Below are 110,274 nucleotides of genomic sequence, written 5' to 3'. Positions count from 1 at the left end.
TCCCAGCTCGAGGCCAGGGCCAGGCTGATCGGGAAAATGGTGCGGTGGCCGTGGATCACGTCATAGGCGAAGAACATCGGGATCTTCAAGCGGCTGCGCATGGCCGCGTCCTGCATCGGACGGTTTTCCGGGCGGGTGATGGAGTTGAACGTGCCACCAATGCGCCCGGCGGCGATTTCCTTGCGGATCATCTCGCGGGGCATTTCCGGGCCGATGCTGATCAGGCGCAACTGGCCGATCTTTTCATCCAGGGTCATCTGCCGGAGCAGGTCGCTGACGAACGCGTCCTTGTCTTTAAGCGCAGCGGGCTTGGTCTCGGCAACGACGGAGTGACTGGCCAGAGTGGCAACAAGGCCCAGCAAACACAGCTTTTTCATGAATATCCTTTTTCGGCGTACTGCGCAGCGTTCAGGTAAAACACTGCTCGGCCAAAATGTGGGGAGCGACTATTGTTGTTCGGGTGTTGTGTGGATAAATACCGCACACTTCTCAGCTCTTTATGAACTATCCATAAAGAAGGGCATCTTTTAGCTGATTGGCTCGCTGTAATCCAGTAGTGGCGGATTATGCCCCAAGCGCGTGATGTATAGGGTCAGTCGTCAAATTCCATAAGGTTGGTCAGGAGACACACCATGCAAGCAGCACAGACTATTCGATGGGGCTGGAAAGCCGCCGCCCTGCTACTGATCAGCAGCGTGCTGAGCGGTTGCGGCATCAACAAGATCCCGACCCTGGACGAACAGGTCAAGGCGGCCTGGGCCCAGGTGCAGAACCAGTATCAACGGCGTGCCGACCTGATCCCCAACCTGGTGGAAGTGGTCAAGGGCTATGCGGCCCATGAGCAGGACACCCTCACCGCCGTGATCGAAGCGCGGGCCAAGGCCACCTCGATCCAGGTCGATGCCAGCACCCTCGACAACCCGGAAAAACTCAAGCAGTTCCAGCAGGCCCAGGAAGGCCTGAGCGGAGCCCTCAGCCGCCTGATGGTGGTGTCCGAGCGCTATCCGGACCTCAAGGCCAACCAGAACTTCCTGGCCCTGCAATCCCAGCTTGAAGGCACCGAAAACCGCATCAGCGTGGCCCGTCGTGACTTTATCGCCGCGGTGCAGGCCTTCAACACCGAGATCCGTACCTTCCCTGGCCGCCTGTGGCACAGCGTGATGTACAGCGACTTGCCAGTACGCGCCAACTTCGAGGCCACCAGTGCCGATGCCGATAAAGCGCCGCAAGTGAAATTCTGATGACCCGGCGTGCTTGGTGGCTGGCGGCGCTGCTGCTGGCCTTTAGCCTGACTGCCCAGGCGGCCCCGGACTTTCCGGCGCTGACCGGGCGGGTGGTCGACAACGCGCAGATGATTGACCCGGCGGTGCGCACGCAACTGAACCAGCAATTGCAGGCGCTGGAGCAAACCCGTGGCGACCAGATAGTGGTCGTCACGGTGCCCGACCTGCAAGGCCTGCCCATTGAAGACTTCGGTTATCAACTGGGCCGGCACTGGGGCATCGGCCAGAAGGGCAAGGACAACGGCGCGCTGTTGATCGTGGCCAGGGACGAGCGTCAGTTGCGCATCGAAGTGGGCTACGGCCTGGAAGGCGTGCTCACCGATGCGCAGTCGTGGGTGATCATCAACCAGGTGATCGCGCCCAAGTTCAAGGCGGGCAATTTCACCCAGGGCATCAGCGACGGCGTGGCCGCCATGATCCAGGTGGTTGGCGGTGAGCCGTTGGCCGTGCCAGCCCATGTGGCGGACCCCAATTTCGCCAAGGACAACCCGGTATTTTCCATCGGTCTGTTCATCCTGTTGCTGGTGGTGCTGTGGCTGTGCAACCGCATGGGGCTGCCGGTGGGCGCCATCCTGCTGGCGATTCTCAGCAGCAGCGGGCGTGGCGGTGGCGGTGGTGGAGGCGGCGGTTTCCGGGGCGGCGGCGGTGGTTTTGGCGGCGGTGGGGCTTCGGGTGGCTGGTAATGACAATAACTAAAGAGCATCTACAACCATGGCTTTACTGACAGAACACGAGCAGCGCCAGGTGGCCGAAGCGATTGCCAGGGTCGAGCAACAGACCGACGCAGAATTGGTGACCGTACTCGCCGCCCGCGCCGACGACTACGCCTATATCCCGCTGTTGTGGGCCAGTGTGGTGGCGTTGGTGGTGCCGGGGATCGTGCATTACCTGTCGGGCTGGCTGACCATGCACACCTTGTTGCTGGCGCAATGGGCGACCTTCATTGTGCTGTGCCTGGTGTTCCGCCTGCCGGCCATCACCACCCGCCTGATCCCGCGTTCGGTACGGCATTGGCGCGCGTCAAACCTGGCACGCCGGCAGTTCCTGGAGCAAAACCTGCACCACACCCTGGGTAGCACCGGGGTGTTGATTTTTGTCAGCGAGGCCGAGCGTTACGTGGAGATCCTGGTGGATGACGGCATTTCCAAACGGCTGGATGACAGCAGTTGGGATGCCATCGTCAAGACGTTTACCCAGCAGGTGAAACAGGGGCAGACGTTGAGCGGGTTTATCACGTGCATTGAGGCCTGTGGCGAACTGCTCAAGGTGCATGTGCCGCAGACGCACACGCGCAATGAACTGCCCAACCGCTTGGTCGTCCTGAAATAACCTGTGGGAGCTGGCTTGTGTGGGAGCTGGCTCCTACACAAGCGACATTTTGAATTGCGCTGACCGTTGGGCAAATAACTCCGTGCCCTGAGCCCCCATCCCCCCTAAAATGCCCGGCATTCCCAGCCCGAGGCGTTTTTGTTCATGTCTGTCACCGCTAAACCTGCCAGCCCCGCGCCGGACCATCACGCCCAGTTCATCGAACTGCTGCGCGCAAGCCTTGAGCAGAACGCCTTTATCAAGCTGGTGCTGGCCAAGTACGTGGGCGACGAGGCGGACCTGCAGCGCCTGATCATCAAGCCAGTGACGGTCAAGGAGCAGGCCTGCCTGTCCTTTGTCTATCGTTACAAGACCCGTGACATCACCAAGAACTTCGCTCTGGCCGATGGGGTCGCGATGATTGCCGAGCTGCTGCCGGCCTCGTTCAAGAACGCGCACCTGCTGGCGTTGACCGATGAGGCACAGCTGGAATACAGCAAGAAGAACAAAAGCTCGCTGTTCAAAAGCAAGCCCCAGCAGCTGCGTGAGGCGCCGTCGGCCGAGCACAACCGCGAGAAAAACCGCTTCCTTGACCTCAGCCGGCCATTTCTCGCCGACCTGGGCGTGACCAACGCCAAGCACGAGCTGATCCCGGCGATGTCGCGCAAGTGGAAGCAGATCAACAAGTTCATCGAAGTGTTCAGCCATGCGCTGACCTCATCCCCCTTGCAACTGGACCGGCCGGTACGTGTCGCGGACTTTGGTTCGGGCAAAGGCTACCTGACCTTCGCCATCCACGACTACCTGCGCAACACCCTCAAGGCCGAAGGCCAGGTGACGGGTGTGGAGTTGCGCGAAGACATGGTGACCCTGTGCAACAACGCCGCCGCCCGCCTGGACCACCCGGGGCTGGTGTTCAAGTGCGGTGACGTGCGCAGCGTGGCGCCCAGCGAGCTGGACGTGATGATCGCCCTGCATGCCTGCGACATCGCCACCGACTACGCAATCCACACCGGCATCCGCTCCGGGGCGTCGATCATCATGTGCTCGCCGTGCTGCCACAAACAGATCCGCTTGCAGATCCAGAGCCCGGCGCTGCTCAAACCGATGCTGCAATACGGCCTGCACCTGGGCCAGCAGGCAGAAATGGTCACCGACAGCTTGCGCGCCTTGTTCCTGGAAGCCTGTGGGTATGAGACCAAGGTCTTTGAGTTCATCTCCCTGGACCACACCAACAAGAACAAGATGATTTTGGCGGTCAAGCGTGCGGAGCCTGCGGATAACACGCAGTTGCTGGAGAAGATCCGGGAATTGAAGGCGTTTTATCAGATCAGTGAGCACTGCCTGGAAACCTTGCTGCGCGCTGACGGCTACCTATCCTGAAGAGTGCGCGGATCAAAATGTGGGAGCGGGCTTGCCCGCGATGACGGAGTGTCAGTCAACCTATCTGGCGACTGATACACCGCTATTGCGGGCAAGCCCCCTGCCACATTAGATTGCATTTACCTTGGGAGAGGGCGCCGGCTGCACGGCGGTCTTGCGGCCCAGCATCACCGTCACGATTACCCCGCAGGCAAACAGCCAGGTAATCGGTTCGATGTGCTCGCCAAAAAACAGCGCGGAAAAGGCGATGGTGAAAAAGATCTGCAGCAGTTGGATCTGGCTGACCCGCGCAATGCCGCCCATGGCCAGCCCGGCGTACCAGGCAAAGAACCCCAGGAACTGCGAGAACAACGAGACGTAGCCAAACGCCCACCAGGTGCGCGCCGAGATTGCGCCGTCGTGTTGCAGCGCCAGGTACGTCACCGGCCCGATCAATAGCGGCGTCGACAGCACCAGCGCCCAGCAGATCACCTGCCAGCCGCCCATTTCCTTGGCCAGTCGGCCGCCTTCGGCATAACCCAGGCCACCCACGGCAATCGCCCCGAGCATCAACAAGTCGCCGGCCTGGATGCTGCCGGCACCGCTGATCAATGCATACCCGAGCACCAACGCACTGCCCAGCGCCGCGCAGGCCCAGAAGGCCTTGGACGGACGCTCATGGGACAACCACGCCGCATACAGCGCCACGCACAGCGGTTGCAGGCCGTTGACCAGGGCGCCATGGGAGGCCGGCAGGGTTTGCATGGCCCAGGCCGACAGCACCGGGAAACCAAGGATCACCCCGGCAATCACCAGCGTCAGGCCGCGCACCTGGCGCCAGGTCGGCCAGGCTTCGCGGCGCCACAGCAACAGCAAGGCCGCCGGCACCGCCGCGAACAGCGCGCGGCCCAGGCCGTTGAGCAGCGGATGGATTTCCTGCACCACGATGCGGGTGAAGGGCAGGGTCAGGCTGAAGATAACGACGCCGAGCAGGCCGAGGGCCATGCCGGTGTTTTCGCGGGAGTTCATGGGGCGCGACCGGATTCAAATGGGCTAGAGGTTGATGCCCATCTAGCCACAAAGCCCGCAGGACGCGGGCTTACAGCTGGCTGCAGATTGAACCGTACAGTTCCTGCAGGCGCTGGGGTTAGAAGAACCGCGTCACGCTGATCTTGGCGTTGCGCCCGACGCTGGTGGCGCTGTCGCCACTCAAGGCTGGCATGTAGCTGCGGTTGAACAGGTTGTCGACGGTGAAGTTGACTTCGGTGCCTTTGAGGTACGCCTGTTGCGGCGTCCATTTGGCGAACAGGCCCTGGGTGTCGTAGCTGGCGTTGGGGTACTGGTCGTAGAAGCTGTCGCCGAAGCCGCTGTTCAGGCCGCCTGAGTATTTGTCGCTGGGCAGGCGATCGGTCTTGCGCACGAACTGACCTTGCCAACCCACCTGAGCGTCCCAGGCCGGAATCTTGGTGCCCAGCACGGCAACCCACTTGGCCGGTGGAATATCCCGGGCCCAGACGTGGATGTCGGTCGCCCATGGGTTGGTGTAGGGGTTTTCGCGTTTGCCGGTGGCCCACGAGTAACTCAGGGAGCCGAACAGATAAGTCGAGTCGTAGTAGCCCTCAAGCTCGAAGCCCTTGATGGTCATGCTGCCGACGTTGCGGTAGTTGGTCTTCGACGCCATATCGGTGCAGACCTCGGCGATGGAACCTTTGATGTAGTTCTGTTGCGCGCAGCCCAGGCCGGTGGCCTTGAAGATCTCGTCCTCGATCTTGTTGTGGAACAACGTGCTGCGCAGTTGCAGGCTGTCGCCGCTGGCGATCACGTTGGCGAAGCTGGTGACGTTACCCACGGTAATGGCGGTGATGCGTTCCGGGTCGAGGTTGCGGCTGGTGGAGGTGCGGCTGCCCAGGCCCTGGACTTCGTATTGCTCGTCGATCACCGGTGCGCGCCAGGTGCGGCTCCAGTTGGCGAACATCACCACGTCCGGGGTGACTTTCCAGAACACCGCCAGGCGCGGAGACCAGCCGGCATAGGTGCGGTCGCCGTAGTCATGGCCGTAGGCCGGATCGGGGTTGCTGTAGTACGGCGCATCGTTGGCTTTGCCACGGTTGAGCACGTGGTCATAACGCAGGGATGGGGTGATGGTCACGTCGCCCAGGGTGACCGCGTCCTGGATGTAGAACGCGTTGGTGTCGACCTTGCCGTGGGGCATGAACGCCGGCTGGAAATGCCCGTAGTTGTACTCAGGCGTGTCGTACTTGGCGCCGGGCATCCAGCTGTCGGTATCGCGGATGTGCTTGCGGATCTGCACCCCGGTGGTCAAGGCATGGTCCAGCAGGCCGGTGTTGAAGCGGCTGATGTTGCGCAGCTCCAGAATCTTGTCGGTGTAGGCGGTGTCCATCTTGCGCCCGCCGGTGGACAAGCCGACAACGGCCGTGGCATCGCGCTCGTCGGTCTGGTCGGTGTTGGACTCCGAGTAGCTGAGCTTCATGTCGATCAGCGGGTTATCCAGGGGGTGGTATTCGTACTTGCCCGACCACGTGGTATCGACGGTGTGGCGGTTGGCCAGATACCGTCTTACGGCAGCTTCGTAGCCATAGAGATCGATATCTTTCTGCTGCGGTGGCGATGGGTAGCTTCTGGACGAGAAGGGCGTCCAGCGTTCGCTGTTGGCCCGGGAGTAGGAGAAACCGAGGCTGTGTTCATCGGTGAGGTACATGTTCAGTTTGAACAGTTGACCGTCCACATCCTGGGCGCTGTTGGGCAGGCGCTGCGGGTTGATCGGGTAGCGCTTGCTGTCGTAGTCGCGCGCAGCGGCCAGCTTCAAATCGCCGCCGTCGCGCTGGGTCAGGTAGGCCAGGGCGTCGATGCGCCCGTCCTCGGTGCGGCCATACACGGCGCCGGTGTAGACCTGTTCGTGGTCGTTGCTGGCATACCCGTATTTGAGCATCGCACCGCTGTTGCGCCCGTCCTTGAGCAGGTCCGGTGCATCTTTGGTGACCATGTTGACCGTGCCGCCAAACCCGCCGTTACCGGTGAAGGCCGAGTGCGGGCCTTTTTCCACCTCGACGTTCTTGATCATCTCGGGCTCGATAAAGATGGTGCCTTGCTGATAGCGCTCGAATCCGCTTTTGGTGGCGCCATCGACGGTCATCGGCACGTCTTCGGCCTCGCCCATGCCGCGAATGTTGATGATCTGCCCGCCCGGTTTCATCGAACCGCCCATGGTCACCCCCGGCAGCGTCTGCACCAGGCTGGCGATGTTGTTGGGCTGCAGGCGGTCGATATCGGCCTGGGACAGGGTGGAGCGGCCGACGGTGCTGGCGTCGACCTGGTTACCGGTGCCGATCACGCTCAAGGCGTCCAGTTGTAAGCTGGCGCTGTTGGTGGTGCGGCTTTCTTCGGGGCGCACGACATAGGTGTTGCCCACTTTGATCAGGGTGAACGCGCCGGTATTGAGCAGGGTGCGGATCGCCACTTCGGGGGTGAAATCGCCGTTGAGCGCGGGCGCCTGGATATTTTTCAGCAGGTCTTCATCGAACAGCAGCTGGATTTTTGCTTGTTGCGCCACCTGGCTCAGGGACGTGGCCAAGGGTTGGGCCGGCAGTTGCAGGGTGAACGACTCGGCCTGGGCCGTGAGGCTGACGGCCAGGCAGGCGGCGATCAGTGTCGGTCGAACAAACAGGTGCTGGGCAAGGCAAGGCGCGCGAAACATGAAATCCCCCAAAGCGGCTAAATAGCCAAAAAAGGCATGCGTATCAAACGCAGACCGGAGGAAGACGCGGCAGCAAAAAAAATCCTCACATGCGAATGCAAAATATTCTCAAGTGGTGTTACTTGCGCGCTTCGATACGGATCTTGCCATCGCCCAGGGCCACGGTTTTCACCGGCAACAGGGCCGGCAGGGCACTGATCAGCGCGTCCGGGTCATTCACGTCGAGATTGCCAGAAACCTTCAACCGCGCCACCGCGCCATCGGCCAACACCACGGCCTTGGGCCGGTACAGACTCAACTCATCCAGCAGGCTGGCCAGTTCGCGGTTGCGAAAGGACAGGTGCCCGCTGCGCCAGTCGGCGACTTCGCCGGCGGCCACGGTTTGCTGCTGCACGGAGCCCTTGGCGTAGCTGTAGGTCGCCCGCTGCTGGGCGCCGAGCATAACGGCGCTGGCTTTCTGGTCAGGGGCGAAGGCGACCATCCCATGGGCCACGCTGACCACCAGTTGCTGCTGGCCGCGGCGCACATCAAAAGCGGTGCCCACCACCCGCACATCGGCCTCGCCTGCGCGCACGAACAGCGGCCGCTCCTTGTCGGGTGCCACCTCCAGGTACAACTGGCCCCGGTCCAGATGGATCACACGGCGATGGGCATCGAAGTCCACCCGCAACTGCGTGCTGGCATTGACGTACAAGGTGCTGCCGTCCGGCAGGTCCAGGGTGCGCATGCCTTTGTCCTGCGCCGCGATGTCGGTGTGATACAGCCCGCGCGGGGCCCCGAGGTTGCTGGCGAGCAAGGCGCAGACCAGCGCGGCTGCCACCGCCAGGGCGGGGCGCCAGGGCGCGGGTTTGCGGGCGGGCAAGGGCACGGGTTTGTTCAGTTGCTGCAACTCGCCGAGGTCGGCCCACAGCTGTTCGAATTCGGCGTAGGCGCGCGCATGGGCTGGCACGGCATGCCAGGCGGCGAAGGCCTTGCGCTCCTGCGTGTTGCCTTCGTTGCGATTGCGCGCAAACCAACTGGCAGCCTGGGTATCGATGCAGTCGTGCTCATCAATGTTGTGGCTGTCGCGGTTACTCAAGCGGGTCATTCTGGCTGCTCCTTGCCCGGTCTTTTTGAAGTCGCTGCTTGCAGTGCAGCAGGGCAAAGGCGATGTGCTTTTCCACCATGCTGATCGAAATACCCATGCGTTCGGCGATCTGCGCCTGGCTCAGGCCTTCGAAGCGGTGCAGCATAAGGGCTTCTCGCCTGCGGGGCGAGAGTTCGGCGAGGACTTCTTTCAACTGTTCCAGGCGTTGGAGGCGTTGGGCGGCGGCCAGGGGATCGTTTTGCTCGTCGCTGACAGGTTCGGCATCCCGTTCGGCCTGCTCGTGATGGACGCCGTGGCGCACCTTCTGTTTGCGCCAATGGTCGCGCAACAGGTTGCGCGCCATCTGAAACAGAAAGGCCCGTGGCTGCTCGACCTTGGCTCGGTCGCGGTAGTCCAGCCATTGGGTAAAGACATCCTGGGTCATGTCCGCCGCGTCGCTGGCGTTGTCCGTGCGTTTACGCAGGTAATGCAGGATATCTGCATAGAACCCGCGAAAGGCATCGGCCGACAGCGGGTCGGGCTTGAAACGAGGCATGGATATCCTTCTTGACGCAGCACGCTGCAGAAAAGTCGCGAATGATATCGAGAATTATTGCTATTTGTCTCCGTAAATTTAGCGATGCATGCATTCCCCTGTGGGAGCGGGCTTGCCCGCGATGGCGGTGTGTCTGGTCCACCGCTATCGCGGGCAAGCCCGCTCCCACGGGGTGGTGTTTTAGCTCAGCGAGGTCAGCAGCTTCTGCAACTGCGCCTGACCCGCCATGTCCAGTGGGAAAACCGGTAACCGTGGATCACCCACCTCCAGCCCGGTCAGGCGTAAACCGGCCTTGATCGTCGCTGGCAAGCCGCCCTTGAGGATGAAGTCCAGCACCGGCAACTGCCGATAGAACAGCTCCCGTGCCTGGTTCAGGTCATTGGCCAGTATCGCCTGGTACAGGTCCAGGTTGAGTTGCGGGATCAGGTTCGGTGCAGCCGTGCACCAACCCTTGGCACCGGCGGCGAACGCTTCCAGGGCCAGTGGGTTGCAGCCGTTGTAGAACGGCACCTGGCCTTCGCTCTGGCGGTACAGCTGGTGCATGCGCTGGATATCGCCGGTGCTCTCCTTGACCATCGTCACGTTGTCGACGCTGTGGACGATACGCAGGATCAGCTCCACCGACATATCCGTGCCGCTGGTGGCCGGGTTGTTGTAGAGCATGATCGGCACGCCGACGCTGTCGCCGATGGCCGCGTAGTGCGCAAGGATCTGCGCCTCACTGAGCTTCCAGTACGACGTCGGCAGCACCATCACCACATCGGCGCCTTCGGCTTCGGCAAAGCGTGCGCGGCGCACGGCCTTGGCGGTGGTCAGGTCGGATACGCTGACGATGGTCGGCACGCGCTTGGCGACCTTTTGAATGCTGTAGGCGCTGACGTCGTCCCACTCGGCGTCGCTCAGGTAAGCGCCTTCACCGGTGCTGCCCAACGGGGCAATGGCGTGGACGCCGCTGTCGATCAAGCGGTCGATGGATTGGCCCAGGGCGTCGAGGTCAACGGTGCTGCCGTCGGCGCTGAACGGGGTGATGGTGTAGCCGATGATGCCGTGAATAGTAGGGCTGGACATGGAATATCTCCGGTCGAAAAAGGCTTCAGTTCAGGCAATCGGCGTGTTGACGCAGGTTCTGCCGAGCGTAGTAGTTGAACGCGGCGCCGTGGCGCTTGGGCTTGGAGATCCAGTCATGGGCCTCGCGTCCCAACTGCGGCAGGATCGGCTTGATGGTCCCGGCGGCCATGGCCAGCAATTGCAACTTGGCCGCCCGTTCGATCAATTGCGCGATCACGCAGGCTTCTTCGATGGTGCTTCCGGTGGACAGCTGCCCGTGGTGCGACAGCAGGATGGCGCGCTTGTCGCCCAGGGCTTGGGTGATGATTTCGCCTTCTTCGTTACCCACCGGCACACCCGGCCAGGCTTCGAGGAACGCGCAGTCTTCATACAGCGGGCACAGGTCCATGTGCGACACCTGCAGCGGTACTTCGAGCATCGACAGCGCGGCGATGTGGGTGGGGTGGGTGTGGATGATGCAGTTCACATCCGGCCGGCCACGGTACACCCAGCTGTGAAAACGGTTGGCCGGGTTGGGCATGCCGTGGCCTTCCAACACTTCCAGGTCTTCGTTGACCAGCAGCAGGTTGCTGGCGGTGATTTCATCGAAACCCAGGCCCAGTTGCTGGGTGTAGTAGGTGCCAGGCTGTGGGCCACGGGCAGTAATCTGCCCGGCCAGGCCCGAGTCGTGGCCGTTCTCGAACAGAATACGGCAGGTCAGGGCCAGCTTTTGCCGGTCGGTCCACGTATTATCCGCCAGGGTACTTTGCATCTGGGTCAGCGCTTGCTTGACCAGTTGTTCTTTCGGGAGTGCTAATGTCTTGGCCATATCGGTGTCCTTTGGGTGGTTCAATGGACGTCGATTTGCTGGTTCCCGCTGCTCGCAAGGTCGTTGGGTTCTGCAAATGACACTAAAGAGGCTATATGACACTTTGTGTCATTGGCAAGCAATAATCATCGCATTCTGCTTGGATTAATCGCTGCGCATGTCTATCCGTTTGAAACTATTGAGAAAAAAACTCGGCGTCACCCTGGAGGCATTGGCCGAAAAATCCGGGATGACCAAGAGTTACCTGTCCAAGGTCGAGCGCGGCTTGAACACCCCGTCGATTGCCGCCGCGCTGAAACTGGCCAAGGCGTTGAACGTCAAGGTCGAGGAACTGTTCAGCGAAGACAGCGTCAGCCTCGACAGCTACAGCCTGGTGCGCAGCCACGAGCGGCCCGAGACCGCGCCGGGTTATGCAGTACTGGCCCATCAGGTCAGCGAGCGCAGCCTGCTGCCGTTCATCATTTATCCGCCGGCAGAATTCAGCGACAAGACCTTCAAGGAGCATTTGGGGGAAGAGTTTCTGTTTGTGCATGAAGGCCGGGTGGAAGTGGACTTCATGACCGAACGGGTACTGTTGGAGCGTGGCGATGCATTGCACTTCAACGCGCAAAAGCCCCATCGGATTCGCTCGGTGGGCGAGGTGCAGGCGCAGTTGCTGGTGGTGGTGCACAGCGCCGAGGAATAACGCCAACGCTGTGTTGGAACTCGGTCAATGTGGGAGCTGGCTTGCCTGCGATAGCGGTGTGGTTGATACACCGCCATCGCAGGCAAACCGGCTCCTACATTTGATCGCCTTCGTTAACCCGATCAGTGTTCGACAGGTACCGCCAGGGCTGGGTTGCCGAGCGCATGGCTGCGTGCCGCAAAGAACCTGAGCTCCACTTCCATCCCCTCAAACAGTGCGGCAAACCGGCGTTTCTGCTGTTGGATAAACCCGTCGCTGCGGCCAAACACCGAGATCGCCAGGGTCTTGATCTTCGACCGGCGAATTGCCTCCACCAAGTGCCCATCCTGTTCGCTCAGGTGATGGCCGAACAGGCACAACGCACCTTCCTGTCCCAGCAATTGCTCATAGCAGAACGACAGGTAATCCGAGCTGCGAATGCTCTTGAGCTTTTCGCTGCTGGGGCCTTCGTTGATAAACAGCGGCACATCGTCGAGGGTCTTGATCGTGTTGTTGATCGCAAAGCTGCTCAGCAACGTGCTGTCGGTGGAGGCCAGCTTGCGCGCCGAACCATCCAGGTTGCGTACCAGGTGCAGGCCGCCGTGCAGGTACAGAATGCGCGTCGCGGTGGTTGCGGTATCGCGCAAGTCAAAGCGTGATTCGGCGCCGCGAAACAGGTCGTCGATACCCGGCGTATGCAGGATCGACCAGTAATTGAGCAGGTCGTAATTGCTGGTGAACACTGTCTTGTAGCTCGCCAGTTCCTGGTTGATGGTCACCAGGGTCGACGGCTGTACCAGGCGCCACGGGATATGCACGGCGTGGATGGTATTGATCAGCGCTTCCTTGATCGCGTAGTAACGATTGCGCGGCGCGGCGGAGCTGACGGCCAGGGCCTTGTTGACGCGGCTGGTGGTTTTCAGGGCGCCCAGCACCTGCTCGAAGCTGCGGGTCTGCATTGCGTCAAACACGCTCAGTTCGGAAGCGCTCAAGGGCTTTTCTTCCACGGTGCGTGCGTTTTCAAACAGCGAGTCGTAGGCAAAGTCTTCCCATACTGTGCGACTGGCGCCGTTGCCGATCAGGATGGCGTCGAAGGCGATGCTGTTGCGCAGTGCGTTCCAGTCTTCAAGGGTGGCGTCGATATCCTGGAAATCCTTCATTGCGGCGGGTCTACTCAAAAACGGCTGGGCGGTGACTTTATCACGGGCGGGCGTTGATCTTGGTCAAGATGCCGCAGGCGGGTGAGGTTGATGCTGTAGGAATCAACGCATCCCCGAGGATTCATCATGAGCAGCACGTTCTTCATTCCCGCCGTCAACATCATGGGCATCGACTGCCTCGACGAAGCCATGAACGCGATCCGTAACTATGGTTTTCGCAAGGCCCTGATTGTCACCGACGCCGGCCTGGCCAAGGCGGGCGTGGCCAGGATGATTGCCGAGAAACTGGCAATGCAGGACATCGACTCAGTGATTTACGACGGCGCCAAGCCCAACCCCAATGTGGAGAACGTCGAGAACGGCCTGGCGTTGTTGCAGCAAAGTGCCTGCGATTTCGTGGTGTCGCTGGGCGGCGGCTCGCCCCATGACTGCGCCAAGGGCATTGCCCTGTGTGCCACCAATGGCGGGCATATCGGCGACTACGAAGGTGTCGACCAATCGAGCAAGCCACAGCTGCCCCTAGTGGCGATCAACACCACCGCCGGCACCGCCAGCGAAATGACCCGTTTCTGCATCATCACCGACGAAACCCGCCACGTGAAAATGGCCATCGTCGACCGTAACGTCACGCCGCTGCTGTCGGTCAACGATCCTGCACTGATGGTCGCCATGCCCAAGGGCCTGACCGCCGCCACCGGCATGGACGCGCTGACCCACGCCATCGAAGCCTATGTGTCCACGGCCGCCAACCCGATCACCGACGCGTGCGCGATCAAGGCTATCGAGCTGATCAGCGCCAACCTGCGCCTGGCCGTGCGCGACGGCAGCGATATGGCGGCCCGGGAAAACATGGCCTACGCGCAGTTTCTCGCCGGCATGGCCTTCAACAACGCCTCCCTGGGGTTTGTCCACGCCATGGCCCACCAGTTGGGCGGCCTCTACGACTTGCCCCACGGCGTATGCAACGCGGTGCTGTTGCCCCACGTGCAAAGCTTCAACGCCAGCGTCAGCGCGGCGCGCCTGAGCGACGTCGGCCGCGCCCTTGGGGTGGATAACAAACACGCCAGCCCGGAAGAGGGCGCCCAGGCGGCCATCGCGGCGATCCGCTGCCTGTCCCAGGACGTCGATATCCCGGCCGGCCTGCGTGAGCTGGGCGCCAAGCTGCAGGACATCCCGCTGCTGGCCACCAACGCCCTTAAGGACGCGTGCGGCCTGACCAACCCACGGCGGGCGGACCAGCGTCAGATTGAGGAGATTTTCCGTAGCGCGTTTTAATCCGCCCTGGAACGGGCGACGCACCACAGTGCGCCGCCCGCCAGAGCTACACATAGCGCCGCCAATGGCCACACTTGCTGACTGACCAGCAAGCTGGCCACACCCCCTATCAGCGCCGCCAGCAACTGGTGCAAAAAGCCACTTAGGGCCATGGCGTACGAGCCGCTTATCGGAGAGTGATCGTTGGCCAAGGACAGACTGATGGGGTAACTCATCGACTGCCCGAACACCGCCACGCAATACGGCAGCCACAGCAGCCAGGCCCAATCGCTGGCGAACCAGCCAGCGAGCAACATCACCGAGCTGCCGCCCATCACCAATGTCACACCCCATGTCATCATCGGCAGGCGCCCGCTGCGGGCAACCCAGCGATTGACCATCAGTGCGCCCGCCAGATAGGCCGCGCTGATCGGCCAGCCGAGCAGCCCGTACTGCGCGGCAGTCCACTCGAAGCGACCCTGCAGAATCAGCGGAGCGCAGGTGTTGAACGCAATGATCACGCCATACCCCAATCCGCCCGCCAACGCCGCTCGGAGAAACGCCGGGTGTTGCAAAATCATGCGGTAGATACGCCACGCAGAAACCTGTCCATCGGCTTTCATCCGCGCCGGAAACGCCACCCCTTGCAGTACGCCAATCAGCCCGATTGCCGCCAACGCCAGGCCATAGAAGATCGCCTCCCAACCAAACGCCACTTGCAATACTGAGCCAATGAACTGGCCGATGCCCAGGGCGATCACGAAGGTCATGCCCAGCCACGACAGCCCCTTGGCCAACAATGCACCGCTGAAACTGTCGCGCACCAACACCCGAGCCATCACCGAAACGCCACCGGCGCCCAGGCCCTGGGCAAACCGTAGCGACAGAAACGTCTCGATGTTGTGAGCCAAGGGGATGGCGGCACTGGCCACTGCATACAGGGCCAATGCCGCCAGCAATACCGGCTTCCTGCCCAGGCGCTCACCCAGGCTGCCCCATAGCAGCATGGGCAGCGCCATGCCTACCAGATACACCGCCAAGGCGAGCGAAGCTTGAGCCTCCAGGGCCTGCAGCGCTTGGGAAATGGCCGGGACTGCGGGAAGGTAAATGCTGATGCCAACCTGGGACAGGAAGGCGGTGCAGCAGGCAATGGCGAGGGTTGTGGTGCTCTTCAAGGGGGCGAGTTCCTTTCTGAACGCTAAATTTCAGGCGCAAAGCTACAAGCTGTTAGTGTATTTGTCTTTAGCTTGAAACTTGCCACTGAGGCCTCCCTGATGAGAGTTCTGCTATTCGGCGCCACCGGCATGGTCGGCCAGGGCGTGTTGCGTGAGTGTCTGCTGGCCGCTGATGTGCAGGAAGTGGTGGCGGTGGGGCGCACGGCGTTGACCCAGGAGCATGGCAAGCTGCACCAGGTGTTGCATGCCGATATGTTCGACTTCCAGCCCCTTGAGCATTTGCTGCAGGGCTTTGATGCCTGTCTGTTTTGCCTGGGGGGGTCGTCGGTGGGCGTGGATGAAGCCACCTACACCCGGCAGACCTACGACCTGACCCTGGTCGCCGCCAGTACCCTGGCGCGGCTCAATCCGCAGATGACGTTTGTGTACGTGTCCGGTGCCGGCACCGATAGTTCCGAGCAGCGCAAGGTGATGTGGGCGCGGGTCAAGGGCAAGACCGAGAACGCCTTGCTGCGCCTGCCGTTCAAGGCGGTGTATCTGTTCCGGCCGGGGATCATTCAGCCGTTGCATGGCGTGCGTTCGAAAACCGCGCTCTACCAGACGATCTACAACCTGATCGGGCCGCCGCTGTCCCTGGTCCGGCGCATGCGGCCAGCCTGGGTGGTGAGTACCGAGACCGTGGGCCGGGCGATGCTCGCGGTGGTCCGGCATGGCGCTCCGCAAGCGGTGATTGAGCCTGCGCAGATCCATCGCCTGGCTGCCGAGCGTTTGTAATGCTCTCGAAAAGCCTGATCCGTCGCCTGGCGCCTGATGCCGTTGATCATGGTGTGTTATCTGTTTGCCTTTTTTGATCGCATCAATATCAGCTTCGCCAAGTTCCAGTTGCAGGCTGACCTGGGTTTGAGTAACACCGCCTACGGTTTGGGCGCAGGGCTGTTTGTGATCGGATATGTGATCTTCGAAGTCCCGAGCAACATGATGTTGTACAAGGTCGGCGCCCGGCGTTGGATTGCCCGGATCATGGTGTCCTGGGGGCTGGCGACGGCCGCGATGGTGTTTGTGACGGCCGAGTGGCAGTTCTATGCATTGCGCTGATCAATACGTTGGGCCAACTCGGTGGCATCGTCAGCCCGGTAATGGTCGGGCGCATCAAGGACATCACGGGCAGCACGACCCCGGCGCTGTATGTGATTGGCGTGTGTGCATTGATTGCGGCGGCGCTGCTGCTATGGGGCTTGCCGCATAAGTTGCGCACCTCCGACAAGCGCTGACGACTCAGCTCACGCCAGCCAATGCCTTGGCCGGCGCGCTGCTGAACTGAATCAACACCACCCCGCCAATCAACATCAGCACCCCAAGCAAGCGGGGGGCGGTCAGTTGCCGCTCCACCAGACCAAACAGGCCGAAGTGGTCGAGCAACAATGACGCGAGGATTTGCCCGGCCATGGCCAGGGCGATAAACCCCGAGGCCCCGAGCTTGGGCAGCAAGACCAGGGCCAGGGAGATAAAGCACACGCCGAATGCGCCGCCGGTCCACATCCATAGCGGCGCCTTGGTGATAAAGCCGAGGCTTGGCAGCGGCAGCCGTAACGCCAGGATCACCGGCAATAACACCAGAATACTCACCAGCAGCGAGGCCAGGGTCGCCCACAACGGATGCCCGAGGCCGCGCCCGAGGTTGGCGTTGATTGCGCTTTGAAACGGCACCACCGCCCCGGCAATCACCGCCAGCAGTAACAAGCCCAACCAATGCAACGTGGTCATGATCAATCTCCAAAAGGTTTTACTGGACTCTACGGTATTCGTCGCGCAGATTTAAATTCCAAGTTCTTATGCCGAACATGCATGCCATGAATGATCTGCGCCGTGTTGACCTTAACCTACTGGTGATCCTCGACGCGTTGCTCAGCGAGCAGCACGTCACCCGCGCTGCCGAGCGCCTGCACCTGAGCCAGCCGGCGGTCAGCCATGCGCTGGGGCGCTTGCGTGATTTGTTGGGCGACCCGTTGCTGGTGCGCCAAGGCGGCGGCCTGGTCGCCACCGCTCGCGCGCTGGAACTGGCGGCGCCGCTGGCTGATGCCTTGGTCCAGGTCCAGTCGTTGCTGGCGCCGAACCGTTTTGATCCGGCGTCGGCCAGGCGCACCTTTCGCCTGGCCATGTCCGATTACGGCGCGGCTCTCTTGTTGCCTGGGCTGGTGCGGGCGCTGCGCGAGCAGGCGCCGGGGATTGACTTGGCCATCACCCACGCCAGTCGCGAAGGCATGCAGGAAGGGGTGCTCAGTGGGGAGATCGACCTGGCCGCCGGCGTGTTTCCCGACCTGCCGACCTACCTGGCACGGCCCCATGTGCTACTGGAAATGCGCGGCAGCGGCACCCCGGAAATCGAGCGGGCGCTGACCGCGATCCGCGAGCGACGGCACGTGGCGATCAGCCTGCCGCATTGGGGCATCGCGCCGCAGTTGATCCAGGGCACTGACCTGATCCTTACCGTGTCCTCCCAAGGGCTGCTGAACATCGACTCGCGGCACTTGCTGGTGGTGCCGCCGCCGTTTCATATCCCATCCTTCGGTTTTGTACTGGCCTGGCATAAACGCCGCGCGGGGGATGGCGCCTTGCAGTGGCTGATCACCCAAGTGCAAGACGTGTTGGCCAAACGTGCGGCCTAGCATTGCAGTGCCCGGTGGATTGTGCACAATCGACGCGCCCCCTCTTTTCTGAGCGTGTTACCCATGACTTCATCATTGCTGTTTGCCGTCATCGCCTCGGGCTTTATCTATGGCATCACGCCGGGCCCCGGGGTGCTGGCGGTATTTGGCATTGGTGCGGCACGCGGCCGTCGGGCCGGCGCGGGTTTTCTGTGTGGGCACCTGCTGGGCGATGTGCTGTGGTGCAGCACCGCGTTGGTGGCGATTGTTGGCGCCCGGGAGATCGGTAGCAGCGCGTTTGATGTGCTGGGTGTGCTCAGTGCCCTTTACCTGTTCTGGCTCGGCATCCGTGCTATTCGCACCCGCAACCGCAGCGGGGACGCGCCTCAGGGGGCGGCGCGCCAACCGTTCTGGCACGGCATTCTGTTTGGCCTGACCAACCCCAAGGCGTATCCGGTGGCCGTGGCCACGTTCACCGCACTCCTGTCGAGCCGGGCCGAGCTGCTGACCTGGAGCATGCTGCCGTGGTTGATTGTCCTGAGCTTTGTAGGCGGCCTGCTGGCTTACGGGATCCTCATCGGCGTCGTGGGTGCGCGGCAGGTGCGTACGGTGTATCAGCGTCATGAAGTGTTGATCACCAAGCTGTGCGGGGTGATGTTTATCGGCTTCGCGATCAATGCCCTGGCCCATGCGTTGCCGGGCTTGCTGGGCAGTAAAACGTCCTGAGTACCGACGACCGTTCGTCGCACCAGCAAGTTTTTTCTAAACCTTTGCCGCCCTGAAAATTCAGATTCAGGGCGGGGCTCGTTCCCCGGCATGTATTTATTACCTGGAGGAACCCATCATGAGCCGCATGGCTATCCGGTTACGCACCGCCACTTTCGCGATGCTGCTGGGCCTCGGCGCCAGCAATGCTTTTGCCCAAGGCCCCGCCGAATTTATCGAGCAAGCCTCGGCCAAGGGCATGGCCGATATCGAAACCAGCCGCATGGCCCACGCCAAGACCTCGTCTCAGGAAATCAAGGACTACACCATCGAGGTCATCAACGAACGCACCCTTGCCAATCAACATTTGGCGGCCATTGCGAAAAAACTCGACTTGCCGGTGGCGCCTCGCGACCAGATCGTCGACAAGGCTGAAACCTTGATGCCTGAGCTGACCGATGGCGACTCCTTTGACGCCGCCTACACGGCTCAGCAGGTCAAGGCCAACGAAGATGCAATCGCGTTGTTCAAGCAGGAAGGTGCTGCTTCGGATATCCCTGAGATAAAGGCATTGGTCGACGAAACCCTGCCCAAGCTGGAAACCCGCCTGGAAAAAGCCCGGGCGCTGGCTTCGTCCTACAGCAAGAGCCGCAACAGCGACGGTTGATCGCGGGCTTTACCAGGAAACGGCGGTTGGAGCTGATCCAACCGCCGTTTTTTTACGCCTGGTTCAGGTCGGTCTTGCCTGGGGCCGCCGCCGTGCCGTCGCCGCCGAGGTTGACGGTATGGCGCTCGCCCAAGGTACGGTATTCGCTGCGCAGTTTTTCCAGGGCTTTGAAGTCCAGGCCATCGAGGCTTCATGGCGATGCTCCAGGTAAGTGCTGATGAAAGTACTGACCGTGGCGGCACGCTGAAATTTCTTTTTACAATTGTTGACCTACATGAATTCGGTCGGGCCGTGCAACCGTTGGGCAGGTGCGGGGTGCAGGCATCGAACCCTGCTTGTGCAGGCTGGTCACTGTTTCATCACCCCGTTGAATGGAAGCGCGATCATGAGCCTCTCTCGTACTCTCTGCCTGGCCTGCTGCCTGGTGCTGTTGCAAGGCTGTTTCGACAGCTCTGACAATGAAACCCAGGACAACACCGACGGCAGCAAATCCTCGGTGCAAATGAAGGATTCCAAGGCTGATCAGCCCTAGCGCTACGTGGCTTTCAGAACAATGACCTTGTGACCCCGCCATCCTCGAGGGTCAGCAAGTACTGCTTGGCTTCAAGCCCGCCGGCAAACCCGGTGAGGCCGCCCGCAGCACCAATCACCCGATGGCAGGGCGCGACGATCGAAATAGGATTGCGCCCGTTCGCCGCCCCCACCGCGCGCACAGCCTTGGGGTTGCCGATCTGTTGGGCGATCTGGCTGTAGCTGCGGGTTTCACCGAAGGGAATAGTCAGCAGCGCACCCCAGACTTTTTTCTGGAACTCGGTGCCGTCAAAGTCCAGTTCCAGCTCGAAGCACTCGCGGGTGCCGGCAAAATACTCGTTCAACTGCCGCTCGGCCTCCAGCAGCACCGCGCTGTGGTTGACTTCCACCAGCTCGCCCAGGCGCACACGGTTGGCGCGCTCGGCCTCCCACAATATGGCGGCGAGCTTGCCGTTGCGGGCAACCAGGGTCAGTTGGCCGACGGGGGAGGGCATGAGTTTGTATTCACACGGCATGAGCGGGCTCCTTGTTGAGTGGATCGTTTATCGCCTGCACTTTAGCGCTCGTCGCGGGTGGCTGAACTACGTTTCTTGCGCTCAAATTCGGCGATGTTATCGCTCCTGTTGCAGCACCTTCAGCGCTGCCGATGCCAGGAACCCCGAACGACTTTTTTCTTCCGGGTGGTGCAGCACGTACTCATCAATGCGGTTGAGCAAGTAGCCAGGCAGCGTGATGTTGAGTTTTTGCGCCTTGCCCAGGTACTTGGTTACATCAATATCCACCACCGCCCAGGTACAGCCGGCGTACAGGGGGTTGGCTGCGTGCAGCGTGACCTTTTGTGCGCTGGGAATGGGCGCGCCCTCTTCGGCCAGCAGCTCAAAATGGCCTTCTATGGCTTCCCGTGCCATGGCCATGGCGTCGTCCAGGTCATCACCGGCAGAGAAGCAGCCAGGGATGTCAGGGACTTCTACGCCCCAGGCGTGGTGATCGTCGCCGGTTGAAATTGCAATCGGATACAGCATGTTCTTGTCCTCCAGGTACGCTTCAAGCGAGCAGAGCTTGTTTCAAGATGCTCTTGGCGGTCTTGTCCAACAGATGCTTCTTGGGGTGGGGAATGGTCACCAGCCCAGGCTTGGCAGGGTGTTTAAAATGATGATGGCTGCCCCTGACGCGCACCAGGTACCAGCCATCAGCCACGATATGGCCTATCAAATATCGGCTATCCACATCACCTCCTTGTGGTGTGTTGGTGGTGACTATAACTACTAAATAAAAATTATCAACACTCTACCCACCAACAAAAGAGGGCAGGCGGTGCAAGAAGTTTATGGGGGCGGGGCGAGGCTGCTGGATGAAGGTATTGCGGGGTTTTACTGATAAATCCCAGGCACAAAAAAACCGGCTTCAGGAGCCGGTTTTTTATTCATCCTCCATCAAGGTCAAGCTGATGGGGGAGGACAATCTGAGTGGAGCGGGTAGAGGGAATCGAACCCAAACCCATATGTCACGTAAGCCATTGATATTTAGGATATTTGGAGGGAGATTGTAGGAGCTGTTTGTAGGAGAGGGAATAGGGCATTTGTCGCTTACCGCAGCTCATCGCGAAGCCCACAGATTGGAGGTCCTAGGATCGAGTGGGGGAGCAAGAGGTATTGAGGCCATTGTTTTCTTGCTCCCGGCGTCAATCCTTATAGTTAGCTAGGCAGGGGCTCGGAGAAAGGCAAGACAGAGCCGAATAGGTGTTGATTCAAAATGTCTTCCTTGGTATACATATTCACTCACTCAATGCTCTATCGGGCTCCTTACGTTCGGGCATTGTTTTAAAGCCGTGCAGCCATGGCGGACCCTAGAAGCTTGCGACACAGGGGTTATCGGAGGAGATGCCGTAAGGCAGCTGAGACCGAGTCGAGCGCAACATCATGAGAAACCTTAGACGCCTTATCATGATGAATGTGAAAGCTCAGCTACAGACGTCAGAGACTCTAAACGGAAGGTATCGCCTCCGATGGATTCAAGGTTGATTCCCTAGCCTGCTCACCAGTGAGTGGGTAGGGGGAAATACAACCTTCTCTACCAGAAGGTCCATAACATCAAAAGCTACACGTCAACATCGTGTGGCTTTTTTGTTTTTAATGTTTCTGCTACTGCTCTTCGATGAAATCGGCTGTAACCACCGGAATACAAGCGCTGTAGCCCAAACGCGAAGACAGTAACGCAACAAAACGCTACTGTAACGCAACAGAATCTGATGAATTGTGTTGCGTTAGACTCCCACCGGTGCAACTAGCGCTTTTTTTGGCTCCTAGCTTCCCCAGCGCAGTTGAATCCACAGAACAAATATCAACGGTCAACGACTCATTATTGTGACGCGGCGGCTTCATGGACGCATCTGGTCGGTCTCGATCCCGGCTAAGGTTGATCAAAAACAAAGAGGAAAAGGCCGTATGAGTGATATCCAACTGTTCCGTTTGAGTTCCACAGACGGAGCCAGCGAGCTGCCTGCCCGCGCAGTCGCGATGGAAAAGCAATTGCAAAACCTGATGGAAGCGCAGATGGAGTGCTTTCTCGGGGTGCGATTTCTTGCCAGCGAATACGGCACTGGCAAGACCCATAAGGGCCGCATCGATTCACTCGGATTAGACGAAAACGGCTGCCCGGTAATCATCGAATATAAGCGTCACAGTAACGAGAATGTGATTAACCAGGGCCTATTTTACCTGGACTGGCTACTCGACCACCAAGCCGAGTTCCGCTGGCTGGTGATGGAAAAGCTCGGTAAAGACGCTGCTGAGCAAATTGAGTGGAGCGGCACGCGCCTGCTATGCATTGCTGCCGACTTCACCCGCTACGACCAACACGCGGTGCAACTAATCCAACGCAATATTGAGTTGATTCGCTACAAGTTGTTTGGCGATGACTTGTTGCTACTGGAGCTAGTCAATGCGGTAAGTGTGACCAACGCCGTTACTTTGACCAAGGTGGACGAGGTTGAGCAAGGTAAGTCGGTAGTTTTAGGGCGGGATAGGACATGGCAAGAACAGTTGACTCAGGCACCGGAGGAGATTGAGGCCCTCTATGAGCAAACCACCAGCTACCTGCACTCTCTCGGCGACGATGTTCAGGAAAAACCGCTGAAGCTCTATGTTGCCTTCCGCCGCTTAAAGAATTTTGCCTGCGTGGTGATCCAGCCCAAGCGCTTGCTAGTGATGCTTAAGCTCAGTCCTGATTCACTGGCGCTGGAAGCAGGCTTCAGCCGCGATGTGCGCAGTATCGGCCATTGGGGCACCGGCGACCTAGAGCTGAGTCTGCGCAGTGTTTCGGACCTGGAAAAAGCTAAAGTGCTGATCGAGCGTAGCTACCAGGAGAATTAGATGCTGGCTGGAATCCCGCATGGAAAGGCGGCGCTGGCAAATGAGTCTGACTCCGGATCTGCGGTTACCTTGACTTGCCTTTAGGCTTCTCAGCCTTTCCCCATCTCACAGCAGATACTAACCCCCAGTTCCCGCTTTCGTTGGGACGCCGCCATCGTGCAACCGGCATCGTCCGGAGATACCTCAGTGCTTCTTCGAACGAGCTGAAGCGCTGCTCGGCATACTTGTCGCCCACCCGGAATGACCCATCTCTTGGGCTAGCAAGTCCTCGATGAAAGCAGCTGTCGTCAGAAGCAAATGGAACCTCTACGGCTTCGTATAACGCTGCTGGTTCGACGATCTCAAAGAACGCGCTCACATCTACACCCAGAGCGTCTGCAAGCCCTTCTATAGCATCTAGGGAGGGGTTCGCCATACCGCGTTCGATGCGACTCATGTAACTGCGGGCGATGGAGGCATGGTCCGCAAATGCTTCTTGGCTGAGCCCGGAGGCAAGTCTCAATTCTTTGACTCGCAAACCGAACCGCTCTCGTAATGGAATTTTCATTCCCTAAATGTCGCTGCGATGTAAACTAAACGGCCACGCTCTATTCGGAACATTTCAAACCTAATAGGGCTTCTTAGCAGATACTGCTAAGGCGGAATTACAGGCGCGGTTCTCTACCTGCGTGCTTTGTAAAAGCATGTTGGGACGCGGAAACCATAAAAAGGACGTGTGCGATGCAGTTTTTAATGAAGCTCATGGGGTGTATCGGGATTGTGTTTGCGATAACGCAAGGAGTTACCCGGTGTTCGGGAGGCAACGAAAAGGCTAGGGTCGCTGTTAGATACGTGGTCAACGAAACCCCACAAACGGGCGACCTACAAACGAAAGAAAATATTGCGCCTGAAACACTGCCTGGGGATGAAAACCTGACAAAGGTCGAGGAGGACTCTGAGTGCTACAGCGGTGTTTCCCCTAAGCTCAGAGCTCTGATCGACGACATCCATGCCTGCGCTCTTGAAAACGCTCTAGGCAACCACGACAGCTCAGCCCTTAAAATTATTCCCGCCCGGGGCTACAAAAATGGCGTTGCGGGAGTCTTCAAGAAGTATCGCTTGCACGTTAACCAGAATGCCGATGTAAGTTGCCGAGACGAGCCTTGGCCAGATACGGGCGCCGCTGGTTGCAAGGTGGGTTTCTACGTCAGCCGTATCAGGGCATCGAATAAATATTCAGATTTGGCAGGTTGGACTGCGGTCTGGTTTCGAGGAGTCAATGACGCTTCATTTCGACCTGTCAGCCCATTTGCAGAACACATATCGACAGTCAATGACTCCATACTGCGTGTCGGTGGTCTTATGGATATGTCGGATCGGCCTTGACCCCGGCTATCGTAGCCCTTGAGACCGCGTATTTTCGCGCAAGGGCGCTTATGCTGGCGCCCTCAGCTACAGACCTCAAAATATCAGATCGATGCTCTGGCGTGATTTTAGAAGGTCGACCAAGTTTCTTCCCCTCGGCCTTTGCTCGCGTCAGTCCGGCTTGCGTCCGCTCTATCAACAGATCTCTTTCCATCTCCGCTACTGCCGCCAGCATCGACAGCAAAAGCTTGCCTGCGGGGGAGGTCAGGTCCGTTGAGCCCAACTGGTGGACCACAACCTTGATGTTCCTTGCCCCAAGATTGCGGACGGTCTGAAGCACATCAATTGCATCCCGGCCAAGTCGGTCCAGCTTGGCGACCAGCAAGGTTTCGCCGTCTCGAATCTTGGTTAGCAACTCTTTGAACGCCGGTCGCTGGCTGGAAGCTGATTTACCGCTGATGGTATCTGCGAACCAATAGTCAATCGACCAGCCGGCGTTGGTGAGCTCCAGACGCTGATTCTCAGTGTCCTGAAGAACGGTTGATACGCGTCCGTATGCAAAAGTGGCCATCTGCTATTTTCTCCTGTAGGAATACGGTGTCGAAAATAGGATGGCCTGTCAGAAAAGCCAAGGCTATTTTCCTGTCAGGGACGCAAGGTGATTTTGGGGATGCCAGAAAACGGTCGATTTTTGACACTCTGGTTTTGGGTCATGAATAGCAATGGAGCAGCGTTGTGGATAAAAAAACGAAGGGATCTTGGTTAATTCATCACACCAATAAGTTGCAGTCGGTGTCCACTCAGCAGGGATATGAAAATACGTTCGTGGCTGGGAAGGCGGGTATTCTGCTCTCAGCAATTTCCGCTGATAAGGCTACGACCTTGAGCAAGGTGAGGGTTGAAACGCTGGCAAATGCTGCAAATATCAACACTGCTTTTGAATTGCCCCGGCTCCTATCACTTTTGAAGGAGCATGAGTTCATTGACGACACCTCCAGCGGGATCACCGCAGTGGGTATAACATCTGCGGTTGTTTTGCAGCACACTGCCGCTATTTTCTCTGAGTTAGAGCCTAGTCCAATGGAGCTCGCAGCAATTTCACTGGCGGAGATGGCATCGATAGCCCCGTCTTATGCTACCGATGCAATGGAGGAGATTTCCGATACCTTTGAGCTTGCTTCGGCAGATTCAACGCAGCTTTTATACGATGCCAATCAGATCGGGTTCGTTGACTTTGAGAATCTGGATAAAGATAGATCTATTTTGTTCAACGGGAATCTTTTTCGGCGTGACTCGGCACAAAAAATAAAAACGGTTCTTGACTCGATGAGCCCAGCAGAGCAGCAATCCTTGACCGAGTTTACGGAGGCTTTGAAGCGATGTGCATGTATCGATGTAGATACGGCTGAGAAAATGCTCGGCAAGCCGCTGTTTCAAAAGACATCATCAATCGGTATTTTTGATGTAAGTATCGTCAGTAACAATAGTTCAAATACCGGTTTCGTAACCTTACCTGCCGCGTTCTCGAAATATAGTAATTCTATGATTGACGATGCATTCGACTTGGCGAAGGCTTTCCTCAGTTCGATCACATATGGTATCAGTAAGAGCCACCATGCTCGGGGCCAGATTAGAATGGTGGATCAATTGTTGTCTGCTTTGGTTCGGGGGGAAAGTATTGGGCCGGTTGCTGCAATAGCACAAGATTATAGAATATTGGAAATGAAGGGTGTCGTTTCGGTGAAAATGGGAGAAAAGAAAGGGCGAACTGGTCCTATGTTGACGCTGCTAAAAAAAGAAATTGGGGAGCTGGCTCTCCAAGCTATTCGACAGGGTGATGTCAGTGAACACTCACTTTCATCTCTTCCAACCGCAGCAATAACCAGCTACGTAGGGCCTGAGCAAAATCGTTTCAGGGCTAGAAAGACACAGCTTCAGACAAGTCCTAAAGCAACGAATGATATGCTTTCGGCACTTAGAACGGGAGGGCTATAGATTTGAAATCTCCTACGTTAGGTAAAGGACACATTGCTGAAGAGTTGCTGAGGGCTTATTTTTCTAAGGCCGGATATTATGCTATCAGAGGCGTTCCCTTTGTATATGAAGGGTTTGATGTGACTGATATCGATCTGTGGCTTTATAGTAGGGCTTCGTCAGTTTCAAGAGAGATTACAATAGTTGATGCCAAAAACAAAAAGACGCCTCAAGCAATAGAGCGTATTTTTTGGGTGCATGGATTGAAAACTGCTGTCAAAGCAACTAGTGCGATAGTCGCAACGACTGATAAAAGGCCTGAGGTTAAGAATTTTGGGAAGCAACTGGATGTAGTTGTTTTGGATGGCGCTTTTTTGGCGCGATTAGGTAGTCGGGATGGTCTGGATCCTCTTAGGTTGAGTGATGAGGAACTGAGTAGTAGTCTGGATGGCTACACTCTTGGTAAGTTGGATGGCGATTGGAAAGGCCGGATCAAGACTTGTAAAGGTTTACTTTCGAAGGGGCTAAGTTTCGATAGTTGTAATTATTGGCTGGAGCAGGGGAGGTTTTTTGCAGGTAATGCATCTGCAAATGTTCCTCAGAGAGAGAATGCTCTTCGATGTATGTATTTGATTTGCTCTTTTATCACTATAGCGATTGACTATCTGTTGAGGGACCTTTCGTTTCTCGAGCAAACGGAGCGTTGTTCTACCCTTGATGAAGGCTTCAAGTATGGTTCTCGCGGACGAACTGGAGTAAAGAAAGTCCTGGAGTTTGCGTTAGGCCTAGTGGAAGAACATGCTACTGATGGAACTAATATATCGAGGCAGGTTAGATCAAGTATCGACTCCCAGCTAAGTGCGTTGCAAACTGATATTCTGAGCCAGTTCTTTTCTAAACCAGAGGTCGCACGGAGTCTTTTTTCGGTTGCTAAAGAGTTCGAAGGGCTAGCAATGCAAAGGAAATTCTCCGGGCATGGGTCGGCAACAGTAGAGCTTAGAGGAGTCCTATACTGCTTCATGGATCATTGGTCCATCAGTCGGAAGAGCTTGAGTGGAGTCTGAGGTCTTTTGTTTGACAACGAACTATTGTGAGCTGTAAGGAAGGGGGAGTTACAGTGCAGGCTGTATGCTCCACCCTTTCTGTCATAATGCTTTATTAGGGTTGGTTTTTCTTCTGTGTAGAGCTTGCTTCACTCCAATCAGGGCGGTTTTTGAGTTGAAGCGCGTAATTAGGGGGAGTTTGAAGTCTAATGAGTCCAAATAGGGCTGTGAACGCGCTGCCGCATCTTTGCTGTATCGCTTTAGGCTAGTTGTGTCTCCTCTTGTATGACCGGCTATTGCACTGATGACTGTTTCTGGTGTGCCTTTGTCTACTAGAGCAGTTATCAAAGTATGTCTAAACGAGTGGAAGGTTTTCATCCCGTCTCTTCTCATTTTTAGCTGAGTTCCAAGAAAACGTTCATTGAACCACGCGCCTGCTGCCTTCCCGTATCCCTTGACTCGATCATATCTGAGTTCAGGGAAAAGCCTCGTATGGCCATTGGTTTTAAGCAGGTCAATATATTCACTAAAACCGAGCTCTATGAGGTTCGAATGGATGGGGATTAAGCGCTTGGAATCGTCATTTTTTATCGACTTATCCACTGCTTTGTCAGCAATCTTTGTTTCGTCAGTGGTGCTAGTCTGTTCATTTATGAATGCGCAGAACTTTCCCTCCTCATATTCTATTATGTCAGTTAGGTGTAGCTGTGAGATTTCATTTAAACGGGCCCCGGTGTAAAGGCCTAGCAGCGGAAGCCAGTAGTAATAGGGCCTGAAGTCACTTAGGCCGCCGCCCTTGTTCCTTTTGGCTCCCCCATGGGCAAACCATTCTGCTGAGAATATAGAGGTTAGATCGTCATGGTCGAAGGGGTGGCGGTCATCTTGGGCTCTCGTCTTAACACCGCGTGTTTTTCGGATGATTTTGTCGGCAGGATTTTTGCCAAAGTAATCTTCCGTTACCGCCCATCTGAATACTTCAGATAACTTACCTAGGTAGCTCTCAACCGTCTTTTCCGAAAGGCGCGGCTCATTATTCTTTTCGGCGAATACGAGTAGCATCGAAGCGTCGTTAGTGCCGTGTCGTCTGGCCGCTTGATAACGATTAGAAGGCATTAGTCTCAATTTTGATTCATAATTACGAATGAGCTCTCTATCAATGGCTCCAAGTGATGGGTCCCCCATCAACTCTACAAAGCAACCGCAGACGGTGCTCATTTTTTTCTGTTGATCCAGTCCCCATCCGGGCGCCTTATGATCTAAAAATTTCCGAACAAGTGAAGATGTAGCCATTCCGGAGAATACAGGGTTGCAAAAACGTAGCCCCGTGCTTGGTAGCCACGGAGCTGGTAGAGCTACAGTAGCGATCGCAGTCGTCGTCACAGGCGCACTGGCAACTGTTGAAGTGGGCGAAGTCCCAGGCGGTGGAGAGATTAACATCGGCATTTTCTTCGTTAGGGAACTTGCCCATTGCTCTCTGATTCTACCGGCCTGCAGTTTTGTAATAAAAGTAGTCGAAGTTGTGATGCGAATTCCAGGTAGGTCACAAAATAAGGCTGTTCTATCGGTGCTATGAGTCAGGAATACGCACTCATCGGAGAAACCGGAAGCGATGAGGTTTGAGATGGTTATTCTTGGATGATAAGGCTTTAGTGTTCCTGTGAATATTTGTAGTATTCCGGTCCGAATTGCGCCGTCTAGGACAAACCCGCCAGTATCGTCTTCGCGCTCTATTTTTAGGTGATCTTCGATCCAATACATCTGCTCAGAATTTACACTGCACGAGATAGGGATATTGTTGTTTAGCGTTTCCTCGAGAACCAATTTCGGCTTGACATCAAATGCCTCGCTAAAATCCTGAATGCTGATTCGTCCAGCTCCTGCTAGGAGAGGACTCCCGTCAATGACTTTTTGTTCGTCCACGTCTAGCTCACCTATGCATGAGTGCCACCCTGCCAACAGACGTAATGCTACAGATTTAGCAGTTAAAAAATCAGTAGTTTGGGTGGACGCATGAATCTCACGCTGTGAAAAATACGCACGATAGCGAGCCGGGACGGTGATGCGAAGGACGTAGATTCCGCTCGAGCGGCGGTAGAGGTTGTTGCGTTGCGTCACTTAGTAGGAGCCCTTTGTAGGAGGACTACGTGACTGTCTCGTTTTCTACCCAGTGGATTTCATAAAAATCAATGGGTTAGGAGAGAGGTGGAGCGGGTAGAGGGAATCGAACCCTCAACTAAAGCTTGGGAAGCTTTCGTTTTGCCACTAAACTATACCCGCTCAGAGCGGCTGACTTTGTACCAGAAGTGCGCGGCGATTTGAAGTTTTTCTTTGAAAAATGTGCAAGTTGCGAGCGTCAGCGGATGCTTTGAGCCCGCCCCAGGCAGAAACGCTGCACCGTCCCTGCCCAGGGCCTTGCTTTCAAATCGCAAACGCATGCAGGGCCTGGCCCTGGTGATGCCGCAGTCGACTCACCGACTGTTCCGGTTTCAAAAAGCCCATCAATGCCTGCCGACTGTCATTGCACGCGGCCTTGTGCTCCATGTCCAGAAAGTGCCCGGTGGCCTGGATGGTGCCGAAGCTGCTGTTCGCTACATGTTGCCCAAACAGCCGGGCATCCTCGGCACTGGTGTATTCGTCCCACTCGCCATTCAAGAACAGAACCGGAATGTCGATCTGCCGTGCGGCCTTGAGGTAGCACTGGCGGTCGCTATTGAGCACCTGGCTGATGTGGTAGTGCATCTGCCCGTACTCGTGCTCGGCCAGGGTGCTGACGTGTCGATAGTTGAAGCGCTTGAACAGTGGCGGCAGGTGTTTGCCGATGGTGCTGTTGACCAGGTTGCCGACGCTGTGACGGTCGAGGGTGCCGAGGTAGTCGACGCCACGTTCCAGGTAGTCGCGCATCGGTGCGTTGATCACTGGGGAGAAGGAGCTGATCACGGCTTTCTCCACGCGCCGGGGACGCTGGGACAGGGCGACGAGCGTGGCGACACCGCCCCAGGAAAACGACAGCACATGCTCGGCGGCGAAGTGTTCGATGAGTTCCAGAAGGATCTGGCCCTCAATGTCCTTCGTCAGCATTTGCTCATGGCGGTTGTGGGCTTTGGAACGACCGGCGTAGGGCTGATCGTACAAAACCACATTGAATTGCGGATGCAGGCTTTTCACGGTCTGGGCGAACGACGCGGTGGTGGCCATGGAGCCGTTGACCAGGATGATGGTCTTTTGAGCAGCGTCCGCGCGATAGAACTCCGTGTAAACCCGATACTGACCCTGTATATCCAGCACAGCGATTTCTGGCCTCATGTCGTAAGACTCCTGGCAAGCGGGTGATGCGCGCAGATCACTCTGCACGAGCTTTGTGACAGGTAGGCATACGCCTGGAAGGGAGGCCCATGTCGGTCCGATGAGGCTGGCCGACGGGTGTTGTTATGGCGGGCAACTTGCCTGGGCCCCTACGTCAAGCGGTACGGGCCGGCAATGTGTTTCTTGGAGGTCGGGTGACTCACCAGTCAGATTGCGGCTGGCGGTTTGATTTAAGCAGGAGGCGGGCCAGGTCGCACGTTTGACCCTGGGCTTTTGCCGATCACCGGCTGAACGGTCATATCTGGCGGATTTCAGCTTCTGTCAGCGGCCGATATTGGCCGGGGGCGAGTTGTTCATCCAGCACTAGCGGGCCCATGCGTTCGCGATGCAGGCGCGTCACCTTGTTGTCGAAGTGCCCGAACATGCGCTTGACCTGGTGATAACGCCCTTCAATGATGCTCAGGCGCGCACTTTTGGGGCTCAACACTTGCAGGTCGGCCGGTTGGGTGGTCAGGTCTTCGAAGGCGAAGTACAGGCCGGCACTGAACGTTGCGGCGTACTGCGGGCCAATCGCCTGTTCGGTCTCCACGTAGTAGACCTTGGGCAGCTTGGTCCTGGGCTGGGTCAGGCGCCGGGACCACTGGCCATCATTGGTGATCAGCAGCAGGCCGGTGGTGTTGAAGTCCAGGCGGCCGGCGATATGCAGGTCGCCCTTGTCCGGCTCATCCAGCAGGTCGAGGACGGTGGGGTGTTGGGGGTCGACGGTGGCACTGACGCAGCCTGGCGGCTTGTGCAGCATGAAGTAGCGCGCGGGTTTCCCCACCTGCAGGATCTCGCCATCACATTCCACGCGGCTGAACTCGCGCACTTCATGGTGGGGGTCGGCAACCGGCAGCCCATCGACTTGAATCCGTCGCTCCGCCAGCAGTAAGCGCACTTGCTGGCGATTGAAGCGGGGCAGGTTACTGAGGAATCGGTCGATACGCATTACCGGGGCTCGGCTGCGCGCAGTTGTGCGTCGACCTGGGCACAGCGCGGGCACAGGCAGGCCTTGTTGCGCAGCTCCATCGGCAGGGCTTCGAGCACCTTGGGATCGATGGTGACGCTGTAGCACCAGCAGGCACGGTCAGCGGTGCGCGGGTCGGCCAGGGTGCAATCGTTGCGAGCGCCGCAGGCCGGGCAAAGTGTGGGAGTGTTCATCGGTCGGTTCAGGTGTCATGGCGTCGAGGTTCCGGCGAAACCGGTGTATTTGGCACGATACAGACCTGGGCGGTTTATTGCGCCATAGATGTATCAATCTATGTCCAAGTCGCACCAGATTTGCTTTTTGCGGTCTGATCTCTTGTCATTCAGTGAAAGCTGTCTGTCGCCCCCCAGCGTCGCTGGTGTGTGCTCTTCCGCGGTCCAGGAGGCCGCCATGTATCGTCGATTGCTCATCACAGCTGTGCTCGGTTTGACCCTTTCTGCTTGCGTGCCCTATTACGATGGAGGCTCCAGCTACTATCGATCCGAAGTCTATACCGCACCCGCGCCGGTCTATTACTACGGCGGCGGTCCGTCATACCAGTACCGGCGCGGCTATTACGCACCGCCACCACGCTATTACCCGGCGCCGCGTTATTACCAGCCGGCGCCCCGTTACTATCAGGCCGGGCCAAGGGTGGGCTACCGTCCCTATCCCAGTCAGGGATGGGGGGATCATCGGGGCTACAACGGCCATGGTCGCGGCGATGGACGTGGCGGTGATTATGGCCGGGGACGTGGCGGGCATCGGTAGTCAGACTTTTCTTTGAAACGGCGCGAAACGCGCCGTTTTTTTGTGGGCGACCGTCTGTCTGGGCTGTCATATTTAACAGCTATCTTAAGTGTTCTTCTAGAACTTTACTGGGTGGCAAGACCTCAGTAGCTCAACGGAATGACACATGATCAGCCGGGCACTTATTCTTTTTTTACTCGGTTTTTTTTCCTTCGCTCACGCCAGCGCAGAATTCAGCTGCCCCTATCCCTCGTCGATCAAGCGCAAGGCGGGCCATTTCCAAAGTGACAATGGCCACTGGAGGAGCCCTGCAGGCGGGGCCGACAGTTTTTTGGAAAGATTTGTCGGGGCGGTTTTTATTCCGGCCAATGACCAGGAGCGTAAACAAGGCTACTTGGAGTATTGCACCTACAAGGCGGCCAACAACCAGTGGGTCAACCTCAGGTTCCAGGCGCCCGAGCCCCTGTCCGGCATGTCGCTGACCGACTCCACCCATTGGATGCAGGCCCGCGGGCCGTTTGACCAGGAAATTTTTGTGTGCACGGACAGCCAGCCCGACAACTGTTCGTTCACCCTCGATCGCCCAAAATACTAGCCCGTCGCTTGACTTGCGTCTGTCATAAATCAGACAGGTCTGCCAGCGGATGGCGGCCTTCCCAGGCCTTGTGAAAGTGCGCCTCGACCACCGCCTCGGGAATGCGCTTGATATCTGGCCAGTGCCAGTGTGGCTGCTGATCCTTGTCGATCAGGCGAGCGCGTACCCCTTCGCTGAACTCCGGATGCCGACAGCAGTTGAGGCTCAAGGTGTATTCCATCTGGAACACCTGCGACAGAGAAAGGTGCCGCGCCCGTCGGATCTGCTCCCAGACCAGGTGTGCGGTCAGCGGGCAGCCCTCGCTCAAGGTCTTGCCGGCCCGGCTGAACAGCGGGTCGGCATGCTCGCGCAGTTGGCTCAAGGCGCGCCAGGCGCAGTGCACATCACCCACATCCAACCATGCGTCGATCTGCTGGCGGCGCGGCAGCCACTGTGGTTCGGGCTGCTGGCTGGCGGCCTCCTGGGCCAGGGCCTTGAACAGGCTGTTGAGCTGCATCGCCGTCTGTTCCTGCCAGTTCAGCTGTAACAGGCCCTCAAGCATTTCGTCCTGTTGCTCATCCAGCAGGAAGCGGTCGGCCAGGCCCAGGTCCAGGGCGTCGCGCCCGTTCATATGGGCGCCGGTGAGGCCCAGGAACAGGCCGAGCTTGCCGGGCAGGCGCGAGAGGAACCAACTGGCGCCGACGTCCGGGTACAGGCCGATGCTGATTTCCGGCATGGCCAGCCGGCTGCTCGGGGTGACGATGCGGATGGCGGCGCTTTGCAGCAAACCCATGCCACCGCCCAGAACATAGCCATGGCCCCAGCAAATCAGCGGCTTGGGGTAGGTGTGCAGGTGGTAGTCCAGACGATATTCGGCAGCAAAAAATTGCGCGGCCAGGGCGGGTACTTCGCCCGGGTGCTCGCGGCAGGCCTGGGCCAGGCTGCGCACTTCACCGCCGGCGCAAAACGCCTTGGCGCCGTTGCCGCGCAGCAGCACGCAGACGATTTGCGGGTCTTTGGCCCAACTCGCCAGGCGCTCGCCCAGGGCCAGGATCATCGGCAGGGAGAGGGCATTGAGGGACTTTTCTGCGTCCAGGCTGGCGATGCCGATACGGGCGCCGTCTGTGCCAGTGAGCTCTTCGAAGTGCAGATTCATCATGACCTCAATCGGTAAATTGAACGTTGAGTATGATCCCTTCGTGGGAAAGTGCCGGTTGCGCGTCAGATCAATTGACAAGTGGGGTGGGCTTTCCTAGGGTTCGCCCATTCTTTTTACATGATGCTTTTCTGATGACTGTCGACGACCGTATCAAACTTGAACCGAGCTGGAAACACGCCCTGCGTGAGGAATTCGAGCAGCCGTACATGAGCCAATTGCGCGAGTTCCTGCGCCAGGAGCATGCGGCGGGCAAGGAAATCTACCCGCCGGGCCCGTTGATCTTCAACGCGCTCAACTCCACGCCGCTGGACAAGGTCAAGGTGGTGATCCTCGGCCAGGACCCGTATCACGGCCCGGGCCAGGCCCACGGTCTGTGCTTCTCGGTGCAACCGGGCGTGCCGGCGCCGCCGTCCCTGGTCAATATCTATAAAGAGCTCAAGCGCGACCTCAATATCGACATCCCCAGCCACGGCTGCCTGCAAAGCTGGGCCGACCAGGGTGTGTTGATGCTCAATACCACCATGACCGTGGAGCGCGCCAATGCCAACGCCCATGCGGGCAAGGGCTGGCAGTTCTTCACCGACCGGGTGATCGAGATTGTCAGCGAGCATCAGCCGCACCTGGTGTTCCTGTTGTGGGGCGCCCATGCCCAGGGCAAGCAAAAGCTGATCGACGCGACCAAGCATCTGGTGCTGACCTCGGTGCATCCGTCGCCGTTGTCGGCATATCGCGGGTTTTTGGGCTGCGGGCATTTCAGCCGGACGAATAAGTTTCTTGAGCAGAATGGCGAGACGCCGATCGAGTGGCGGTTGCCGCCGCTCTGAAGGTCAGCACAAGGTAGAAGTTGCCTGCGATGACTGACAGTCTGCCGATATCTCTGTTGGCAGACACACCGCAATCGCAGGCAAGCCAGCGCCTATATTTAAATGGTGTCCGGCTGGCGGTTCCAATGGCGGAATAACGGCTCCGCCAGGAACAGCACAAACAACAGCCGCATCACCTGCATCGCCGTTACCAACGGCACCGACAGTTGCAGGGTCTCTGCCGTCAAACTCATCTCGGCAATCCCACCGGGCATCATCCCCAGCGTCAGCGAGCGCAGATCCAACTGCGTCAATGCACTCAAACCCACCGCCGCAAAGGTCGCGATCAGCATGCTCAGCAGTGTGCCAACCACCGTGCGGCCCATGAACGACGGTGCCCGTCGGAAGAACTGCCGGTTGAAGTGGCAACCCAGGCCACTGCCGATCAACCATTGGCCGATCTGGCTGCCACCTTCGGGCAGGCCGATGTGCAAATCCCAGGTGATACTGGCGACGGCACTGACCAGTAACGGCCCGAACAACCAGGGGTTGGGTTGGCGCAAGCGTTGCCAGCCCCAGGCCACCAGCGCGCCAATGGGAAACAGCAGGGCCAGCCAGGCCCAATCCACAGGCGCCGGGTGAAACTGTGGTGCGCCGCCGCCCAGTAAATACTTGAAGATTGCCGGCACACACAGCACCACCAGCAACACCCGTAGACTCTGGCCAGCCGCCACGCGACTGAGCACCGCGCCATTGCGTGCGCCCAGGTTGACCATCTCCCCGGAACCGCCCGGCATGCTTGAGAAAAACGCAGTGGCGCGATCTTCACCGCTGCGGCGCATCAACCACACGCCGACAATGCTCGACAGGCTGGTGACCAGCGCGCCGAAGAAGATCAGGCCAAAGTGGCTCATCACCTGTTCGATCACCACCGGGGTGAAGTGCAGGCCGATACCAATGCCCACCACCCACTGCCCGCATTTGCGCCCGCCGGGAATCTCGCCCAACTGCCAGGGCGTCAGGCAGCGCACCAGGATGATCGCCAGCAACGAGCCGACCATATACGGCAAAGGCCAGCCGACCAGGCTGGCCAGGTAACCGCCGGTCAGGCCGACCAGCGGTGTTCCCCACCATTGTCTAAGGGTGACCTCAGACATCGGCTACGGCACGACGCTGCAACGCGCGCTTGCGCCAGATACGCAGCAATGGCACGAGCAGCATGATGGCGGTCAGTACCCAGACGCCCAAAGTGATCGGGCTCGACCACAGAATTTCCAGCGTGCCATTGGAAATCGACAACGCACGCCGCAGGTTCTGCTCCATCAGGCCGCCGAGGATAAAGCCCAGCAGCAGCGGCGACAGAGGGAAGTCCAGCTTGCGCAGGATGTAGCCGAAGATGCCGATGGCGATCATCAGGAACAGATCGAAGGTGGTGGCGTGTACGGCATAGACGCCAATCGCGGTGATGATCGCGATCACCGGCACCAGCGCCCAGTTCGGCACGGCAAGGATGCGGGTGAAGATGCGGATCATCGGGATGTTGAGGACCACCAGCATGATGTTGGCGATAAACAACGAAGCGATCAGGCCCCAGACAATGTCCGGTTGCTGTTGGAACAGCAGCGGGCCAGGTGTGATGTTGTACAGCGACAGGGCGCCGATCATCACCGCCGTGGTGCCCGAGCCCGGAACGCCGAGGGTCAGCATTGGCACCATGGCACCGCAGACTGACGCGCCGATGGCGGTTTCCGGGGCGGCCAGGCCGCGCATGTCGCCTTGGCCGAACTTGCCGCTGGCGCCCGCGATACGTTTTTCGGTCATGTAGGCCACGGCCGAGGCCATGGTCGCGCCAGCACCTGGCAGTACGCCGATGATGAAGCCCGATACACCGCAGCGCAGGTTCACGGTCAACACCGACAAGGCTTCCTTGACGTTGAACATCATGCGCCCGGTGGCCTTCACCGCTTCCTGGCCACGGTGGGTTTTTTCCAGGAGCAGGAGGATCTCACTGATGGAGAACAGACCCAGGACCAGGACCACGAACTGGATACCATCGGTCAGATGGATGTTGTCACCGGTAAATCGGTATACACCGCTATTGGCATCGATGCCGACGCAGGCAAGGAACAGGCCGATCAACGCCGAGACAAAGGTCTTCAGCGGCTTGTCACCGGCCATGCCGCCCAGGCAGACAATCGCAAACACCATCAGTACGAAATATTCCGCAGGTCCGAAGGCAATCGCCCATTTGGCCAGCAGCGGGGCGAACAGCACCATGCCGCAGGTGGCGATAAACGCACCGATGAACGAGCTCCAGGCTGAGAGCGACAGCGCCACCCCGGCCATGCCTTTGCGGGCCATTGGGTAGCCGTCGAGGGTGGTCATCACGGTGGAGGCTTCGCCCGGGATGTTCAGCAGGATCGAGCTGATCCGGCCGCCGTATTCGCAGCCCAGGTACACGGCTGCCAACAGGATCAGTGCCGACTCGGGCGGCAGGCCCAAGGCAAATGCGATGGGGATCAACAACGCCACGCCGTTGATCGGGCCCAGGCCCGGCAACAGGCCGACGACGGTGCCGATCAGGGTGCCGCACAGTGCGGTCACCAGGTTATAGGGGCTCAGCGCGACGCCGAAACCCTGGCCCAAATAGCCAAAAGTATCCATATCAGTTCTCCAGAACGTCGAGCAGACCGAGGGGCAGCGGTACGTCCATGGCTTTATCGAACAGCAGATAAAGACCGACGCTCATCAAGGTGATGATCACCACGCCGGGCAACCAGCGCCCTCCATACAGCCGTGCCATCGGAATACCAATCAGCATGCTGCTGAGAATGAAACCCAGAGATTCGAAAGTGCCGGCAAACACCAGCAGCAAGCTCACGCAGATCCCGATCTTAATCAGGGTCGGGCGGTCCAGCGGCGGTTCATCGTCAGTGTGTTTGGTCGGTTGCGGACGAATCAGCATGTAGGTCAGAGCCAGGCCCATCAGCCCGAGCAACAGCAGTGGGAAGGCCCGAGGCCCTACTGGCTCGTAGGAAAAGGCCGCCTGATAGGGCCAGGCCATCAGCGCCAGGCCGATACACACCAGTAACAGCACTGCGGCGAATATGCGTTGTAAGAGCATGTAGAACTCCTGGGCCACGCCCCCGGTTCAAAGGGGCGTGGCCGCGCGACAGAGGGGCGATTACTGGATCAGGCCGAACTCTTTGGCCAGCACTTTGTAGTCAGCCACCTGTTTCTTCACGTAGGTGTCCAGTTCCGGGCCGGTCAGGGCGAACGGGAACAGCTCGCGCTGGTCACGCAGCTTGGCGAACTCTTCGGAGGCCAGCAGCTTGTCGAACGCAGCCTTCCACCAGGCGTAGTCTTCATCGCTGACTTTTGGCCCGAGGTAGAAGCCCCGTACCACTGGCCAGACGATGTCGTAGCCTTGCTCTTTGGCGGTCGGAATATTCTTCATTTCCGGCTCGTCCAGGCGCTCTTCGGAGAACACTGCCAGCAGGCGCATATCGCCGCTGAGGATGTGTGGCATGGAGTCGGAGATATCGGTACTGCCTACCTGGATGTGACCACCGAGCAGGGCAGTGGCGATTTCACCGCCGCCTTCGAGGGCCACATAACGCAGGTCACGCGGGTTGATCCCGGCAGCCTTGGCGATCAGTGCGGTCTGCATCCAGTCCTGGCTGCCGACGGTGCCGCCGGAACCAATCACCACTTTGCTCGGATCTTTCTTCAGGGCCTGTACCAGATCGTCGAGGCTCTTGTAGGGCGAATCGGCTTTCACCGCAATCGCACCATAGCTGGTGCCGACGGCGGCCAGCCATTTCACTGCGCTTTCATCAAATCGACCGAATTTGCCTTGGGCCAGGTTCAACAGCGAACCGCTGGACCAGGCCACCAGCGTGCCGGCATCGGCAGGGCGCTGTGCCACCACGGCGTTGTAGGCCACCGCACCCACGCCGCCGGGCATGTAGGTCACGCGCATCGGTTTGCTCAGCAGTTTTTCGTTGATCAGCGCGCTTTGCACCAGCTTGCAGGTCAGGTCAAAACCACCGCCGGGGGAGGCCGGTGCGATGCATTCCGGGCGCTTGGGTTCTTCGGCAGCCAGCAGTTGGCCGGCAAACAGCATGCAGCCGGCGGCCAGGGCAAATTTACGCAGGGATGAGGACATGGGGAACTCCGTCATTGTTGTTATTGGGGATATGACTTGCAGGGTTACCACAGCGCGACGCTGTAACTGACCAGCACGCGCACTTCGTCTGCGTCCCGTGCCGAATAGTTGGAGCGGTAAGTGGCGTTACGCAGGCGTACGGCCACATCCTTGAGGGTGCCGCTTTGCACCACGTATTTGATCTCGGTGTTGCGTTCCCACTCTTTGCCGGTGTCGCCGTTCTTGAGTTGGATATTGTCACCGGACAGGTAGCGGCTCATGAAGCTCAGGCCGGGGATCCCCAGCTTGGCGAAGTCGTAGTCGTAGCGAGCCTGCCAGGAGCGTTCTTCGGCGCCGGCAAAGTCGTTGATCTGCACAAAGTTGACCAGGTACGGGTCGCTGCCATCCACATACGGGAACGCGCTATCGCCGGACATGTGCTGGTAGCCGGCGCTCAGTTTATGGCCGTTGAGGGCGTAGCTGAAAAGGCCGTTGAGGGATTTGTTATCAATGCTGCCGCCGCGCGCGCTGCCGGTGTCATCACTGATGGCCAGGCGCAGGTCGGTACCAAAAGTGCCGGGACCCATCGGAGTGGAGGCGACCACACCGAGGAAGTGCTGGCGGTACACGTCATCCAGTTGGGCGAAGTGATAGCTGCCGGTGACCTTCTCGGCAAACTTGTAGTCCACGCCACCAAAGTTGAAGTGCTTGCCGGTGGCCCCGCCGACGAAGCGGCCGTTCTTGTTGTTGAGGGCGATGTCCTCGTAGTTGCTGTCGTCGCGGTCCTTGGCCTTGTCCAGGCGGCCGCCGGTGAACGTCAGGTGCTTGAACTCCTTGGAGGTCAGCAGGCCGCCGTTGAACGTCTGCGGCAGGATGCGTCCGTCGTTGGCCTTGAGGATTGGCAACTCAGGAATCAGCGAGCCGATTTTCAGCTCGGTAGCCGAGATTTTCACTTTGCCGGTCAGCCCCAGTTTTGAGTACTCGTCAGCGGCGCGGCCATCATCGTGGGTGGGCAGCAGGCCGCTGCCGGTGCGGTCCGGGCTGGAGTCGAGCTTGACCCCGAGCATGCCCAGCGCATCCACGCCAAAACCGACGGTACCGTCGGTGTAGCCCGATTGCAGGTTGAGCATGAAGCCCTGGGCCCATTCGTCGCGTTTGGATTGCTGGGCGCTGGTACCGTCGCGAAAGTCGCGGTTGAAGTACATGTTGCGGGTTTCCAGGGTCGCGCTACTGTCTTCGAAGAAGGCAGCCTGGCTAAGCGGCGAAAAACCGGCAAGGGCAGCGGCACTGGCGAGGGCGGTCTGGGTCAGGCGGGAAAAACGAACAGGCGGGCAAGCCTGGGGCTGTGTCGACAGCATCGTAGAGCACTCCGTTTATTGTTCTTATAGGGCGAAAACGCTTCGAGGCGTTTTTCGGGCGCTATGGGTGAAATAGCTCGGAAGGTGTAACCGTCCGTTTCTGGATGCTAATGGGCGAACCTTTCACTAACCTTTCAACGGTCTTTCAATGTTTTCGGGCTTCACAGCACAGGCGGCGGCTGTAAACTGCGCCGCGAGTCGGTAAACAGAGGGCGGCATCGGCTGCCCCTTAACGAGGTACAAATCCATGCGTGTCCTGCTCGTCGAAGACCATTTGCAGCTCGCCGAAAGTGTCGCCCAGGCGCTCAAGAGCACGGGCTTGACGGTGGATGTGCTGCACGATGGCGTGGCTGCGGACCTGGCCTTGAGCAGCGAGGAATACGCGGCAGTGATTCTCGACGTGGGCCTGCCGCGCATGGATGGTTTCGAGGTATTGGCACGCTTGCGGGCCCGTGGGAAAAATCTTCCGGTGCTGATGCTCACTGCCCGCAGTGATGTAAAGGATCGGGTGCATGGCCTTAACCTGGGCGCCGATGACTACCTGGCCAAGCCCTTTGAGCTGACCGAGCTGGAGGCCAGGGTCAAGGCGCTGTTGCGCCGCAGCGTGCTGGGTGGCGAGCGGCAGCAGACCTGTGGCGTGCTGGTGTATGACGTGGAAACCCGGCGCTTTACCCTCGGCGGTGAACTGCTGACCCTGACCTCTCGCGAGCAGGCGGTGCTCGAGGCGCTGATCGCCCGTCCCGGCCGGGTCATGAGCAAGGAGCAATTGGCGTCCCAGGTGTTTGGCCTGGATGAGGAGGCCAGCCCCGACGCCATCGAAATCTATGTGCACCGCTTGCGCAAGAAACTCGATGGCCAGCCGGTCGCCATCGTCACCTTCCGTGGCCTTGGCTACCTGCTGGAAGCCCGCGATGCGTAAGCACAGCAGCCTGCGTTGGCGCCTGCTGTGGAACCTGGCGCTGCTGTTGGTGGTGCTGATGCTGGCCAGCGGCCTGAGCGCCTACTGGAACGGTCGCGAGGCCGCAGACACTGCCTACGACCGCACCCTGCTGGCCTCGGCGCGGACCATCGCCGCCGGGCTGTCCCAGCGTGACGGTACCCTGAGTGCCGATGTGCCCTACGTGGCGCTGGACACTTTCGCCTATGACAGTGCCGGGCGGATTTACTACCAGGTCAATGATATTCACCAGAAGCTGATTTCCGGTTACGAACACCTGCCAGGCCCGCCACCCGGGACGCCGCGCACCGACGATTACCCGGCCCTGGCGCGGTTCTATAACGCCAAGTACCAGGGGCAGAATGTGCGGGTGGTGAGCCTGCTCAAGGCGGTGTCGGAACCGAACATGAATGGCATGGCAGAAATCCGCGTCGCAGAAACCGACGAAGCCCGGGTCAGCATGGCCCGCAGCCTGATGGCCGATACCCTGCTGCGCCTGGGCATGCTGGGCGTCGGGGCCCTGCTGCTGGTGTGGTTTACCGTGAGTGCGGCGCTGCGCCCGCTGGAGCGTTTGCGCACGGCGGTAGAGGAGCGCCAGCCGGATGATCTGCGGCCGCTGCCGCTGGTTGAAGTGCAGCACGAACTCGGGCCGCTGGTGCGGGCGTTGAACCACTTCACCGAACGCCTGCGCGGGCAGTTCGAGCGCCAGGCACAGTTTATTGCCGACGCGTCCCACGAATTACGCACCCCGCTGGCCGCGCTCAAAGCCCGCCTGGAGCTGGGGCTGCGCGCCGAGGAGCCGGCGATCTGGCGCAGCACCCTGGAAACGGCGGCGCAAGGCACGGATCGCTTGACCCACCTGGCCAACCAGTTGCTGTCCCTGGCACGCATCGAAAACGGGGCGCGGGCGATTGCCGAAGGCGGTGCGCAATTGCTCGACCTCAGCCAATTGGCCCGTGAGTTGGGTATGGCCATGGCGCCCCTGGCACATGCCCGTGGGGTGGCGCTGGCGTTGGAGGCGGATGAGCCGGTGTGGCTGCGGGGCGAGCCGACCTTGTTGAACGAGCTGCTGAGCAACCTGGTGGATAACGCCCTGGCCCACACGCCGTCAGGTGGCAATGTGATCTTGCGGGTGACGGCGCCGGCAGTGCTGGAAGTGGAGGACGATGGCCCTGGGATTCCGCAGGACGAACGGGACCGGGTGTTCGAGCGATTCTATCGACGTAACCAGCAGGGCGCGGGTTCGGGCCTGGGGTTGGCGATTGTCGGGGAGATCTGCCGCGCACACCTGGCCCAGATCAGCCTGCATGATGGCGAGCTGAAAGGGCTTAAGGTGCGGGTGAGTTTTATCGCTGGGTAGGGCCGTGCTTGCCACAACAACCGGTCAATAGAACATCGAGCGCGCTTCGTCCAGCTCGGTGCGCACCGCTTCGTTGAGCGGGTCGATGCGCAGCTTCCTGAATGCCGGCAAGCTCGACAGCGCAGCGTTGGCCAGCGGGTGATCGGTATTCTTGTGGCAGTACAGCACCGCCACTTGCACCAGGTCGACGTAGTCCAGGCTGGCCGAATCGCGCTCGAGGTCCTGGTAGTGTGCGGGCACATTTACCAGCATTTCCGGGAAGTCCCAGCCCCTCAGCAGCTTGTCCCCCAGCAGCGGGTGGATGCTGTCAATCACATGGTTGAGGCTGACCGGGTCGGAGAGCAGTTCATAGTGATCTTCGGCGTAGGTCAGGATCGGCAGCACACCGATCTGGTGCACCAGCCCGCCAAGTGCTGCCTGGTCCGGCTTGAGTTGGCTGTGGTTGCGGCACAGGGCGTAGCAGACGCCTGCGACTTCCAGGCTGCGGCGCCATACGTCACGCATCTTCTGTTCGACGACTTCTGAGCGGGCATGGAAGATTTGCTCCATCACCAGACCAATCGACAGGTTGCTGCTGTAGTTGGTGCCCAGGCGCGTGATGGCGGTGTGCAGGTCGGTGACCTCCTGGGTGGCGCGCAACAGTGGGCTGTTGACGACCTTGATCAGCCGCGCCGTCAGGGCGGTATCGCGGCTGATGACTTTGCTCAAATGACTGATGCTGACTTCGGGGTCTTCGGCGGCCTGACGAATTTTCAGGGCCACTTCCGGTAACGTGGGCAGAACCAGGTCATCGTTATCGATGGCCATCACCAACGCCTGTTGGACTTTTTCCGCCAGTTTATTCATTCATGCTCTCTAGGGTGCTGCAAAAGGGTACGGCGATTAGCGCTGGATCTCGCGATCACGGTCCAGTTGGTAAGGCAGGTCAAGTAACTTGAGGCCTGGGCCTTCCAGCGTGCCTAAATGCACGTTGCCACTGTCGGCTGCTTCGGCTTGCAGCACCGCCAGAAGTTCAATCCCTTCGTCGGCCCGGGCGGCGATGACTACCTCACCGATGGCGCTGTTATGGCTGGGGGCAAACAGTGGCGTGCCGGGCTCGGGCAGCGCATGGCTGTCGAGACTCAGGCGATACAGGCGGCGCTTGAGTTTGCCCAGGTATTGCATGCGGGCGACGATTTCCTGGCCGGTGTAGCAGCCTTTCTTGAAGCTTACGCCGCCGACCGCTTGCAGGTTGAGCATCTGCGGGATGAACAGCTCGCGGGTCTGGGCCATGACCTGGCCGATGCCGGCACGAACCTGCCCCAGCAGCCAGGCATTGAGATCGCCTTCGGCAAGTGTGGCGGCCAGTTGGCTGCGCAGGGACTCGGCTTGCGCGGCGGGCGCCCAGAGTTCGGCGCGGCCCGGGGAGACGCGAATGGCCAGCAGTTCTTCATGGCGCGCCACACTGTCGGTCTCGGCCGGCAAATCCAGGCCCAGGCTGGCGAGAGCCTGATCGGCGTCGGCCAGGCCGAAGCGGACCCAGGCGGCGCTTTCGTCCGTCAGCTTGGACTTGGAAAACACAGCGTATTTCTTCAGGTCCGCCAGTTGCGGTTCCAGCAGTTCGCTGGCCATGGCCAGCAGTACACCGTCACCTTGCAGCACGATCCGGAAGCTCGACTGCATGCGCCCCTTTTGGGTGCAGCGCGCGCCGAGGCTGGCGTGGGTGTCGTCGAGGTAATTGAGGTTGCAGGTCAGTTGCCCCTGGAGGAACTTGGCCGCGTCAGCGCCGCGAACGGCCAGGACACCTTCGTGGGACAGGGAGCAGAAGAAAGCAGAGTCAGCCATGGGTCATCGCAGTTGGAAAGTCATGAGTGCATCATAGAGGGGCGCCCGGCAAATGGGTAGTTTCATAAGCCCGACCAAAGCCGACTGTTCCGAGGGGCGTGGGCCTGTATACTTGCGCCCTATTTGAGGAGCGCTCCATGGTCGAAGATGTAGAAATCAATCGCCTGTACTGGCACAGCCGTCGCGGCATGCTGGAGTTGGATGTGTTGTTGGTGCCGTTCACCAAAGAGGTGTACGCGACCCTCGACAAGGTAGACCGCGACCTCTACGTCAGGTTGCTGACCTGCGAAGACCAGGACATGTTCGGCTGGTTCATGGAGCGTGCCGAATCAGAAGATCCGGAGCTGCAGCGCATGGTCCGGATGATCCTGGATCGTGTCCAGCCCAAGTAATAGCTTCGAATGCCGCTGGCAGGCCTGCGGGCTGTTGCTGGCGGCGTATCTCCTCGCACAGGTGCTTGCACTGGGTGCGCTGTGTCTGCTGGCTATACCTTTTTCGATCGCGGCACTGGGTGTGCTCGCGTGCCTGGGCCACGCCCTGTGGACGCTGCCACGCCATATTCGCTTGACCCACCGTTCGTCGGTTCGTGGCCTGCGGCGCAATGCTGGCGGCTGGCAACTGTGGAGCGTAGCGCGGGGTTGGCATGCGGTGCAGTTGCGTCCCGACAGCCTGGCGTTGCCGCTGATCGTGGTGCTGCGCTACCGACTGCCGGGAGACTGGCGGGTACGCTCGGTGTGCGTACCGCGCGGTTCGCAGGCCGCCGATGTGCATCGGCGGCTGCGCGTGCGCTTGAAGTTCAGTCGCCGTAGGTGGTTGGCACCAGGATAGTGTCGAGGGCCTCTGGCAGCATCTCGGGATAATCCAGCGTGTAGTGCAGCCCCCGGCTTTCCTTGCGCGCCATGGCCGAGCGGATCATCAGTTCGGCGACCTGGGCCAGGTTGCGCAACTCGATCAGGTCGCGGCTGACCTTGTAATTACTGTAGAACTCGTCGATTTCATCCAGCAACAACCGCACCCTATGCTGCGCCCGCGCCAAGCGCTTGTTGGTGCGCACGATACCCACGTAGTCCCACATAAAGCGCCGCAGCTCGTCCCAGTTGTGGGCGATGATCACGTCTTCGTCTGAGTCGGTGACCTGGCTCGCATCCCAGCGGGGCAGGGCGGCCGGTACCGGGATGCGTGGCAGTTGTTCGAGGATATCGGCGGCGGCGGAACGGGCGTAGACGAAGCATTCGAGCAACGAGTTGCTGGCCATGCGGTTGGCGCCGTGCAGGCCGGTGAAACTGGTCTCGCCAATCGCGTACAGGCCGGGGACATCGGTGCGGCCTTGCTGGTCGACCATCACGCCGCCGCAGGTGTAGTGCGCCGCCGGCACCACCGGGATCGGCCCTTGGGTGATATCAATATTGAAGGTCAGGCAGCGCTCGTAGACCGTCGGGAAATGGGTCTTGATGAAGTCGGCGGGCTTGTGGCTGATGTCCAGGTAGACGCAGTCGATGCCCAGGCGCTTCATCTCGTGGTCGATGGCGCGAGCCACGATGTCCCGTGGCGCCAGTTCGGCCCGTGGGTCAAAGCGCTGCATGAAGCGTTCGCCATTGGGCAGTTTGAGGTGCGCACCTTCCCCCCTGAGGGCTTCGGTGATGAGGAAACTCTTGGCCTGGGGGTGATACAGGCAGGTGGGGTGGAACTGGTTGAATTCCAGGTTCGCCACCCGGCAGCCCGAGCGCCAGGCCATGGCGATGCCATCCCCGCAGGCGCCATCGGGGTTGCTGGTGTAGAGGTAGACTTTGGCGGCGCCCCCTGAGGCCAGGATGGTGAAGCGCGCGCCGTAGGTATCCACTTCGCCGCTGGCGCGGTTGAGCACGTAGGCGCCGAGGCAGCGTTCACCCGCCAGGCCCAGGCGTTTCTCGGTGATCAGGTCGACGGCGACTCGTTGCTCGAGCAGTTCGATATTCGGCCGCTGCCGGGCCTGGGCGAGCAGGGTCTTGAAGATTGCGGCGCCAGTGGCGTCGGCGGCATGGATGATGCGCCGGTGGCTGTGGCCGCCTTCACGGGTCAGGTGAAACTCGAAACCGCCGTCGTCACTGCCGGCATGCTCATCGCGGGTAAAGGGTACGCCCTGGTCGATCAGCCACTGAATGGCTTCGCGACTGTGCTCGACGGTGAAGCGCACCGCGTCTTCATTGCACAGGCCGCCGCCGGCGTTGAGGGTGTCTTCAACGTGGGATTGCACCGTGTCGGTGTCATCTAGCACGGCGGCAACCCCGCCCTGGGCCCAGAACGTCGAACCGTTAGCCAGGTCGCCCTTGCTCAGGACGGCTATGCGCAGATGGCTCGGCAGAGTCAGAGCAAGGCTCAGGCCTGCGGCGCCGCTACCAATCACCAGGACATCGTGTTGAAACTGTTGGCTCATTTATGGGATTCCGCAAAAAGCGATCCGTAGGGGTGGCGCAAACAGGACGCCTGGATCGGCGAATCAAAGGGTCACACGGCCCACTAGTATATAGAGGGGGGGATCGGCACAATAGCCGGGCATTCGTGGCATTGTGAGACTACGGTGAACGAACTGCACGGTTTGATGAGGCGGTCCGGCGTCGAGGTGGGAACTTTTGTATCCACGCCGACTCCATAACAGGATGCCCGAAAGCTGGGAAAACGTTGGTTTTACTGATTGGCCTGGAGCATGGGAGCGTCAGAAAACCGGCGACAAGATTATTCACGCAGCCGGCTATGCCCGCGCTGCGTTTTTCGTGTGTGCCAAAACAGAGCCCACCGGAAACTTGCTTGAAGGGGGAGAACTTTTGCGAAAAGTCCTAGTCTATGTTTGCAAGCCTGATCGTTTAGTTATGCAAGCCTCCTTCAAGTACAACGAGGAGTGTTCATGCTAACCCAGGAAGAGGATCAGCAGCTGGTCGAGCGCGTTCAGCGCGGTGACAAGCGTGCATTTGATCTGCTAGTGCTGAAATACCAGCACAAAATTCTCGGGTTGATCGTGCGGTTTGTGCACGACACCCATGAAGCGCAGGACGTTGCACAGGAAGCCTTTATCAAGGCCTACCGTGCACTCGGTAATTTTCGCGGTGACAGTGCGTTCTACACGTGGCTGTACCGCATCGCCATCAACACGGCGAAGAACTATCTGGTGTCTCGCGGACGCCGCCCACCCGATAGTGATGTGAGTTCGGAAGATGCAGAATTTTACGATGGTGATCACGGCCTCAAGGATCTCGAGTCGCCGGAGCGTGCATTGCTGCGCGACGAGATCGAAGGCACTGTCCATCGCACTATTCAGCAACTGCCAGAAGATTTGCGTACGGCATTAACTTTACGTGAATTCGATGGTCTGAGTTACGAGGACATTGCGAGCGTCATGCAATGTCCGGTGGGGACCGTACGCTCCCGGATTTTCCGGGCTCGGGAAGCCATTGATAAAGCCTTGCAACCGTTGTTGCAGGAAAACTAAAGACAGCGGCGACAGCCAAGAGAGGAACCGCCATGAGTCGTGATGCCCTGCAGGAATCGCTGTCCGCAGTGATGGATAACGAAGCGGATGAACTGGAACTTCGTCGAGTGCTCAATGCATTTGATGATGCCGAAACCCGTGATACCTGGTCTCGTTACCAAGTCGCTCGGGCGGTGATGCACAAAGATCTGTTAATCCCTCGTCTGGATATTGCTGCGGCCGTTTCTGCTGCGCTGGCCGATGAAGCCGTTCCGGCAAAAGCTGCTCGTGGTCCTTGGCGTAGCCTGGGTCGCCTGGCAGTCGCTGCCTCGGTGACGGTGGCCGTACTGGCTGGTGTGCGCCTGTACAACCAGGACGAGATCGCCGGTGCCGAACTGGCCCAGCAAACCCAGCAGCCGGTCATGGCCGGTCCGCAGGTCAAGGGTCCAGCTGTTCTGGCTGGCTACAAGGAAAGCTCCGACGCAACGGGTCCGATGGCCAATGGCGTGCTTCAAGGGCAATCCGGCTGGCAGGATCAGCGTCTGCCAGGCTATCTGCGCCAGCACGCTCAGGAATCGGCTGTAAAAGGCACTGAAAGCGCGCTGCCATACGCTCGCGCTGCAAGCCTGGAAAACCGCTAAACCGTTAAGGAGCCTTATGCGTGCCATACCGCTCCTTGCGCTTTTGCTCAGTGGCTGGTTTACAGTTCCCGCCCATGCCGATGAAGCCCAAGACTGGCTGAAGCGTCTTGGGCGGGCAGAGCAGCAGCAAAGCTACCAAGGTACATTTATCTACGAGCGCAACGGTAGTTTCTCTACCCATGACATCTGGCATCTAGTCCAAAATGGTCAGGTCCGCGAACGGATATTGCAGCTCGATGGATCAGCTCAGGAAGTCGTACGTGTCGATGGGCACACTCAATGTGTCAGCGGCAGCCTGGTAGCGGGTCTTGGTAACTCCCCGGGCGGTTCCGCCCATGTGCTTGATCCGCAAAAACTCAATTCTTTTTACACGCTTGCCACCATTGGCGAATCCCGTGTGGCTGGTCGTAAAGCTGTGATCGTCTCGTTGACGCCGCGCGACCAGCACCGCTACGGCTTTGAGATGCATCTGGATCGTGAAACCGCGCTGCCGCTCAAATCATTGTTGATCAATGACAAGGGGCAGTTGCTGGAGCGTTTCCAGTTCACTCAATTGAGTACCAAAGCCCCGGATGAAAGCGCTTTGCAACCCGGCAGGGACTGCAAGCCATTGTCGGTCGCCAGCAGCAAGGCCGAGGACGTGGTCGCCCCCCAGGCTTGGCATCCGAGCTGGCTGCCGCCTGGCTTCCAGTTGGCCCGTAGCGCTTCGCGTAAGGACTCCCGGACCCATGTGGTGGTAAACAGCTTGATGTACGAGGATGGGTTGGCGCGTTTTTCGGTGTTCCTGGAGCCCGTCAGTGGCGAGGCTGCGACGGAGAGCCGGGTGCAACTGGGGCCAACGGTTGCCGTATCGCGCCGCATGAATACCCCTCAAGGCGAGATCATGGTGACGGTGGTCGGGGAGATCCCCCTCGGCACCGCCGAACGGATCGCGCTGTCGGTGCGCAGTGGCACGGCGCCCGAAAAACCGTGAGCTGTTAATCCTATGCTCATCCAGATTGTTCACAGTAATGCGGGAAGTGCCTGCCCTGCTGCACAGAACATGAAATGTCTGGAGAGTATTTTCACTTGCAAAATTTCCTTATGTTTTTTATAGGTCAGAACTTCTCGGTTCTGGCCTTGTGTTGTTCACGCAATGTTGACGTCGGTAGTAGTAGTCTCCGGCGTTTAAAGAACCTTGTCGCCCAACCCTGCTCGTCGTAACGGGAGCTGTATGTCGATACCACGTTTGAAGTCTTACCTTTCCATAGTCGCCACGGTGCTGGTGCTGGGTCAGGCCGTTACCGCGCAAGCGGCGGAACTGCCTGACTTCACCCAGCTGGTAGAGCAAGCCTCGCCTGCCGTGGTGAACATCAGTACCACGCAGAAGCTGCCGGAGCGTAAAGTCTCGAACCAGCAGATGCCTGACCTTGAAGGCCTGCCGCCGATGCTGCGGGAGTTCTTCGAGCGCGGTATGCCTCAGCCGCGTTCACCCCGTGGCGGCGGTGGCGGTCAGCGTGAAGCCCAGTCCCTGGGGTCGGGTTTTATCATTTCGCCTGATGGCTACATCCTCACCAATAACCATGTGATCGCCGACGCCGACGAAATCCTCGTGCGCCTGGCAGATCGCAGTGAGCTCAAGGCCAAGCTGGTCGGCACCGATCCACGCTCCGACGTGGCCTTGCTGAAGATCGAAGGCAAGGACCTGCCCGTGCTGAAACTGGGTAAGTCCCAGGATCTGAAAGCCGGGCAATGGGTGTTGGCCATCGGTTCGCCGTTTGGCTTTGACCACACCGTGACCCAGGGCATCGTCAGTGCCATTGGTCGTAGCCTGCCGAACGAGAACTACGTGCCGTTCATCCAGACCGACGTGCCGATCAATCCGGGTAACTCCGGTGGCCCGCTGTTCAACCTGGCGGGCGAAGTGGTGGGGATCAACTCGCAGATCTACACCCGTTCCGGCGGTTTCATGGGCGTCTCCTTCGCCATCCCGATTGATGTGGCCATGGATGTTTCCAACCAGCTCAAAGCCGGTGGCAAGGTCAGCCGTGGCTGGTTGGGCGTAGTGATCCAGGAAGTGAACAAAGACCTGGCCGAGTCCTTTGGCCTGGACAAACCTGCTGGCGCCCTGGTCGCGCAGATTCAGGACGACGGCCCGGCGGCCAAAGGCGGCTTGCAGGTTGGCGATGTGATCCTGACCATGAACGGCCAGCCGATTGTCATGTCGGCCGACCTACCGCACCTGGTCGGCGCACTTAAGGCTGGCAGCAAGGCCAAGCTGGAAGTGATCCGCGAAGGCAAGCGCCAGAACGTCGAGCTGACCGTGGGCGCGATCCCTGAAGAAGGTCAGGAGCTTGGCGCGCTGGGCGGTAAATCGGGTGCCGAGCGCAGCAGCAATCGCCTGGGCATCGCCGTGGTCGAGTTGACTGACGAGCAGAAGAAGAGCTTCGACCTCAAGAGTGGCGTGGTGATCAAGGAGGTCCAGGACGGCCCGGCCGCCCTGATCGGCCTGCAACCGGGTGATGTGATCACCCACTTGAACAACCAGGCGATCAACTCCACCAAGGAATTCACCGACATCGCCAAGGCGCTGCCGAAGAATCGCTCGGTGTCGATGCGCGTCCTGCGTCAAGGGCGTGCCAGCTTTATCACCTTCAAGCTGGCCGAGTAATCCGCTAGCCGTAGGTCAATAAAAAGCCCCGCTCTCGATAGTCGAGAGCGGGGCTTTTTTGTGGGCGCTGGATTTAGCTCATCATGCCTTTGACGATGCGTTCCTGTTCGATCAACTCACGCTGGCGCGCATCAATGCGTGACGACAGCGGGAAGTTGCTGCCGGCCCGGCGCTTGGCAAAGTCCAGTTGCTGGATGGCCTGCTGGAAGTCGCCGACCAGCGCGAAGTACTCGGCGCGGGCTTGATGCAGGCCAATGATATTGCCGGACAGGCCGCGGGTCTCGGCCACCTGGTACCACACGTCCGGATCGTCGGAGCGCGACTTGAGCAGGCCTTCCAGGGCTTTTTCCGCGTCGGCGGTGCGGTTCTGCTTGAGCAGCAGGTCCACGCGCACCTGGTTCAGCGGGTAGTTGCTGGGGTACTGGGCCAGCATGCGGTCGGTGCGTTGCTGCGCATCGGGCATGCGATTGTTGGTGATATCCAGCTCAATCTGCGCCAGGTTGTAGGTGATGTCGTTGGGCGCCTTGGCCAGCAACGGCTTGAGGGTCTCGCGCGCCTCGTTGAGCTGGGTGCCCTTGATCTGGGCGATGGCCAATCCATAACGTGCTACATCGCTTTTCGGGTTCTCATCCAGTTGCGCACGGAAGCGTTTGGCGGCCAGCCCGGGCGTATCTTCGTAATACAGCTGAACTCGGGCGCGAATCAGTTGATAGCGCAGGCTGTCTTCGGTGCCACCGGTCTTGGCCTGTTCGGCGCGGTTGCGCGTATCGGCGATCCGCGATTCGGTGACCGGGTGCGTCAGCAGGAATTCCGGAGGCTTGGCATCGAAGCGGTACTGGCGCATCAAGCGTTCGAACATGGTCGGCATCGAGCGCGGGTCGTAACCGGCCTTGACCATGTTGAGGATGCCGATGCGGTCGGCCTCTTGTTCATTCTGCCGCGAGAAGCGCCGCTGCTCCTGAATCGCTGCAGCCTGGCTGCCGGCAATCGCGGCAATCCCGGCGTCACCGGCACCGGCGGCGGCCGCGATAATCCCGCCGAGCAGCGCGGCCATCATCGGGATCTGCATCCGTTGTTGGGCTTCCACGCCTCGGGCGAAGTGGCGCTGGGACAAGTGCGCCAATTCGTGGGCCATCACCGAGGCGTATTCGCCTTCGGTCTGGGCATTGAGAAACAGGCCGCCGTTGACCCCGACAATCCCACCCGGCGCGGCAAACGCGTTGAGTTGCGGGCTGTTGATCAGGATGAACTCCAGGCGCCGGTCATTGACCTGGCTGGTCTCCACCAGTTTGTAGACGCTGGTCTCGACGTAATCCTTGAGCTGCGGGTCATTGAGGACCGAGACCTGGCCGCGCAGGAACGCCAGCCATGCCCGGCCCAGTTGGTGTTCCTGTTGTGGCGAGACAATGGCAGAACTGGCGTCGCCAAGTGACGGCAGGTCGTCGGCGAAGCCTGGAGAGGCAAGCAGGCAAGCCAGCGTCAGCAGGGTAGGGCGCAAAAAAGTCATGCACAAAGCCTTTCGACAAAGACCTTACTGTAGCCGGACACTGAGCCTGGGACCAGATATTCTAAGCATCCCCTGATGCCATCCGGAGCAAAACCATGACCGCTGCTGTAAACCACGACGCTGAGCTCGATGCCAGTGGCCTCAATTGCCCGTTGCCACTGCTCAAGGCCAAGATGGAGCTCAATCGGCTGGCCAGTGGTGCGGTGCTCAAGGTGATTGCCACGGATGCCGGGTCGCAGCGGGACTTCCGCACGTTTGCCAAGCTGGCGGGGCATGTGCTGTTGCACGAAGAGGCCGATAACGGCGTCTATCGCTACTGGTTGCGCAAGGCCTGAGCCTGCGGGGAGGGGGCGGATCCGGCCCCCACACTGGCCGGGTTGTCTTGCCTGGCACCGATCCAATGTGGGAGCTGGCTTGCCTGCGATAGCTATCTAACTGCCACTCGCCCCATCAAGCCTTGTGCAGTGCCTGTGCCGCGGCCAATACCGCCTCCACATGCCCCGGCACTTTCACGCCGCGCCATTCCTGGCGCAGCACGCCTTCCTTGTCGATCAGGAAGGTGCTGCGATCAACGCCCAGGTATTCCTTGCCGTATAGCTTCTTCAGCTTGATCACATCAAACAGCTGGCAAACCGCCTCGTCCTTGTCGCTGATCAGCTCGAAGGGGAAGGCTTGCTTGGCCTTGAAGTTTTCATGGGACTTCAGGCTGTCCCGGGACACCCCAAACACCTCGGTGTTGGCAGCCTGGAAGGCAGCATGCTGGTCGCGGAACCCCTGGCCTTCAGTAGTGCAGCCCGGGGTGCTGTCCTTCGGGTAGAAATACAGGACCACTTGCTTGCCCTTGAGCCCGGCGAGGCTGAACGTCTGCCCGCTTGTCGCCTGGGCTTCGAAATCGGCCACTGGTGTGTCGATGACTACCGCCATGAAAAACCTCCTTACATTGGATTCTGTGGGCGCCACGGTTCGATCAGTGCATCCAGGTTCAGCGCATCGGCGAAGTCCAGGAACTGGTCGCGCAGCCAACTGATCTGTACGCCTGCCGGCAAGGTCACGGTAAAGGTGGCGTTGAGCATGGTGCCGCCGGTCTGGGGGGCCTGATAGGTGTCGAAGGTCAGGTTTTCCAGTTCGACGTTATGGTCGATAAAGAACTGGCACAGCTCATTGACGATGTCCGAACGGTAGGCCGAACTGACGTAGGCCACATACGGCAGCGCCTGGGGACGGTTCTCCAAGGCTGCACTGCGTACTACATTGACGGTGAAGTCGTGCTTCTTGGCCAGGGTCGGCAAGCCGGCTTCCAGGCGCGCCAGGGCGTCCCAGCTCCCGGAAATCTGCAGGACCAGCGCGCTGCACTCGCCATGGCGAGTCAGGCGTGAAGTCACAACGGCGCAGCGATTTTCATGGCTGGCGCGGCACAGGACGTTAGTCAGCTCCATGGGGTTGGCGCCAAGGGCACTGATAACAAGGAATTGTTCGCGGACTGTGGGGGTGGACATGCAGCATTCCTAAAGCGATGAGCGGTCGATACGAACGTGCGGTACCGATCAAAGGATCAAGGGTAGCGAAAAGCGCCGCCAAGGGCTAGGACGTGGCGTTTTCATTGCATATTCAGCGGCATCTGGCCGTGCTTTGGCCCAATGATGGCGTTGCTGGCAACTAAGTTGATCCAGAACGCATCCTCAGAGGGTACTTCGCTTGTGCAAGCATCTTGGCGCCAGTACCATTACGGCTCTCTTTTTCCGGCAGGAGCGGTTGCATGATTGCGGGCAGTATGGTGGCACTGGTCACACCCATGGATGCACAAGGTAATCTCGACTGGGACAGCCTGGGCAAACTGGTGGACTTTCACCTGCAAGAAGGCACCAACGCCATTGTGGCTGTCGGCACCACAGGTGAATCGGCCACGCTTGATGTGGAAGAACACATCAAGGTGATCGAGTTTGTGGTCAAGCGCGTGGCAGGGCGTATCACGGTGATTGCCGGTACGGGCGCCAACTCGACGCGCGAAGCGATCGAACTGACCAAGAACGCCAAGAAGGCCGGCGCGGATGCCTGCCTGCTGGTGACGCCGTACTACAACAAGCCGACCCAGGAAGGCTTGTACCAGCACTTCAAGACCATCGCCGAAGCCGTCGACATTCCGCAGATCCTGTACAACGTGCCAGGTCGCACAGCGTGCGACATGCAGGCCGCGACCGTGATCCGCCTGTCCACCGTGCCGAACATCATCGGTATCAAGGAAGCCACCGGTGACCTGCAGCGCGCCAAGGACATCCTGGCCGGTGTGAGCAGCGACTTCCTGCTGTACTCCGGTGACGACGCCACGGCTGTGGAACTGATGCTGCTGGGTGGCAAGGGCAACATCTCGGTGACCGCCAATGTGGCCCCACGTGCCATGAGCGAACTGTGTGCCGCTGCAATCGCCGGTGATGCCGTCAAGGCCCGGGCGATTCATGAGCAACTGATGCCGCTCAACAAAACCCTGTTTATCGAATCCAATCCAATCCCCGTGAAATGGGCGCTGCATGAGATGGGCCTGATGCCGGACGGTATCCGTCTGCCGCTCACCCCCCTCAGCCCCGCCTGTCACGAACCGCTGCGACAGGCCCTGCGCCAGTCCGGCGTCCTGGTTTAATTGAGGAAGCACTACGCATGAAGCGATTGGCCGGACTTTCCGCACTTGCCTTGATTATCTCCAGCACCAGTGGCTGCGGTTGGATCTGGGGCCCGGAAGGCTACTTCCGTGACCGCGGCAGCGATTACTTGGAAGCACAACAAACCGCACCGATGCAATTGCCGCCGGACGTCAATGTCGCCAAGCGCCTTGACCCGCTGTTGCCGATCCCGCGCAACGTGGCCGACGACACCGTCAAGGGCGAGTACGAAGTGCCGCGTCCACAGCCGATTTCGGCCATGGCCGATGCCAGCGACTACAGCCTGCAGAAAAGCGGCGACTCGCGCTGGATCATGGCTCAGCGCCCACCTGCCGAAGTCTGGCCGGTGGCGGTGCAGTTCTTCCAGGACAATGGCTTCCGTATCGACGAACAACGCCCGCAAACCGGTGAGTTCACCACCGCGTGGCAGCAGTCGAACGAACTGTCGGCCAATATGGCCAAGCGCCTGCAGGCCGGTGGTGTTGCAGCTGATGGCGAAAGCCGGATCCGCGTGCGCATCGAGCCAGGCGTGCAACGCAATACCAGTGAAGTCTACGTGGTCAGCGCCGCGCGTCCTGCCGGCAGCACCGCCAACGTCGAGTTCACCAACCGTTCGGTCAACAGTGGTGTTGATGCTGCGCTGGTCGACGAGATGCTTGCCAGCATGAGCCGCATCTCCGAGAAGGGTGGTTCCGTATCCCTGCTCGCTGCCCGTGATTACGACACACCTAGCCGTGTCAGCCTCACCGAAGACGGCAGCGGCAACGTCGTGCTCAACCTGGGTGAAGACCTGGATCGTGCCTGGGCCAGCGTCGGCCGTGCCCTGGAGCAAGGCCCATGGCGCGTCGAAGACATCAACCGCAGCCTGGGCCTGTACTACATCAACGTGGCTGAAAAGGCCGAGAAGAAAGACGAAGAGCGTGGTTTCTTCAGCAAGTTGTTCGGCAGCGAGCCGACCAAGGAAGAGATCGAGACCCGCGCCGAGCGTTATCAAGTGCGCTTGAGCAAGGTTGGCGACAACGTGCAAGTCACCGTCGAGAAGAACATCAACACCGTGGCGCCAGCAGAAACGGCGCGCAAAGTGTTGGGCGTGATTCAGGACAACCTGGGCTGATCTGATGCGTTTTGCTGTTCTCGGCAGCGGTAGCCAAGGGAACGGCACGCTTGTAGCCCACGACGACACGTACGTCCTGGTGGATTGTGGTTTCTCCCTGCGGGAAACCGAGCGACGCCTACTGCGCCTGGGGGTTCACCCGGCGCAGTTGAGCGCGATTCTAGTGACCCACGAACATGCCGACCACGTGCATGGCGTGGGTTTGCTGTCTCGGCGCTACAATCTTCCGGTGTACCTGAGTCGCGGCACCTTGCGCGGGATGCGCAAACCCGTTGAGCCCGCAGGTTTCCTGGCTGGTGGCGAGCAACTGCAGGTGGGTGCCTTGAGCATCGATGTGATTGCCGTGGCCCACGATGCCCATGAGCCTACGCAATATGTATTCAGTGACGGCGAGCGCCGCTTCGGCCTGCTTACCGACCTGGGTTCCTACTGTGCCAAGGTGCTGGAAGGCTATCGGGACCTCGATGCATTGATGATCGAGTCCAACCATTGCCGGGACCTGCTGGCGCGCGGTCACTACCCGTACTTTCTCAAGCAACGGGTTGGCGGCGAGTTGGGACATTTGAACAACCACCAGGCGGCGTACCTGGTGTATGAGCTGGGCTGGCAAGACCTGCAACACCTGGTCCTGGCCCACCTGAGCAGCAAGAACAACCTGCCGCAGCTTGCCCGGCAATGTTTTGTCGACACCCTCGGGTGCGACCCGGACTGGCTGCAACTGGCCGATCAAGATTCAGGGCTCGACTGGCGACATATCGCCTAGCCCACCTACTTACCAAGCGGAGCCCATCATGGAAAAACGTGAAGAACTCTACCGCGGCAAAGCCAAGTCAGTTTACAAGACCGACGACGCCAACCGCTTGATCCTGCTGTTTCGCAACGACACCTCGGCGTTCGACGGCAAGCGCATCGAACAGCTCGACCGCAAGGGCATGGTGAACAACAAGTTCAACGCCTTCATCATGCAGAAGCTCGAAGCGGCCGGCATTCCGACCCAATTCGACAAACTGCTGGGCGACAACGAATGCCTGGTGAAAAAACTCGACATGATCCCGGTCGAGTGCGTCGTGCGTAACTACGCTGCCGGTAGCCTGGTCAAGCGCCTGGGCGTGGAAGAGGGCCTCAAGCTCAACCCTTACACGTTCGAACTGTTCCTCAAGGACGACGCCAAGGGCGACCCGTTCATCAACGAATCCCACGTCGTGGCATTCGGCTGGGGCACCGCAGAGCAACTGGCGCGCATGAAAGAGTTGTCCCTCAAGGTCAACGACGTCCTGAGCAAACTGTTCGACGACGCCGGCCTGCTGCTGGTGGACTTCAAACTGGAATTCGGCGTATTCCACGACGGCTCCATCGTCCTGGGCGACGAATTCAGCCCGGACGGCTGCCGCCTGTGGGACAAAGACACCCGCAAGAAGATGGACAAAGACCGCTTCCGCCAGGGCCTCGGTGACGTGATCGAAGCCTACGAAGAAGTCGCCAACCGTCTCGGCGTACCGCTGTAATCGACGCAAGCATCTGATAGCACGGAAAAAAATTGCTTCGGCGCTTTGCTTCCACGAAACAGACTGTTATGATGCGCGCCGTTGGAGAGATGCCAGAGTGGCCGAATGGGACGGATTCGAAATCCGTTGTACCTTCACCGGTACCTAGGGTTCGAATCCCTATCTCTCCGCCATATACAGAAAACCCCTGTAATTCAATGAGTTACAGGGGTTTTTCTTTTCCGGTTGTACTACTCATTTGTACTACTGAGCCTGCCCGCTGGTTGCCCGAAATGCTGTGTTATTTTCTCCAAAACAGACTCAGGGGCTAAAAAGCTGATCTTCCCTCCCTCAAGCTTGACCTCAGTCTGATCAAGCTCTGTCTCGTCAAGAAAGCCTGCAAGCTTCTCTCGTGTGAGCTGCACAACGCCAGCGTTGAGGTCAAAATTGCCGGTTCGACGGATAGGCATTGTTCCTGTACTCCCCGATGAATGAGCCTTCAATGTAGCAGTATTTTCTGCCCTACTCGGGCAACTGATGGCGGTTTGCAATGCTTGCAGATAGTCTCAGTAAACTACACATGGACGATAGCCAATGAGGGGAGCGTTATGAGGCGAGGTGAAGGTAATTGGCATGAGGTCATGGAAAATGCCATGGAGTCGGTGGTGAATGAGATCAACGACATCAAGAAATTTCAGCAGGACTGCGAGCGCGACAAAAATATCGCAATGATGATGCAGATGGCTGAAAAGCAAATGACGCACTCAACCAGTTACACAAACCTTATTTTGGTTGCTGGGTACGCTGGATATTTTGCGTTTTGGTCAACGCTGGTGACCAAGCTTCCAAGCTGGCTGTACGCTTTAAGCGGCCTGTTTGCTCTCCTGTCCCTCCTGCTTTTCATCTCTTGGGAAGTGACTAAGATGACTTGGGGCATAGTACATCTGAACCGCATCAATAAGATGATTATCAAGACGGTACGCGGGCCAAATGTCCTGCAAATCATCGATGCAGCTTCGTCCTTGCATAATGTCAGGATTAACAAGCTTTGGCTGTGGGTCTTGGTGCCGACTCTCACATTTGGGATAGGGGCTGGGCTACTGCTATTGGGGTATTTCGCTATTGAAGTATGGAAGAGCGTTCACTGACCCCTGCCTTGCCAAAGTTCTAAACGCTTCGAACCTGTGGCAAAGTGATACCCATTGACTAAAACCATGGATGAGTTATGGCAATCCCTAACGATGTGCTTCAAGAGGTACGTGATAACCCCGTTGAGGGTGGCATAGGCGTCTGCCGTTTTGCTTTGAAGGCTGCGGACTCAGATAACAATTATTCAGGAAACTGGACCGAGGAGGATCATGGGGTTTTGCTTGAAGCCGCTGCGATTCTTTTGCACCTTGAAGAGCAGGAACTGATTTCGCACCTTGTGGCGCCACCTGATGTAGATAGCGGCATGGAGTATGTATGCGGCAACCTTCGGAAGTTTTTGCAGGACGTACAACACACACTGATTGGGCAAACCTCGGCTAGCAAGCTTGATAGCTTGAAGAAGCAATTCGCCGTTACCTTGACGAATGGATTTGGATACGAGTTCACCGATGGTGACTTGAAGCGTATCCAGCAACTGATAAACGAGTTGCGTGAAATGGTGAGTGCAAACACCGAGTTGGATGCAGGCCACAAGCAACGCATGCTCAAGCGCCTTGAGAAGATGCAGTCGGAGCTACACAAGAAAATGTCCGACATCAGTCGCTTCTACGAGTTGATGGGGGATGCTGGTGTGGCCCTAGGCAAGCTGGGTGACGGTGCAAAGCCATTTGTGGATAGGATCAAAGAGATAGTTGATATTGGCTGGAAGTCACAGGCTCGTGCAGAGCAGTTGCAATCAGATGCCGAGAATCCAATGCTCGGGCATGAATCAGAGCCAAAGCTTCTAGACTGATGCAGCCACTGTTCCTGTCTCGTAGCCCGATAACGTCGTGCCACCACGCACCAAGAGAATCATATGAAGGTATGGATTGGGGTGATTGCCCTGCTGGCTTTGGCAGGATGTGCCAACCACCCACTGGACTGTGCTACAGGGCTGATTGCGTGGGACGACTGCCTACCCGGCACTAAGGGCTATGCCATCCGGCAGGAAAGCTTGAAGAACCTTGCAGTAGCCGAAGGCCAGAGGGTGAGCAGCGATGATGCTGAGTGCCAGTCATTCGGAGCCCTGCCGGGTACGGATGCATACATGAACTGCCGTATCCAGTTGAAGAGGATCGCTACTGACCAGCAAGCGCAAAGTGCCGATCAGAAGCAATGCGCTGCACAGGCTCTCTTCCTCAACCTTCAAAATCAGCAGCAGAAGTCGTATGTGATGCCAGTCCAACAACCATCCGCAACTCCAAGGCAAACGCACTGCGTTTCTATGGCTTACGGCCAAACAGTGAGCACCGATTGCTACTGATTTCACGCACCGAGACAACAAAAATGAAAGCAGGGATAGCGGGAGCGGTTGCACTGGTAGGAGTGTTGCTGAGTGGTGGGGCGATGGCAGGCGGGAGCCAGCTTTTGGTTGTGTGCCCGCAAGTTGTAAAGGCAGTGGGTGATCCCCAGACCATCATTTCTCAAGTTACAACGATTGTAAGTGTTGTTGGTGGTGTGGTTGGTTTGATTGCACTGACTGTGGCGTGGTCACAGATGAGAATTGCAAGTGCTAAAGTAAGGCTAGATTTATACAACAAGCGATTCAATATCTTCCTAGCAACTATCGAATACTACTTTGCGTCCTACGGCAAAGCCGATGTGGATATGAAGGGAAAATCCAGAGACTTTGTCAAAGCTTGCCGAGAGGCAAAGTTTTTATTTGATAAGAGTGATGGGGTTTACGATACTCTCATGAGAATCATGGACCATGGGAGCAAGATTCAGGCATATGAAGATGCAGCATCTGGCGTAATGCCCGGCGTCTGCAATGACACAAAACGCATAATGCATGAAAGTAGCGTTAACGCTCGTTCAGCCTTTGATAAAGATCTTCACACTTTAGAGGGCCAACTAACGAAATATATCACCTTCAAAACCGTTACGGGCTGGCGGGGGTAGGGTGTTGGCGTGCACAGACGAACTTTCTAACTCAGTATTTGGAACAAATTTAAGCGTGCAAAAAGAGGAATAGCGGCTGGGCTAGGCTCGGTACCCTGAGAATTGTGAAAGAATGCAGGCAACATGCCTATAATTATTACTGGGTGATTAGCAACGATGAGCGCAGAAGACTTTAGGAAGGCAATGGATGCTGATGATGGATTCAAGAACAAAAGACGAAACTTGTTCTTGCTCTCTATCTTGCTCATTGCAATTGTAGTAAGCGGTGCCGACATAAAAGAGGCTAACAGCCTAATTTTCAAAATCGAATTTACTAATCATGAAAACCTGCAATGGCTTCTGATCGCGGGCATTTGCTACAGCGTGTTGCGTTACTACGCATACTCCGAAACCTACCGAGACAAGCTTGTTGAGCAGTGGTCTAGTAAGTTGATGAGCGACAGGGCCGTGTATTACTACGCAGAACACTCGGGGGACGTTGGGGGGCTACTGGAAAAGGCTGTGGATGTTTATGGTGGCGATGAGCCGGGCTTAATAGATGCAGCATACAGAAGAGCCGGATTGCTCAAGCGTGTTATTGCCTATCCGTCAACAGAAGAACATGAGGAGCACGGGCAGGTATACTTCACGAGATTTATAGATCTTAATAAGTATAACGAAAAATGGAAGCGCGAAGACTTACTGCTTCTACTTTGGATCGAACTCAAGTATAGAATAAATGCTTGGGTAGCACACAGGGAAACTCTTGATCTAGTGGCACCTTACGTCTTGGCCGCTGGTGCACTAACTGCTTTTTTCTACAAAAAACTCTGCTAAAAAACAGTAGCAGCCCGCTTTCATTGCGGGCGGTGCTAATTATATGGAGCATTTCTCAGGCATAGCCCAGCCCCGCGCCGCGAGAGTCATGCACTTGAGGTTGCTACTTGATTCAGATCAGGGAAAAATAATGGCGTCAAAGCCAGAGCTATCAAGTGGTGAGCAGCGTCCTCAGTTAGATCGCTCCAAAGGGAACCAAAAATAAGCTGGGTACGAACTCCCGCAGACCCCGATCAGGCGACGTACCCAAGGCCATCATCAGGCGGCTGCAGTTTCTCGCTTAATCCGGTAAACGGTGGCAACGCCACAATCAGCCAGTTTGGCAATCTGATCAGCGGACATGGTTGGATGTTTTTGCATTAGCGCCTGTACCTCGGCCCACTTGGCAGCGTTCCTGCCTTTGCCTGACGGCTTCCAATCAGGATCAGCAGCCTTCTTGTTTTCCAAGCCCTGTTTGATGCGTTCCACGCGCTTCTCTTGATCCAGCCGTGCCATGGTCGCCATCAGATCAATCAGCATGTTGTTGATCACATCCATGATTTGCCCGGTGATTCCTTTCGCTTCAACCAGCATGTGGCTGGTGGGCAGATCAGCCACGACCAAACGAAGTCCTTTGGCCTTGATGGTGGCCTTGAGAGTGTCCCAGTCAGCCTGCGAGAGGCGACTCAGGCGGTCTACGGACTCAACCAATAGCACGTCTCCACTCTCGGCAGAATCGAGCAAGGCGATCAGCTCAGGACGGTTGAGCTTGGTGCCGCTGATGTTCTCGGCGTACACGCCAACGACGCTCAATCCCTTCTCGACAGCGAACAACTCCAGGGCGGCTTTTGCACGATTGGCGTCTTGGTCTTTGGTCGATGCTCGGAGGTAGAGGTGGGTGTTCATGGCCAACTATCCTTTATCATTTGTTTCGATAGGTAAATGATAATTGAATTATATAGCTATCAGCAATAGATATTTGATAGTAATTGGCGAGCAGCTATCGGACTACCAGTTACGTCTACTGTTTTGATAGCGATTATTGGCGGAGCTTGAGAATTCCAGCGGTGATAGCGGACGCGTTCGCATCGAGAGTTTCCAATGCGGTAACGGCGTTTTCATGGGCTTCGCTTGAACCGGTGGATTTAGCCCATAGGGCCACTTCTTCAATTGCAGCGGCTAAGGCGTGCTGGTTGTGGAGCAAGAGAGTTAGTACGTCTGCTGTGGCGATGTTGGTATCTGAGCTGTTAGGCATGGTGTTCATCCTTGATCGAGAGAACCAGCAGCCTAGACCAGTTCAGAGCACTTGCTGGAATCCGAGGTGACACGCCAGCTCAACACTAGGGATTGCCATTCCCTTGCACGAAGTCGAGGATTACGGATGAAATATGCCAATCCCTTGCAAAAAAACTCATTTTGAACGCCATAGATGCACCCTGCTTCGCAAACGGAGACAAAGACCCTTACGGAATGCGGGCTCCAGCCGTGGGCACCACTTCGCCCCAGGTTAATCGTGTGAAAACCGTAGGGGATATGCTGAGTTAATCGAGATTTTTTCAGGGTTTTCCATCTGGCCGACTGGATACAACCCGAACGCACAGCGCCGTACCAACCTCGATTGGCTTGTGCCTGAGTACATCGGCTACACCCTTCTTCTTGAACTCATTCAACACGGCCTTGGCACCGGTATCACAGCTCTGAATCATTGCGTTGGCAAACGTCGCTGAACCATCACTTGAGGCGTACAGGAATTTCAGGTTGGGCGGCAGGTGGCTTGTTGCGTAATACGGCTCCCTCCCGGCGTTGATGTCGATATGTTGACCCAGTTCACTATCAACGATCATTCCGATTCTGCTGTGCTGCATCAGCGGGTGGATGCTCCGTGTAATCGCTAGGTGCCATCCAATCGGCTCACTCTTGGCGTGATGATCAGTGTTCAAGATGAGGAAGGTGGCGTGGTGAACGTAGCGACTCTCAGCATTCAGAGAACTGAGATGATCCTGCACCACGTAAATGCAACAAGCGCTGACCCGATAACCCTGATGGATTTCATTTAGCGTATTGGTATCTACAGCCATCAGGTAATCGAAGCGGGCCTTGAGTTCTTCGTAATGATCCAAGGACATCGAGAAGTCATCAACTGGGGCTGAATAGAGAACCTTGTCATCCTTTTTCTCCCGCACGTACGTAATTTGATACCTGATACTGCTGGGATCAACCTCACGGACACTCAGTTGCTTCGTCACTGGGTCCATCTCCACAGTGAGTGATTCGACCTTGCCGGGAGTGTGCCCGTAGACGTAGTGGTCCCGTGGAATCGTTACCTGACCTTTCCTACGCTTCTTCTTGTCATTCTTCGTCATGAGGCAGCGTCCCTTTTGGTGAGATGGCAACATTGTAGCTGCACTGGCTGGGCTGATCGCCATCATGGATACTGACTCAAACTACATGGACAAGGAGAACTGGATGAATGGGTGGCAACGGTTGTGGGTGGTGGCGTCATTAGTGATAGGGCTGGGGTTCGCCTTTGTAGGCTGGCAGAACATACCCACCGAAGAGAGAGAAGCAGCCGAGCACTTTCGGGTTTCAACAATTGCCCTTGAGTTCAAGCTTCCAAGTCAGTACACGGTGGAGTCTGACAAGCGAGAATATGAGCGCTACGAAGAGTTCAAGGATGATCTTATCTACAGACAGCTTGAGTACATTGGCACCATGCTCGCTATCTGGGCTGGTGTATGCGCTGTTTTGTATGCCATTGGCTATGGGTGCGGCTGGGTATATCGAGGGTTTCGCCCTAAGACGGTATAACCAACCACAGCTCACGTTGTGAACAACGGGATTGAGTTGAATGCATGCAGAAGGGTGGCAAAGACTCTGGGAATTGGTGAGGTGGCTAGTGTCCATCTGCACGATGTCCAACCGACGCGTTCCGCTCTGAACGCCACTCACAAACCAGCTTGGCTACGGCAAGACAAGTCAAAGTCCTTGTAGAAGCTCTGACAGCGTCATTCCCAGTCCATCAGCAAGCACCTTGGCCGCGTCTAGGCTGGGGTTGGCGGTGCCAGTCTCAATTCGGGACATGTAAGTTCGAACGAACCCGCACTTATCAGCGAAAGCCTCCTGACTGAAGCCCTGACTGTTGCGTAGCTCTCGAATGCGTTGGCCGAAGCCCTTTCTCAAATTCTGATTTGGCTGCATCCCCGAATGATGGTCGGATGTACCCCAATCGTGAACACACTATATGATGACACACCAAGTGATACATTGGTATCCTCGTTGCTCACCCAGCTAGCACCTGACAGGGATGCCCATGAACGAAAAACTGTTTGTACTCACCAACCAGAAGAGGACGACAAATCACATCCTGCACGTGATTCTGACGGTGCTGACAGGAGGGCTATGGCTGCTGGCGTGGGGGATAACCATGCGCAGCAATGACGCCCACAACAAGAGAATCGACAAGCAGATTAATCAGATCATGCTTTACAAAACACAGGGGCTGAGTGACACCGATACGTACCAGCAGATCAAGAAAGACGAACTAAACTACGACGTACTTCAAGGCCGAGTGATATTCGTACTTCTGGTTGTCGTGTTCCTCTACTTCTATCTCCGATAAGCCAGCACCTTCGAAGGGACACATAACTCGATGAAAAAACTGATTCTTTCAGCAACCCTGCTTGCACTCAGCACTTCCAGTCTTGCAGGGGGACTATCCGAAGAAGAAAACGACATCTCGAAATGCGTTGGCTTCCTCGCCTCACAAAAGTACATAAACGCAAAGATGATGGACAGTTCTAGCGATATCGCTGGAGTCAAGATGAAAGCAGTTGCTGCGAAGAACAAGTATCCAGCAAGCACACTACAGACAATGACAGATACCTCAAGCAATACCGCCAGCATAATAGTCAACTACTTCACGACAGCCGTTAAGAACAATGACAAAGAGAAAATCAATGACATTTATCGGCGAGGCATTGCCACCTGCAAGAAGTCGGGACTAACCATCAACCAAGCAAACGAAAAATTCACCGTCACAGTAGATGATATAGATGATGCACTGTAACTACACAACGCCAAATAGAACGTTCATAACACAGCGACCAGCTTAACTGATAATGGTGTCAGCCAAGCGGAGCTTGAAGGATTACTACCTTCTGGCTCCGCCAGTATTCTCGCACCGAAAGCGTGAGTTTTCAACTGCACACCTACTCCGGTGTGGCCGCCGAGGCTCCTTCAGATGTACTTCAGTAACACAATGAAGTTTACACAAATCTAGCTTTTGCACTTGATTTTGTCGATCGTCTTTTTGGTAAAAAAATGAAGACGGTAGTATTCGATAGTCCCCCGTCAGTGGACGCTGACAGCTATACCCATTACCTACGGTGTAGCAGATCAAAAGCGAAGAGCTTTGATGTGCGATGATTTCATTTAATTTACTGGTGTGCTGATCCAGAATCGGAACGATATGACGATTGTCTTAACTCATGCTTCGCATGAAATGGTATTCCGTTTAATGCTCCGCATTGAAGTGCTTCTATGATATATGCGGCCGAATTAGTCCCCCCCCTTGAGAGGGCCGCTTATGCGACCTGCAACTCATCCCGAACGGTTTTCATCTCGTCACGCCACTTCCTGATAGTCTTTGCCGATACTCCGGTGTCTCGCTCAATGGCCTTGACCGCCACACCTTGTGTCAGCATCTTCAATACGTCTAGCTTCTTCGGGTGCTGGTGTCGGTTCTGTTGCTCATGACGCACCGGCAAGGCTAAGACATTAGCGAGAGCTGGATGTGTCGGATATTCCGCTTCGTACTCTTCCGCCGTCTTGAACTCGGTCAGGGTGCGAAGGTCATGGTGCAGCTTGGCCAGCTCTTCGGCACTTGGTTTGCACAGATCATCCCCATCATCCCACTCACAAGCTTTCAGCTCAGACTCGATGCCATCCATCTCGTTGATCAGAGATCGCGGACGACTTTCCATCATCCTTGGAACGATCAGTTCAATTGCTTTGACATAACGTCTTGCGTGCCTTTCCCTCAATTGCAGTAAATCCTCTACACCCTCATTAGTGACGACTGGGAGACTTTCCAGAATTACTACAAGGTTGCGTACAGACAGCGGCATAGACTTGCCACCAATACCGATAGTCCGGTCATGCCAGTCAAGGCGTGCGATACCTTCGATAATGTCCAGTGCAAACACCGGGTATCGCCCCCAGTACGTTGTGCAACCGATGAACCCATAGAACGGGTTCTCAATTACCTTGCGCTTTCGCCCACGCTCACTCTTTGGCTTACGTGGTGCCTTCGTTCTGGTCTTCGGTGCGTTGTCTGCCAGCCACTGATCGGCATTAGCGGCGATACGTGCATTCAATGCTTCCAATTCTGCTGGGGAGTGCAGGTCGGAAGTGGGGAGTGATTTACAGGTGGCGGTTTTGTTGGTGGGCAATTCAGAGGCGAGCGAGTATTCCATGGATGGTTCTCCTGTATTTAAGTTCATTTCATAGGCATGTGCCTCGTTAGTAGTGGTTGCCGCAGGCGATGGCCTGCGGTGGTACTTGGGGGTAAATCAGTCCCGGATATGGCGGGAGCAGGTTCGTAGTCGAGTGATCACGCGTGCATCAAGTTTTGATTCGTAGCTATCTGCCAACTGATTGCAGTACGCCAGATGGGCCGACTGGTACGCTCTGAAAGCTTCAGTGATGTCATGGAATTTCCCCAGTGCAACAGGCTTGCCGAGCATCGAAAGCACAGACACAAATCCCACTCCGCCTGGCGCCACTGACACTCCGATAGGCAGTATCCCTCGACGACTTCGGGTGTCCCTGAAAATCTGATTGATCAGCTTCGGAACTACCGAGCAATGCTCTGGTGAGTACTCGGGGTTCAGTTGGTCCAGAATGTCTTTGTCCAGCTCCGCATCAGCCTCAAACGCATATGGCTGCACGGAGTACCAAGCTGCGAACTCCTGATAGTCGTGCCATTTCCGGCAAACGCGGCATCCAACGTACGCGGGTTTCTCGGGACCATAGGTCCGCCGCATCATGTTTGCCCAAGTCTTGTACGGAGTCCCTTTTCCGGATTTGAAGTAGGGAAGCCCCAATGCTTTGCGTCGGCGGTAAGAGTTGTAGCCAACGCCATAGGACAACCGTTCGTCCTTCGGTGGTGCGAAGAGTGGAAGCTCCTCCCCAAGACTGTAATCAAGGTGGATTCCAGCGACGCTGGGTAGCACGTAAATGGTTCGGGTGACGTCATAGATGCTGTGTTGTTGCATGGTGTACCTCCGTTCAGTTGAAAAATTGGCGATAAAAAACCGACACATTGGTCGGCATCGGGCTCGTCATTCTTCTCACTACGGAGGAGCAGGAACTCAGCTATTCGATGTCGTCGACCTCAATGTTGGTATTGCTTCGATTGCGTTTGTCATGGTGCTTCTCATGATCTGCTGTGACCGTCAGGTGGTGGTCAACCAAAGTTCAGGCGTTAAAAAACCTCCTGCGATTTCTGGGCGATTTGTTCGCACCGTGGTCGCGTAGAGGCTTCTAAATTGTCTGTCTGCTCACTGAAGCAGAACGCCATCATCTCATAGATGTGGGCCGCCTGTCAATAAGTGGTTGCGGTGAGCGTTTAGATATGGTTGGGGTCTTGTTCGGGAAGCTAATCATCCCAGAGTCCTATCGCACAGTGCCATTTTGCATAAACCAGTTTCCAGCGGAGTGGACGCGTCCTGCTTAGTGCAGGCGGTCAGTTCGCCTAGTAAACGCTGGGCGTAATGGACGTGTGCGATTGGAATCTGAAGACAGTGATGCAAGTTTTTCCGAGGTTTATGAGGGTTTTCGACAAGTTTTCGATGCGTACTAAGGTAGCTCGACAAGGTCGGGTGTCTGCCTCCATAAACGATTGAGCAGGCAAACTGCTGGTGTCCCATGAGAGGGGGCTGGGATGTGACCCAGTCGCCCAGTCCCAGCCGGTCAGGTGATGTGTTGTAGTGCCGCCGCCATCGCTTTCAACGATGTCCTGCTTCCATAGATGCCGAAGGTCACCGAGCTATCCTCATGTCCAACGATTCGCTTGATCATTGAATCTTGCACACTAACATCACGTAAGTGATTGAGGAGGGTATGACGGAATCTGTGGAAAGCTTTGCGTAAGTTGGTGACCCCAGACAATCACGTGGGCAATCTGCTATACACAAATACGGGCGTATCAGCCGATCAGGAGGGCCTATGACGAAGGCTGAGTTGTTCGACAGCGTGGTTGTGGAGATGGGGCGTGTTTGGGGTGGGCGAGGCTTTGGTGGCGAGTTTGAAGCTTATGATTGGTTGCTGGAGTACTACGGCATCACAGAGGAAGACGACAATACGTGGATGGACATCTGTGCTCAGTACCGTGGCGAACTCACAGAGGCACTGGCTGATCTGACTGAGCAGGAGCGGGCTGAGGTATTGGCGTTTTTGGCGGATGATGCTCGGGTGACAGGCTTCCTAAAAGGGCTGCTTCAGCATTACCAGAGTTCAGGCGCGGTGTACCCACATCCGTGAGGGGCTTTGACAGGGGATGGTTGTTGCGGCCCTACAAGCTTTAAACACCCCCGTAAAGCCGGGTGGGTGAACTTAACCAACTGAAGGTAAGGAGAGCTGGGAAATAGCTTCCAACTTCTGAGTTGAAGACGCACCTTGCGAGTAGACGTCAAACGTTACCGTACCTGTCTCATGACCCACCAGTTCGGCAATCAGGAGTCCTTGTACACTCGCCCTGTGAAGCTGGGTGATCACCGTTTTGCGGATCGAGTGGAATACGTGTTGGGCACCGTAACCATGGGATTCCTTGAGCCTGCCGAAAGCCTTTGAGAGCGCGTCAGATCGTATGCCGTACTTGTTCTTGCTGTCAGATGGGATCAGGTAGCCATCCTTAGAATCCTCCTTCAAACGCTCGACAATGCCCGATAGGGCGGGGTGTACAGGTACGACGCGGATGCCCGCTGCGGTCTTCGAGTCAACAATGTCGAAGCTGTCTATTCCGTCCGGTTTAATCAGGTGTTCAACCCTCAACTGGCAAAGCTCTTCAATGCGGGCGCCTGTGAACGCACCCAAGAGGATCAAGTCAGCTAGCGTCGTGTGGTCAGCAGCTAAGGCGGCAGCATGAAGCTCCGCAATTTCTTTCGGCTGGAAGGCCTTTCGCTGGCGGTCTGCACGTTCCTTACCACGGGTTTGCGGTAGCTCATGATTTTCAAACGGGTTGGCCTTGTCTTTGAATTCATCTCGCCAACGAATGTCATGCTTCATCGCCCACTTCCAGAAGACGTTACCTGCCAGCAAGTATTGGGTGAGGGTTTTGCTTGCCAGCTTGAGAGAGTCGAGCCACGCCGAAACAGTGTCAAAATCGAGTTGGCGACTTTCCTTGGTGAGATATACCGATAGCTTCTCTAGCTTCGACTGCTGTTGATCCATTGTCTTGGTAGCGATATTCCGCGCTTCACGATACTGTCGGAACGTGGCGATACGTTGCTTCGTGATCGGGGACTTGATTTTGTAGGAGGCAGGATCAGTCAGGATGGTCTGTATTTCCTCAGTTTCTTGAGTGGATAGTTCGGCCTCGTGTGTAAGCAGTTCGCCTAGGCTTTCCAGAATCAGTTTATGGGCGAGTTCTTGAATGGCAATTTCACGATCAAGACCTTGCAAGGTATCTACCGCATTCATTTCTGCCCGGCGTCGTCGGCCGCTCTCAGTATCATTGAAAACGAATCGGTGCAGTTCCTGGAGATCAGCATGATCCACGTCAGGTAACGCTTTCGTTTCGCCAAGTACTGCATCTATCTTTAACTGACGGAACAACTGAGAAAAGTCTTGAGCTTCGTTTGCGAGGTTTTCTTTCCACGCAGTCCCTCGATTGGTGCGCTTGTTTCGTGCTACTTGAAACTGAGCTTTCCAGTTCGCGAGGATTGGAAGGCGTGCATTCATCGCCTCCTTGCGGAGTCCCGTCTTCAATGACTGAATCAGCACCTTGCAGCCAATGGCTTTCTGTACATCGGCAGGGACAGCCAGTCGCACGTACCAAGTGGATTCACCTTTCTTCTGAATCAGGTTGTCTGCCATTGGAGCGCCGTGAAGTGGGGGGAGTGGTATAGCGGATTGTACTACTCGATTGTACTACTGTGCACGCTTAAGGCCCTGTAGGGTCGTTGGTATTGCTCGAAATCCTCTTTTATGGTGAGTCCCTATCTCTCCGCCATTACACAGAAAAAGCCCCGTAGTTGAAAAACTACGGGGCTTTTTCGTTTCCGAAACTTGCTGAAAATACCGCCTCCTACGATTCACTCCCCGTACTACACAACAAACCCACCTTTCGTGCAGGCTTCCAAAACGTTACGCACAGCGCCTGCGTTGCGCGCCCCTCTGTAAGTCAATATCGTTTGCCGTGTGCGAGATAGTTCTCCCATCCCAACACTGCAAAGGAATGCCTGATGAGCAAAAACACGAAAAAGACCTCCGACAAGATGGCCACGTTAGCAGCCGAAACCCTGAATAATCCAAGCGCCTCAGCTATCGCCAGAAGCCTGGCTGCCTCGGCGTTGGCTCAAAGTGGTACGGATAAGCAGACCAGTGCGCAGATGGAGGAAAAAGCTGGAAAGACGCTTCAGAGCGATCAGTATAGCGAGCAGACGAAAGCGCTTGCCGCCTCTGTGCTCTCCCAATCCAATAAAGAGCGAGGAAGCTGAGAGGCGACCCTTCTGAATAAGGCCGGTGGTTGTTTCCATAGGTTATGGGGGAATGCGCTGTCTTACCTGAGGCTGTCCATTTCTCACGAAAAGGCTTGGCTTGCCACCATCCATCAGAAAAGCTGTCCATGGCTATCTCCAGTTCTATGCTGGGTCATAAGACCAATTCTTATGGATGGGAGGTGGGTATGAATAACGAACCCAAGCCACGCGACGACTCGGCGCAGGAGCGGGCTCGGCGGCTTCACGAAGAAGAGAAACCGCAGACCTGGAAGCACCCGGATGATGGGACGGAATTGTCCGAGCGCGACCAGGAGCGCCCGCTTAAGCCCTGACGTCCGACGATGAGAGCGTCCCCAGCGCTTTCATCCGGCTATCGGCGTACACAGCTCTACCAGCGTGCCATCCGGGCAGCGCACGTAAGACACTACCTGGCCCCAGGGCTTGCTGCTCGGTGCCGAGAGTTCGCTGGCACCTGCGGCCAGCGCTTTGGCGTGGGCCGCCGGTACGTCTTCGGTTACAAACCCCAGCTCCATGCCCAGCGGTTGCTTCGAGGTATGGGCGGCGACGTGCCCACCCTTGAAGTTCATCTCCCCCAGCTCATGGGCGGCGAAGGACAACGTAGTGCCCCCGGTTTCCAACTCGCCATAGGTCCCTGATTCATGCAGGAAGCGTCGGCTGAAGCCAAAGGCTTTTTCGAAAAACTGCAGTGACGCGGCCACGTCCGGGACGTAGACGATGGTGTAGGCGAATTTCATGGCTAAGCGCTCCTTGCTTGAAGAAAGTGGCTAATTAGAGGGCGAGGCGCCGGGCTCGTCAATCTGCCTATACCAGCAGCGCCGCGGGAAACCCCGACGCCAGGACCAGATACGCAACGATGGCGGCCAGGCACAGCCCGACAAACACCCGCAGCAGTGTCCTGGCGGTTGGGTGGGCGATGAGTCTGATACTCCAGATACACAGCCCGGCCATCAGGATGGCCAGGGCAAGAATGACCAGCACGGGGATGTTCTCGGTTGTCATGGAAGCTGATTTATAGTCTCAAACACGTGGGTTGGATAGTCGACGCATAGACGCAGGCCCCGCAGTGTTCCTAAACTGCCGGCAGTCTTGGGCTGTAGGGCGTTTGCCATGAATCGCAATGAATTACGCAAGGCCGACATCAACCTGATGGTGGTCTTTGAAACGCTGATGCTCGAGCGCAACGTAACGCGTGTGGCAGAGAAGCTGTTTCTCGGCCAACCCACGGTCAGTTCGGCCCTCAACCGCTTGCGCACGTTGTTCAACGACCCGCTGTTTATCCGTGTCGGCCATCGTATGGAGCCCACGGCGCGGGCCGAGGAGCTTATCTTGCATCTGTCGCCGGCCCTGGACTCGCTGTCGGCGGCGTTGAGCCTTACCCATGATTTCGATCCGTCTGTCAGTACCATGACCTTTCGCATCGGCCTGTCCGATGACGTCGAGTTCGGCCTGTTGCCGCCGCTGTTGCGGGCCCTGCGCACCGAAGCGCCGCAGGTGGTGTTTGTGGTGCAGCATGTCGATTACTGGCGGATCCCGGACTTGCTGGCCTCTGGCGATATCACCGTCGGCATCACCCAGACCCGTGGCCTGCCGGCCAATGCCAAGCGCAAGTTGTTGCGCCATATCCGCCCCAGCGTGCTACGCGCCGATGCCTCGGACCAGCCGCTGACCCTCGATGAATATTGCTCACGACCCCATGTGCTGGTGTCCCACACCGCCAACGTCGCAGGGTTTGCCGATGAGTGGCTGGCGGAGATCGGTCGCAAGCGGCATGTGGTGTTATCTGTGCCGCAATACAGCTCCTTGCCGGCACTGCTGGCCGGCACCGATATGATCGCCAGCCTTCCGGATTACACGGCCCAGGCCATGGCCGCAGCGGGCAATCTGTTTTGTGAGCCGTTCCCGTTCGATACGCCGACCCTGGACTTGTCCATGGTCTGGCTCAGCCACGTTGACAGTGACCCCGCCGAACGCTGGATGCGCTCGCGGCTGGAAGCATTTATGGGGGGCTGAGAGCACTAAGCGGCACGTCATATCTGCGCTTCTTTTGCCGCATCCTGCTTGACGCTTGCCACTGCCTTGACCACCTGCTCGCGAAACCACGCGTTGGCAGTTTCCTGCTCGCTGACGTCGTTCCACTGCATATCCAGGGTGAACCCCGGCAGGCCGTTGGGGGCTTCGCAGTGGCCGAACTGCGGCTCCAGGGCCAGCAGCTGTTGCACACGCCGGGGCAGGGTGACGATAAAGTCGGTGCCGGCAATCATCTTCAGCGCCGCGCTGTAGCTGTTGGCCCGGGCAATAACCTGGCGCTTGTGGGCCTGGCGGGCGAGCCAGCCGTCGATCATGTTGGTGTCCGAGGTCCAGGGTGTCGGGAATACATGGCGCCGGGCCACAAACGACTGCAGGCTGAACGCCGGCTCGCGCGGGGCGGCGCGTTTATCGAAGACGCAGACCAGGTCGTCCTCCAGCAGCATCTGCGTCCTGAGATCCTTGTGCTCACGGTGAAAGTGCGGGCCGAAGCAAATCACCAGGTCCAGGCGCCCGTCGCGCAGGGCCTCTACGGGAATCTCGGTTTCCAGCTTCTGCACATTGACGATCACTGGCAGGTCGGCGTGATCGAAGTGTTTCAGCAACCTGGGCAGGATCAGTTGCTCGAAGTATTCGGGCGCGCAAAGGTTGAAGGTGACGGCTTTTTGCGTGGGGTCGAACGTCTGGGCGCCCGCGTGGCAGAGGTTGATGCTTTCGAGGATTTTCTGCACATGCCCGTACATGCTGCTGGCTTTGTAGGTCGGGCGCATGCCCGCACGGGTGTTGATAAACAGATCGTCTTCGAAGCTGGTGCGCAGTTTCTTCAGGCTGTAACTGACCGTAGACTGGCTGACAAACAGGGTTTCGGACACATCGGTGACGCTGCTTTGCTCATACACAGCGACAAAAACCATCAGGTCCTGCATATCGAGCTTTCTAAGCAAGTTGCTGTTTAGCATTCGTTCCGTCCGTGAGCCTGTTGCGCGACCGCAGCGCAAACAAGGCAAAATGTTAACGGAACGCTCGTGCCAATAGAAAGGTCTGTCGGACCTTTCTATGTCTGTTGTGGGACAGATACTGTTTGGAACACGACGCCCTAGCGAATATGCCGTGCGTAGTGGCGCGGGTCGAAGCGCAGGACCATCAGCAGCATCACCCCCACCACCGCCGTGAGCGACCACCAGGCCCATTCGAAACTGCCCAGTTGGTCGCGAATCACCCCAGCGATCAGTGGCGACACGCCAGCAATCAGGTAGCCGATACCCTGCACGAAGGCTGTCAGGCCACCCGCACGGCGCGGGTTGTCCAGGTGGTCCAGGGACAGGATCAGGCTCATTGGGAACAGCCCGCCAATGCCCAGGCCCAGCAGGCATGGCCACAGGAGGGTGAGGTGCTGTGGGGAGAGGATCAGGCCACAGAAGCCGGCGATGATCAGCACCAGCAACACGGCCACCACAGCGCGCTTGTCCTGGCGCCGGTTGGCGATGGCCGGGGTGATTAGCCCGGAGACCACCTCCATGGCGGTCAGGAAACCCAGTAGCAAACCGGCACTCTGTTCGCTCCAGCCCTGCTCGACGTAGTACGGCGCCAGCCATGCCAGCACGCAGGTGTAGGAAGCGGTCCCGAGGCCGAAGAATATCGCCAGCAACCACGCGCGGCGATTACCCAAAAACGACGCCTGCGCACCGGTAGCGGCGTGGGGCAGGGGAGGCAATGCCGCGCGCTGGGCATACCAGAACAGCAGCGCCAGCACGGCGAGCACCGCCCAGATGGCCAGGCCGATCCGCCAACTGCCGGTCTGCACCTGGATAAGCGGCGAGAATGACGCCGCCAATGCCGCGCCGCCCATGATCGCGGTGACGTACAGGCCCATGAACAGTGAAACATTGTCACGAAAGCGCGACTTGATCAGCGCCGGCATCAACGCCTGGATCAGCGCAATGCCCACGCCGGCGGCGATGGCGCTGAGGATCAATTCGGCGGCGGAGTCGAGAAACAGCCGTGACAGGGTGGCGAGGCCAATCACTACCAGCGACAGCACGATGCTGCGATGTTCGCCAAAGCGTTTGCCCAGGCCCATGCCGAAGAACATCGCCAAGCCCATCGCCATCACCGGCAGCATGGTCAACAACGACGCGGTGCTGAAACTCAGCGGCATATCACCACGGATCGACGATAACAAAGGACCGACTGCTGCCATGGACGGGCGCAGGTTGAGGGCCACCAGCACAACACTGATCATCAGCCAGAGGGCGGTGGTGGGTTTGGCGTGGACGTTTTCCATGGGCGGGCCTTGAATGGACAAGGCTGCTATTAGGCGGCTGCGCAGGGCAGTGGGCAAATCAGAAAGTCGCAGGGACTATTGAAAAAACCGGCACCGGCTTGTGTGGGAACCGGGTAAGACAGTTCCCACACAAGCCAGGGCGATTTCGTCGGCAGGGTGTGTCAGTAACCCACGGTAAAGCGTTGGCGCGAATGCTTCGGTGTTTCCACTTCGTCAATCAGGGCAATGGCGAAGTCGGCAAAGCTGATCCAACTACGGCCTGCGCTGCTCACCAACAGGTCGTCCTGACCCAGGCGGAACGTGCCGGTGCGCGCGGTCTCGACAAATTCTGCCGAGGGCGAAAGGAAGGTCCAGTCCAGTTCCTTTTCCTGACGCAAGGTGTCGAGGAATGCCGCGCCAGCACTGGCCTCGGCCTTGTATTCGGCAGGGAAACCCTGGCTGTCGATGACCCGCCCGCCGTCCGGCAACAGCAGCGAGCCTGCGCCACCCACCACCAGCAGACGCTTCACGCCCGCCTGTTTTACCGGCCCGATCACCGCAGGGGCCGGCAGGGTGGCGAAGTGCGCAGCACTGATCACCACGTCGCTGCCGCTGATGGCCTGTTGCAGGGCTGCAGCGTCCAGGGCGTCGGCCTGTTTGACGGTCAAGCCCGGGCGCGCGGCGATAGCTCCAGTGTTGCGTGCGATGGCCGTGACCGTATGGCCGCGACGCAGGGCTTCTTCCAGCAGTTGGCTACCGGCACGGCCGGTGGCACCAATGATTGCGATCTTGCTCATGACGTTCTCCAGTGCGGTAAGAGTTGGATCAATTCACCACTGCATTTCGCCCTTGGCGACTTTGGCACTCAGCTCCAGGGAGCTTTCATCGGCCAGCTTCGGGTAGCGTTTTTTCATGGCTGCGATCAGGGCGGCGGAATCCTTGGCCTTGGCGGTTTCTACATCGAAAGCCTTGATGTAGTCGGCCGTGAAGGCGACGGATTTGACCGAAGGCGTGCCCAGGTAGTGGCCCGGTACCACGGTGACCGGCTTGAGTTTTTCGATACGTTGCAGGGTGCCCAGCCAATCGGCATGGGATTGCGCACCCTGGGTGTCGGCCATCCACAAGTGGATATTGTCCGAGACCACCACGCCGCCGACCACGGCCTTGATTGATGGGATCCAGACGAAACTGCGATCCGGCTGCGGGCCGTCCAGGCCGATGACTTCCAGCGGTTGCCCCTCGAGTGTCAGGCTATGGCCTTCGAGGACCTGAGGAATGATGGTCCTGGCGGGTTTGTCAGCACCCATTTTCGGGCCCCAGTAGGCGACTTTTCCGGCAACGGTGGCCTTGATATGGTCGACCACCGGCTGCGGTGCAAGGATCTTGGCCTGTGGGAAAGCGCTGGCCAGGGTGTCGAGGCCGAAGTAGTAATCCGGGTCGCCATGGCTGATGTAGATGGTGGTCAGCTGTTTGCCACTGGCGCGGATCTTCTGCACCAGTTGCTCGGCTTGGCCCTTGCCGAACTGCGCGTCTACCAGGATCGCGTCTTTCTCGCCGCTGACCAGCACCGAGCTGACGGGGAAGATCGCCGATTCACCGGGGTTGTACACGTCGAGAGTAAGGTCGGCGGCAGCTGCGTGAGCGGCAAAGCCGAGTACGGTTGTGGCCAATACAAAGCGCTTGAGGGTGGTGAGCATGTTCAGGTCCAGGTCAGAGGTGCCTTGGCAGGCGATGGACAGAGCTTAGTTGCACTTAACGCAGCAAAAAATGCGATGCTGGAACATAGTTTGTTTCTAAAACCGGGCAAATCATGGATCGTCTTCAAGCAATGCGGGTGTTTGTCACGGTGGTCGACCTGGGCAGCCAGTCTGCGGCCGCCGATCATCTGGACCTGTCTCGCCCAGTCGTGTCGCGCTACCTGGCAGAGCTGGAGGACTGGGTGGGCGCGCGCCTGATGCACCGCACCACGCGCAAGCTCAGCCTGACCGCCGCCGGCAGCGAAACCCTGCCGCGTTGCCGGCAGATGCTGGAATTGTCCTGCGACATGCAGGCCGCCGTCAGCGAACCGGACGACACCCCTCGGGGCCTGGTGCGCCTGAGTGTCAGCACCTCGTTTGGCCAGGCGCAATTGGCGGAGGCGATGGCCGAGTACGTCAAGCGCTACCCGCAGGTGACCATTGATCTGCAAATGCTCGACCGCACGGTGAACCTGGTGGATGAGCGCATCGACCTGGCGATCCGCACCAGCAACGACCTGGACCCCAACCTGATTGCGCGGCACCTGACGGTATGCCGCTCGGTGATCTGCGCGTCGCCGGCCTATCTGCTGGAACATCCGCAACCGCAGCGGGTAGAAGAGCTGGCGGGGCACAATTGCCTGACCCACTCCTACTTCGGCAAAAGCCTGTGGCATTTCGAGGAAGATGGCGAGCCGGTGTCGGTGCCGGTACACGGCAACATCAGCGCCAATGAAGCCAGCACCTTGCTACGCGTGACCCTGGCCGGGGCGGGGGTGGCGATGTTGCCGACCTACCAGGCCGGCGACTACATCCGCAGCGGCCAGTTGATCCGCCTGCTGCCCCATGCCGAGCCACGGCAGATGAACATGTACGCGGTGTATGCCTCGCGCAAGCACATGCCCCAGGCGTTGCGCAGCCTTCTGGATTTCCTGGTGTTGAGGTTCCCGCCGCAGCCGCAATGGGATGCAGGGCTAGACGTGCGATAAGGCGCCTGAATACCCCTCAATACTGGCAACTCGCCCTGGCTGACCTATGCTTACCACAGCACCTTCTTGATCTGTCCGGAGGTCACCGCCATGACGATCAAAACCAGAAAGTACCTGATGATTTTTACCCTCTGCGCCCTGGCCACGGCCCTCTATGGCACCGCCGCCTACCGCGCCGAACAGGCCCGCATGCAACCCGGCATGGCCGCAACCTGCAACCACGGACAATGCACCTACTCGGCGACCCTGAGCGCGTTGCGCTAAGCCGGAGGGCTGTGGTGGCAATGGAGCTCCTGTGGCTTCTGGGGCTTCTATGGCTCTTGTGGCGAGGGAGCTTGCTCCCGTTGGACTGCGCAGCAGTCCCATTTCAGGGCCGCTTCGCGCCCCAACGGGGGCAAGCCCCCTCGCCACAACAAGCCCCCTCAGCACAACAAACCTTCTCACCACGGTAAATCGGCCTACAGAAGGTGGGCGGTCGATCACTCTGCATTCAATTGTTCGCGAAACACCTTGGGTGAAAACCCGACGCGGCGGCGAAACAGTCGAGAAAAGTTCGTCGGATCAGAGAACCCCAGTACGTCGGACATTTCATTGATGGTCATGCTGGTGTAGGTCAGCAGGCGCTTGGCCTCCAGCAATTGGCGGTCGTGCATGATCTGCAAGGCCGGCTGCCCGCCCAGTTCGCGGCAGGTGCCGTTGAGGTGCGACACCGAGATCCCCAGCTTGTGCGCCAGGTCTTCGATCTTCGGGTGTTCGCGGTAGTGCTGCTCCACCAACTGGGTGAAGCGCCGAAAATACTCAAGGCTGCGTGGCACCCGGGTATGGCAGCGCTGGATGGCCTGGCGGCTGATCCACACCAACAGCACGCTGACCAGGGCGTGCATCATCATGTCCCGGGCCGGGAAGTTGTCGTTGTATTCATCCTGCAACCGGGCAAACAGGCTATTGAGGTAGTCACTGTCCTGGCCCGCCGGATAACTGCCCAGGGCGCTCAAGCCATCTACCGCCGAGCCCAGTTGGCCTTGCAGATGCGCCACCAGCGGCGCAGCCAGCGTCACCACAAACCCTTGCACATCCTCGGCAAACCGAAACCCATGCACGCATAACGGCGGCAGCACTTGCAGGGTCGATTCCGTCAGCGTCGTGCGCTGGCCCTCGATCTCCAACTGCGCCTGGCCTTTGTACACGTAGAGCAACTGGCACAGGTCCGCATGTCGGTGGGGCTGGATCTCCCACTGGTACTCACGGCTGCGCCGGGAGATGGTTTCACAGTGCAACAAATCCGGGGTCGGCCACTGTTGGCTTTCCCCATAGAGTTTGAACACTGGAACGGCGGGACTGGCATTTTTGGTCATGGTTTCAATCCGATACTCAGGACAGTGGTTCGGTAATCGCCCCAATTGGCGAAAAGCGCAGGCTTTGGCTCAGTTTTCACCTTCTTATGGGGCTCACTCAAGGGAAAAATGCCAGCACCAAAACCAATGACAACGCTTTCACTGAATACGTTCGGGGGAAGCAGGCGGGCCATAAAAATAATGAAAACCCTGAAAACCCAAGTCGCCATTATCGGCGCCGGCCCTTCGGGGCTGCTGCTCGGCCAGTTGCTGCACAATGCGGGAATTGAAACCCTGATTCTTGAGCGCCAGGCCCCCGACTATGTCCTCGGACGTATTCGCGCCGGTGTGCTGGAGCAGGGCATGGTCGACCTGTTGCGCCAGGCCGGGGTCAGCCAGCGAATGGACGCCGAGGGCCTGGTACATGCAGGCTTCGAGCTGGCGCTGAACGGGCGCTTGCAACATATCGACCTGAAATCCCTGACCGGCGGCAAGACCGTGATGATCTACGGCCAGACCGAAGTCACCCGCGACCTGATGGCGGCGCGCGAGCAAGCCGGTGCGATCACCCTGTATGAAGCGCGCAATGTTCAGCCCCACGACCTCAAGGGCGAACGGCCCTGGCTGACCTTCGAGCACCAGGGCCAACACGTGCGCCTGGACTGCGACTACATCGCCGGCTGCGATGGCTTCCACGGCGTGGCACGCCAGTCGATCCCCGCCGATGTGCTCCAGACCTTCGAGCGGGTCTACCCGTTCGGCTGGCTGGGTATCCTCGCCGACACCCCGCCGGTCCACGCCGAACTGGTCTACGCCAAGCACCCACGCGGCTTTGCCCTGTGCAGCATGCGTTCGCCCAGCCGCAGCCGTTATTACCTGCAGGTGCCGGCCGAGGAGTCGCTTGAGGCATGGTCCGACCAGCGCTTCTGGGATGAACTCAAGGCGCGCCTGCCCGATGAGTTGGCCGTGCAATTGGTGACCGGGCCGTCGATCGAAAAGAGCATCGCCCCGCTGCGCAGTTTCGTGGTGGAGCCGATGCAGTACGGGCGTCTGTTCCTGCTGGGGGACGCCGCCCATATCGTGCCACCCACCGGCGCCAAGGGCCTGAACCTGGCGGCCAGTGATGTCAGCACCTTGTTCACTATCTTGCGCAAGGTGTACCGGGAAGGGCGCGTGGAGTTGCTGGAGAAATATTCACAGATCTGCCTGCGGCGCATCTGGAAGGCTGAACGGTTTTCCTGGTGGATGACCTCGATGCTGCACCAGTTTCCCGAGGCGGATGGCTTCAGCCAACGCATTGCCCAGAGCGAGCTGGAGTACTTTGTCGAGTCGCAGGCGGGGCGCAAAACCATTGCAGAAAATTATGTCGGACTTCCTTACGAGGCTATCGAGTAGCCGGCTATCGAGTAAGCTATCGGGCATTGCCACGGGGCTCTTTTCCCGTGGGCCTTGCCTACAGGTTCTGTCGTGACCCAGCCCACTCCTTCTGTACGCAGTATCCTCGCCGCCCTGATGCTGGCGATTTTCCTCGGCGCGCTGGACCAGACCATCGTCGCCGTGTCGATGCCGGCCATTTCTGCGCAGTTCAACGACGTCAACCTGCTGGCCTGGGTCATCTCCGGCTATATGGTGGCGATGACTGTGGCCGTGCCGATCTACGGCAAGCTCGGCGACCTGTATGGGCGGCGGCCGATGATGCTGATCGGCATGGGCCTGTTTACCGTCGCCTCGCTGTTTTGTGGCATGGCGCAAAGCATGGAACAACTGGTGCTGGCGCGCATCCTCCAGGGCATTGGCGCAGGCGGGATGATTTCCGTGAGCCAGGCGATCATCGGCGACATTATCCCGCCCCGTGAGCGTGGGCGTTACCAGGGGTACTTCAGCAGCATGTACGCGGTCGCCAGCGTGGCCGGGCCGGTGTTGGGCGGCTATATGACCGAGTACCTGTCGTGGCGCTGGGTGTTTTTGATCAACCTGCCATTGGGCGCGGGCGCCTGGTGGGTGGCCCATCGCACCCTGGTGGGGCTGCCGGTGCCGCAGCGCAAGCCGGTCATTGATTACCTCGGCACGCTGCTGATGATCATTGGCTTGACGGCGTTGTTGCTGGGCATCACCGAAATCGGCCAGGGCCATCATTGGCGTGATGATCAGGTGCTGGGCCTGCTGGCGTGTGCCCTGGTGGCGCTGAGCATATTTGTCTGGCATGAGCGCCGGGCGCGGGAGCCCTTGTTGCCCATGCACCTGTTCGCCAACCGCAGCGCGGTGTTGTGCTGGTGCACGATTTTCTTCACCAGCTTCCAGGCCATCTCGCTGATCGTGCTGATGCCCCTGCGTTACCAGAGCGTCACCGGTGCCGGTGCCGACAGCGCCGCCTTGCATCTGCTGCCGCTGGCCATAGGCTTGCCGATGGGCGCGTTCTTTGCCGGGCGCATGACCTCGGTGACCGGTCGCTATAAACCGATGATCCTTGGCGGGGCGCTGCTCACGCCGATTGCGATCCTCGGCATGGCCTTTAGCGCACCCCAATCGCTGATGCTCAGCAGCCTGTTCATGGTGCTCAGCGGCATTGCCTCGGGCATGCAGTTCCCGACTTCCCTGGTGGGCACGCAAAACTCGGTGGCGCAACACGACATCGGCGTCGCCACCAGCACCACCAACCTGTTCCGCTCACTGGGTGGCGCGGTTGGGGTGGCGTGCATGTCGGCCTTGCTGTTGGCGTTGTTGCAGGATTCGAGTTTTGCCCATCTGGCCAGTGGTTCGATGATGGCCGAAGGCAGCTCCGGCAATGTGCTGCTCGATGGCCTCAACGCGGCGCCTGGCCCGGCGCAGGATGCGTTGCGTGGGGAGTTGCTGAGCACCTTCCGGCATTTACTGATGGTCAGTGCGGCGGTGTCGTTGCTGGGGTTGGCGGCGGCGATTGCGATGCCAAACCACCTGTTGCGGGGGCGCGAAGACAAGGCGCGATAGCGTAGGCGCCGGCAAGCCGGCTCCTACATGCAATGCAGCTGTGCGCGTTGCCCGCTTACGGGCTGTAGTAACCCACCGCCACCAGAAAATGCCCGCTCTTACGCAGATAGGCATGCTTGTTTTCCACCTTGCCGGTCACCGGGTTTTTCCAGCGGTATTGATATTCCCCCTGATCCTGCTCCTTCATCAGTTGCAGGATCGGCTCGCCCACGGGCTTGCCGTCCGGGTCCTTGACCTTGGCGAAGTCGGTGTTGATCAGGCGCAGGTTGGTGCCGTGGGCCACATAGCGCCCGGTATCCAGGTCGACCACAAACACATACAGGTCGTCCTGCAAAAAGCCGCCCTGCAGCGCATTGATGGCCTTCAACGCGCCGGCTTCGTTTTTCTCCAGTTCCCTGACCGCCTTGTCCCGCAGGGCCTTGGCCTGTTCGGGCGTGGCCCGGGGCAGGTAATAGCCGACGGCCAGGATGCGCTGGCCGATGCGCTGATAGAACACATGTTTGCGCTCCACCTTGCCGTCGTTCCAGTTCTGCCAGCGGTACTCGGCCTGCTGGATGCCATTGCCTTCCGGGATCTTCAGCGCCGCCTTGAACGACTGGCGCAGGTCCGGCCCGAGCACTTCGGACACGTCGCGCCCGATCAGCGCCGATGACGGACCGCCACTGGCCAGCAGCACGCCCTTGGTATCGACCACGAACACATAGCGGTCCTTGTCGACAAACTCGCCCTGGCGGCTGAAGGCGGCGAAGGCCTTGTCACCGTTGTCGTGGTAATAAGCCAGGGCCTTCTCCAGCAGCGCCTTGGCGGCCTGGGCGTCCTGTTCATTGGGGGTTGCGGCCTGGGCCTGGCTGAAACACAGCAACAGTAGCAGCCAGGTGGCGCGGAGCATTCCCTTCATTACCCGTCCCTCGTTCTTGTGAATGTCCCAAGAGCGTAGACGGTTGCCCGGGGATTAGAACGGCTGGGTCGGCAGGTATTTTCCGTCCAGGGTAATGACCGCGCGGGAGCCGCCGTCCGGGTCTTCGACCTTTTTGATGTCCAGCTTGAAGTTGATGGCGCTGATGATGCCATCGCCAAACTGCTCGTGGACCAGGGCTTTGAGGGTTGAACCATAGACCTGCAGCATTTCATAGAAACGGTACACGGTCGGGTCCGTCGGAATGCCACCGGGGATGCTGCCGCGCAGAGGCACGCTTTGCAGCAGACGGCTGGCGTCCGCGTCCAGGCCCAGTTTGGCGCACACCACATCGGCTGCGTCCTTGGGCAGCGGGTGTTGCCCGAGCAGGGCCGCGGTGACGAACGCCAGGCTCAGGCCGGTGCCGTCGCTGAGGTCCTGCCAGGACAGGTTTTTGCGGGCCTTGATATCAATCACGGTGTCGGCCAGGGCCAGGCGTGGGGTTTGGGACAATTGGGATTGCAGCATGATGACGTCCTCTTCGGTTAAATAAGGTTCAGGCGGCGTGTGCGCGGGTCTGTGGATTGTCCAGCAGGGATACAAAGCGAGCGGTGCGGCCATCCAGGGCGTTGATGCAGCCGCTTTCGATATCGTAGACCCAGCCATGCAGACTCAGCCGGCCCTGTTCCAGCGCCAGGGCGACGCTGGGATGAGTCTTGAGGTTGGCCAATTGTGCGACCACGTTTTCCCGTACCAGAGCGCTCAGTCGCTCTGCATCCGAGGCATGGGTACGTGCGGCGTTGATCACCTTGGCCGACTCGGCATGGCGCAGCCAGTTGGCCACGGCGGGCAAGTGATCCAGGCATTTGCAGGTGGAAATGGCCGTCATGGCGCCGCAGTCGGAATGGCCGCAAATCACGATATCGCTGACCCCCAGCACGGCCACCGCATATTCGACCGTGGCCGAGACCCCGCCCGGCTCCGGGCCGTAGGACGGCACGATATTGCCGGCATTGCGGATCACAAACAGATCGCCTGGTTCCTGCTGGGTCAACAGCTCCGGGACTACACGGCTGTCGGAGCAGGAAATAAACAGCGTGCTGGGGTGTTGCGTGGTTGCCAGTTGCTTGAACAGGTCACTGCGCTGGCTGAAGGCTTCGCTCTGGAACTTGCGCAAGCCGTCGATGAGATGCTGCATGGTGTTTCTCCTTGCGTCGCTGATGGGGCAAGGATGGAAGTTTTTGGTTATAGCGTCCAAGACCGGCTTATTATGGTTTCTATAAGTCATGCCTATAGCTGGAGTGTTTTGCATGCTGCTACGTCATATCCGCTACCTGCTGGCCGTCGCCGAGCACCGTAACTTCACGCGGGCTGCCGAAGCGTTGCATGTGTCGCAGCCGACATTGTCGCAACAGATCAAGCAACTCGAAGAGAGCCTGGGGGCACCGCTGCTGGATCGTTCCGGGCGCAGTGTCAACCTGACCGACGCGGGCCAGGCCTATGTGCGGTTTGCCCGCCTTGCGCTGCAGGATCTGCAGGCGGGCACCCGGGCCATGCATGACGTGCAGGACCTGAGCCGCGGCAATTTACGCCTGGCCATGACCCCGACGTTCACCGCGTACCTGATCGGGCCTCTGCTGGCCCGGTTTTATCGGCAGTATCCGGGGATCACCGTCAGCGTCGAGGAAATGCCCCAGGACCGTCTTGAGCGCGCGCTGACCGAGGATCAGCTGGATATCGGCATTGGCTTCAGCGGCGAGCACATGCCAGACATCGAATGCCAAGGGGTGTTTGTCGAGGAGTTGAGCGTAGTGGCCAGCGCCAGTCATCCAACCTTGAAGCGCAAACAGTGGCTCAAGCTGGCTGACTTCAAGCAGCAACCCCTGGTGCTGTTGAACAGCGGATTTGCGACGAGACGTTACATTGATGACTATTGCCGGACGCTGGAGGTAACGCCGCAGATTGCCATGCAGGCCAATTCGATCAGTGCGGTGATTGAAATTATTCGCCATACCCAACTGGCGACGATCCTGCCCCGCGAGGTGGCTATGGCCCAGCAGGGCTTGCACGCGGTGCAACTGCGCCCGCCGTTGCCGCAGCGCACGGTGGCCCTGCTCAGTCGCAAGGGCGCTTATCGCAGCGCGGCATGCCGGGCGTTTGTCGACGTGGTGAGTGGGTGGCGAATGTTTAGTCATCCTGAAAGTGAACTCCACCAAGACTGAATTTAAGGGCGTAACCCAGCGTGTGAGGCTGGCGCTCATCTCTTCACTGTGATCCCTGCATGGACGGTTCCCCCGACACTCACCCCGAGGCCTCGCCTGGCGCCACCGCGCCCAGCCGCCCGGTGTGTTGGCTGGGCGTTGATGCACTGCCTTCTGAACTGGCTTTTTGGGCACTGTGGCACTGCCGCCATGCCCGCCCGCCGGATACCGCTCCCTTACGCTGATTGCCCCTATCACGGGTGCGCCGTCGCGCGCGCCTGCCTGACGCAAACGTAAGAGAGTTGCCATGAGTACCGTCTTTGCCAGCCTGCACGAAGCCCAATCCTTTCTTGACCAAAACCCCGATATCGAGATGTTCGAGCTATTCATCCTCGACAGCAACGGCGTGCCCCGCGGCAAGTTGCTGCACCGTGATGAACTGCTGGCGGTCTACGCCACCGGCCGGCCGCTGCCCAGTACCATTCTGGGCCTGACCCTCAATGGCGATGACGTGGAAAACTCCGGCCTGGTGTGGGAGGTGGGGGATATCGACTGCCGCGCCTACCCGATCAGCGGCAGTTTGCAGCGCATGCCGTGGCGGTTGATTCCCACGGCGGCGGTGCAGGTCAGCATGCACCCGGAGGAAGGCTTGCCGGCGACCGTGGCCGACCCCCGGCACCTGCTGGCCAAGGTCATCGACGGGCTCAAGGCCGATGGTTATTACCCGGTGATGGCCGCGGAACTGGAGTTCTACCTGCTGGACCAGAAGCCCGACAGTAACGGCCGCCCACAACCGGCGCGGGATATGGACGGCGGTCGCCCGCGCTCGACCCAGGTCTACGGCCTGCGCGAGCTGGAGCAGATCGAGCCGTTTCTGGCCGACCTGTACAGCGCCTGCAAGCTGCAAGGCATTCCCGCGCGCACGGCGATTTCCGAATACGCCCCCGGCCAGGTGGAAATCACCCTCGAGCATCGCAGCGATGCGTTGCAGGCGATGGACGAGGCGGTGCGTTACAAGCGCCTGGTCAAGGGCGTGGCCCACAAACACGGGATGACCGCCTGTTTCATGGCCAAGCCGTTCGACGACCTGGCCGGCACCGGCATGCACATGCACGTCAGCCTGGCGGACGCCGATGGCAACAATCTGTTTGCCAGCGAGGCAGCCGACGGTACGCCGCTGCTGCGCCAGGCGGTCGGCGGGATGCTCAGTACCTTGCTCGATTCCTTGCTGCTGTTCTGTCCCAACGCCAACTCTTACCGGCGTTTCCAGAGCAACAGCTATGCGCCGCTGGCGGCCACCTGGGGTGTCGACAACCGCACCGTCAGCCTGCGGGTGCCGGGTGGGCCGGCGTTTTCGCGGCATATCGAACACCGCATCTGTGGCGCCGATGCCAACCCGTACCTGGCGGCGGCGGCCATCCTTGCGGGGATCCACCGTGGCATTCGCGAGCAGCGCGATCCCGGCGCGCCGGTGACGGGCAACGGTTATGCCCAGGCCAAGGAGCTGCTGCCCACCGACTGGCTCACCACTTTGCGTGCCTTGGAAGGTTCGGCCTGGGCGCGTGAAGCGTTCGGCGAGGAATTTCTCGGCGTGTACCTGGCGGTCAAGCGGGCCGAGTACCGGCAGTTCATGGGCGAGGTGGGCGAGCAGGACTGGCGCTGGTACCTGCACCAGGCGTGATGATGAACCCTGAGTCTTTCGACCTTTTTTTCACGCGGGGGTGATTAAGCTGAAAGTCCAGTGTCCGTAGAGACCGGTTCATCTACATGAGTACCGTGATGTCGTCGCAACCCCCATCGTCCATCGAGGCTGAATTCGCCGCGCGCTGTGATCGTGACCACGCTCGCGTCTGTGGTGACCCACGGCCGCCAGGCTTATTGCGGCGCCTGTGGTTATGGCGCGACGAGCGCCTGGTGCGCCAGGCTCTGAAAGTCGCGGGGGAGCCCGGCCTGTTGCTGGACCTGGCCTGTGGGGCGGGACGCTTCTGGCCGGTGCTGGCCGAGCACAGCAATCGCGTGATCCTGGCCTCGGACTTTTCCCAGACCATGCTTGATCATGCCCAGAGCCACTATGGCGCGGCCTTTCTGCGGCGGATCAAGACGTTCCAGGGTTCGGCATTTTCCATCGGCCTGTCGGCCAACGCGGTGGACTGTATTTTTTGCCTGGAACTGTTTCGCCACGTCTCCAGTGTCGAGGCGCGACTGACGCTGTTGCGCGAGTTTCACCGGGTCAGCCGCGACACGGTGATTGTCGCGGTGGACAGCGACAGCCGCCATCGTCAGCTCCACCCGCCGGGCACAGGGCAACCCTTGTTGTCCCATCGTGTGGAGGTGGAAGCGGAGTTTCGCCAGGCGGGCTTCACGGTGCTGAACCAGCAAGAGTTCATGCCCGGCTCGGCCCTGTGGCGGGTTTATGTGCTGCGCAAAAGAGGATAACCCTCAACTGTCGGGCTATTCTTCGTCTCCTGTCAGAGTTTTCATGATGGCTGGCACACTGCGGGTGCTCGAAAGTCCCGCTGGCGATATATACTGCGCGCCATTCTTCAAGGGAGAGCCGTGTGGCCATCGATATTCACTGGATCTGCGACAACGATAGCCTCGGCCAGCATTGCGCCGAATGGCAGCAGTTGCCATTCGTCGCCCTCGACACCGAATTCATGCGGGTCGACACCTTCTATCCCATCGCCGGGTTGATCCAGATCGGGGATGGTGTACGCGCTTATCTGATCGATCCCCTGACCATTGATAACTGGCAACCCCTGGCCGCCTTGCTGGAAAACCCGGCGGTGATCAAGGTGGTGCATGCCTGCAGTGAAGACCTGGAAGTGCTGCTGCGCCTGACCGGCAGCCTGCCGGTGCCATTGTTCGACACCCAACTGGCAGCCGCCTACTTGAACCTCGGTTTCTCCATGGGCTACTCGCGCCTGGTGCAAGCGGTGCTGGACATCGAGTTGCCCAAGGGCGAGACCCGTTCGGACTGGCTGCAGCGGCCATTGTCCGAGACCCAGGTCAGTTACGCCGCTGAAGACGCGGTGCACCTGGCGGAAGTCTATACACGGCTGCGTCCGCGACTGTCGGACGAAAAATACGCCTGGGTTCTGGAAGACGGCGCCGAGCTGGTGGCCAACCTGCGCCGGGAAATCGACCCTTACGAGGTGTACCGCGACGCCAAGCTGGCCTGGAAACTGTCCCGTGCCCAGCTCGCCGTCCTGCGCGAACTGTGCGCCTGGCGCGAGCAGCAAGCCCGTGCCCGCGACCTGCCACGCAACCGCATCGTCCGCGAACACTCGCTATGGCCCCTGGCCAAGTCCCAGCCGGATAACCTCGCGGCCTTGGGCAAAATCGAAGACATGCACCCGCGTACCGTGCGCCAGGACGGCGAATTCCTGCTGGGCCTGATCAAGCGTGCCGCCAGTGTGCCGATGGACCAATGGCCGCCGGCCGTGCCTGAGCCGTTGCCGGTGGATGCCGCTGTGCTGATCAAGCAACTGCGCGCGCTCGGCCAGACCTTCGCCGAACGCCTGGACATGGCCCCGGAGCTGATGCTGCGCAAGAAAACCCTCGAGGCACTGGTCAAGAGTGGCTACCCCGATGGGCCTTACCAATTGCCTGACTCGCTGCGTGGCTGGCGCCGCGAGTTGATGGGCCAGGCGCTGCTCGACAGCCTGGCCACTGCCGGAGAACAGCCTTGAAACATATTTGTTCCATCTACCGCAGCCCGAAACGCGCTGGCATGTACCTCTATGTGCTCAAAAGCGATGCCCTGGAACGCGTGCCCGAGGGCCTGCTAACCGTGTTCGGCAAGCCGGTACACGCGTTCAACCTGGTGCTGACGCCGGAACGCAAACTGCAGCAGGAAGATATCGTCGCGGTCCTGGACAACCTGCAAAAGCAGGGCTACCACCTGCAAATGCCACCGCCGGATGACGAATATATCGAGCACTTGCCCGAAGAACTGCTGCGCCGTAACGACCCGATGTGATCGACCCGTGTCCCGCTCGGGACACGTTTGAATCGAATGACCTGGCGAGCCCCGAGCCCTGCAGTCAGTTTGCTGTCGGTGGCCGCCTGCACTGTTTTTGAAAGGTTTGAACCATGCGCGTTCTGATAGCAGAACAGGACCACCCGCTGTACGCCCGACTGCTGCGCGAAGCGGCGCCGGATCTTGAAGTCCTGACCAGTGGCGACTCGGCCCAATTGTCGCGCCATGCCGCCGATTGCCCGGTATGGCTGGGCCAGCCGGACCTGCTGGCAACCCTGCTGCGCCAGGGCCATCACCCGCAATGGCTGCAATCGACCTGGGCTGGCATCACGCCGCTGCTGGCCGATGGCTTGCCTCGGGATTATCGCCTGACCCGCGCGGTCGGCATTTTTGGCCAGGTGATGGCCGAGTACGTGCTCACCTACATGCTCGGTCACGAGCGTGAGGTGCTGGCGCGCCTGGTCAGCCAGGTCGAGCGCAAGTGGGACAGCCGCATGGGCCAGAGCCTGGCGGGGCGCAAGGTGCTGATTGTCGGCACCGGTGATATCGGCCAGAGCGTGGCGCAATTCCTGCTGCCCTTTGGTGTGGAGTTGTACGGCATTGCCAGCCAAGCCCGGGAGCAGGCCCCGTTTATCGAGGTAGCCGGGCCGGATCAACTGGGCCGTCTGGTGGGCGAGGTGGACTATGTGGTCAACCTGCTGCCCAACACCCCCAATACCCACGATCTGTACGATGCGGCGCTGTTTAAGCAGTTCAAGCCCACCGGCCTGTTTATCAACGTCGGCCGGGGTGTGGCGGTGGTGGATGCCGATCTGGTCGAGGCCCTGAAAGAAGGGCACCTGGCCGGCGCGGTCATCGACGTTTGTCGCCAGGAACCACTGCCACAGCGCCATCCGTTCTGGACCGCCTGGGGCTTGTTGCTGACCGGCCACAGCTCGGCGCCGACCTGCCCGCGGCGCATGGTGGCACTGTTTGTCGAAAATCTGCGGGCGTACCAGGCCAAGGATTCGCTGCGTGGCGAGGTGAGTTTCGAGCGGGGATACTGAAACACCCCACATCGCGAGTAGCGCGCATCTGATTTTATCGCTGGCGGCAACGTGGGAGGCTCACTGACCTTAAGAAGGGAGGCCTCTCCATGCTTGAATCGCGCGCTGTTGCTTCGCAACCGTCTCTGGGGGCCATGCTGCCCGCATCGTTGGCTGATCCCGTCAGCACCCCACCGACGGAATCCAACCTGGCAACTGGCGGCGAAGAGGTCCGGATCAGCCTGGTCGAGGAGAAGCCAGGCCTTGAGGCTGCACTGGGCGACAGGCAGAACCTCAAGGTACTGGGGCAAAAGCTCTACGAAGTCGCCACCCGGCTGGGGGTAAACGCCACACCCCAGGCAGTGCAGGCCGCGTTGGCGCATACCCCCCTGGACATAGACGCCGGCTCCTCCTATCCCCTGGCAGACGGCAAGAGCGCCACTTTGGCGAGCGTCATCAGGCACCTGGGCCTGTTCCTGCCCCTCAGCCACTTTCATCTCACCAGCCTCGCCGATGCAGTCACTGCAAGAGCCCTGGAGCATCCCCTTGGGGATTTTGGCGGAGGGTTGTCGTGGCCGGTGCCCATGAGCCCAGATGAGCAACGCAGGCTGGGTGCGTTCGCCCAGAGCCACCTCGCAGAGCAGCCGCAGGGCGCACAAGGCCAGGGGCTGCTGGATTTTCTGGACCAGCGCCAGCCCGTTGCCACACCGGTACCGAGCAACCCCGTCAAGGCCCTGGAATCCCTGGTGAGTTCCGCTGAAGGGCAGCGGCTGGGAAAGCACCTGCAAGAGCAAATGGGCGGGATAGCCACCGACCGCAGCGTCAACGACTATCTGCTGGCCGCCATTGCGGTGCAGTTGGATCCGCAGTCCATCGCCGCGCCTCATCGCAACAAGGTGGCGGGTTTCGACCTGGCCAGCGATGCGCACTGGGGCAAACCTGCCTCCTTCGTGGTGGACAGGTTGAGCAGGCACCTGAGCAGTAGTGGCAAGACCAGCCCGCAGATGGCTGGGGTAGGCGCCTATGGGTTGCTGGCCCGCAAGGCGCCTGAATTTCTGGTCAAGGACATCCCGGACCGGGTGACCTATGGCAGCCCGGCCTGGGTCAGCCTGGCAATTGCTACGGCGACCATCGAGGCCCAGTCGCCGGGGAAAGTGCCGAACATGACCTTCGCCCAGGTCATGCAGCAGGCAGAAAGTGCGGGCGCGGCCGATCCTGGTCTTACCCGCGATGTGCAGCGGGGGGCCCTGGTGGACTGGGGCGTGGTCAATGGCCTGCTCGAACGCAAGGAGGATGAGCGCTACACCGACGCAGAGCTGAACCTGCTGCAAACCACCTTCAACACCCGCCAGCGGCAAATGATCACTGCCAGCCAGTCCTTGGATAAGGACATTCCCAGTCGCAAAGCGATGGCCCTGGAGGCGCTCAAGCAACGGTTTGGCGACCTGGGCGGGCTTTTTGAAGAGCCGTTGATCAACACCACCCGTCATCCCCGTGGCGGTCCCGGAACACCGGCAACCATATTGGTCTGCCATCATTCGCTGTTGGATATCGCCATGATGGACCTGCCGTCGCCGGCGGTGTTCTATTCGGCGGACAGCCGCATCCCCCTGGCCGAGTTGAATGCCAATCACCGATTTGGCATAACCGAGGCATTCAACCAGCAGTTCAATGACACGATCCGGAGTAAAAAGGCTGCGATCGCTGTCGCCATCAAACACCTGATCGCACAGCTTCCATTGGCGGATCGGAAGAAATTCGAATATGGAAAAATCACCTTCTATCAAAACCTGTCCCACACGCTAGGCCTTGGATTTACGGATAAAACCGATCATCCCAAGGGGCAGGAACTGCTGTTGAAAATTGAAGGGGAGGGTGAGCCTGCAGCATACGAAATCAACTTTGCCCAAGGTGTTATTCGATCGACGGACCTCTGGCGAGCGGATGTGCGCACTTCAAGAAAGGCCAATCTTGTCCGCGAGACCCGAGAGTTCGTACCGCGCAATGACGCTGTGCAGCAGAACAAACAAAGCGTTCCGGTAAGCAACGCGTTACTGGATAGCCTTGCTTCGGATCGCACTCGATACATCGCCGATGCATTTGTTGAACACCTTGATCTCGATGATCCCGACATAAAGGAACACGCGCGGGGGCAGACCACGTTGGACAAACAGCGGGGCAGGGCAGCAGTGGCTGAAGCGTATCTGTTGAGCCTTGTTCCGTTTTATTCGGCGATTGGCAATTTCCAGCAGGGTAATTATGGCGAAGGGGCTACTGACCTTGCGCTGGATATCTTTGGCTTGCTCAGCGCTGGCGCTGCAAGCGCAGGGAAATTGGGCCGATTGGGTGGGACTGCGTTATCCGCAGCGGCGAAGGTTTTACAGGGCGCAAAGATCATTGGGGCTGCCACGATCAGTGCATTGAACCCCCTTGGCGGGTGGGGCGAGTTGGCGGTCGGCGGTGCGAGGTTGGTCGGCAAAGGCGTTTCCAAAGGGATTGAGGCGGTTAACCGGCTCAGGGGGGCTTCCGGCAGCTATGACTTGTTGAAGGCGGTCAGTAAGGACTATGGCACCGCGGCCACGGGCACGTTCAGGGTCGCAGGGCAGCGTGTCGAGGGCGGTGCGGTGCTCCAGGGCGGCAAATGGTATGCCTTCGACGCCGACAAGATGCGGCCTTATGGCGGGCCTCTTGAAGGGTTCACCGCAGAAACCAAGGCGATGGGCGGCACGCTTGCCGTGGCGCGTATTGCGCCGGGCAGTGAGCTGAGCAATCGGATGCTGCTCGAGTACAGCGTTGCACCCGCAAGCATTGCCGGGCTTTCGCGCAATAGTCAGGGGGTCTACGTCGCGGCTGATGGCCACCTGTCCCATATCCGCCACACCGACAGCGCTGGTAAGACTGCGGTCTATGAAGTCCGCCAAGTCACCCGTACCGAGGATGGGGTGGTGCAGGCTCGGATCTATCACAAAGGTCGGCAGACACCGCTGCTGGTCCAGCATGTACAGGGCGATCAGTGGCAGCGCCTGCGTTTGCCCGGCGCCGCTCCGCAGTCGGTGGCAGACGATCTGGGGGAGGTGATTGGACTTGGCGGCGAGGGGGTCATCTACGCAAGTCGCGACGGGAAAAGTGTCTACAAGGATCTTGGCCCTACCTCAATCAAACCTCCCGCTAAATACGTCAGCATAGAGGCGATATCGCTGAATAAATATTATGGTGAGGGGTTTGCAAGTGTGATCATCGAGGACGGTCGTAAATATATAAAGATGGGCAAAGTCGATGGCGTGGATCTCAGTAAGTTTGAAAGAAACAGTTTGCCGCCAGAAGCGCGATCATTAATGGATGATGTATTGGCGCAGATGGAAGCCAAGGATATCTATCACAATGATCTGCAATTAAAGAACTTTATGTATTCGGCCAAAGACCAGAAGATTTATCCGGTGGATATGGATTCGCAGGGCGCGGAGTTTATGGTGCCGGTGGTGATGGCGGCTTATAAGCGACAGAAGGAGGAACTGCGCAGGGCGTTTGCCAGCCTTGTCGCTAAAGCCCCTTGAGCAACTTGCGATGCCCCCTGCCGGTGTTTAACGGCAGGGGGGGGCGGCGACTGCCCTGGCCACAGGCGGATCCCGTGCTTAAAGGTTGAAATCCCCTTCAGCCACCAACTCGGTCAAAGGCCGGCGCGGGCTGGGAGCCTCCCGGGCCTGCAGGTAGTCCGCCAGAGTCGATTTGTCACCGAGCTTGCCCACGGCGACGGCCGCGTGCAGCGCATAGCCCTCGGGGATTTTCAGTTCCTTGCGGGTCAGCTCCTGATCGAAACCGGCCATGCCGTGGGTGTGCCAGCCGCTGAGGCTGGCCTGTAGCGCCAGGTGGCCCCAGGCCGAGCCGGTGTCAAAGGTGTGCCACAGTGCCGGGGTTTCTTCACTGGCGCCAGGCACCGCAAAGTCGGTTTTCGAGATCACGATCACCAATGCCGATGCATGTTGTGCCCAGCCACGGTTGAATTCGTTCAGCAGGCCCAGATACCGTTGCCAATCCGGCGTATCGCGCCGCGCGTACAAAAAGCGCCAGGGCTGCGAGTTATAAGCCGAAGGTGCCCAGCGTGCGGCTTCGAAGAAGCTCAGCAGGGTTTCCACCGCAATGCTCTCGCCAGTAAACGCACGCGGCGACCAACGGTCGGTGAACTGCGGATGAATCGGATAATCGGCAACGCGTGGCTCAGAGCTCATAAGCGCATCCTGATGAAAAAAACGGCCTTCAAAACTACGTCGCCGCTGCACGTCTGACAAGTCTCGCCTTACCGGCAGTCGTAAGCGCTTGGCCCCAGGGGGCTTGGGCACTAGACTGGCGACCTTTTCACCTACCGATACTGATGTAGAGCCATGGCCGCTAAAGTCGAACCTTTCTGGATACGCAAAACCCTTGAGCACCTCGACCAGGAGGAGTGGGAGTCGCTGTGCGACGGCTGTGGCCTGTGCTGCCTGCAAAAGCTTGAAGACGAAGACGACAACAGCGTCTATTACACGCGTATCGCCTGCAAACTGCTGGACCTGAAAACCTGCCAGTGCACCGACTACCCTAACCGCCGGGACTCGGTGCCCGATTGCATCCAGCTCACCCCGGGCCAGGCCGACCAGTTCAAGTGGCTGCCGCCGACCTGTGGCTATCGCCTGGTCAGTGAGCGCAAGGATTTGCCGCTCTGGCACCACCTGGTCTGCGGTGACCGCGATGCGGTGCACCACGAACGCATTTCCCAGTCCGGCCGCATGCTCAGCGAAGGCAGCGTGCCCGAGGACGATTGGGAGGATTACCTGATTTTCCGCGCAGGCTGAGGAGAGCGTATGACGGTCCAAGCCAAGCTGGCGGCGAGCCTGCTGTTGCTGGGGTTGAGCGCGTCGGCGTGGTCGGCGAAAAAGGTCGACCTCGATTATCACGTCAAACTGTTGCCCCAGAGCGATCAGGCCGAGGTGCGCCTGAGCCTGTCCCAGGGTTCGGCTGTGCGCAGCCTGAACTTCGACCTGGGTCGCGACGGTGACTACAGCGACTTCAAGGCCGATGGCCAGTGGCAGGTCACGCCCGACGCGGGGGCCAGTCGCGGCCTGTGGCAGCCGGGCGCCGACAAGGCCAGCCTGACCTACCGCGTGCGCCTGAGCCATGCGCGCAAGGCCGGCATCTACGAGTCGCGCATGACCCCCAGTTGGGCGCTGTTTCGCGGCGAGGATCTGGTGCCGGCGGCTCGCCTGGACCAGCAGGACGGCGTGGAGTTGGTGTCCCGGCTGACCTTCGAGCTGCCGCCGGGCTGGAAAAGCGTCGAGACCGCCTGGCCACGGATTGGCAAGCACAAGTTCCGTATCGACAATGTCTCCCGGCTGTTCGACCGGCCCACCGGCTGGATGGTCGCCGGCAGCCTGGGCAGCCGCCGGGTGCGCCTGGGCGAAACCGAAATCACCGTGGCCTCGCCCAAGGGCCAGGCCATGCGCCGCATGGACGTGCTGACCTTGCTGACATTTGTCTGGCCCCAGGTACAAGCGGCGTTTCCCCGGCATCCGGCCAAGCTGCTGCTCGTGGGCGCCAGTGACCCGATGCGCCGCGGCGCGTTCGCCGGGCGCGATTCGGTGTACCTCAATAGCCGTACGCCGCTGGTCAGTGAAAACGGCAGTAGCCCGTTGATCCGCGAAGTGGTGCAGGCCATTGGCCGGTTCAATGACCATCAGGGCAGTGACTGGATCAGTGAGGGCCTTGCGGAGTATTACGCCATCGAACTGCTGCGTCGCGCAGGCGGTATCAGCGATGAGCGTTATGGGGCGATACAGGCGCGCTTGAGCAAGGACGGCAAGGGCGTAACGACGTTACGCGGTGAACACGTCAACGGCGCCACAGTGGCGCGGGCAGTGGTGGTGTTGCAGGAGCTGGATCGTGAAATCCGCCTGAAAACCCACAACAAACGCTCCCTGGACGACCTGACCCAGGCACTGATGCGCCTGGACAGCTTCAGCACCAAGGAGTTTGTGCAGTTGGCCGAAAGCGTGATCGGCCAATCCTCGGTGGTGCTCGACAGCAAATTGCTGCGCTGAAGCTCAACGGTGGAAGCAGGTTTGTGTAGGAGTTGGGTCGCCGCATCGCTGCGATGGCGGTCTACCAGTGGCCAATGTGCTGACTGAGCTACCGTCATCGCAGGCAAGCCAGCTCCCACAGGAGTCCGCGCATGCCTCGACGATCAGGCCGCCTCGCTTTGCTTTTGATCTTGATCTTGATCTTGATCTTGATCTTAGGCGCCCCGTTAAACCACGCTGGCCGTCATCCGATTTTGATTTGGGGGGTAACCCGGCAGGACGCCGGGTTAGCCGCGCTGGGCCATGGATGGCCCATCGCGGCGGCCCCCCAAATCAAAATCGGATGACGGGCACACCGAGCCTAGGCGAGGTGCCGAGTGGTGGGGCAAGAGCCCTTTTGGTTACTTTTGGGGCTCTTTTCCAAAAGTGACCCGCCGTAAGGGCGGAACCAATAGCCGCCGTTACCGCAGTAACGGATATGTACACAACCCCAAGAACCACTAGAGAAACTAGAGAAAAGAGCTGTGTAGATACCTATGCTGCGCCCCGACAAGCCAGCTCCCACACAAGCCAGCCCCCACCTTTGGCTTGTACCTCAGAGCGCGGTTTTTTCGGCAGCCACTTCAGCCCGAGTCTTGAGATTCTTCAGTTCCTCACCCGCGCGCTCAATGCGGGTGCGCACGCTATTCATATCCTGGCGGCTTTTTTCCAGCAGCGACTTGGCCGAACTATGGCCGCTGATCCCGCGCGCCAAGGCCACACCACCAATCGCCACCTGGATCAGGCCGAAAAAGCCACCGCGGCGAATGCCCTTGCCCATCATCACTACGCCACCGGCCAGTGAGCCAATGCGCTCCCAGCCCTGGACGTTCTGGGTCGGCTGGGTCTGGAACGGTGTCGATTCAATCATGGGTTTGAGGGTTTTGCTGTCGCTCATGGTCTGTCTCCAACAAAGGGCCATAGATATGCAACTGACTGCGGGCCAGAGGTGGATGTTCCCGCCAAATCAGTACTTGGGCCCCGAACGGGTGTTATTGCCCTTAGCCAGGCGATCGTAGAGCACCACGTTGACCGTGGCCGCGAGGTTCATGCAGCCGGTGGTCGGGATGTAGACCACATCTTCGCACCACTCGCGGATCTCTTTATCGAGGGAGCCATCTTCGGGGCCGAAGATATACAGCGCGCGATCAGGATGGGTGTATTCCGGCAGCGGCCGGGCACCGTCCACCAGCTCCACGGCAACCGGAATGCAGCCCAGGGGCAGGATCTTTTTCAGGTCGTCGATGCCGATCAGCGGGATGTCGTGGTGGACTTTCTTGGTGTCGGTAATAAAGTCCCGGGCCCGCTCATAGCGTTTACCGGTGTAGAACACCGAAGCCACCCCATAGCAGCCAGCAGCGCGCATGACCGAACCGACGTTTTCGGGGGATTTGGGGTTATACAGACCGATGCAGCTGTAGCGTTTATTGCCCACGGGAGAGGGTGCCTTCGAGAAAAACCGCAATTATACGGGGATTGCTCGAGCAGCGGTCGCTATAGAAATGGTGTGTTTGGGCGATTGTCATCGCGGGCAAGCCCGGCTCCCACAGGTGAACACATTTCAAATGTGGGAGCCGGGCTTGCCCGCGATGACGTCGCAACGTTCAGCGACGACCGTCAGTCGTCCTTCTTCATCAACCCCGCCAACGCCGCAAACGGGTTGTGCGTGGCCTTGGCGATGGTCGGGCTGCTGGTGGAGCCTTCGCCGAAATACTGTTGGTCGGTATAGCGCGAGTGCTCGTTGTCATGGCAGTACAAGCAGAGTAATTCCCAGTTGGAACCGTCCTGGGGGTTGTCGTCATGGTTGTGGTTACGGTGGTGCACAGTCAGTTCGCTGAGGCGCTTGCCGGCGAATTCACGGGCACAGCGGCCACACACATGGGGGTACATTTTCAGGGCTTTGTCGCGGTAGCCCATTTCCCGGTCGCGCTGGGCATCGGCAAGGATGCGGTCCAGCTTGGCGGTGTGGGAGGGCGGGTTGCTTGAGCTCATCATGGCTCCTGTTTTCTAGTGGATCACGGATGGCGTTGATTCTAGCTGCTCGCGGGGCAATAAGCCCTTGGCTTTTTCAGCCCGGGTGCCGGCTGGCGATGGGGTGCTGTGGAGCGGGGTAATAATGCCCGCCTATCTATTTAAAAACCGTTGGGAAGTTAAAGAGCGCAAAAGTTAGTCTGGGGCGAGAAAGTGTTGGACTAACTTTGCCAAGTTCTTTAATGTGGCGCCTCTTGGCCCACCGCCGCTGTGGTGTCGAGTATTCAATAAGCCTGGTCTTTCCGGGCGACCGTTAGTTTCCCGTGCAATCGGGTTTTCCCATCACGATATCAGCCTCCGCGGCTGGCGTTGTGGCGTTTCAAATCAGAGGCGCTCGTCCAGAGCGTGCTGCTGCCTATCACCGAAGTCGGGTAGGTTGAAGAGTCTGATGATCGTCTTTCCAATAATAAAAACGACGAATTACCCTGTGCTTATAAATTCATGACTCTGGAATTATATTCTATGTGAGTTGTAAGTTTGTGGTGCGTGTTAATAAGTTTTGATGCTCATTTTGCTTATATTCAACGGCTCGGTCTTCAATTCAATACATGCAATTTGTTGTAGAGGCTGTTGTGTCTAAAGGTGTTGTTCTGGCGGTTTCCGCTTCCTTCCTGTTTGGCGTGCTGTATTTCTTTACCTCTCTTCTTGAGCCCTTGGATGGCCAGCAGATATTTGCCTGGCGAATCCTTATTTCGTTGCCCTTCATGACGCTGCTGCTCGCCCTGTCCGGGGATTGGCAAAGGGTGCCGCTGATCTACAAGCGCTTGCGCGAGAAACCGGCCTTGCTGCCCTGCGTGGTGCTGACCAGCGCGCTGGTGGGGGTGCAGTTATGGATCTTTATGTGGGCGCCGCTCAATGGCCACGGCCTGGACGTTTCCCTGGGTTACTTCCTGTTGCCGCTGACCATGGTCATTACCGGGCGTATCGTTTATGGCGAACGCCTTTCCCATCTGCAAAAGATTGCCGCCGTGTTGGCTGCGGTGGGGGTGGGCAATGAGTTGTACCGCACGGGTGGGTTTTCCTGGACCACCTTGGTGGTCTGCGTCGGTTACCCGCTGTATTTCGTCCTGCGCCGGCGCTGTGGCACCGACAACCTGGGCGGTTTATGGCTGGACATGATGCTGATGATCCCGGTGGCGCTGTGGTTCATCCTCGGCGGCCACCCCATCGGCGAGACGCTGGCGCAGCGCCCGGCGTTGTACTGGCTGGTGCCAGTGATGGGCCTGGTCAGTGCGGCGGCAGGTTACTGCTACATCCTCGCCAGCCGCCTGTTGCCCTTTAGCCTGTTCGGTCTGCTCAGTTACGCTGAGCCGGTGCTGCTGGTGGCGGTGTCGCTGATGCTGGGCGACAGCCTCAAGCCGGGCCAGTGGATGACCTACCTGCCCATCTGGCTGGCGGTGGTGGTGCTGGTGCTGGAAGGTTTGCGGCATCTGAATCGCCTGCGCCGCTCGATCTGACCGGCGCGCCCTTCAGCCCTTGAGTTTCTCGGCAATCCAGATGGTATGCCGGGTGCCCTTGTTGCCATGGGCAAAGACTTGCACTTCCTCGGCCTTGAAGCCGGCCTTGCGCAATTTGTCGCTGAACTGCTTGTCGGCGCTGGCCGACCACACTGCCAGCACGCCCTTGGGGCGCAGGGCCTTGGCGCAGGCGCTGAGGCCGCCGGCGGAGTACAGCCAGCTGTTGGCTTTCTGCGTCAGGCCTTCGGGGCCGTTGTCGACGTCGAGCATGATTGCATCAAAGCCCTGGGGCTCGGCTTGCAGCACCTTGGCCACGTCTTCCAGGCGGATCACGGTGCGCGGGTCCTGCAGCGGGTTGCCGGATTTTTCCCCGAGCGGGCCGCGATTCCACTCCACCACGCCCGGCACCAATTCAGCCACCACCACTTCGGCCGTCTTGCCCAGGTGCTTGAGGGCCGAGGCCAGGGTGAAGCCCATGCCCAGGCCGCCAATCAATACCCGTGAACCGGGGCGTCCGGCGACCTTGCGGCAGGGAGTCTCTGCCAGGGCATCTTCGGAACCGTGCATGCGCGTGTTCATCAATTGCCCGCCGTCACCGCCCTGGATCTTGATCACAAAATCCTCGCCGTATTCGAACAGGCACAGGGCGCCGCCGTTATCGGGGATCGGGGTGGTGTCGAGCAGCACGAAACGTTTCATGGAAATTTCATTGGGAAGGGCATTCTTGCGCGGTTGGGAGTAGCCTTGGGACTGGTTAACAGTCAGGCCATGGAGCCATCGATGAAGTGCAGCATTCTAGCGGTCATTGTAGGAAGTGTGCTCACATTGGGTGCCGCACATGCCCAGCAGTTGCAACCGGTGCCGAACACGCCGGCGACCACCACCGGCGCGCCGGGCACTGCAACGCCGACCCCGTATCCGCAAATCACCCCGCCAACCGCACCCAAGCCACAAGGGGCCGGGGTGCCGTTGCCACCGATTGAAATGCCCAAGCCGCCCAAGGACCAGACCTTGCCCGGCCTGCAGCAAAACGACAGCAAGCCGAAGGCGGCGGGTTCTTAAACCAGCCCCAGGGCCTTGAACACAAAGGCGTATTCCAGGGCCACATCACGCAAACCCTGGTAACGGCCGCTCATGCCGCCATGGCCGGCGCCCAGTTCGGTCTTGAGCAGCAGCAGGTTGTCGTCGGTCTTGGTGGCCCGCAGCTTGGCCACCCATTTGGCGGCTTCCCAGTACTGCACGCGGCTGTCGTTATAGCCGGCGATCACCAGCATCGCCGGGTAGGCCTGGGCGCTGACGTTTTCGTAGGGCGCATAGGCCTGGATCCGCTCATACACCTCGGGCTCCTGTGGGTTGCCCCATTCGTCATATTCGGTGACGGTCAGTGGCAGGTCCGGGTCGAGCATGGTGTTGAGTACATCGACAAAAGGCACTTCGGCAATCGCCGCCTGGAACAGCTCCGGGCGTTGGTTGAGCACGGCACCGATCAACAGCCCGCCGGCGCTGCCGCCGCTGATAGCCAGTTGTTTGGAGGTGGTCAGGCCCTCGGCGATCAGGTGTTCGGCGCAGGCGATAAAATCGCTGAACGTGTTTTGCTTGTGCTCCTGCTTGCCGGCGCGGTACCAGGCTTCGCCCAATTCGCCGCCACCGCGTACATGGGCAATGGCAAACGCTACGCCACGGTCCAGCAGGCTCAGGCGCGCATGGGAAAACCACGGGTCGAGGCTCGAACCGTAGGCGCCGTAGCCGTACAGGTACAGCGGCGTTGGCTGGCCCACCTGGTCGCGCTTGACCACCAGGCTGATCGGCACCTGGGTACCATCGGCAGAAGTGGCCCATAGCCGCTGGCTGACATAATCGTCGGCATTGAACACGCCCAATACGGGGGTTTCCTTGAGCACTTGCTGCGCGCCGCTGGCCAGTTCCAACTGGCGGACCTGGGCCGGACGATTGAGTGCTTCATAGCGCAGGCGGATCTTGTCGCTGTCGAATTCCAGGCTGTTTTGCACGTACAGGCTGTAGGCCGCGTCTGGTAACTCCACGCGGTAAGTCGGCAGGCCTTGTGGGTGCACGTCGATTACCGGCAAGCCGCCAATGCGCAGGCTCAGGGTCATGGCCCGGGCGTTGAGGGTCACGCCATCGAGCATCACTGCGTCATCGTGGGCAATCAGGTTGTGCCACTGGTCTTTAGTGGGCACGCTGCCGTTGTCAGCCGCCTGGAACAGCGCAAAGTTGATGCCCTCGCGGTTGCTGCGGATAAACCAGGTCCATTGGTCGTCCAGCTTGCCGTGGTCGACATCGTATTCATGACCTTCAACCCGTGGCGCCAGGCAGGCAAATGCCTGTTGCGGCTGCTCGGCGTCCAGGGCCCAGACTTCGCTGGTGGTCTTGCTGCCCAGCGACAGCAGCAATTGGCGCTCGGAACTGGAGCGGTAGCAATGCAGGAAAAAGCGCCCGTCGGGCTCGTGAAACACTTCTTCGGCGGCGGTGCCATCCAGCCGATAGCGATACAGCTTGTGCGGGCGATGGGTGTCGTCCAGTTCACCGAAGAACAGCGTCAGGCTGTCGTTGGCCCAGGTCATGCTGCCGTCGCAGTCTTCGAAGGCCAGTTCACTGACCTTGCCTGAAGACAATTCCTTCACGTACAGGGTGTAGATCTCTTCGCCGTTGGTATCCAGGCTGTAGGCCAGGCGCTTGTGGTCCGGGCTGATGCTGAAGGCACCGAGGGAGAAAAAACCACCATTGGCCAGCACATTCGGGTCCAGCAGCAATTCTTCGGCGCTTTCGTCGATCTGCTGGCTGTCGTCGGCCGGGCGTGGGCAGCGGTAATGCCGCGCGTATTCGTCACCGGCAGTGGTGCGTGTGTAATACAGGTACGGGCCCCAGGGCGAGGGCAGTGACAGGTCGGTCTCGAGGATACGGCCCTTGATCTCCTGGAACAGGCTTTCGCGCAACGCGCTCTGCTCCTCAAGTTGTGCCTCTTGCCAGGCATTTTCGGCCTTGAGGTAGTCGAGCACCTCGCTGTTGTCGCGCTCCTGCAACCAGGCGTACGGGTCCTGGCCTGAATCCTGGCGGGCAATCGGGGCGGCAGCGGCGTGGGTCGATGAAGGCATGGATCACTCTCTGTCTGGGGGTGAGCCGACGGCGTTGCAGCCGTGGCACTCAAAAGCCGTTATCATACGGGCCTGTTTGCCTACCTTGCCATGGACACCATGACCGAGAACGACTATCTGACCGCTTGGGGCCTCTACGCCTTCGCCGCTTTGGGCTGCCTGCTGGTGTGGTTTCGCCTGACCCGCTGGATCTGGCGCTGGCTGCGCGAACCGCTGCGGTTGCTGATGGCGGTGCTGCTGTTGAGCCCGACCATTGTCGACCCGGTCAAGGAGCAATTCGCCCCGGCCGTGGCCATCACCGCCCTGGATCTGTTGCTCAAAGTGGGCAATAACGCCTGGCGGGCGGTGTCCGACTTGCTGATGTACGCCATGATCGCCTTTGGCCTGTACCTGGTCTTTGTGCTGATCCGCTGGCCCATCGAACGGGCCGCCAAGGCCCGGCGTGAGCAGAAAGCCGCCGCTGCGGCAGCGGTTGCGGCCGAGCCTGAGGACGACGAACCCTATGGCCGTGCGCCGGCCCCCGTCAGTGGTATGCGGGTCGAACCGCGTCTTTAACGTTGTTTGCCCAGCATCGAGAGTCCTGGCATGTGTGAATTATTGGGCATGAGTGCCAACGTACCGACCGACATCGTGTTCAGCTTCACCGGGCTGATGCAGCGCGGTGGGCGCACCGGGCCGCACCGCGATGGCTGGGGCATTGCCTTCTACGAGGGCCGTGGCTTACGGCTGTTCCAGGACCCGGCGGCCAGCAGCGAGTCGGAAGTGGCGCTGCTGGTGCAGCGTTATCCGATCAAGAGTGAAGTGGTGATTGGCCATATCCGCCAGGCCAACGTCGGCAAGGTGAGCCTGTCCAATACCCATCCGTTCGTCCGCGAGTTGTGGGGGCGCAATTGGTGTTTCGCCCATAACGGCCAACTCGCCGACTTCACGCCCCGGGCCACGTTCTACCGCCCGGTGGGCGATACCGACAGCGAAGCCGCCTTCTGCGACCTGCTCAATCGCATCCGTGAGGCGTTTCCCGAGCCCGTGGATATCGAGCAGGTGCTGCCGGACCTGATCGCCGCCTGCGCCGAATACCGCAGCAAGGGCGTGTTCAACTGCCTGCTCAGTGATGGTGATTGGCTGTTTTGCTACTGCTCGACCAAACTGGCGCAGATCACCCGCCGCGCACCCTTTGGCCCGGCACGCCTCAAAGATGTCGACGTGATCGTCGATTTTCAGGCCGAAACCACGCCAAACGATGTGGTGACGGTGATTGCCACCGAACCCTTGACCGAAAACGAGACCTGGACCCGTTACGAACCGGGCCAGTGGAGCCTGTGGCGGCGCGGCGAATGCGTCAGCCAGGGCACAACTGCATAAGGACGTTGATTATGTTGCTCAGCTATCTGCGCCTGGTGTTGTTTGCCATTGGCTTGTTGGTCGGGGTGCAAGTCCCGGGGTTTATCAACGACTACGCCAAGCGGGTCGAGGCCCATTTGATCGAGGCCCAGACCGGCCTGCGCGGTTTTGAAAGCACTGCGCAGCAGTTCTTCAAAGGCGATTTACAGGCCCTGGTCGCCCATTACCGCGCCAGCGATGACCCGGTATTTCGCAGCGATGCCAACAGCCTCGGCAGTTTGCTCGATCGCCAGGTGGCGTTGGACAAGCAGTTCCAGGCCATGCAGGGGCCGTGGTACATCCGCGCCTTGCAGGTGGCGGTGGCCGCCGACCCGGATATCCGCCGGGAAACCTGGAATGGCTACAGCTACCAGATCCTCCTGACCCCCGAGGCCATGGGCTGGGGTTTGGGCGGGGCGATGCTGCTGTCGTTCGGCCTGGAGTGCCTGTTCCGTTTGATTGACTGGGTGGTGCTGGGCGGCAAGCGTCTGCGCCAGAGCCGGCCGATTGAAGAGCGGGACCTCAAAGGCCTCTGAATACGCCACAGATCTCCCGGTTGGAGCCAGCTCCCACCGGGAGGAATGCAGCTTCACGCTCTGGCTCTGCTTTTGATCCGGCTTTTGATCTGGCTTTTGATCTTGATCTTAGGCGCCCCGTTAAACCACGATGGCCGCAGGCAGGTATTGCGCAGTGGGCACCCCCGGCATGGATGCCGGGGTAGCCGCGACACGGCCATGGATGGCCGATCGCGGCGGGCCCACGGAGCAATGCCTGACTGCGGGCATGCCGAGCCTAGGCGAGGCACCGAGTGGTGGGGCAAGAGCCCTTTTGGTTACTTTTGGCTGGGCCGGCACTCCGGGCTCTTTTCCAAAAGTGACCCGCCGTAAGGGCGGAACCAATAGCCGCCGTTACCGCAGCAATGGATATGTACACATACCCAGAGGATAGCGGTGTAGATACCCATGCTGCGATAGCGTCACCGCGGTGCAACCGATGTACCGAGGTGCTTGCATCGCAGGCAAGCCAGCTCCCACACAAACCAGCTCCTACACAAGCCAGCTCCCAAACAAGCCCACGCCTGCTAGGTTTAATCGGGTTTCTTCTGGTTGAGCACCATGCGCTCTTCACCCACTTCCTCGGCATACCGCGCCGCTACGCTTTGGCACAGCGCGACGATTTCCTCCACCAACTCCACCCCCACCCGCCACGACACCACCACCTGCAGGTTCGGCAAGCGCTGCGCCATGGGCAGCAATATCAACTCACCCCGCGCCAACTCTTCGCTGACCAGCACCGGCGGCAACGCGCCGATACCGAAGCCGTCGCGCAGCAAGCGGGTGATGGCCGACACCGAGTTCACGCAGTTCATGCGCGGCGCCGCGACGCCATGGGCTTGCATCAGGCTCAGCACATCCTGGTGCGGATGGGAGTTTTTCGAGTAGGTGATGATCCGTTCCTGGGCCAGTTCGGCCAGGGAGGTGTAATCACGGTTGTAGATCGAATGGCTGGCGACGATCCAGCCCATGGGGTGGCTGGCCAGCTCCAGGCTGCGCACTGATTCCTGGCGCAGCAGGTCGGTTTGCAGGATCAGGTCGAGAAAGCCTTTTTGCAGCTGATCGCAGAGGTTCAGCGCTGTATCGGCGACCAGTTCGATTTCCACCAGGGGGAAATGGTTCATCAACTCGGTCACCAAGGGGCTGAGCCAGGTATGAATCACCGTGTCCATCACGCCGATACGGATGCGTCCGACCTTGCTGCTGGTGGTTTCCAGCGACTGCTTGAGCCCCTGCATGGTGATCATCATCTGCTCGGCATACTCGAGCACCTTCACCCCATCCGGGGTCAGGCTCACGCCACGCGAGTCACGCAGGAACAGTTTCACCCCCAACTCGCTTTCCAGCACCGCAATGCGGCTGGAGATCGAGGCCTGGGTGGTGAACAGCTTCTCTGCCGTGAGCCGGAAGCTCTTGAGTCGGGCCACCCAGACGAAGGTTTCGAGGAACTTCAAATTCATGGGATCAACTTTTTCTTATGCATGGATCGGTTTTTATTAGTTGGACGCAACAGGGGCTGCGCGCCAAAAATCGGGCTGTCTCACGATAAGCGTCGTCGGGGCTTAGGACAACATCGTTGCGAGATCTTGGTAAAAGATCCCACACTACAAAAAAATAAAGCCTACAGGAGTCTTCACCGTGAGCCGCCTGCTATTGAACTGCGACATCGGCGAAAGTTTTGGCGCCTGGACCATGGGTCTGGATGCCGAGGTCATGCCATTCATTGATTGCGCCAATATCGCCTGCGGCTTCCACGCCGGCGACCCGAGCATCATGCGCAAGACCGTCGCCCTGGCGTTGCAGCATGGCGTGCAGATCGGTGCGCACCCGGCGTATCAGGACCTGGCAGGTTTTGGCCGGCGCTCCATGGCCTATACACCTCAGGAAATCCAGGACCTGCTGCATTACCAGATCGGTGCCCTCGATGGTATTTGCCGGGCCCAGGGTGGCCGGGTCAGCTACGTCAAACCCCATGGTGCGATGTACAACGACATGATGGCCAAGCCTGCGCAACTGCGTGCAGTGATCCAGGCCGTGGCGGCGTATGACGCCAGCCTGCCATTGATGCTGATGGCCACCCGTGACAACAGCGCCGCCCAGGCCTTGGGGGATGAGTACGGCGTGACCCTGTGGTTCGAAGCCTTCGCCGACCGCGCCTATGACAACGCCGGGCACCTGGTCTCGCGGCAGTTGCCGGGTGCTGTGCATCACGATGCGCAGGTCATTCTCGAGCAGGCCTTGACCATTGCCCGTGGCGAAACCCTGGTTGCCAGCGATGGCAGCCCCTTGCTGTTGCAGGCCAACACCCTCTGCGTGCATGGCGATAACGCCAGCTCGGTGGCGGCGGTGCAGCGTATTCGCCAGGCGTTGACGCCAGCATGAACCCACGGATTGAAGTGGTAGCCATCGACTGCCTGATGGTGCGCCTGTTTGACGTGATCGCCGAAGACAACATGCCCTGGATGCTCGCTGCCACGCGCCGCCTGCGCGAGGGATTTGGCGCGGCGCTGGTGGACCTGGTGCCTTCCTACACGACCCTGATGGTGCATTACGACCTGCTGGCGCTGAGTCCGGCACAGGCGCGGGAACTGATCAATCAGGCCCTCACGGGCTTGCAGCCGCAGGCTCAGGGCAGCGGGCAGTGTCATGTCTTGCCGGTGTGGTACGACCTCAGCGTCGGCCCTGAGCTGACCTTGCTCGCCCAGCGCAGCGGGCTTGCGGTCAACGAGGTGATTCGCCGCCACAGCCAGCATCAATACCAGGTCTTTGCCCTTGGTTTTGCCCCCGGTTTTGCCTTTATGGGGCTGGTGGAAGAGCAACTCGCGGCGCCGCGTCTGGGTACCCCGCGCAAACGGGTGGCGGCGGGCAGCGTCGGCATTGCCGAGCGCCAGACCGCAGCCTATCCGGTGGAATCCCCGGGTGGCTGGAACCTGATCGGGCGCACCCCGGCCAAATTGTTCGACCGCGAGCGCGACGGCTACAGCCTGATGCAGCCGGGCGACAGTGTGCGTTTCGAAGCCATCGGGCGTGCTGAATTTATCAACCTGGGTGGCGATGACACGCCCTTGGAGGCCCAGGTATGAGCCGCTTGTTGATCGAGGCCAGCACCGCGCTGTGCTTGTTGCAGGATGCTGGGCGTTTTGGTGTGCGGCATCTGGGCGTGACCCAGGGCGGCGCGCTGGATTGGGTGTCGATGTCCTGGGCCAACTGGCTGCTGGGCAATCCGCTGGATGCGCCGGTGGTGGAAATCACCCTGGGCGGTTTTACCGTGCAGGCCGAGGAGCTTTGCGTGCTGGCCCTGGCCGGCGCGGACCTGGGCGCGTACATCGACGAGCGCGCCATCAGCCCAGGCCGCAGTTTCATTCTGCAAAAAGGCCAGCGCTTGCGCTTCACCCAACCCCACCGCGGTGCACGGGCTTACCTGGCGGCGCCAGGCGGGTTTGACGCGCCCAAGGTGCTGGGCAGTTGTGCCAGTGTCGGGCGCGAAGCCCTGGGCGGGCTGGACGGTTTTGGCCGGGCCCTGGCTGAAGGTGGGTCCCTGGTGTATTCCGGCACCGGCAGTGAGTTGCGTGAGTTGCCGGTTGAGCGGTTGCAATCTACCGCGCCCCTGGACGTGATCCTCGGCGCGCAGATCGGCCAGTTCAGTGGCCAGAGCCTGTTCGATGCCTTCAATACCGAATGGACCCTGGACAGCCGCGCCGACCGCATGGGCATGCGCCTGCTGGGCAAGCCGTTGGCGTATCAGGGGCCGTCGCTGATCTCCGAAGGCATCCCGTTGGGTGCGATCCAGGTCCCGCCGGATGGGCAGCCGATTGTATTGCTCAATGATCGCCAGACCATTGGCGGCTACCCGCGATTGGGCGCGTTGACGCCATTGGCGTTGGCGCGCCTGGCCCAGTGTCTGCCGGGGGAGAAGGTGAGGCTGGCGCCGATGATGCAGGAGACGGCGCATCGCGAGCATCTGAGCTATTTGCAGCGATTTACGAATCGCTAAAGGCATCGCAGGCAAGCCAACTCCCACATTCAGAATGCATTCACATATTTTGCTTTGTGAATGCAGTCCAAATGTGGGAGATTCTATGGTTTTGGGGAAGCCCCCAAAACCGCTTTTGACTGGTATTCGCTCAGGTTTTTCATGAGCGAAAAGGCGATGCGCGCCAGCTTGCGGCCAATGATGACCAGGGCTTGAGTCG

At 59.0% G+C, this 110,274-nt stretch carries 118 protein-coding genes, 2 tRNA genes and 2 pseudogenes (1 of these 122 only partly in view); 66 read left to right on the top strand and 56 right to left on the bottom strand.

The annotated features are described in order from the left end of the window. Positions 1-377 carry the 5' end (the start) of a beta-glucosidase BglX gene (gene bglX, locus HBR94_RS22250; RefSeq protein ID WP_057439773.1) on the bottom strand. It extends 1,915 nt beyond the left edge of the window, so the window shows 377 of its 2,292 coding nt (coding positions 1-377); the start codon lies at positions 375-377; its stop codon lies off the left edge, out of view. A gap of 255 nt (positions 378-632) precedes the next feature. Here bglX and HBR94_RS22245 point away from each other — a divergent pair, with 255 nt between their 5' ends. From HBR94_RS22245 to HBR94_RS22230, 4 genes are all read left to right on the top strand, one after another. Then, entirely contained in the window at positions 633-1,241 is a 609-nt protein-coding gene (locus HBR94_RS22245) for a LemA family protein (protein ID WP_029297013.1), read from the top strand. Continuing rightward, positions 1,241-1,966, top strand: a complete 726-nt coding sequence (locus HBR94_RS22240; RefSeq protein WP_057439771.1) for a YgcG family protein — start codon at positions 1,241-1,243, stop codon at positions 1,964-1,966. Before HBR94_RS22245 ends, HBR94_RS22240 begins: the two co-directional genes overlap by 1 nt. A 28-nt stretch (positions 1,967-1,994) precedes the next feature. Beyond that, on the top strand, positions 1,995-2,612 hold the full coding sequence (locus HBR94_RS22235) for a TPM domain-containing protein (RefSeq protein ID WP_057439769.1): 618 nt from the start codon (positions 1,995-1,997) through the stop codon (positions 2,610-2,612). Between the two features lie 144 nt (positions 2,613-2,756). Further along, positions 2,757-3,974, top strand: a complete 1,218-nt coding sequence (locus HBR94_RS22230) for an SAM-dependent methyltransferase (RefSeq protein ID WP_115127571.1) — start codon at positions 2,757-2,759, stop codon at positions 3,972-3,974. Positions 3,975-4,082: 108 nt separating this feature from the next. Here the strand turns inward: HBR94_RS22230 and HBR94_RS22225 are convergent, their stop codons facing one another. The 6 genes and pseudogenes from HBR94_RS22225 to HBR94_RS22200 form a co-directional block, all read right to left on the bottom strand. Continuing rightward, entirely contained in the window at positions 4,083-4,982 is a 900-nt protein-coding gene (locus HBR94_RS22225) for a DMT family transporter (protein WP_057958761.1), read from the bottom strand. 118 nt (positions 4,983-5,100) lie between these two features. Next, the gene (locus tag HBR94_RS22220) at positions 5,101-7,668 is read right to left on the bottom strand and encodes a TonB-dependent receptor (RefSeq protein ID WP_170045550.1); all 2,568 of its coding nucleotides are present in this window, start codon (positions 7,666-7,668) and stop codon (positions 5,101-5,103) included. 118 nt (positions 7,669-7,786) lie between these two features. Then, the gene (locus HBR94_RS22215) at positions 7,787-8,755 is read right to left on the bottom strand and encodes a FecR domain-containing protein (RefSeq protein ID WP_170045549.1); all 969 of its coding nucleotides are present in this window, start codon (positions 8,753-8,755) and stop codon (positions 7,787-7,789) included. After that, a pseudogene (locus HBR94_RS22210) lies at positions 8,752-9,290 on the bottom strand (RNA polymerase sigma factor). Before HBR94_RS22210 ends, HBR94_RS22215 begins: the two are co-directional and overlap by 4 nt. Before the next feature lie 180 nt (positions 9,291-9,470). After that, positions 9,471-10,358: a dihydrodipicolinate synthase family protein gene (locus HBR94_RS22205; RefSeq protein WP_057958764.1), complete on the bottom strand. Its 888-nt coding sequence runs from the start codon at positions 10,356-10,358 to the stop codon at positions 9,471-9,473. 25 nt (positions 10,359-10,383) lie between these two features. Further along, positions 10,384-11,166 (bottom strand): aldolase, encoded by a 783-nt coding sequence (locus HBR94_RS22200; protein WP_057439765.1) that lies wholly within the window; start codon positions 11,164-11,166, stop codon positions 10,384-10,386. A gap of 157 nt (positions 11,167-11,323) precedes the next feature. Between HBR94_RS22200 and HBR94_RS22195 the strand changes: the two genes are divergently transcribed. Continuing rightward, the gene (locus HBR94_RS22195) at positions 11,324-11,851 is read left to right on the top strand and encodes an XRE family transcriptional regulator (RefSeq protein WP_057439764.1); all 528 of its coding nucleotides are present in this window, start codon (positions 11,324-11,326) and stop codon (positions 11,849-11,851) included. A gap of 122 nt (positions 11,852-11,973) precedes the next feature. Here HBR94_RS22195 and HBR94_RS22190 read toward each other — a convergent pair whose 3' ends face one another. Continuing rightward, positions 11,974-12,990: a DUF4917 family protein gene (locus HBR94_RS22190; RefSeq protein WP_057439763.1), complete on the bottom strand. Its 1,017-nt coding sequence runs from the start codon at positions 12,988-12,990 to the stop codon at positions 11,974-11,976. A 126-nt stretch (positions 12,991-13,116) separates the two neighbouring features. Here HBR94_RS22190 and yiaY point away from each other — a divergent pair, with 126 nt between their 5' ends. Beyond that, on the top strand, positions 13,117-14,265 hold the full coding sequence (gene yiaY, locus HBR94_RS22185) for an L-threonine dehydrogenase (RefSeq protein WP_057439762.1): 1,149 nt from the start codon (positions 13,117-13,119) through the stop codon (positions 14,263-14,265). Here the strand turns inward: yiaY and HBR94_RS22180 are convergent. After that, entirely contained in the window at positions 14,262-15,419 is a 1,158-nt protein-coding gene (locus HBR94_RS22180) for an MFS transporter (RefSeq protein ID WP_057439761.1), read from the bottom strand. The genes yiaY and HBR94_RS22180 overlap by 4 nt on opposite strands. A gap of 99 nt (positions 15,420-15,518) precedes the next feature. On the opposite strand from HBR94_RS22180, the gene HBR94_RS22175 reads away from it, so the two are divergent. Continuing rightward, on the top strand, positions 15,519-16,193 hold the full coding sequence (locus HBR94_RS22175) for an NAD(P)H-binding protein (protein ID WP_170045548.1): 675 nt from the start codon (positions 15,519-15,521) through the stop codon (positions 16,191-16,193). A gap of 21 nt (positions 16,194-16,214) precedes the next feature. Continuing rightward, positions 16,215-16,690, top strand: a pseudogene (locus HBR94_RS22170) (MFS transporter); the annotation flags it as partial. A 4-nt stretch (positions 16,691-16,694) separates the two neighbouring features. Here the strand turns inward: HBR94_RS22170 and HBR94_RS22165 are convergent. Continuing rightward, on the bottom strand, positions 16,695-17,183 hold the full coding sequence (locus tag HBR94_RS22165; protein ID WP_057958768.1) for a DMT family transporter: 489 nt from the start codon (positions 17,181-17,183) through the stop codon (positions 16,695-16,697). Between the two features lie 68 nt (positions 17,184-17,251). Between HBR94_RS22165 and HBR94_RS22160 the strand changes: the two genes are divergently transcribed. The 4 genes from HBR94_RS22160 to HBR94_RS22145 all read left to right on the top strand — a co-directional run bounded on the left by HBR94_RS22160 (position 17,252) and on the right by HBR94_RS22145 (position 19,968). Next, the gene (locus tag HBR94_RS22160; protein WP_170045547.1) at positions 17,252-18,085 is read left to right on the top strand and encodes a LysR family transcriptional regulator; all 834 of its coding nucleotides are present in this window, start codon (positions 17,252-17,254) and stop codon (positions 18,083-18,085) included. Positions 18,086-18,148: 63 nt separating this feature from the next. Then, complete coding sequence (locus HBR94_RS22155; RefSeq protein WP_057439757.1) at positions 18,149-18,790, top strand: LysE family translocator; 642 nt, start codon at positions 18,149-18,151, stop codon at positions 18,788-18,790. Positions 18,791-18,908: 118 nt separating this feature from the next. Then, a complete protein-coding gene (locus tag HBR94_RS22150) occupies positions 18,909-19,436 on the top strand; it encodes a DUF4142 domain-containing protein (protein WP_057439756.1) in 528 nt (175 codons plus the stop codon). Between the two features lie 385 nt (positions 19,437-19,821). Beyond that, positions 19,822-19,968, top strand: coding sequence for a hypothetical protein (locus HBR94_RS22145; RefSeq protein WP_162947704.1), 147 nt, complete (start codon positions 19,822-19,824; stop codon positions 19,966-19,968). Between the two features lie 13 nt (positions 19,969-19,981). On the opposite strand, the gene HBR94_RS22140 is transcribed toward HBR94_RS22145, so the two are convergent. The 3 genes from HBR94_RS22140 to HBR94_RS22130 form a co-directional block, all read right to left on the bottom strand. Further along, positions 19,982-20,482: a methylated-DNA--[protein]-cysteine S-methyltransferase gene (locus HBR94_RS22140; RefSeq protein WP_115127578.1), complete on the bottom strand. Its 501-nt coding sequence runs from the start codon at positions 20,480-20,482 to the stop codon at positions 19,982-19,984. A 96-nt stretch (positions 20,483-20,578) separates the two neighbouring features. Further along, positions 20,579-20,989: a type II toxin-antitoxin system HicB family antitoxin gene (locus HBR94_RS22135; protein ID WP_120732022.1), complete on the bottom strand. Its 411-nt coding sequence runs from the start codon at positions 20,987-20,989 to the stop codon at positions 20,579-20,581. 22 nt (positions 20,990-21,011) lie between these two features. Next, positions 21,012-21,194 carry a type II toxin-antitoxin system HicA family toxin gene (locus HBR94_RS22130; RefSeq protein ID WP_115127579.1) on the bottom strand — a complete coding sequence of 61 codons (183 nt, stop codon included), beginning with the start codon at positions 21,192-21,194 and terminating at the stop codon, positions 21,012-21,014. 1,217 nt (positions 21,195-22,411) lie between these two features. Between HBR94_RS22130 and HBR94_RS22125 the strand changes: the two genes are divergently transcribed. Further along, the gene (locus tag HBR94_RS22125) at positions 22,412-23,338 is read left to right on the top strand and encodes a DUF5655 domain-containing protein (protein WP_169912332.1); all 927 of its coding nucleotides are present in this window, start codon (positions 22,412-22,414) and stop codon (positions 23,336-23,338) included. Between the two features lie 64 nt (positions 23,339-23,402). On the opposite strand, the gene HBR94_RS22120 is transcribed toward HBR94_RS22125, so the two are convergent. Next, the gene (locus HBR94_RS22120; RefSeq protein ID WP_169912331.1) at positions 23,403-23,885 is read right to left on the bottom strand and encodes a helix-turn-helix transcriptional regulator; all 483 of its coding nucleotides are present in this window, start codon (positions 23,883-23,885) and stop codon (positions 23,403-23,405) included. Between the two features lie 173 nt (positions 23,886-24,058). Here HBR94_RS22120 and HBR94_RS22115 point away from each other — a divergent pair, with 173 nt between their 5' ends. After that, entirely contained in the window at positions 24,059-24,703 is a 645-nt protein-coding gene (locus HBR94_RS22115; protein WP_170045546.1) for a hypothetical protein, read from the top strand. Here the strand turns inward: HBR94_RS22115 and HBR94_RS22110 are convergent. Further along, entirely contained in the window at positions 24,678-25,253 is a 576-nt protein-coding gene (locus HBR94_RS22110; protein ID WP_170045545.1) for a recombinase family protein, read from the bottom strand. The genes HBR94_RS22115 and HBR94_RS22110 overlap by 26 nt on opposite strands. 164 nt (positions 25,254-25,417) lie before the next feature. Between HBR94_RS22110 and HBR94_RS22105 the strand changes: the two genes are divergently transcribed. Continuing rightward, positions 25,418-26,677, top strand: a complete 1,260-nt coding sequence (locus HBR94_RS22105; RefSeq protein ID WP_170045544.1) for a hypothetical protein — start codon at positions 25,418-25,420, stop codon at positions 26,675-26,677. Between the two features lie 2 nt (positions 26,678-26,679). After that, positions 26,680-27,720 carry a hypothetical protein gene (locus tag HBR94_RS22100; protein ID WP_170045543.1) on the top strand — a complete coding sequence of 347 codons (1,041 nt, stop codon included), beginning with the start codon at positions 26,680-26,682 and terminating at the stop codon, positions 27,718-27,720. 81 nt (positions 27,721-27,801) lie between these two features. Here HBR94_RS22100 and HBR94_RS28985 read toward each other — a convergent pair whose 3' ends face one another. The 5 genes from HBR94_RS28985 to HBR94_RS22075 form a co-directional block, all read right to left on the bottom strand. Then, positions 27,802-29,814 carry a site-specific integrase gene (locus HBR94_RS28985; protein WP_170045542.1) on the bottom strand — a complete coding sequence of 671 codons (2,013 nt, stop codon included), beginning with the start codon at positions 29,812-29,814 and terminating at the stop codon, positions 27,802-27,804. Between the two features lie 88 nt (positions 29,815-29,902). Continuing rightward, positions 29,903-29,976, bottom strand: a tRNA-Gly gene (locus tag HBR94_RS22090). A 141-nt stretch (positions 29,977-30,117) separates the two neighbouring features. Further along, positions 30,118-31,002 carry an alpha/beta hydrolase gene (locus HBR94_RS22085; RefSeq protein WP_115127580.1) on the bottom strand — a complete coding sequence of 295 codons (885 nt, stop codon included), beginning with the start codon at positions 31,000-31,002 and terminating at the stop codon, positions 30,118-30,120. 295 nt (positions 31,003-31,297) lie between these two features. Beyond that, on the bottom strand, positions 31,298-31,990 hold the full coding sequence (locus HBR94_RS22080; RefSeq protein ID WP_120732098.1) for a pseudouridine synthase: 693 nt from the start codon (positions 31,988-31,990) through the stop codon (positions 31,298-31,300). Beyond that, entirely contained in the window at positions 31,990-32,202 is a 213-nt protein-coding gene (locus HBR94_RS22075) for a cysteine-rich CWC family protein (protein ID WP_057439751.1), read from the bottom strand. The genes HBR94_RS22080 and HBR94_RS22075 overlap by 1 nt, the downstream gene beginning before the upstream one ends. A 217-nt stretch (positions 32,203-32,419) precedes the next feature. Between HBR94_RS22075 and HBR94_RS22070 the strand changes: the two genes are divergently transcribed. Together HBR94_RS22070 and HBR94_RS22065 are read left to right on the top strand one after the other, a co-directional pair. Beyond that, positions 32,420-32,779, top strand: coding sequence for a hypothetical protein (locus HBR94_RS22070; protein ID WP_170045541.1), 360 nt, complete (start codon positions 32,420-32,422; stop codon positions 32,777-32,779). 145 nt (positions 32,780-32,924) lie between these two features. Continuing rightward, the gene (locus HBR94_RS22065) at positions 32,925-33,353 is read left to right on the top strand and encodes a DUF3757 domain-containing protein (RefSeq protein ID WP_170045540.1); all 429 of its coding nucleotides are present in this window, start codon (positions 32,925-32,927) and stop codon (positions 33,351-33,353) included. Positions 33,354-33,375: 22 nt separating this feature from the next. Here HBR94_RS22065 and HBR94_RS22060 read toward each other — a convergent pair whose 3' ends face one another. After that, positions 33,376-34,488 carry an enoyl-CoA hydratase/isomerase family protein gene (locus tag HBR94_RS22060; protein ID WP_057439749.1) on the bottom strand — a complete coding sequence of 371 codons (1,113 nt, stop codon included), beginning with the start codon at positions 34,486-34,488 and terminating at the stop codon, positions 33,376-33,378. Between the two features lie 131 nt (positions 34,489-34,619). Here HBR94_RS22060 and ung point away from each other — a divergent pair, with 131 nt between their 5' ends. After that, positions 34,620-35,315, top strand: coding sequence for a uracil-DNA glycosylase (ung, locus tag HBR94_RS22055; protein ID WP_162947784.1), 696 nt, complete (start codon positions 34,620-34,622; stop codon positions 35,313-35,315). A 98-nt stretch (positions 35,316-35,413) separates the two neighbouring features. Here ung and HBR94_RS22050 read toward each other — a convergent pair whose 3' ends face one another. Genes HBR94_RS22050 through HBR94_RS22030 form a run of 5 tightly spaced genes read right to left on the bottom strand, consistent with a single transcriptional unit; the run spans position 35,414 to position 40,799 of the window. Further along, positions 35,414-36,451: an AbrB family transcriptional regulator gene (locus tag HBR94_RS22050; RefSeq protein ID WP_170045539.1), complete on the bottom strand. Its 1,038-nt coding sequence runs from the start codon at positions 36,449-36,451 to the stop codon at positions 35,414-35,416. Next, on the bottom strand, positions 36,444-37,958 hold the full coding sequence (locus HBR94_RS22045) for a tripartite tricarboxylate transporter permease (RefSeq protein WP_057439746.1): 1,515 nt from the start codon (positions 37,956-37,958) through the stop codon (positions 36,444-36,446). Before HBR94_RS22045 ends, HBR94_RS22050 begins: the two co-directional genes overlap by 8 nt. A 1-nt stretch (position 37,959) precedes the next feature. Next, positions 37,960-38,418 carry a tripartite tricarboxylate transporter TctB family protein gene (locus HBR94_RS22040; RefSeq protein ID WP_115127583.1) on the bottom strand — a complete coding sequence of 153 codons (459 nt, stop codon included), beginning with the start codon at positions 38,416-38,418 and terminating at the stop codon, positions 37,960-37,962. Positions 38,419-38,478: 60 nt separating this feature from the next. Next, positions 38,479-39,462, bottom strand: coding sequence for a tripartite tricarboxylate transporter substrate binding protein (locus HBR94_RS22035; protein ID WP_057439744.1), 984 nt, complete (start codon positions 39,460-39,462; stop codon positions 38,479-38,481). 44 nt (positions 39,463-39,506) lie between these two features. After that, the gene (locus HBR94_RS22030) at positions 39,507-40,799 is read right to left on the bottom strand and encodes an OprD family porin (protein WP_115127584.1); all 1,293 of its coding nucleotides are present in this window, start codon (positions 40,797-40,799) and stop codon (positions 39,507-39,509) included. 247 nt (positions 40,800-41,046) lie between these two features. Between HBR94_RS22030 and HBR94_RS22025 the strand changes: the two genes are divergently transcribed. Beyond that, positions 41,047-41,718 (top strand): response regulator, encoded by a 672-nt coding sequence (locus HBR94_RS22025; protein ID WP_057439742.1) that lies wholly within the window; start codon positions 41,047-41,049, stop codon positions 41,716-41,718. Further along, positions 41,711-43,096, top strand: a complete 1,386-nt coding sequence (locus tag HBR94_RS22020; protein ID WP_057439741.1) for a sensor histidine kinase — start codon at positions 41,711-41,713, stop codon at positions 43,094-43,096. The genes HBR94_RS22025 and HBR94_RS22020 overlap by 8 nt, the downstream gene beginning before the upstream one ends. Before the next feature lie 24 nt (positions 43,097-43,120). Here HBR94_RS22020 and HBR94_RS22015 read toward each other — a convergent pair whose 3' ends face one another. Then, a complete protein-coding gene (locus HBR94_RS22015) occupies positions 43,121-43,942 on the bottom strand; it encodes an HDOD domain-containing protein (RefSeq protein ID WP_057439740.1) in 822 nt (273 codons plus the stop codon). Between the two features lie 36 nt (positions 43,943-43,978). Beyond that, a complete protein-coding gene (locus tag HBR94_RS22010) occupies positions 43,979-44,920 on the bottom strand; it encodes a folate-binding protein YgfZ (protein ID WP_170045538.1) in 942 nt (313 codons plus the stop codon). A gap of 137 nt (positions 44,921-45,057) precedes the next feature. Here HBR94_RS22010 and HBR94_RS22005 point away from each other — a divergent pair, with 137 nt between their 5' ends. Further along, entirely contained in the window at positions 45,058-45,312 is a 255-nt protein-coding gene (locus HBR94_RS22005; protein ID WP_017736358.1) for a succinate dehydrogenase assembly factor 2, read from the top strand. Next, complete coding sequence (locus HBR94_RS22000; RefSeq protein WP_170045537.1) at positions 45,296-45,748, top strand: hypothetical protein; 453 nt, start codon at positions 45,296-45,298, stop codon at positions 45,746-45,748. Before HBR94_RS22005 ends, HBR94_RS22000 begins: the two co-directional genes overlap by 17 nt. Here HBR94_RS22000 and nadB read toward each other — a convergent pair. Beyond that, positions 45,717-47,333, bottom strand: a complete 1,617-nt coding sequence (gene nadB, locus HBR94_RS21995) for an L-aspartate oxidase (RefSeq protein WP_057958785.1) — start codon at positions 47,331-47,333, stop codon at positions 45,717-45,719. The genes HBR94_RS22000 and nadB overlap by 32 nt on opposite strands. Positions 47,334-47,801: 468 nt before the next feature. On the opposite strand from nadB, the gene rpoE reads away from it, so the two are divergent. From rpoE to HBR94_RS21975, 4 genes are all read left to right on the top strand, one after another. After that, on the top strand, positions 47,802-48,383 hold the full coding sequence (gene rpoE, locus HBR94_RS21990) for an RNA polymerase sigma factor RpoE (RefSeq protein ID WP_003172477.1): 582 nt from the start codon (positions 47,802-47,804) through the stop codon (positions 48,381-48,383). 32 nt (positions 48,384-48,415) lie between these two features. Further along, on the top strand, positions 48,416-49,003 hold the full coding sequence (locus HBR94_RS21985; RefSeq protein ID WP_057958786.1) for an RseA family anti-sigma factor: 588 nt from the start codon (positions 48,416-48,418) through the stop codon (positions 49,001-49,003). Positions 49,004-49,019: 16 nt separating this feature from the next. Continuing rightward, the gene (locus HBR94_RS21980; RefSeq protein ID WP_057444333.1) at positions 49,020-49,976 is read left to right on the top strand and encodes a MucB/RseB C-terminal domain-containing protein; all 957 of its coding nucleotides are present in this window, start codon (positions 49,020-49,022) and stop codon (positions 49,974-49,976) included. Between the two features lie 240 nt (positions 49,977-50,216). Then, positions 50,217-51,653, top strand: coding sequence for a DegQ family serine endoprotease (locus HBR94_RS21975; protein WP_170045536.1), 1,437 nt, complete (start codon positions 50,217-50,219; stop codon positions 51,651-51,653). 73 nt (positions 51,654-51,726) lie between these two features. Here the strand turns inward: HBR94_RS21975 and HBR94_RS21970 are convergent, their stop codons facing one another. Then, a complete protein-coding gene (locus HBR94_RS21970; protein ID WP_029299078.1) occupies positions 51,727-53,160 on the bottom strand; it encodes a M48 family metalloprotease in 1,434 nt (477 codons plus the stop codon). A gap of 95 nt (positions 53,161-53,255) precedes the next feature. Between HBR94_RS21970 and HBR94_RS21965 the strand changes: the two genes are divergently transcribed. After that, positions 53,256-53,495 carry a sulfurtransferase TusA family protein gene (locus tag HBR94_RS21965; RefSeq protein ID WP_057441319.1) on the top strand — a complete coding sequence of 80 codons (240 nt, stop codon included), beginning with the start codon at positions 53,256-53,258 and terminating at the stop codon, positions 53,493-53,495. 115 nt (positions 53,496-53,610) lie between these two features. On the opposite strand, the gene HBR94_RS21960 is transcribed toward HBR94_RS21965, so the two are convergent. Both HBR94_RS21960 and HBR94_RS21955 read right to left on the bottom strand, forming a co-directional pair. Then, a complete protein-coding gene (locus HBR94_RS21960; RefSeq protein ID WP_057958790.1) occupies positions 53,611-54,084 on the bottom strand; it encodes a peroxiredoxin in 474 nt (157 codons plus the stop codon). Between the two features lie 11 nt (positions 54,085-54,095). Beyond that, the gene (locus HBR94_RS21955) at positions 54,096-54,656 is read right to left on the bottom strand and encodes a glycine cleavage system protein R (RefSeq protein WP_029299075.1); all 561 of its coding nucleotides are present in this window, start codon (positions 54,654-54,656) and stop codon (positions 54,096-54,098) included. Between the two features lie 260 nt (positions 54,657-54,916). Between HBR94_RS21955 and dapA the strand changes: the two genes are divergently transcribed. The 10 genes from dapA (at position 54,917) to HBR94_RS21905 (ending at position 62,318) form a co-directional block, all read left to right on the top strand. Next, a complete protein-coding gene (gene dapA / locus HBR94_RS21950) occupies positions 54,917-55,795 on the top strand; it encodes a 4-hydroxy-tetrahydrodipicolinate synthase (RefSeq protein ID WP_057444335.1) in 879 nt (292 codons plus the stop codon). A gap of 17 nt (positions 55,796-55,812) precedes the next feature. Further along, positions 55,813-56,928, top strand: coding sequence for an outer membrane protein assembly factor BamC (bamC, locus tag HBR94_RS21945; protein ID WP_057441316.1), 1,116 nt, complete (start codon positions 55,813-55,815; stop codon positions 56,926-56,928). A 4-nt stretch (positions 56,929-56,932) separates the two neighbouring features. Continuing rightward, positions 56,933-57,691 (top strand): MBL fold metallo-hydrolase, encoded by a 759-nt coding sequence (locus HBR94_RS21940; protein ID WP_057958791.1) that lies wholly within the window; start codon positions 56,933-56,935, stop codon positions 57,689-57,691. Between the two features lie 28 nt (positions 57,692-57,719). After that, positions 57,720-58,433 carry a phosphoribosylaminoimidazolesuccinocarboxamide synthase gene (gene purC / locus HBR94_RS21935; protein WP_003211975.1) on the top strand — a complete coding sequence of 238 codons (714 nt, stop codon included), beginning with the start codon at positions 57,720-57,722 and terminating at the stop codon, positions 58,431-58,433. Positions 58,434-58,516: 83 nt separating this feature from the next. Continuing rightward, positions 58,517-58,606 (top strand) — tRNA-Ser (locus HBR94_RS21930). A 471-nt stretch (positions 58,607-59,077) separates the two neighbouring features. After that, positions 59,078-59,560 carry a hypothetical protein gene (locus HBR94_RS21925; RefSeq protein WP_170045535.1) on the top strand — a complete coding sequence of 161 codons (483 nt, stop codon included), beginning with the start codon at positions 59,078-59,080 and terminating at the stop codon, positions 59,558-59,560. A 77-nt stretch (positions 59,561-59,637) separates the two neighbouring features. Beyond that, the gene (locus tag HBR94_RS21920; RefSeq protein ID WP_170045534.1) at positions 59,638-60,354 is read left to right on the top strand and encodes a hypothetical protein; all 717 of its coding nucleotides are present in this window, start codon (positions 59,638-59,640) and stop codon (positions 60,352-60,354) included. A gap of 63 nt (positions 60,355-60,417) precedes the next feature. Next, entirely contained in the window at positions 60,418-60,864 is a 447-nt protein-coding gene (locus tag HBR94_RS28755; RefSeq protein WP_262383414.1) for a hypothetical protein, read from the top strand. A 23-nt stretch (positions 60,865-60,887) separates the two neighbouring features. After that, positions 60,888-61,502 carry a hypothetical protein gene (locus tag HBR94_RS21910; protein WP_170045533.1) on the top strand — a complete coding sequence of 205 codons (615 nt, stop codon included), beginning with the start codon at positions 60,888-60,890 and terminating at the stop codon, positions 61,500-61,502. Between the two features lie 156 nt (positions 61,503-61,658). After that, positions 61,659-62,318 carry a hypothetical protein gene (locus HBR94_RS21905; protein WP_170045532.1) on the top strand — a complete coding sequence of 220 codons (660 nt, stop codon included), beginning with the start codon at positions 61,659-61,661 and terminating at the stop codon, positions 62,316-62,318. A gap of 258 nt (positions 62,319-62,576) precedes the next feature. On the opposite strand, the gene HBR94_RS21900 is transcribed toward HBR94_RS21905, so the two are convergent. The 3 genes from HBR94_RS21900 to HBR94_RS21890 form a co-directional block, all read right to left on the bottom strand. Next, positions 62,577-63,203 carry a recombinase family protein gene (locus tag HBR94_RS21900; protein ID WP_170045531.1) on the bottom strand — a complete coding sequence of 209 codons (627 nt, stop codon included), beginning with the start codon at positions 63,201-63,203 and terminating at the stop codon, positions 62,577-62,579. 133 nt (positions 63,204-63,336) lie between these two features. After that, positions 63,337-63,552: a hypothetical protein gene (locus HBR94_RS21895; RefSeq protein WP_170045530.1), complete on the bottom strand. Its 216-nt coding sequence runs from the start codon at positions 63,550-63,552 to the stop codon at positions 63,337-63,339. A gap of 301 nt (positions 63,553-63,853) precedes the next feature. Next, on the bottom strand, positions 63,854-64,660 hold the full coding sequence (locus HBR94_RS21890; RefSeq protein WP_170045529.1) for a hypothetical protein: 807 nt from the start codon (positions 64,658-64,660) through the stop codon (positions 63,854-63,856). Positions 64,661-64,724: 64 nt separating this feature from the next. Here HBR94_RS21890 and HBR94_RS21885 point away from each other — a divergent pair, with 64 nt between their 5' ends. Further along, the gene (locus HBR94_RS21885) at positions 64,725-65,105 is read left to right on the top strand and encodes a hypothetical protein (RefSeq protein WP_170045528.1); all 381 of its coding nucleotides are present in this window, start codon (positions 64,725-64,727) and stop codon (positions 65,103-65,105) included. 168 nt (positions 65,106-65,273) lie between these two features. On the opposite strand, the gene HBR94_RS21880 is transcribed toward HBR94_RS21885, so the two are convergent. Beyond that, positions 65,274-65,495: a helix-turn-helix transcriptional regulator gene (locus tag HBR94_RS21880; RefSeq protein WP_137270606.1), complete on the bottom strand. Its 222-nt coding sequence runs from the start codon at positions 65,493-65,495 to the stop codon at positions 65,274-65,276. A gap of 112 nt (positions 65,496-65,607) precedes the next feature. Between HBR94_RS21880 and HBR94_RS21875 the strand changes: the two genes are divergently transcribed. Then, the gene (locus HBR94_RS21875) at positions 65,608-65,916 is read left to right on the top strand and encodes a hypothetical protein (protein ID WP_170045527.1); all 309 of its coding nucleotides are present in this window, start codon (positions 65,608-65,610) and stop codon (positions 65,914-65,916) included. A 30-nt stretch (positions 65,917-65,946) separates the two neighbouring features. Further along, entirely contained in the window at positions 65,947-66,363 is a 417-nt protein-coding gene (locus HBR94_RS21870; protein ID WP_170045526.1) for a hypothetical protein, read from the top strand. Between the two features lie 517 nt (positions 66,364-66,880). On the opposite strand, the gene HBR94_RS21865 is transcribed toward HBR94_RS21870, so the two are convergent. Then, entirely contained in the window at positions 66,881-67,771 is an 891-nt protein-coding gene (locus HBR94_RS21865) for a helix-turn-helix domain-containing protein (protein ID WP_170045525.1), read from the bottom strand. 96 nt (positions 67,772-67,867) lie between these two features. Beyond that, a complete protein-coding gene (locus HBR94_RS21860) occupies positions 67,868-68,572 on the bottom strand; it encodes a hypothetical protein (protein ID WP_170045524.1) in 705 nt (234 codons plus the stop codon). A gap of 952 nt (positions 68,573-69,524) precedes the next feature. Here HBR94_RS21860 and HBR94_RS21855 point away from each other — a divergent pair. Next, positions 69,525-69,839: a hypothetical protein gene (locus tag HBR94_RS21855; RefSeq protein WP_262383413.1), complete on the top strand. Its 315-nt coding sequence runs from the start codon at positions 69,525-69,527 to the stop codon at positions 69,837-69,839. 72 nt (positions 69,840-69,911) lie between these two features. Here HBR94_RS21855 and HBR94_RS21850 read toward each other — a convergent pair whose 3' ends face one another. Then, positions 69,912-71,393, bottom strand: coding sequence for a DUF6538 domain-containing protein (locus HBR94_RS21850; protein ID WP_170045523.1), 1,482 nt, complete (start codon positions 71,391-71,393; stop codon positions 69,912-69,914). 368 nt (positions 71,394-71,761) lie between these two features. Here HBR94_RS21850 and HBR94_RS21845 point away from each other — a divergent pair, with 368 nt between their 5' ends. Together HBR94_RS21845 and HBR94_RS21840 are read left to right on the top strand one after the other, a co-directional pair. Further along, positions 71,762-72,016, top strand: a complete 255-nt coding sequence (locus tag HBR94_RS21845) for a hypothetical protein (RefSeq protein ID WP_170045522.1) — start codon at positions 71,762-71,764, stop codon at positions 72,014-72,016. 188 nt (positions 72,017-72,204) lie between these two features. After that, positions 72,205-72,351 (top strand): hypothetical protein, encoded by a 147-nt coding sequence (locus tag HBR94_RS21840; RefSeq protein WP_162947713.1) that lies wholly within the window; start codon positions 72,205-72,207, stop codon positions 72,349-72,351. A gap of 30 nt (positions 72,352-72,381) precedes the next feature. Here HBR94_RS21840 and HBR94_RS21835 read toward each other — a convergent pair whose 3' ends face one another. Both HBR94_RS21835 and HBR94_RS21830 read right to left on the bottom strand, forming a co-directional pair. Next, a complete protein-coding gene (locus tag HBR94_RS21835) occupies positions 72,382-72,774 on the bottom strand; it encodes a VOC family protein (RefSeq protein ID WP_057441310.1) in 393 nt (130 codons plus the stop codon). 67 nt (positions 72,775-72,841) lie between these two features. Then, complete coding sequence (locus HBR94_RS21830) at positions 72,842-73,039, bottom strand: hypothetical protein (RefSeq protein ID WP_169960365.1); 198 nt, start codon at positions 73,037-73,039, stop codon at positions 72,842-72,844. A 108-nt stretch (positions 73,040-73,147) separates the two neighbouring features. Between HBR94_RS21830 and HBR94_RS21825 the strand changes: the two genes are divergently transcribed. Next, positions 73,148-74,050, top strand: a complete 903-nt coding sequence (locus HBR94_RS21825) for a LysR family transcriptional regulator (RefSeq protein WP_057958792.1) — start codon at positions 73,148-73,150, stop codon at positions 74,048-74,050. Positions 74,051-74,067: 17 nt separating this feature from the next. On the opposite strand, the gene HBR94_RS21820 is transcribed toward HBR94_RS21825, so the two are convergent. The 4 genes from HBR94_RS21820 to HBR94_RS21805 all read right to left on the bottom strand — a co-directional run bounded on the left by HBR94_RS21820 (position 74,068) and on the right by HBR94_RS21805 (position 78,025). Continuing rightward, entirely contained in the window at positions 74,068-75,024 is a 957-nt protein-coding gene (locus HBR94_RS21820) for a LysR family transcriptional regulator (RefSeq protein ID WP_120732136.1), read from the bottom strand. A 137-nt stretch (positions 75,025-75,161) separates the two neighbouring features. Then, positions 75,162-76,349 carry a cyanate transporter gene (locus HBR94_RS21815; RefSeq protein WP_169960404.1) on the bottom strand — a complete coding sequence of 396 codons (1,188 nt, stop codon included), beginning with the start codon at positions 76,347-76,349 and terminating at the stop codon, positions 75,162-75,164. Between the two features lie 161 nt (positions 76,350-76,510). Next, positions 76,511-77,125: an NAD(P)-dependent oxidoreductase gene (locus tag HBR94_RS21810; protein ID WP_170045521.1), complete on the bottom strand. Its 615-nt coding sequence runs from the start codon at positions 77,123-77,125 to the stop codon at positions 76,511-76,513. 33 nt (positions 77,126-77,158) lie between these two features. Then, positions 77,159-78,025 carry an MBL fold metallo-hydrolase gene (locus tag HBR94_RS21805; RefSeq protein ID WP_170045520.1) on the bottom strand — a complete coding sequence of 289 codons (867 nt, stop codon included), beginning with the start codon at positions 78,023-78,025 and terminating at the stop codon, positions 77,159-77,161. Between the two features lie 113 nt (positions 78,026-78,138). On the opposite strand from HBR94_RS21805, the gene HBR94_RS21800 reads away from it, so the two are divergent. Both HBR94_RS21800 and HBR94_RS21795 read left to right on the top strand, forming a co-directional pair. Continuing rightward, positions 78,139-79,053, top strand: a complete 915-nt coding sequence (locus HBR94_RS21800; protein ID WP_057441299.1) for a LysR family transcriptional regulator — start codon at positions 78,139-78,141, stop codon at positions 79,051-79,053. Positions 79,054-79,143: 90 nt separating this feature from the next. Beyond that, the gene (locus HBR94_RS21795) at positions 79,144-79,317 is read left to right on the top strand and encodes a hypothetical protein (RefSeq protein ID WP_162947714.1); all 174 of its coding nucleotides are present in this window, start codon (positions 79,144-79,146) and stop codon (positions 79,315-79,317) included. A gap of 215 nt (positions 79,318-79,532) precedes the next feature. On the opposite strand, the gene HBR94_RS21790 is transcribed toward HBR94_RS21795, so the two are convergent. Beyond that, a complete protein-coding gene (locus HBR94_RS21790) occupies positions 79,533-80,408 on the bottom strand; it encodes a helix-turn-helix domain-containing protein (protein ID WP_115127604.1) in 876 nt (291 codons plus the stop codon). Between the two features lie 189 nt (positions 80,409-80,597). On the opposite strand from HBR94_RS21790, the gene pobA reads away from it, so the two are divergent. Next, complete coding sequence (gene pobA / locus HBR94_RS21785) at positions 80,598-81,782, top strand: 4-hydroxybenzoate 3-monooxygenase (RefSeq protein WP_170045555.1); 1,185 nt, start codon at positions 80,598-80,600, stop codon at positions 81,780-81,782. 117 nt (positions 81,783-81,899) lie between these two features. Beyond that, on the top strand, positions 81,900-83,354 hold the full coding sequence (locus tag HBR94_RS21780) for an MDR family MFS transporter (protein WP_057441330.1): 1,455 nt from the start codon (positions 81,900-81,902) through the stop codon (positions 83,352-83,354). Positions 83,355-83,409: 55 nt separating this feature from the next. Here the strand turns inward: HBR94_RS21780 and HBR94_RS21775 are convergent, their stop codons facing one another. From HBR94_RS21775 to HBR94_RS21765, 3 genes are read right to left on the bottom strand one after another with little or no spacing between them, the layout of a single operon-like run. Next, positions 83,410-84,252 carry a cache domain-containing protein gene (locus HBR94_RS21775; protein ID WP_057441329.1) on the bottom strand — a complete coding sequence of 281 codons (843 nt, stop codon included), beginning with the start codon at positions 84,250-84,252 and terminating at the stop codon, positions 83,410-83,412. Positions 84,253-84,306: 54 nt separating this feature from the next. After that, entirely contained in the window at positions 84,307-84,777 is a 471-nt protein-coding gene (gene cynS, locus HBR94_RS21770) for a cyanase (RefSeq protein ID WP_057958800.1), read from the bottom strand. A 28-nt stretch (positions 84,778-84,805) separates the two neighbouring features. Then, on the bottom strand, positions 84,806-85,447 hold the full coding sequence (locus HBR94_RS21765) for a carbonic anhydrase (protein ID WP_057958801.1): 642 nt from the start codon (positions 85,445-85,447) through the stop codon (positions 84,806-84,808). 112 nt (positions 85,448-85,559) lie between these two features. Between HBR94_RS21765 and cynR the strand changes: the two genes are divergently transcribed. From cynR to HBR94_RS21730, 7 genes are all read left to right on the top strand, one after another. Further along, entirely contained in the window at positions 85,560-86,471 is a 912-nt protein-coding gene (gene cynR / locus HBR94_RS21760) for a transcriptional regulator CynR (protein ID WP_170045519.1), read from the top strand. Between the two features lie 286 nt (positions 86,472-86,757). Further along, a complete protein-coding gene (locus tag HBR94_RS21755; protein ID WP_057441291.1) occupies positions 86,758-88,131 on the top strand; it encodes a glutamine synthetase family protein in 1,374 nt (457 codons plus the stop codon). A 98-nt stretch (positions 88,132-88,229) separates the two neighbouring features. Further along, entirely contained in the window at positions 88,230-88,886 is a 657-nt protein-coding gene (locus HBR94_RS21750) for a class I SAM-dependent methyltransferase (RefSeq protein ID WP_057441289.1), read from the top strand. A 122-nt stretch (positions 88,887-89,008) separates the two neighbouring features. Further along, positions 89,009-90,142 (top strand): ribonuclease D, encoded by a 1,134-nt coding sequence (gene rnd / locus HBR94_RS21745; RefSeq protein ID WP_057958805.1) that lies wholly within the window; start codon positions 89,009-89,011, stop codon positions 90,140-90,142. Continuing rightward, complete coding sequence (locus HBR94_RS21740) at positions 90,139-90,432, top strand: YcgL domain-containing protein (protein WP_057441287.1); 294 nt, start codon at positions 90,139-90,141, stop codon at positions 90,430-90,432. Before rnd ends, HBR94_RS21740 begins: the two co-directional genes overlap by 4 nt. Before the next feature lie 113 nt (positions 90,433-90,545). Beyond that, positions 90,546-91,478, top strand: coding sequence for a D-2-hydroxyacid dehydrogenase (locus HBR94_RS21735; protein ID WP_170045518.1), 933 nt, complete (start codon positions 90,546-90,548; stop codon positions 91,476-91,478). An 89-nt stretch (positions 91,479-91,567) separates the two neighbouring features. Further along, entirely contained in the window at positions 91,568-95,011 is a 3,444-nt protein-coding gene (locus tag HBR94_RS21730; protein WP_170045517.1) for a hypothetical protein, read from the top strand. A 78-nt stretch (positions 95,012-95,089) separates the two neighbouring features. On the opposite strand, the gene HBR94_RS21725 is transcribed toward HBR94_RS21730, so the two are convergent. Then, entirely contained in the window at positions 95,090-95,683 is a 594-nt protein-coding gene (locus HBR94_RS21725; protein ID WP_120732150.1) for a nitroreductase family protein, read from the bottom strand. A 153-nt stretch (positions 95,684-95,836) separates the two neighbouring features. Between HBR94_RS21725 and HBR94_RS21720 the strand changes: the two genes are divergently transcribed. Together HBR94_RS21720 and HBR94_RS21715 are read left to right on the top strand one after the other, a co-directional pair. Beyond that, positions 95,837-96,286 carry a YcgN family cysteine cluster protein gene (locus HBR94_RS21720; protein WP_029292333.1) on the top strand — a complete coding sequence of 150 codons (450 nt, stop codon included), beginning with the start codon at positions 95,837-95,839 and terminating at the stop codon, positions 96,284-96,286. Positions 96,287-96,295: 9 nt separating this feature from the next. Further along, a complete protein-coding gene (locus HBR94_RS21715; RefSeq protein WP_169989327.1) occupies positions 96,296-97,528 on the top strand; it encodes a hypothetical protein in 1,233 nt (410 codons plus the stop codon). A gap of 574 nt (positions 97,529-98,102) precedes the next feature. Here the strand turns inward: HBR94_RS21715 and HBR94_RS21710 are convergent. From HBR94_RS21710 to HBR94_RS21700, 3 genes are all read right to left on the bottom strand, one after another. Continuing rightward, positions 98,103-98,444: a DUF2892 domain-containing protein gene (locus HBR94_RS21710; RefSeq protein WP_170045516.1), complete on the bottom strand. Its 342-nt coding sequence runs from the start codon at positions 98,442-98,444 to the stop codon at positions 98,103-98,105. A gap of 69 nt (positions 98,445-98,513) precedes the next feature. Next, positions 98,514-98,981, bottom strand: a complete 468-nt coding sequence (locus HBR94_RS21705) for an RNA methyltransferase (RefSeq protein WP_057441281.1) — start codon at positions 98,979-98,981, stop codon at positions 98,514-98,516. Positions 98,982-99,163: 182 nt separating this feature from the next. After that, on the bottom strand, positions 99,164-99,538 hold the full coding sequence (locus tag HBR94_RS21700; RefSeq protein WP_038448187.1) for a YajD family HNH nuclease: 375 nt from the start codon (positions 99,536-99,538) through the stop codon (positions 99,164-99,166). Between the two features lie 611 nt (positions 99,539-100,149). On the opposite strand from HBR94_RS21700, the gene rarD reads away from it, so the two are divergent. Continuing rightward, positions 100,150-101,034: an EamA family transporter RarD gene (gene rarD / locus HBR94_RS21695; RefSeq protein ID WP_170045515.1), complete on the top strand. Its 885-nt coding sequence runs from the start codon at positions 100,150-100,152 to the stop codon at positions 101,032-101,034. Positions 101,035-101,046: 12 nt separating this feature from the next. Here the strand turns inward: rarD and HBR94_RS21690 are convergent, their stop codons facing one another. Then, on the bottom strand, positions 101,047-101,733 hold the full coding sequence (locus tag HBR94_RS21690) for a hypothetical protein (RefSeq protein WP_170045514.1): 687 nt from the start codon (positions 101,731-101,733) through the stop codon (positions 101,047-101,049). A gap of 81 nt (positions 101,734-101,814) precedes the next feature. Between HBR94_RS21690 and HBR94_RS21685 the strand changes: the two genes are divergently transcribed. Further along, on the top strand, positions 101,815-102,096 hold the full coding sequence (locus HBR94_RS21685) for a hypothetical protein (RefSeq protein WP_057441276.1): 282 nt from the start codon (positions 101,815-101,817) through the stop codon (positions 102,094-102,096). Here the strand turns inward: HBR94_RS21685 and HBR94_RS21680 are convergent. Continuing rightward, positions 102,093-104,147, bottom strand: a complete 2,055-nt coding sequence (locus tag HBR94_RS21680; RefSeq protein WP_170045513.1) for a S9 family peptidase — start codon at positions 104,145-104,147, stop codon at positions 102,093-102,095. The genes HBR94_RS21685 and HBR94_RS21680 overlap by 4 nt on opposite strands. A gap of 90 nt (positions 104,148-104,237) precedes the next feature. Here HBR94_RS21680 and HBR94_RS21675 point away from each other — a divergent pair, with 90 nt between their 5' ends. The 3 genes from HBR94_RS21675 to HBR94_RS21665 are packed head-to-tail and all read left to right on the top strand — an operon-like array spanning position 104,238 to position 106,063. Next, positions 104,238-104,702 (top strand): MFS transporter, encoded by a 465-nt coding sequence (locus tag HBR94_RS21675; protein WP_225923868.1) that lies wholly within the window; start codon positions 104,238-104,240, stop codon positions 104,700-104,702. 30 nt (positions 104,703-104,732) lie between these two features. Continuing rightward, a complete protein-coding gene (locus tag HBR94_RS21670) occupies positions 104,733-105,509 on the top strand; it encodes a class II glutamine amidotransferase (RefSeq protein ID WP_057441274.1) in 777 nt (258 codons plus the stop codon). An 11-nt stretch (positions 105,510-105,520) separates the two neighbouring features. Then, positions 105,521-106,063, top strand: a complete 543-nt coding sequence (locus tag HBR94_RS21665) for a DUF2937 family protein (protein WP_057958812.1) — start codon at positions 105,521-105,523, stop codon at positions 106,061-106,063. Between the two features lie 551 nt (positions 106,064-106,614). On the opposite strand, the gene HBR94_RS21660 is transcribed toward HBR94_RS21665, so the two are convergent. After that, positions 106,615-107,541 carry a LysR family transcriptional regulator gene (locus HBR94_RS21660; RefSeq protein WP_169960399.1) on the bottom strand — a complete coding sequence of 309 codons (927 nt, stop codon included), beginning with the start codon at positions 107,539-107,541 and terminating at the stop codon, positions 106,615-106,617. 178 nt (positions 107,542-107,719) lie between these two features. On the opposite strand from HBR94_RS21660, the gene HBR94_RS21655 reads away from it, so the two are divergent. The 3 genes from HBR94_RS21655 to HBR94_RS21645 are packed head-to-tail and all read left to right on the top strand — an operon-like array spanning position 107,720 to position 110,075. After that, positions 107,720-108,463, top strand: a complete 744-nt coding sequence (locus HBR94_RS21655; RefSeq protein ID WP_057441272.1) for a 5-oxoprolinase subunit PxpA — start codon at positions 107,720-107,722, stop codon at positions 108,461-108,463. Beyond that, positions 108,460-109,164 (top strand): 5-oxoprolinase subunit PxpB, encoded by a 705-nt coding sequence (pxpB, locus tag HBR94_RS21650; protein ID WP_170045512.1) that lies wholly within the window; start codon positions 108,460-108,462, stop codon positions 109,162-109,164. Before HBR94_RS21655 ends, pxpB begins: the two co-directional genes overlap by 4 nt. Next, positions 109,161-110,075, top strand: a complete 915-nt coding sequence (locus tag HBR94_RS21645) for a biotin-dependent carboxyltransferase family protein (protein ID WP_170045511.1) — start codon at positions 109,161-109,163, stop codon at positions 110,073-110,075. The genes pxpB and HBR94_RS21645 overlap by 4 nt, the downstream gene beginning before the upstream one ends. Positions 110,076-110,274: the final 199 nt, after the last annotated feature.

The sequence above is a fragment of the Pseudomonas sp. WS 5412 genome, from assembly GCF_012985615.1.
In the GTDB taxonomy this organism is placed as follows: Bacteria; Pseudomonadota; Gammaproteobacteria; order Pseudomonadales; family Pseudomonadaceae; genus Aquipseudomonas; species Aquipseudomonas shahriarae.
The sequence above is the reverse complement of the archived record's forward strand: the minus strand, read 5'-3'. Positions and strand labels throughout refer to the sequence as shown.

Bases quoted from the DNA above. Each gene is read 5' to 3' on its own strand.
- HBR94_RS22245 (WP_029297013.1), top strand. From the start codon at position 633: ATGCAAGCAGCACAGACTATTCGATGGGGCTGGAAAGCCGCCGCCCTG.
- HBR94_RS22240 (WP_057439771.1), top strand. From the start codon at position 1,241: ATGACCCGGCGTGCTTGGTGGCTGGCGGCGCTGCTGCTGGCCTTTAGC.
- HBR94_RS22235 (WP_057439769.1), top strand. From the start codon at position 1,995: ATGGCTTTACTGACAGAACACGAGCAGCGCCAGGTGGCCGAAGCGATT.
- HBR94_RS22230 (WP_115127571.1), top strand. From the start codon at position 2,757: ATGTCTGTCACCGCTAAACCTGCCAGCCCCGCGCCGGACCATCACGCC.
- HBR94_RS22225 (WP_057958761.1), bottom strand. From the start codon at position 4,982: ATGAACTCCCGCGAAAACACCGGCATGGCCCTCGGCCTGCTCGGCGTC.
- HBR94_RS22220 (WP_170045550.1), bottom strand. From the start codon at position 7,668: ATGTTTCGCGCGCCTTGCCTTGCCCAGCACCTGTTTGTTCGACCGACA.
- HBR94_RS22215 (WP_170045549.1), bottom strand. From the start codon at position 8,755: ATGACCCGCTTGAGTAACCGCGACAGCCACAACATTGATGAGCACGAC.
- HBR94_RS22205 (WP_057958764.1), bottom strand. From the start codon at position 10,358: ATGTCCAGCCCTACTATTCACGGCATCATCGGCTACACCATCACCCCG.
- HBR94_RS22200 (WP_057439765.1), bottom strand. From the start codon at position 11,166: ATGGCCAAGACATTAGCACTCCCGAAAGAACAACTGGTCAAGCAAGCG.
- HBR94_RS22195 (WP_057439764.1), top strand. From the start codon at position 11,324: ATGTCTATCCGTTTGAAACTATTGAGAAAAAAACTCGGCGTCACCCTG.
- HBR94_RS22190 (WP_057439763.1), bottom strand. From the start codon at position 12,990: ATGAAGGATTTCCAGGATATCGACGCCACCCTTGAAGACTGGAACGCA.
- yiaY (WP_057439762.1), top strand. From the start codon at position 13,117: ATGAGCAGCACGTTCTTCATTCCCGCCGTCAACATCATGGGCATCGAC.
- HBR94_RS22175 (WP_170045548.1), top strand. From the start codon at position 15,519: ATGAGAGTTCTGCTATTCGGCGCCACCGGCATGGTCGGCCAGGGCGTG.
- HBR94_RS22165 (WP_057958768.1), bottom strand. From the start codon at position 17,183: ATGACCACGTTGCATTGGTTGGGCTTGTTACTGCTGGCGGTGATTGCC.
- HBR94_RS22160 (WP_170045547.1), top strand. From the start codon at position 17,252: ATGCCGAACATGCATGCCATGAATGATCTGCGCCGTGTTGACCTTAAC.
- HBR94_RS22155 (WP_057439757.1), top strand. From the start codon at position 18,149: ATGACTTCATCATTGCTGTTTGCCGTCATCGCCTCGGGCTTTATCTAT.
- HBR94_RS22150 (WP_057439756.1), top strand. From the start codon at position 18,909: ATGAGCCGCATGGCTATCCGGTTACGCACCGCCACTTTCGCGATGCTG.
- HBR94_RS22145 (WP_162947704.1), top strand. From the start codon at position 19,822: ATGAGCCTCTCTCGTACTCTCTGCCTGGCCTGCTGCCTGGTGCTGTTG.
- HBR94_RS22140 (WP_115127578.1), bottom strand. From the start codon at position 20,482: ATGCCGTGTGAATACAAACTCATGCCCTCCCCCGTCGGCCAACTGACC.
- HBR94_RS22135 (WP_120732022.1), bottom strand. From the start codon at position 20,989: ATGCTGTATCCGATTGCAATTTCAACCGGCGACGATCACCACGCCTGG.
- HBR94_RS22125 (WP_169912332.1), top strand. From the start codon at position 22,412: ATGAGTGATATCCAACTGTTCCGTTTGAGTTCCACAGACGGAGCCAGC.
- HBR94_RS22120 (WP_169912331.1), bottom strand. From the start codon at position 23,885: ATGAAAATTCCATTACGAGAGCGGTTCGGTTTGCGAGTCAAAGAATTG.
- HBR94_RS22115 (WP_170045546.1), top strand. From the start codon at position 24,059: ATGCAGTTTTTAATGAAGCTCATGGGGTGTATCGGGATTGTGTTTGCG.
- HBR94_RS22110 (WP_170045545.1), bottom strand. From the start codon at position 25,253: ATGGCCACTTTTGCATACGGACGCGTATCAACCGTTCTTCAGGACACT.
- HBR94_RS22085 (WP_115127580.1), bottom strand. From the start codon at position 31,002: ATGAGGCCAGAAATCGCTGTGCTGGATATACAGGGTCAGTATCGGGTT.
- HBR94_RS22080 (WP_120732098.1), bottom strand. From the start codon at position 31,990: ATGCGTATCGACCGATTCCTCAGTAACCTGCCCCGCTTCAATCGCCAG.
- HBR94_RS22075 (WP_057439751.1), bottom strand. From the start codon at position 32,202: ATGAACACTCCCACACTTTGCCCGGCCTGCGGCGCTCGCAACGATTGC.
- HBR94_RS22070 (WP_170045541.1), top strand. From the start codon at position 32,420: ATGTATCGTCGATTGCTCATCACAGCTGTGCTCGGTTTGACCCTTTCT.
- HBR94_RS22065 (WP_170045540.1), top strand. From the start codon at position 32,925: ATGATCAGCCGGGCACTTATTCTTTTTTTACTCGGTTTTTTTTCCTTC.
- HBR94_RS22060 (WP_057439749.1), bottom strand. From the start codon at position 34,488: ATGAATCTGCACTTCGAAGAGCTCACTGGCACAGACGGCGCCCGTATC.
- HBR94_RS22050 (WP_170045539.1), bottom strand. From the start codon at position 36,451: ATGTCTGAGGTCACCCTTAGACAATGGTGGGGAACACCGCTGGTCGGC.
- HBR94_RS22045 (WP_057439746.1), bottom strand. From the start codon at position 37,958: ATGGATACTTTTGGCTATTTGGGCCAGGGTTTCGGCGTCGCGCTGAGC.
- HBR94_RS22040 (WP_115127583.1), bottom strand. From the start codon at position 38,418: ATGCTCTTACAACGCATATTCGCCGCAGTGCTGTTACTGGTGTGTATC.
- HBR94_RS22035 (WP_057439744.1), bottom strand. From the start codon at position 39,462: ATGTCCTCATCCCTGCGTAAATTTGCCCTGGCCGCCGGCTGCATGCTG.
- HBR94_RS22030 (WP_115127584.1), bottom strand. From the start codon at position 40,799: ATGCTGTCGACACAGCCCCAGGCTTGCCCGCCTGTTCGTTTTTCCCGC.
- HBR94_RS22025 (WP_057439742.1), top strand. From the start codon at position 41,047: ATGCGTGTCCTGCTCGTCGAAGACCATTTGCAGCTCGCCGAAAGTGTC.
- HBR94_RS22020 (WP_057439741.1), top strand. From the start codon at position 41,711: ATGCGTAAGCACAGCAGCCTGCGTTGGCGCCTGCTGTGGAACCTGGCG.
- HBR94_RS22015 (WP_057439740.1), bottom strand. From the start codon at position 43,942: ATGAATAAACTGGCGGAAAAAGTCCAACAGGCGTTGGTGATGGCCATC.
- HBR94_RS22010 (WP_170045538.1), bottom strand. From the start codon at position 44,920: ATGGCTGACTCTGCTTTCTTCTGCTCCCTGTCCCACGAAGGTGTCCTG.
- HBR94_RS22005 (WP_017736358.1), top strand. From the start codon at position 45,058: ATGGTCGAAGATGTAGAAATCAATCGCCTGTACTGGCACAGCCGTCGC.
- nadB (WP_057958785.1), bottom strand. From the start codon at position 47,333: ATGAGCCAACAGTTTCAACACGATGTCCTGGTGATTGGTAGCGGCGCC.
- rpoE (WP_003172477.1), top strand. From the start codon at position 47,802: ATGCTAACCCAGGAAGAGGATCAGCAGCTGGTCGAGCGCGTTCAGCGC.
- HBR94_RS21985 (WP_057958786.1), top strand. From the start codon at position 48,416: ATGAGTCGTGATGCCCTGCAGGAATCGCTGTCCGCAGTGATGGATAAC.
- HBR94_RS21980 (WP_057444333.1), top strand. From the start codon at position 49,020: ATGCGTGCCATACCGCTCCTTGCGCTTTTGCTCAGTGGCTGGTTTACA.
- HBR94_RS21975 (WP_170045536.1), top strand. From the start codon at position 50,217: ATGTCGATACCACGTTTGAAGTCTTACCTTTCCATAGTCGCCACGGTG.
- HBR94_RS21970 (WP_029299078.1), bottom strand. From the start codon at position 53,160: ATGACTTTTTTGCGCCCTACCCTGCTGACGCTGGCTTGCCTGCTTGCC.
- HBR94_RS21965 (WP_057441319.1), top strand. From the start codon at position 53,256: ATGACCGCTGCTGTAAACCACGACGCTGAGCTCGATGCCAGTGGCCTC.
- HBR94_RS21960 (WP_057958790.1), bottom strand. From the start codon at position 54,084: ATGGCGGTAGTCATCGACACACCAGTGGCCGATTTCGAAGCCCAGGCG.
- HBR94_RS21955 (WP_029299075.1), bottom strand. From the start codon at position 54,656: ATGTCCACCCCCACAGTCCGCGAACAATTCCTTGTTATCAGTGCCCTT.
- dapA (WP_057444335.1), top strand. From the start codon at position 54,917: ATGATTGCGGGCAGTATGGTGGCACTGGTCACACCCATGGATGCACAA.
- bamC (WP_057441316.1), top strand. From the start codon at position 55,813: ATGAAGCGATTGGCCGGACTTTCCGCACTTGCCTTGATTATCTCCAGC.
- HBR94_RS21940 (WP_057958791.1), top strand. From the start codon at position 56,933: ATGCGTTTTGCTGTTCTCGGCAGCGGTAGCCAAGGGAACGGCACGCTT.
- purC (WP_003211975.1), top strand. From the start codon at position 57,720: ATGGAAAAACGTGAAGAACTCTACCGCGGCAAAGCCAAGTCAGTTTAC.
- HBR94_RS21920 (WP_170045534.1), top strand. From the start codon at position 59,638: ATGGCAATCCCTAACGATGTGCTTCAAGAGGTACGTGATAACCCCGTT.
- HBR94_RS28755 (WP_262383414.1), top strand. From the start codon at position 60,418: ATGAAGGTATGGATTGGGGTGATTGCCCTGCTGGCTTTGGCAGGATGT.
- HBR94_RS21910 (WP_170045533.1), top strand. From the start codon at position 60,888: ATGAAAGCAGGGATAGCGGGAGCGGTTGCACTGGTAGGAGTGTTGCTG.
- HBR94_RS21905 (WP_170045532.1), top strand. From the start codon at position 61,659: ATGAGCGCAGAAGACTTTAGGAAGGCAATGGATGCTGATGATGGATTC.
- HBR94_RS21900 (WP_170045531.1), bottom strand. From the start codon at position 63,203: ATGAACACCCACCTCTACCTCCGAGCATCGACCAAAGACCAAGACGCC.
- HBR94_RS21895 (WP_170045530.1), bottom strand. From the start codon at position 63,552: ATGCCTAACAGCTCAGATACCAACATCGCCACAGCAGACGTACTAACT.
- HBR94_RS21890 (WP_170045529.1), bottom strand. From the start codon at position 64,660: ATGACGAAGAATGACAAGAAGAAGCGTAGGAAAGGTCAGGTAACGATT.
- HBR94_RS21885 (WP_170045528.1), top strand. From the start codon at position 64,725: ATGGATACTGACTCAAACTACATGGACAAGGAGAACTGGATGAATGGG.
- HBR94_RS21880 (WP_137270606.1), bottom strand. From the start codon at position 65,495: ATGCAGCCAAATCAGAATTTGAGAAAGGGCTTCGGCCAACGCATTCGA.
- HBR94_RS21875 (WP_170045527.1), top strand. From the start codon at position 65,608: ATGAACGAAAAACTGTTTGTACTCACCAACCAGAAGAGGACGACAAAT.
- HBR94_RS21870 (WP_170045526.1), top strand. From the start codon at position 65,947: ATGAAAAAACTGATTCTTTCAGCAACCCTGCTTGCACTCAGCACTTCC.
- HBR94_RS21865 (WP_170045525.1), bottom strand. From the start codon at position 67,771: ATGGAATACTCGCTCGCCTCTGAATTGCCCACCAACAAAACCGCCACC.
- HBR94_RS21860 (WP_170045524.1), bottom strand. From the start codon at position 68,572: ATGCAACAACACAGCATCTATGACGTCACCCGAACCATTTACGTGCTA.
- HBR94_RS21855 (WP_262383413.1), top strand. From the start codon at position 69,525: ATGACGAAGGCTGAGTTGTTCGACAGCGTGGTTGTGGAGATGGGGCGT.
- HBR94_RS21850 (WP_170045523.1), bottom strand. From the start codon at position 71,393: ATGGCAGACAACCTGATTCAGAAGAAAGGTGAATCCACTTGGTACGTG.
- HBR94_RS21845 (WP_170045522.1), top strand. From the start codon at position 71,762: ATGAGCAAAAACACGAAAAAGACCTCCGACAAGATGGCCACGTTAGCA.
- HBR94_RS21840 (WP_162947713.1), top strand. From the start codon at position 72,205: ATGAATAACGAACCCAAGCCACGCGACGACTCGGCGCAGGAGCGGGCT.
- HBR94_RS21835 (WP_057441310.1), bottom strand. From the start codon at position 72,774: ATGAAATTCGCCTACACCATCGTCTACGTCCCGGACGTGGCCGCGTCA.
- HBR94_RS21830 (WP_169960365.1), bottom strand. From the start codon at position 73,039: ATGACAACCGAGAACATCCCCGTGCTGGTCATTCTTGCCCTGGCCATC.
- HBR94_RS21825 (WP_057958792.1), top strand. From the start codon at position 73,148: ATGAATCGCAATGAATTACGCAAGGCCGACATCAACCTGATGGTGGTC.
- HBR94_RS21820 (WP_120732136.1), bottom strand. From the start codon at position 75,024: ATGCTAAACAGCAACTTGCTTAGAAAGCTCGATATGCAGGACCTGATG.
- HBR94_RS21815 (WP_169960404.1), bottom strand. From the start codon at position 76,349: ATGGAAAACGTCCACGCCAAACCCACCACCGCCCTCTGGCTGATGATC.
- HBR94_RS21810 (WP_170045521.1), bottom strand. From the start codon at position 77,125: ATGAGCAAGATCGCAATCATTGGTGCCACCGGCCGTGCCGGTAGCCAA.
- HBR94_RS21805 (WP_170045520.1), bottom strand. From the start codon at position 78,025: ATGCTCACCACCCTCAAGCGCTTTGTATTGGCCACAACCGTACTCGGC.
- HBR94_RS21800 (WP_057441299.1), top strand. From the start codon at position 78,139: ATGGATCGTCTTCAAGCAATGCGGGTGTTTGTCACGGTGGTCGACCTG.
- HBR94_RS21795 (WP_162947714.1), top strand. From the start codon at position 79,144: ATGACGATCAAAACCAGAAAGTACCTGATGATTTTTACCCTCTGCGCC.
- HBR94_RS21790 (WP_115127604.1), bottom strand. From the start codon at position 80,408: ATGACCAAAAATGCCAGTCCCGCCGTTCCAGTGTTCAAACTCTATGGG.
- HBR94_RS21780 (WP_057441330.1), top strand. From the start codon at position 81,900: ATGCTGGCGATTTTCCTCGGCGCGCTGGACCAGACCATCGTCGCCGTG.
- HBR94_RS21775 (WP_057441329.1), bottom strand. From the start codon at position 84,252: ATGAAGGGAATGCTCCGCGCCACCTGGCTGCTACTGTTGCTGTGTTTC.
- cynS (WP_057958800.1), bottom strand. From the start codon at position 84,777: ATGCTGCAATCCCAATTGTCCCAAACCCCACGCCTGGCCCTGGCCGAC.
- HBR94_RS21765 (WP_057958801.1), bottom strand. From the start codon at position 85,447: ATGCAGCATCTCATCGACGGCTTGCGCAAGTTCCAGAGCGAAGCCTTC.
- cynR (WP_170045519.1), top strand. From the start codon at position 85,560: ATGCTGCTACGTCATATCCGCTACCTGCTGGCCGTCGCCGAGCACCGT.
- HBR94_RS21755 (WP_057441291.1), top strand. From the start codon at position 86,758: ATGAGTACCGTCTTTGCCAGCCTGCACGAAGCCCAATCCTTTCTTGAC.
- HBR94_RS21750 (WP_057441289.1), top strand. From the start codon at position 88,230: ATGTCGTCGCAACCCCCATCGTCCATCGAGGCTGAATTCGCCGCGCGC.
- HBR94_RS21735 (WP_170045518.1), top strand. From the start codon at position 90,546: ATGCGCGTTCTGATAGCAGAACAGGACCACCCGCTGTACGCCCGACTG.
- HBR94_RS21730 (WP_170045517.1), top strand. From the start codon at position 91,568: ATGCTTGAATCGCGCGCTGTTGCTTCGCAACCGTCTCTGGGGGCCATG.
- HBR94_RS21725 (WP_120732150.1), bottom strand. From the start codon at position 95,683: ATGAGCTCTGAGCCACGCGTTGCCGATTATCCGATTCATCCGCAGTTC.
- HBR94_RS21720 (WP_029292333.1), top strand. From the start codon at position 95,837: ATGGCCGCTAAAGTCGAACCTTTCTGGATACGCAAAACCCTTGAGCAC.
- HBR94_RS21715 (WP_169989327.1), top strand. From the start codon at position 96,296: ATGACGGTCCAAGCCAAGCTGGCGGCGAGCCTGCTGTTGCTGGGGTTG.
- HBR94_RS21710 (WP_170045516.1), bottom strand. From the start codon at position 98,444: ATGAGCGACAGCAAAACCCTCAAACCCATGATTGAATCGACACCGTTC.
- HBR94_RS21700 (WP_038448187.1), bottom strand. From the start codon at position 99,538: ATGAGCTCAAGCAACCCGCCCTCCCACACCGCCAAGCTGGACCGCATC.
- HBR94_RS21690 (WP_170045514.1), bottom strand. From the start codon at position 101,733: ATGAAACGTTTCGTGCTGCTCGACACCACCCCGATCCCCGATAACGGC.
- HBR94_RS21685 (WP_057441276.1), top strand. From the start codon at position 101,815: ATGAAGTGCAGCATTCTAGCGGTCATTGTAGGAAGTGTGCTCACATTG.
- HBR94_RS21680 (WP_170045513.1), bottom strand. From the start codon at position 104,147: ATGCCTTCATCGACCCACGCCGCTGCCGCCCCGATTGCCCGCCAGGAT.
- HBR94_RS21675 (WP_225923868.1), top strand. From the start codon at position 104,238: ATGGACACCATGACCGAGAACGACTATCTGACCGCTTGGGGCCTCTAC.
- HBR94_RS21670 (WP_057441274.1), top strand. From the start codon at position 104,733: ATGTGTGAATTATTGGGCATGAGTGCCAACGTACCGACCGACATCGTG.
- HBR94_RS21665 (WP_057958812.1), top strand. From the start codon at position 105,521: ATGTTGCTCAGCTATCTGCGCCTGGTGTTGTTTGCCATTGGCTTGTTG.
- HBR94_RS21660 (WP_169960399.1), bottom strand. From the start codon at position 107,541: ATGAATTTGAAGTTCCTCGAAACCTTCGTCTGGGTGGCCCGACTCAAG.
- pxpB (WP_170045512.1), top strand. From the start codon at position 108,460: ATGAACCCACGGATTGAAGTGGTAGCCATCGACTGCCTGATGGTGCGC.
- HBR94_RS21645 (WP_170045511.1), top strand. From the start codon at position 109,161: ATGAGCCGCTTGTTGATCGAGGCCAGCACCGCGCTGTGCTTGTTGCAG.